Below are 110,701 nucleotides of genomic sequence, written 5' to 3'. Positions count from 1 at the left end.
GCCGAGGTGGACCGGGTGGCCGGGATCGCGGCGGCGGTGTTCGCCGGGGCGGCCTTCCAGCCGATGCGGCGCGGCATGCAGCGCGGCGTGGACCGACTGCTGTACGGCAGCACCGGCGTGCCCGGCACGCTGGCCAGGCGGCTGCGGCACCGGTTGCAGCACGCCGACCCGGTGCACGGGCTGCTGGCCACCCTCGACATGCTGCGCGAGGGCCTGTCGGTGACGGGCGTGGCGGTCGAGCTGGACGGCACGACCACCGTCTCGGGCTCCCCAGGCCCGCCGGAGCGGGTGATCTCCCTGGTGTGGCACGGGGAGCCGGTGGGGCTGCTGCTCGTCGGGCCGACCGACCGGCGCAGGTTCCCGGCGGCGCACGACGAGCGGGTGATCGCCACGCTCACCCCGTACATCGCGGACGCGGCGCACGCGGTGCGGCTTACGGCGGCGTTGCAGCGCTCGCGCGAGCGCATCCTGACGGCACGTGAGGAGGAGCGGCGGCGGCTGCGCCGCGACCTGCACGACGGGCTCGGCCAGTCGCTGACCGGCATGGCGATGTCCATCAACGCCGCCCGGCAGTCCGTGCGCAGCTCGCCGGAGAGCGCCGACCTGCTGCTGGCCGAGCTGCGCGCCGGCATGGACGCGGTGAGCGGCGACATCAGGCAGCTCGTGTACGGCCTGCGCCCGCCCGCGCTCGACGAGCTGGGCCTGGCGGGGGCCGTGGCGGAGCTGGCGGGCACGCCGGTGGAGGTCTCCGGGGGGCTCGACGGGCTGCCCGCCGCCGTGGAGGTGGCCGCGTACCGGATCGTGCAGGAGGCGCTCACCAACGCCCGCAAGCACTCGGGCGCGGCCACGATCACCGTCGCGCTGCGGCGCGCGGAGACGCTGCGGATCACCGTCACCGACGACGGCAGCGGGATCCCGGCGGACGCGCGGGCGGGCGTCGGGCTGGGCTCGATGCGCGAGCGGGCCGCCGAGCTGGGCGGCACCTGTGTCGTACGCGAGGCGGACGGAGGAGGCACCGTTGTCGACGCCGAGTTACCTCTGTGACATTTCCCCATATACCCAGACCCATTCTGCCTCTAAAGTTACGCCTGAAATGCTGACCTTCACCGCTCTCGGACCGTTCCAGGCCTGGGCCGACGGCGCCCCCCTCGACCTCGGCGGCCAGCGGCAGCGAGCGGTGCTCGCCCGCCTGCTCGTCGCCGGTGGCCGCGCCGTGCCCGTGCACACCCTCATCGACGAGCTGTGGCCGGGCGACCCGCCGGCGCAGGCCCTGTCCACCATCCAGGGTTACGTCTCCCGGCTGCGCCGCGCCCTGGAGCCCGGCCGCGCGCCCCGTGAGGAGGCCGGGGTGCTGGTGTCCGCGCCGCCCGGGTACGCGTTGCGCGCGCGTACCGAGCAGGTGGACGCCTGGCACTTCGAGAGCCTGGTCAAGTCCGACGGCACGCCCGCGCAGGTGTGGGCGGCCATGGACACCGCGCTGGAGCTGTGGCGCGGCCCGGCGCTGGCCGAGTTCGCCGAGCTGAGCTGGGCCGCGACCGAGGCGGGGCGGCTGGAGGAGTTGCGGCTGATCGCCGTCGAGCGGCGCGCGGACGCCGGGCTGGCGCTGGGCAGGGCCACGGCGCTGGTGGCGGACCTGGAGGCGCACGCGACCGCGTACCCGCTGCGGGAGGAGGCGTGGCGGCTGCTGGCCGTGGCGCTCTACCGGATGGGGCGCCAGGGCGACGCGCTGGCGGCGCTGCGCAGGGCGCGCGCCGTGTGGCGGGACGAGCTGGGGCTGGACCTGTCGGCCGGGCTGAAGCGGCTGGAGGCCGACATGCTGGCCCAGCGCCTGGAGGAGCCCGCCGAGCCGGTGGCCGACCTGGGGGCCGGTCCCGGGGCGGACGGCGGGGTGCTGCGCGTGCTGGTGGCCGACGACCAGGCGCTGGTGCGTACCGGGCTGAAGGCCATGCTGGACAGCGAGGCCGGCTTCGCGCTGGCGGGCGAGGCGGCCAACGGCGAGGAGGCGATCACGGGCGTCCGCGAGACGCGGCCCGACGTGGTGCTGCTCGACATCCAGATGCCGCGCCTCGACGGCCTGGCCGCCGCCCGCAGGATCCTGGCGGGCGAGCAGCCGCCGAAGGTGGTGATGATGACCACGTTCGGCAGCGACGAGAACCTGTACGCGGCGTTGCGGGCCGGGGTGAGCGGGTTCGTGCTGAAGACGTCGCCGCCCGAGCAGATCCTGGCCGCGCTCAGGGCCGCGGCGGCCGGGGACGCGCTCATCGACCCCGCCGTGACCACGCGGCTGATCTCGGCGTTCACCGGGCGCACCGACCCGGCCTCGCCGCCGGCGCTCGCCGGGCTCCCCGACGACCGGCTGGACGTGCTCAAACTCGTCGCCAGAGGTCTGACCAACCGGCAGATCGGGCAGACCCTGGCGTTGCCGGAGGAGGAGGTGGGGCTGGTCGTGAAGTCGCTGCTGGAGCACCTCGGGCTGTTCGACCGGGCGCAGCTCGTGATGGCGGCCTACGAGTCCGGCCTGGTCACCCCGGGAGGGAAATGAGCTACTTTTCGTCGCTTTGACGATAAAAATCGAGGCGTACTAGGCTGTTTGACGTGGCTCAACTCCGCATTGCCCTGGCACAGACGAACCCGACCGTCGGCGACCTGAGCGCCAACGCCGACAAACTGATCGCGTGGACCCGCGACGCGGCGGAGCGCGAGGCCCATCTCGTGGTCTTCACCGAGATGTTCCTCACCGGCTACCCGGTGGAGGACCTCGTGCTGCGCACCTCCTTCGTGGACGCCAGCATCCGGACGCTGGAGGAGGTGGCGCGCAGGCTCCTCGACGAGGGCCTGGGCGACCTGCCCGTGGTCGTCGGCTACGTGGACCGCGCCGGCCTGGCGCCCCGGGTGGGCCAGCCCAAGGGCGCCCCGCTCGACGCCGCCGCGCTGCTGCACAAGGGCGAGGTGGTCACCCGCACAGCCAAGCACCACCTGCCGAACTACGGGGTGTTCGACGAGTACCGCTACTTCGTGCGCGGCGACCGGCTGCCGATCTTCCGGCTGCACGGCGTGGACGTCGCGATCGCGGTGTGCGAGGACCTCTGGCAGGAGGGCGGCCCCGTGTCCGTCGTCGGGCAGGCGGGGGCCGGGCTGCTGGTGGCGCCGAACGCCTCGCCGTACGAGAAGGACAAGGACGACGTACGGCTGGAGCTGTGCGCCCGCCGGGCCCGCGAGGCCGGATGCGGCCTCGTCTACGTCAACCAGATCGGCGGGCAGGACGAGCTGGTCTTCGACGGCGACTCCATCGTGGTCAACGCGGCGGGCGAGCTGGTCGCGCGCGGACGGCAGTTCAAGGAGGAACTGATCGTCGTGGACCTCGACGGCCTGCCGGTCTCCGAGGCCGAGCCGGGCACGTACCCGTACGACGCGGGCGACGGCTCCACGATCACGGTCGAGCGCCTCGTGCTGTCCTCCGAGCCCGTCGCCGCCTACCCCGCCGTGCCCGCCGTCATCCCGCAACCGCTGGACGTGCACGCCGAGGTCTACTCGGCGCTGGTCCTCGCGGTGCGCGACTACGTGGCCAAGAACGGCTTCCAGTCCGTCATCCTCGGCCTGTCCGGCGGCATCGACTCCGCGCTGACCGCCACCATCGCCTCCGACGCCATCGGCCCCTCCCGCGTCAACGTGGTGCTCATGCCCTCCCGATACTCCTCCGACCACTCCCTGGCCGACGCCCAGGAGCTGGTGCGCAGGCAGGGCGTCAACGCCCAGGTGGTGCCGATCGCCGACATCGTCAACGCCTTCGAGAAGGAGATCGACCTGTCCGGCCTGGCCGCCGAGAACCTCCAGGCCAGGGTGCGCGGCATGATCCTGATGGGCCTGTCGAACGAGAACGGGCACCTGGTGCTGACCACCGGCAACAAGAGCGAGCTGGCCACCGGCTACTCCACCCTCTACGGCGACTCGGCCGGCGGGTTCGCGCCGATCAAGGACGTGCCCAAGACGATGGTGTGGGAGCTGGCGCGGTGGCGCAACGCCAACTCCGACCCCGGCTTCCTGCTCGACGCTGAGCGGCCGATCCCGGAGAACTCGATCACCAAGGAGCCGAGCGCCGAGCTGCGTCCCGACCAGCGGGACACCGACTCGCTGCCGCCGTACGAGGTGCTGGACCGGCTGCTGGACGACTACGTCGAGAAGGACATGGGGTCGCAGGAGCTGATCGCGGCCGGGCACGATCCGGCGCTGGTGACGCGGGTGATCCGGCTGGTGGACCTGGCGGAGTACAAGCGGCGGCAGTATCCGCCCGGCCCGAAGATCACGCCCAAGAACTTCGGGCGTGACCGCCGCCTGCCGATCACCAACCGGTGGCGGGAGAGCACCGGCTGACCCTGCGCCGTCGCCGCCGTCGCCGCCGGCGGCCCGAGCTGACGCGCGCCCAGCAGCCCCGCCGCCCTCGCCGCCCTCGCCGCCCTCGCCGCCGTCGCGGAGGAGGGCGGCCGGGCAGTGTCCTGACGGGAGCTGCGTGCTGCGCCGCCTTGAGTACGCGTAACCAGTAGGTTACGCTTCCTGGTGTGGACGAGGCGGAGTCACTGTCGGGCTTGGACCAGGTGGCGGGGGCGGTCGCCGATCCCGTGCGGCGGCAGATCCTCATGCTGCTGCTGCACGACGGCCCCCTACCGGCCGGGGAGATCGCCGAACGCTTCGCGATCACCCGCCCGGCCGTCAGCCGCCACCTGCGCGTGCTCAGGCAGAGCGGGCTGCTCGACGCCGAACTCGTCGGCCGCCGGCGCCTCTACGCCCTCGACCCGGGCCCGCTCGCGGAGCTGATCGCCTGGCTCGGCCAGTTCGCCCGCCCCACCGGCTGGGAGCACCGCTTCGACGCGCTCGAGACCGAGGTGTACCGCACGCGGCGCGACCGCCGTACCGCAGCAGGAGACGCCTCGCACGGCGTCGCCGGACAGGAGAGCACCGCATGAGCCCCATCCCCACAGGCCGGCTGTTCAGGACCGGCGACGGCACCGACCTCGTCCTCACCCGCACCTTCCGCGCCCCGGCAGGCGACGTGTGGGCCAGCGTCACCGAGCCCGAGCGCACCGCCCGCTGGTTCGGGCCGTGGGAGGGCGACGCGGCGCCCGGCCACACGGTCAAGGTGCGGCTGGTCTTCGAGGACCAGCAGCCCTGGTACGACCTGCGCATCGACGCCTGCGAACCACCCCGCCGCCTGGCCGTCTCGTCGCTGGACGAGCACGGGGCCTGGCGGCTGGAGCTGCTGCTGGAGGAGGTGGACGGGGTGACGGAGCTGCGGTTCGTCCAGCATCTGGACACGGAGGAGGGCGTCGGGGAGATCGGGCCAGGGTGGGAGTACTACCTGGATCTGCTCGTCGCGTCCCATGACGGCTCCGGCGGGGTGAGCTTCGACGACTACTACCCGTCGATGCGGGAGCACTACCAGAACCTCTGACCCCGATTCTGTCGGTGGCTCCTGGCACAGTGGCCGCGTGGCTCAACCGCTCAAAGACATGATCAACGTCCACTCGGTCTCGGTGCTCGCCGACGGGCTGGCCGCCGCCTGGCCCGCGTTCCCCCGCGCCCGCTTCACCTCGCAGGCCCTGACCGGCCTCGACGGCCTGGAGCTGAAGGCCCGCGTCACGCACGTCTCCACGGCCCTCCACGACGCGCTTCCCCTGCCCTACCCGCAGGCCGCGGCGTACGTCCGGGAGTCCGCGGCCAGGCTGAACATGTGGAGCGGCTGGCCCGCCACCGAGCACACCGCCGCCAGGGGCCTCGACCACCTGCACGCCGCGATGGAGACGCTGGCGGCGCTCACCCCGTACGCGACGGGCGAGTTCGCCGTCCGCCCCTACCTGGAGCACCACCGCGACGACGCCATCAAGATCATGTACGGCTGGGCGGAGTCGCCCGACGAGCACCTGCGCCGGCTCGCCTCGGAGGGCTCGCGCCCCCGCCTCCCCTGGGCGGGCCGCGTCGGCTGGCTGATGACGCCGGGCCCGACGCTGCCCCTCCTCGACCGGCTGCGCGACGACCCCAGCGAGTACGTCCGCCGCTCGGTCGCCAACCACGTCAACGACCTGGCCAAGGACCACCCCCAGGTGGCGCTGGAGCTGCTGGCGGGATGGCGCGCCGCGGGCGGCTCCCACGTCGAACGGGTGCTCCGGCACGCGGTTCGCGGCCTGCTGCGCGCCGGCCACCCGGAGGCCCTCACCCTGGTCGGCGCCACGCCGGGCAGCGGCGCGGTCGACAAGCTGTCCCTCGACTCGCCGACCGTGGCGGTGGGCGGCAAGCTGTCCTTCACGGTCACGGTGAGAGCGGGGGCCGCGGGGCCGGTGCTGCTGAAGTACGCCGTGCGGCGGGCGGGCTCGCGCCGCGTCTTCCACCTGGGGCAGCGCGACGCCAGCGGCGCCGGCGACACGTTCACCCTGCGCAAGAGCCACTCCTTCCGCCCGGTCACCACCCGCGACGAGCCGCCGGGCGAGCGGGAGCTCGACGTGATCGTCAACGGTAGGGTGGCCGCGACCGTCCCGTTCACGCTGACCGGGTCCGGGGAGCTGCGGCCGGAAGGAGCTCTGTGACGGGCGAGACGCGGGACATCGACCTGCTCCGGATCGAGCTGGGCGTCGTCTGGCGCCTGGACGAACGCGGCCGCCTGCCGGGTCCCGAGGACATGGTGATCGCCGTGGCGTCCGACGGCATCACGGCGGCCGTCGCGAGCGCCGTGCCGGACGACCTCGCCACCCGCCTCCTCGCCCTCGTCACCCCGCCACCGCCCCTGGCCCTCGTCGCCCCGCCACCGCCCCTGGCCCTCAGCACACCGCCGGACGTGCTCGGGGCCTGCCGCGACCTCCTCGGCGGCGAGCGGGTGTCGGTGACGGGCGGCCCCACCTACCTCGCGACCCCGCCCCTCCACACCACCGTCGCCGCGGACGTCCTCAGATCGGACTCACCCGAGCACGTCCAGCTCGCCCGCTCCTTACCGCGCCCCTCCTCCTGGGAACCCGACGAGTGGGACAAACTCACCACCTGCAGCGCCGGAACACCCTGGGCCATGGTCGCCGAGGACGGGCAGGTGGTCTCGATCTGCCACAGCGCCCGCCGCACCCCGCTGGGAGCCGAGGCAGGCACCTGGACCTCCCCGCCGTACCGCGGCCGAGGCTACGCCGCCGCCACCACGGCCGCCTGGGCCGGCATGCTGCCCGGAATGCACGTGTTCTACAGCACGAGCGCGGACAACCACTCGTCCCAGCGGGTCGCCCAGCGCCTGGGCCTGCGCCCCCTCGGCTGGTTCTGGCACCTCACCACCTGACGCCCGCCGGTGTTTCTGGCACCTCACCACCTGACGCCCGCCGGCTCACTGCCCGGTGCCCGCGTGCACGACCTCCCGCTCCCACGCCTGCCTCGGCTGGACGTGCAACCGCCAGTAGTGCTCGGCGATGTCGTCCGGATCGAACGCCGTCCCCGGCGCGACGGCCCCGGCCACGGTGACGCTCGCCGCGTGAACCCCCGACGGCCCGAACTCCTCATCCACCATCGCCACCACCGCCCGCACCCCGGCCTTGCCCAGCGAAAGGCTGACATATGCCGCCTTCGGCTCAGGCATCCCCCCGGTGACGAGGAACGTGCCGCTCCCCCGCCGCGCCATCGCGGGCACCACCTGCGAGGCCGTCACCAGCGCCCCCACCACGTTCACCGACCAGGCGCCGAGCTGCGCCCGCGCGTCCACCTCCCTCAGCGTGTCCGGGCGGATGATCGCGGCGTTGTAGACCACCACGTCCGGCGTCCCCATCTCGCCCGCCGCCGCGTCCAGCGCCGCACGCAGCTCACTCTCGTCGCCGCAGTCGGCCCGGTACGTACGCACCCCGCCCAGCCCCAGATCGCCGCCGCTGCGCGAGACCAGCCCCACCTCCAGCCCTTCCTTCGCGAACCGGCGTGCCACAGACCGCCCGATTCCCGGCCCCGACCCGACGATCACCGCTCCAGGCATGGATCCGCTCCTTCACGTTGTTGCGTTGCATGACGCTCGCGACGGTAAGGCGTCACATCGATGTGAAGGTCAAGGGAGCTCATGAGGATCGGTGACCTGGCCCGCGAGACCGGGGTGAACAGGCGGCTGCTGCGCTACTACGAGGAGCAGGGCCTGCTGCGGCCGGCGCGGCTGCCCAACGGCTACCGCGAGTACGGCGACGCGGACGTGACCGCCGTCCGCCACATCCGCACGCTGCTCGCCGCCGGGCTGCCCACTGTGGTCATCGCGCGGCTGCTCGACTGTGTGCATGACGACGGGGAGCGGATGGTGCCGACCGCCTGTCCGGGGATGGTCGCCAGCCTGCGGCGGGAGCGCCGCCGGATCGCCGCGTCGATCGAACGGCTGCAGACGTCTCAGGAGGCGCTCGACAGCATGCTCGCGACGGTCCTGAAGCAACCCGGCTGACCACCCCGCCGACCAGTCGGCCGCCCACCACCAGCAACGCGGCCCGCCGCCGAGAGCGCAGCCCGCCACCAGCAGCAGCGTGGCCCAACTCCGGCACCACAGCTCGCGGCCAGGAGCGCGACGCAGACTCAGCACCCCCGCCCGCCCTGCGCACCCCAGCCCGCCACCAGCAGCGGCGCGGCTTGCTCCAGCGCCGCAGCCGCCACCAGCAGCAGCGTGGCCCAGCTCCCGCACCGCAGCTCGCGGCCGAGAGCAGCGTGGCCCAACTGCGGCACCGCAGCTCGCGGCCAGGAGCGCGACGCAGACTCAGCACCCCCGCCCACCTTGCGCACCCCAGCCCGCTTTGCGCGCCCCCGCCCGCCACCCGCGCGTCGCTTCGTCGTCCCTCCGCCTGCGGCGTCGGCCGCCGGCGTCTGGGACGATCGTGGGGCCATGACGGAATCGACCCCCTGTGTCTCGTGCGGCGGCACCGTGGCCCCCGACGGCCACTGCTGGGACTGCGGCACCTCGCAACCGGCCTTCCGCTCCCACGTAGAGCTCACGGCGGACGGCGGCGCGGCCGGTGTCAGCGACCGGGGCCTGCGGCGGGCCGTGAACGCGGACGCGATGTCCCTGTCCCGGGTGGGCGAGTGGACGGTCGGCGTGGTGTGCGACGGCGTCTCGATGTCGGCCCGCCCCGAACGCGCCGCCCAGGTGGCCGCCGAGGCGGGCGCGGCGGCGACGATCGCGCTGCTGCGCGCGGGCGCCCTGCCGGAGACGGCGCTGGCGGAGGGCGCGATCCGGGCGGGCCACGCAGTCTCAGCCCTCGCCCGCCCGCTCAGAGCCACGGAAACACCAGCCACCGCCCCGCCCTCCACACCTCCGAGCGACCCGTTCGCAGTCTCTCCCGCCTGCACCTACGTCGCCGGCATCACCACCCCGACCGGCATCTGGACGTGCTGGATAGGCGACAGCCGCGCCTACTGGCTCCCCCACGAGGGCATCCCCATGACCCTCACAGAAGACGACACAGGCGACCACGAAGCCCTGTCCGCCTGGTTGGGCGCCGACGCCGCCGCCCCCGACCCGCACCTGCGCAGCTACCACCCCCACACCCCTGGCCTCCTGCTCCTGTGCACGGACGGCCTGTGGCGCCACCTACCCACCCCCGGCTCCCTACAGGCCCACACCGCAAGCCTCCGCGAAGAGCCCATCACCGCGGCCCGCGCCCTGGTGACGCACGCCCTGACCGCAGGTGGCCAGGACAACATCACCGCCCTGCTCCTCCCAGCCGGCCCTCGATCCCATCGAGAGGGGCGTCTGGGGCAATGCGGCGTTCCTGGCGGATGAGGGACGGAAGGAAGCGGAGATCGCCAAGTATCTGGGGCGGTGGTCGCTCTACGGGGATGACGAGGTGGCGGCGGCGGTGGGCGAGCGGCCCCGGGCGGGTGCGGCGGCTGCTCACCGAGCAGCTACTGCCCGCCGACGTGGCCGCCTGAAGCGCGCCGCGCGATGAGCTGCTCCACCCCGTCGAGCAGCAGGTCGAGGCCGAAGCGGAAGTCCTCGTCGTGGATCCAGCCCTCGGCGCCGCGGAAGGCGCCGCCGCGCACGGCGGCCGACAGCGCCGGGTAGGTGGCGGGGTCGAGCACCTCCACCAGCACCTCGCCGTAGTCGAAGGCGCCCTCGATGCCGGCCTCCGCCATCTCCGGGAAGCCGCTGCCTGCCGCCTGGGCGATGGCCGCGTCGGTGAGCGCGTAGCCGGTGAGGGTGCTGGCGACGTTGATCATCTCGCCCTCGTCGAGGCCCGTGCCGTCGAGGGCGGCCAGCGCCCGGTCCAGCCAGAGCAGCCGCCGCGGCCCGAGTGGCGGAGCGAACTGGGTGATCGGCAGCACCCAGGCGTGCCGCAGCACGAGGTCGCGCTGGAGCCGCGTCCAGAGGGCGAGGTAGTCGCGCCAGGGCCGGCCGGACGGGTCGGGCGGCTCGGGGGCGATGGCGTCGGCCATCAGGACGAGCAGGTCGTCCTTGCTGCCGATGTACCGGTACAGCGCGGTCGCCGCCACCCCCACCTTGGTGGCCACGCTGTTCATCGACACCCCGGCGAGCCCTTCCGCGTCGGCCAGCTCGATGGCGGCGGCGGTGATCGTGGCCAGGTCGAGCCGGGGCCTGGGCCCCCTGCGCGGCACCGGCTCGCGTCCCCACATCCGCCGCAGTATGGGGGGCAACCGGTCCTCGGCCATCGAATTCCTCCTTGACTCGCTCCTAGGATTCTGCATTATGTTGAAACTATGAACGTCATACACAGTAAGTCATTCACAGATGCTATCCTCGCCAGAGGGCTCACCAAGTCCTTCCGCGGCAACAGCGTGCTGGCCGGGATCGATTTGACCGTCCCCACCGGCTCGCTGCTCGCGCTGCTCGGCCCCAACGGCTCAGGCAAGACGACGACCGTGCGCATCCTGACCACCCTGCTCGCCCCGGACGGCGGCACCGCCACGGTGGCGGGGCACGACGTGGCTCGCGAGGGCGCGCAGGTGCGCCGCGCCATCGGCCTGACCTCGCAGCAGGCCACCGTGGACGCGTTGCTGACCGGCAGGGAGAATCTGGAGCTGTTCGCCGGGCTCTACCACCTGGGCCGCGACCGGGCCAGGCGGCGGGCGGGCGAGCTGCTGGAGCGCTTCGACCTGACCGCCGCCGCCGACCGCCGGGCGGACACGTACTCCGGCGGCATGCGGCGGCGGCTGGACCTGGCCGCCAGCATGGTGTCGGCGCCGCCGATCCTGTTCCTGGACGAGCCCACCACCGGCCTCGACCCGCGCAGCAGGGCCGAGCTGTGGTCGGTGATCCGCGAGCTGCTCGCCTCCGGCACCACCATCCTGCTGACCACCCAGTACCTGGAGGAGGCCGACCACCTCGCCGACCGCGTCGTGGTCATCAACGGCGGGCGGGTCGTCGCCGACGACTCCCCCGCCGCGCTCAAGCGCCAGGTCGGCAGGGAACGGCTGGCCCTGCGCCCGGCGCGGCCCGCGGACCTGTCCCGCGCGGGCGCCGCCCTGCCGGGGGCGTACGTCGACACCGAGGCCGGCGAGCTGACCCTGGCCCTGCACGGCCCCGACCACCTGCGGCACGCGCTGGAGCTGCTGCACGGGGCGGGCATCCCGGTCGAACGCGTCGAGCTGCGCACCCCCACCATGGACGACGTCTTCTTCGAGCTCACGGCGGCCGCGGCATGAGCGTCCCCGTCACCGCCGCCGGCGACCTGCGCCGCCTCGTCGTCCGCGACCTGCGCCGCGACATGCGCGTCCTGGACGGCCTGATCGTCAACACGGCGCTGCCCGTGATCATCATGGTGCTGTTCGTGTACGTGTTCGGCGGCGCGATCACGACCGGCTCCAGCGGCCTGGCCTACATCGACTTCGTCGTCCCCGCCGTCCTGCTCATGTCCGGCGGGTACGGCGCCGCGCTCACCGCCGTGACCATCGCCGAGGACCTGAGCGGCGGCATGATCGACCGCTTCCGCACCCTGCCGATCAGCGGCTGGGTCGTCCCGGCCGGGCACGTGGTGGCCTCGGTGATCCGCAACGTGGCGTCCTCGGCCATCGCGCTGGCCGCCGCGCTCCTGCTCGGCTTCCGCCCCGACGCCTCGCTCGCCGACTGGGCGCTGGTGCTGGCCCTGGTGACCGGGTACGTGCTGGCCATGTCGGCGCTGGCGGCGGTCTGGGGGCTGCTGGTCAGCTCGCCCCAGGCGGCCGGGGCGTTCAGCTTCTTCGTGCTGTTCCTGCCGTACGTGTCGGACGGCATCGTCCCGGCCCAGACCATGCCCGGAGTGCTGCGGGAGTTCGCCTACAACCAGCCGCTGACGCCGATCATCGAGACCATGCGGTCGCTGCTGCTGGGGCTGCCGATGGGGTCGTCGGGGGCGGTGGCCACGGCGTGGCTGGCGGGGACGGTCGCGCTCTGCGTCCCGGTCGCGGCGATGCTGTTCCGCCGCAGAACCGCCTCACGCTGACCCCGCACCCTCTTACGCCAGGAGCAGGGTCAGGCCGCCCGTCGTGTAGCAGATCATCAGCACGAACAGCGGGATCTGGCCCGCCACCGCCCGCGCGGGCGGCAGCAGCCTGACCGACCGGTCGTGCGCGGCCACCACGCCAGCGACGTGGCCGAGCACGATGGCCAGCACCTGCACGGTGGCGATCGTCCCGGGGGCGACGGCGTTCTGGTCCACCTCCGCGTCCAGGCCCAGCGCCAGGATGATGGCGTGCCTGCCCTCGATGACCAGCAGCGAGAAGTAGTGCGCGATCAGGTAGCCGACGGCGATGGGCAGCAACGAGTGCGCGAAGCGGCCCGCCAGCCCCTTCGTGCCGCCGATCAGTCCGGCCGCGAAGAGGCAGGCGGCGTACAGCACGGCCACGCCCGCGATGGCCGCCAGCAGCCCGATCGTGCCGAGGCCCGCGCGCCCGCCGAACGGGCCGGACTGCAGGGCGTTCACCCAGGCGGGGCTGGTGGAGAAGCCGTCGTAGGCGGTGCTGCCGAGCAGCACGCAGACCGTGGCGACCAGGCCGGGGGCCGGGGCGACGGCGTCCAGGCCGTCGAACGGGTTGCGCAGCACGCGACCGCCGTCCGCTCGCCGACCGAGGGGGGACATCTGGCCGATCAGGGTCGAATACGCCTCGAACGGGTCGCCGTGTTCCAGCCAGGCGTGGCCGTACACAAGGGTGCCGGTGAGCTGCGCGGCGGCGTACAGACTGAGGAAGATCAGCAGGGTCAGAGGTGCGGCGGGCTCGGGCGCGACCAGCTCCATCCAGGTGAACGCGAGCAGGCCCGCCGCCGCGGGCCACAACCCCAGCCTGGCGGGGTACGGGCGGCGCGGGCGGTCGGGCAGCAGCCGGAACGGGTTCAGCGCCCGCCACACGGGGCCGAGCAGCAGCGACGCGGGCACCAGGCCGACCCAGAACAGCACGTACACCAGGTACGGGGCCGCGTTCTCGGTGGCGGGGCCGAGGATGAGCCAGGCCAGGGTGTAGACGGCGGCCATCAGGGTCAGGACGCGGGCCGTCCTGGTGGCCTTGCCGCCGGTGACGGGCAGGGTGACGGGGCGGCCGGCGAGATCGCCGCGGAAGCGGGAGTCGGCCCAGAGCAGGGCCAGTGCCAGGAACGAGACGACCAGCGCGGCGAACGCGCCCGCGTAGGCGTAGAAGATCGGGATCGGCAGGTCGGACCGCTCCCCAACACCATGCGCCAGAACGCCCGCCGTCACCGGACCGCCGACGAGCCCATCCGCCGTCGGCAAGCCCGTCACCGGGCCGCCGGCCAGCCCGCCCGCCGTGAGCAAGCCCGTCACCGGACCGCCAGTTGGGTGAGGACCAGTTTGGCGCGGTGGGTCTCCACCTGGAACACGCCGGTCAGGTCCGCCGTGAACCGGACCGTCGCGGGCACCCCCGGGCGCAGCTCGGCGGCGAGGTCGTAGCCGTGCACGTGCAGCTCGTCGGGCACGTCGCTGGTGACGGTGATGGTGAACTGCCTGCCCTGGCGCACCTCCAGCCAGCCGGGCGGCGGATCGACCCGGCCGTTCGCGATGGTGATCTCGGCGTCCGCCCGTTCGCCGGGCACGCCGGTCGCCACCGCGTGGCTGTTGCCGGGGTCGCGATGCGTCCGCGACAGCGGCCCGCAGCCGGTGACGGACAGTACCGCCAGAACGAGGCAGCACGCCAGCACACCCCCGCCCCACGCGCAGCCCCGGCCCGTAAGCCGCGCCCGACCCAGTGGCGCGAGCCTCACCTGGGCACCTCGGCCTCGGCGGGCTGCTCAGCCGCCGCACGCGCCCGCCTCGGCGCCAGCACGACCACCGCCCACAACACCCAGACCCCGGTGACCAGCCCCCGGATCCACCCCGGCCCCAACGGAATGACCGGAATCAGGTACACCAGCCGATCAAACGCGTCCAGACAGGCCAGCACCCCCACCACGATCGTGAACCAGCCGAACACCGGCCGCCCCGCCCGCAGCGCCGACCCCAAGCACAGCCACCACGCCCCCATCAGCAACAACGCCGCCCCGGTCTGCGCCGGGCTGCCGACGGCCGCGGCCACGACGTCGAGCACCAGCCCGAGCCCGCCCGCCACGGTCCCCGCCACGATCAGCCGATGCCGCCGCCGCGCCTTGCTCTCCTCGACGGCTCGCTCACCGCCGCGTTCCCCGTCCCCCTCGGCGCCTCGCTCGCCACCGCGCGAAACGTCCCGCGGCCGGTCCACCTGCCGGACCGCCTGTCGCGACCGCCACCAGAACAACCCCGCCAGCAGCCCCAGCACCAGCGATCCCCCCAGCGCGAGCTGCGTCTCCACCTTGCCCAGCCCCGAAGCCCCGAACCAGTCACATCCAGCGGGCAGCCGCGCCTGCGCCGCACTGAAGTCGGCGCACAGATACAGCTTGACGAGCTTGACCGGCTCGGCCAGCAGCCGCCGCGTCCCACCCGACAGCTCGGGCGCCGTGGCGGCACAGACGGGCAGCACCACGGGTGAGGACGGCCCAGCGTCCGCCTGCCAGCAGTTGCCGCTGCCCTGCCCGTCCCACCACACGTCCAGCCCGTTCGGCCGCAGCTCCCCCGCCGGGCTGACGCCGAAGACGTTGCGCTCGTAGCGGTTGAAGTCGGACGTGTCGGCCTGCTTGGCGAGGTCCTCCTCACCCCTGATGAACGCCGGAACCCCGAAGAGCTGGAACCCCGCCCGCCGGTGCCCCCAGACCTGGTTGTTCGAGAACACGTTGTAGTTGCCGCCCGCCACGATGACGCCCGTGCCCGGCGGCACCCCCACCTGCGAGCACACGACGCCCCGCTCGTAGCCGCGCTCGGCGGCCGGCTTGGCGCAGGTGCCGTCGCGGGTGTGGCGGTAGTAGTCGCGGTTGTTGTCGTAGATCTTGTTGTTCTCGAACTTGGCGTGGTTCTGCGGCAGGCCGGGGTGGGAGGGCCAGAGGCTGTCCATCGTGGCGCCGACCATGTTGTCGTAGAACTCGTTGTCGTGCACCCAGAGCGAGTCGCCCGCGGTGCCGGAGTAGCCGAGCGCGTTGTCGTGGCTCTTGCAGCGGCGGATCTCGATGGCGTAGCGGGGGACGTCGTGGCCGCGGCCCTCGTTCAGGTTGGAGGCGCTGCCCGGGTAGAGGCCGCCGTCGCCGTTGCCGTACGCCTCGCAGTCGGTGTAGAGGCCGTGGTCGCTGGCGAAGGTGAGGAAGCCGTACTCGTCGTTCCAGCGGGTCAGGACGCGGTCGATGACGAAGCCGTCGGTCTCCAGCACGTACAGGGAGTTGAAGGTGGTGCGCTGGGCGGTGAGGTTCCTGAAGTAGACGCCGTCTGCGCGGTCGGCGCGGACGGCGTTCAGCTTGGTGTACTCGGCGTCGATGACGACGTCCAGCGGGCCTGCGCCGGTGCCCTCGATCTGGAGGTCCTGCTTGCCGAGGATGGCGACCAGGTTCTGGTTGTGCGGGCACTGGAGCTGCTGCTCGTAGCTGAGGATCTGGTATCCCCAGTCGGACCAGCGGGCGGCCAGGCGGGCGCAGGCGCCGGTGGGGGCGGGGCGGCTGGGCTCCTCGCGGTAGAGGCCGGGCAGGATGGCGATGGTCATCCCGGGCCGGTTCACCCGGTCCACGGCCTCCTGCACATGCCGAAGCCCCGTTTCCTGACATTTCGCGAACAAGTCGAGATTGCGTGCTTTGAGGTCGGCCGGAAATTGGGCGATTCGACGTTCAAAATCATCTTTATCGGTCTTACAGACCAGCAGGTCCGGCTCGCCCTGGCGCAGGACCGGCACCGAGCCCGTGCCGTCGGGGAACGTGACCGGGCGCTCCTCGTGGGCCAGGGCCGCGCCGGCGCCTGCCACCAGCAGGCCCGACGCGAGCGCGACGATGGACGCGAGCTTCCGCAAGTGGCCCATGGCCGGAGATTAGAACAAGGCTCACGTTCTGCCTAGGCCGAAAGATCCGGAAACAATGGCGCCCCGCGAAGCCGGCCATCCGAGCGACTTCGTGGGGCGAACCAGGATGCTATCCCGGCCGCCTACATTTCTTCTGCAGACGTCACGGGGCCATTCCGGCCAGGGCCGCGTCGACGACCCGTTCGGCCAGGTCGAGCGAGAGGTCGCCCGCCGGGCCCCACTTGGTGTGCCACAGCATCGTGCCGGAGATCATGGCCTGCGCCATGTCCACGTCGAGGTCGGCGCGGAGCTCGCCGGAGGCGACGCCCCGCTCGATCACCTCGCGCATCGCCTTGCGGCGGGGCTCGACGGCCCGCTGGAGAAAGCGTTCGAAGAGCTGGGGATAACGGTCGGCCTCGCTCATCGCGATGTTCATCACGCAGCGGCTGCGGGCCTGGCCGTGCTCCCTGCGCATCGCGTCGACCAGGGCGACCAGGTCGTCGCGCACGGACGTGCCCGCCAGCGGCGGCAGCGGCGCCTTGAGCGTGGACAGCGCGTCGACCACCAGGTCTTCCTTGTTGCCCCAGCGGCGGTAGATCGTGGTCTTGCCGACGCCAGCCCGCGCCGCGATCGCCTCGATGGTCAGCTCGGACACTCCCATGCCCTCGCCGATCAGGTCGAGCACCGCCTCGACGATCGCCTTCTCGGCCTTCTCGCTGCGCGGACGGCCCGCGGGGCGGGCAGTCCCGGATTCCTGGATGGTCATCGCGGCCTCACCATACCTCGCCGGCGCGCTCGCGCCGGACTTCAGGGCGGCAGGTCGCGTACGCGCCGCCCGCTGATCGCTCCATCGGCCCGGCCGCCCCTCATCCTCGGGACGACGTCAGCACCGGCTCCTTCTGCTCCGCGTGCTTGGCGGAGCTGGGCTTGCCGGGCATCCACCGAGCCACCACCCCGATGCCGACCAGCCCGATCACGGCCGACACCAGCGCGGTGACGTGCATGCCGTCCACGAAGGCGGTGAACGCCGGCTGCACCAGCGACTGCCCCTTCGCGCCCAGCTCCTGCACGACCGCCATGGTCGCCATGATCGACTCACCGGCCGCGTGCCGCACGCCCTCGGGCAGGACGGCCAGCGCGGGCTCCATCCCGCCCCGGTACTGCGACGACAGCACCGAGCCGAGCACCGCCACGCCGAGCGCGCCGGACACCTGCCGGACGGTGTTGCTCATCGCCGAGCCGACCCCGGCCTTCTCCCTGGGCAGCGACTCCATGATGGCCGTCGTCGCCGGCGGCATGATGTTGGCCATCGCGGCGCCCTGCACGAAGAAGATGACCTCGATGAGCAGGATCGGGGTGTTCATGTCCATCAGCGCGTAGCTGCCGAGGGCCAGCGTCACCACCACCATGCTGACGGTCGCCGAAAGCTTGGCGCCGAACCGCTCGTTGATGCGCTGGCTGAGCGGCGCGAAGATGAGCTGCGCGGCGGCGAACGGGATCATCAGCGCGCCCGCCTGGATCGGCGTGTACCCCCGCACGATCTGCAGGAAGAACGTGAGGAAGAACATCCCGCCCATCATCGCGAAGAAGACGATGCCCATCATGCCGATGGCCGAGCTGAAGCGCACGTTGCTGAAGCTGCGCACGTCGAACACCGGGTGGTCGATGCGCCGCTCCCACCACACGAACACGCCCAGCACCGCCACCCCGACCAGCGTCGGGACCAGCACCTCCGCGCTCGCCAGCGTGGCCAGCTCGCCGCCGCGGATGATGCCGTACACCAGGGCCACCAGGCCGATGATCGACAGCACCACGCCGACCGGGTCGAGCCTGGACGGCTTGGGGTCACGCGACTCGGGCACCACGATCGAGATCAAGATCATGCTGATCACCACGATCGGCACGTTGATCAGGAAGACCGAGCCCCACCAGAAGTGCTCGATCAGCAGGCCGCCCGTGATCGGGCCGATCGCCACCGCGAGCCCCACGCCACCGGCCCACACGCCGATCGCCTTGCCCCGCTCGGCCGGTGGGAACACGTTGGAGATGATCGCCAGCGTGGCCGGCATGATGGCCGCGCCGCCGATGCCCATCGCCGCCCTGGCCAGGATGAGCTGCATCGGGTCCTGCGCGTAGGCGCTGGCCAGCGAGGCCAGGCCGAACAGCAACATGCCGATGAACAACATGCGCTTGCGACCTGTTCGGTCGCCGATCACGCCGAAGGTGAACAACAAGCCGGCGAAGACGAGCGTGTAGGAGTTGATCGCCCATTCCAGCTCGCTCTGGGTGGCGCCGAGCCCGACCGTCTCGTCGGCGATGGTCTTCATCGCGACGTTGAGGATCGTGTTGTCGAGCACTACCGCCAGCAGGCTGAACACGAGCACGCCGAGGATGCCCCAGCGGCGTGGGTGTCCTGCGTTCGGGTCCATGGGGGTGTCCTTAATTTCGATACGGGTAAGTTTCGCAACGCCACCGTATCGGAAGGTATTCCGATACGCAACGGTCCCGTTTCGTAAACCTCCGGTAAACTCTCGGCGCCGCGGGAGCGGCCCCCGCTCACTCCCGCGGCGACTCCCCCGTCCCGACCGGCTCGTCCGTCCCCCTGACGGCCGCAACCGGCTCGACCGGCTCGCGCTCGGCCAGCTCAGCCACCTCCTGCTCCAGCGACCTCCCCGGCCCGGCGCCAGGACGCCGACGCCAGAACGGCAGGGCGACCAGGACCATGGCCACCCCCACCACCCCGGCCAGCACGAACGCCCACTCCGGCCCCGCCCCGTCGATCACGGCGCCCGCGATGGGAGCCGACGCGGCCCCGCCGATCAGCAGGGCGGTGCCGTGGAAGCCCATGGCCTCGCCCCGGGCCGCGCTGGGCACCCACCGGCTGAGCGCGTCCACCGTGGACGACAGCGACGGCGCGCACAGCAGCCCGGCGGGCAGGAGCGCCAGCACCAGCCAGTGCCACCCGCCCCCGACCAGCCCGACCGGGATGGTGAGCACGCCCATGGCGGCGATCAGGGCCAGCGGCGAGAAGCCGCGCGACAGCCCGCCGTACACGAAGCCGCCGACGAGCGAGAACACGCACCAGATGGCCACCGCCAGCCCGACCCACACCGTCTGACCGGCCTCGTTCATGGTCGCGACCAGGGAGAGCTCGGTCGCGGTGAGCACGAACGTGGCGGCAGCGGCCGTGCCGAGCAGCGCGACGAACGCGGGCGTGAGCCACTGCCGCCTCGGCACCTGCACCGTCTCCGCCTTGAGCTCCTCCGCCGAGCGGACCGGCGGGTTGAGCAGGATCAGCCCCACGCCCGCCAGCGTCAGGCCCACGCCGATGGCGGTCAGCGTCACGCCGCTGCCGAACGCCGTGATGCCCGCCACCGCGAGCGCCGGCCCCACCATGTACGACATCTCGACCAGCATCGAGTCGAGCGCGAACCCGCTGCGCCGCTGCTCGACCGGCACCATCGCCGCCAGGCACTGCCTGGTCACGCTGAACACCGGCAACGCCAGCAACCCGGCCGGCACCGCCGCCGCCAGCAGGACGGGGAACGGCATCGCCCACGCGCTCGCCCAGAACGCCGCCTGCGCCACGGTGGTGACCGTGAGCACCGGACGCAACCCGTGCTTGTCGACGAACCTGCCCGACAGCGGCGAGCCGATGGCCGACCCGATCGTGCTGGCCATGGCGATCAGCCCTGCCGGGCCGTACCCGAGCCCCATCACCTCCGCCACGTGCAGGGTCAGCGCCATGCCCACGGCCGTGGCGGGCATGCGGGCCAGCAGCCCCACCAGGAGCAGCGTGGGGACGCCGGGGATTTTGAGCAGACGTCGGTAAGGGTCGAGAGCCATGGTGTGTCGTTACCTCCGACGTTGATTCTGGCAAGAGGCACTGACAGTTTCGCCACAGGTTTTCCTGCTATGGCACGCGTGACATCATCGGAAGGAGTCCGGGGACGCCACTGGGGCGCCTCGAGACGTTTCTGGAGGGTTTACGCATGTCCTCTTCCACCACGCTGTACGGCGGCGTGTCCGGGCGCCGCGTCACCGTCCGCGACCTCACCGGCGCCAAGCAGCGCGGAGAGCGGTGGCCGATGGTCACCGCCTACGACGCGATGACGGCGCGGGTGTTCGACGCGGCGGGCATCCCTGTCCTGCTCGTGGGCGACTCGGCCGCCATGGTCGTCTACGGCTACGACTCCACGCTCCCCGTCACGGTCGACGACCTCCTGCCGCTCACGGCCGCCGTCGTGCGCGGCTCCTCCCGCGCCCTGGTCGTCGCCGACCTGCCGTTCGGCTCCTACCAGGCCTCGCCGCAGCAGGCGCTGGAGTCGGCGGCGAGGTTCATGAAGGAGGCGGGGGCCCACGCGGTCAAGCTGGAGGGCGGGCGGCGGGTGCTGCCGCAGGTCGAGGCGCTGGTCTCGGCGGGCGTGCCCGTGATGGCGCATCTCGGGCTGACGCCGCAGTCGGTCAACGTCATGGGCGGTTACCGCGTACAGGGGCGGGGGCAGTCCGGTGACGAGCTCATGTCGGACGCCAAGGACCTGGAGCGGGCCGGGGCGTTCTCGGTGGTGCTGGAGTGCGTGCCGGCCGATCTGGCGCAGCGGGTGACGACGTCGCTGGCGATCCCGACCATCGGGATCGGGGCGGGGGCGCAGACCGACGCCCAGGTTCTGGTGTGGCAGGACCTGATGGGGCTGACGCCGCACCCTGCCCGGTTCGTGAAGCAGTACTCCGATCTGGCCGGAGAGATGGATCGGGCGGTGCGGGCGTTCGCCGACGATGTGGTGTCGGGGGCGTTCCCAGCGGCGGAGCACACGTACAGCTGAGCACGTACAGCTGAGCGGGCGGGCGCGCGTCCGGCGACCGTCTCGTGCGGGCACGGGCGCGGGCGCGCGTCCGGTGGCCGTCCCGTGAACGGGGGACGGCCACCCGGCGCGGTCAGCCGGTGGTCAGTGTGGCCGGGTCGGTGTTCGAGCCGCACACCACCACAGCCACCCGCTCACCGGGCTCCGGCCGATAAGCACCCGACATCACCGCCGCGTAGGCCGCGGCGCCGGCGTGCTCGGTCACCAGCCGATGCCGCTCCCACAGCTCCCGCCGCGCCGCCACGATGGCCTCGTCCGGCACGAGCACGCTCTCGACCCGAGGCGAGGCCAGCACCTCGAACGCCAGCCCCCCGATCTTGCTGGCCCCCAGCGCGTCGGCCCCCACGCCGCTGACCCCCACCTGCACCGGCGAGCCCGCTTCGAGCGCCGCGTGCAGGGTCGGGATCAGCTCGGGCTCGACGGCCACGATCTTCGGCCCGCCGGACGAGCCCGCCGTCCCGAGGGTGATCCCGGCCGCGAACCCGCCTCCGCCGACCGCCACCACCACGGTGTCCACCCCGCCGGTCTGCTCGATCAGCTCCAGCCCCGTGGTGCCCTGCCCGGCCACCACCTCGGCCTGGTCGTAGGCGTGCACCGGCAGCGCCCCGGTCTCGGCGGCCCGCTTCGCGGCGGCTTCTGCGGCCTCGGAGTAGATGGCCCCGGTCTGCGTGATGTCCGCGCCCAGCGCCTTCAGCCCCGCCACCTTGACCGCGCTGGTCACCTCGGGCACGAAGATCTCCGCCCGCACCCCGAGGGCCCGCGCCGCGAAGGCCACCGCCAGCCCGTGGTTGCCACCGCTGGCGGCGATCACCCCGCTCTCCGGCACCTCGCCGGCGGACAGCATCCGGTTGAACGCCCCCCGCACCTTGAAGGACCCCGAGTGCTGCAGCAGCTCCAGCTTCAGCAACATCCCGGGCGAGGTCTCGATCACGGGCGTGCGCAGGACGTGCCCGGCGATCCGCTCAGCGGCCGCCCGCACGTGGGCGTGGGTAACAGTGGTCACGGCGTCCAAGGCTATGCCAGGGCCTGGGACACGTCGGCCCACAGGTCGTCGGGATGCTCGATGCCGACGGCGATGCGCACGGTGCCCTCGCCGATGCCGCTGCGCCGCAGCTCCTCCGCGTTGAGGGAGCGGTGGGAGGTGGTGGCGGGATGCAGGACGAGCGTCTCGACGCCGCCGAGGGACGGGGCGAGCAGCGCCAGGCGTACGGAGCTCATGAACCGCTCCCCCGCCTCCCGCCCGCCTGCCAGGTCGAACGAGAACACCCCGCCGAACCCCGACAGCAGCTTGCCCGCCAGCTCGTACGACGGGTGCGTGGCCAGCCCCGGCCAGTGCACGGCCGTGACGGCGGGGTGCTCGGCCAGCCGGGTGGCCAGGTGGCGGGCGTTGGAGCAGTGGCGTTCCATGCGCAGCCCGAGCGTCTGCAGCCCGCGCAGCGTCAGCCAGCTCGCGAACGGGTCGGCCGAGGCCCCCAGCTCGATCGCGAAGTGCCACAGCTCGTCGTACAGGCCCCGGTCGGCGAGAACGACGAGGCCGCCGACCACGTCGGTGTGCCCGGACAGGTACTTGGTGGTGGAGTGGACGACGATGTCCGCCCCGTGCTCGAACGGGCGGCACAGCAGGGGCGTGGCGAACGTGTTGTCGACCACGGACAGGATGCCGAGGTCGCGGGCGGCCTCGCACATGCCGGGCAGGTCGGCCACCAGCGTCATCGGGTTGCTGATGGTCTCCAGGTAGACGAGCCGGGTCTCCGGGCGGACGGCGGCGCGCAGGGCGGCGGGGTCGTTCTCCGGCACGTAGCTGACGGTGATGCCGAACCGGGCGACCAGCTCGTTGATCATGGCGGCGGTGCCGCCGTACAGGGAGCTCTGGGCCACGAGGTGGTCGCCGGGCTTGAGCAGGCCGAGCAGGACGACGTTGATGGCGCCCATGCCCGAGCCGGTGGCGATGGCGTGCGCGCCGCCCTCCAGGCCTGCCACGGCGAGCTCCAGCGAGCGCACCGTCGGGTTGCTGTAGCGCCCGTACACGTACGCCCCGTCGGGGCGCCCCATCGACTCGGCCATCACGGCCGGGTCGTCAAAGACGAAGCCGGAGGTCTGGTAGATCGGCACCGTGATCGGGCGGCTGCCCTCGATGGGCGGCTGCGGAAGGTGCACGGCCCTGGTCTCGGGGCGGAAATCGTTCATGTTCTCAGGATGTATCGCCAAGAGACCCGACATGAGAGCCAATACGGCAGAATTGGTCCATGGCTGGGGCCAATCTCGATGATCTGGTCGATCTGCTGGGCCGCTGGGCGTCCGGGCGCGGGCCGCTGTACCTGCTGCTCGCCGCACGCCTGCGGGCGCTGATCGACGACGGCGTGCTGGCTCCGGACGAGGCGCTGCCCCCTGACCGGGTGCTGGCCAAGCGGCTGGCGGTGGGCCGGGGCACGGTGGTGGCCGCGTACGACCTGCTCCAGCAGGAGGGCCGGCTGGTGCGCCGCCAGGGCAGCGGCACCAGGGTCGCCCCGCTCGACCTGCCCGCCACGCGCGCGGCCGACGGCGTGGCGGCCAACCCGCTGCTGCTGCACATCCTGCATCCGCCGGACAACGTGCAGCTCCTGACGTGCGCCGCCCCGCACGACCCGCCGCCCGCGCTGCAGGAGGCGTACGCCGAGGCCGCCCACCGGCTGACCTCGCTGCACGAGATGGGGTACCAGCCGGCGGGCAACCCGGAGCTGCGGGCGGCGCTGGCCGCGTACTACACCGGCCGCGGCCTGCCCACGACGCCCGACGAGATCATCGTGACGACGGGCGCCCAGCAGGCGCTCACCCTGCTCACGGGGCTGCTGGTGGCGCCGGGTGACACGGTGCTGGCCGAGACGCCGACCTATCCCGGCGCGCTGGAGGCGTTCAGGCACGCGGCGGCGGTCGTCAGACCGGCCGCGAGCGTCGAGGACGTGCGCGGGCAACCGGCCCTGGCCTACTTCGTCCCCTCGGTGCGCAACCCGGACGGCGCGATCATGGACAATCCGTCCCGCAGGCGGCTGGCCACGCTGGCGGCCGAGCACGACGTGCCGCTGATCGACGACGAGGTCCGCGCCGAGCTGTGCTTCTCGGGCGAGACGCCCGCGCCGCTGGCGACGTTCCACCGGGGCGAGCACGTCATCACGGTCGGCTCGCTGAGCAAGCTGGTGTGGGGCGGGCTGCGGGTCGGCTGGGTCCGCGCGGCGGCCCCGCTGGTCTCGCGGCTGGCCAGGCTGCGGGCCGTGCACGACCTCGGCGGCGAGGTGATCAGCCAGCTCGCCGCCGCCGCGCTGCTGCGCCGCCTGGACGAGGTCCGCGCCGGGCAGCTCGCCACGCTGCGCCGCCGCCACGACCACCTGTGCGCCGAGCTGACCGCCCGCCTGCCGTCCTGGACGTTCCAGCCCGCGCTCGGCGGCCAGACCATCTGGGTACGCGTCCCGCACGGCGACGTCGACTCCTTCTCCCAGGTGGCGCTCAGGCACGGCGTCGCGGTGCCGCCCGGCCGCTCGTTCGACCCGCTGGGCGCCTACGCCGATCACCTGCGGCTGCACTTCCTCTTCCCCGAGGACGAGCTTTCGCGGGCGGTGAACAACCTGGCCGCGGCCTGGGCGTCCTATGACGGAGCGGGCAGAACGGTCTCCCGCCACCCCCTCGTCGTCTGAAAGGCTGGATGCATGCAGACGACGTTCGTACTCGTGCACAGCCCCTCCGTCGGGCCCGCGACGTGGGCTGCGGTGGCCGAGTCGCTGGAGCGCCGCGGGCATGCCGCCGTGGTGCCCGACCTGACCGGCGTGTCGGCGGGCGGGGCGCCCTACTGGCCGAGGGTGGTGGCGGCGGTGCGCGCCGCCGTCCCCGCCGACGGCCCCCTCGTGCTGGTCGTGCACAGCAACGCCGGCTTCTTCCTGCCGGTGATCAAGGAAGGGCTGGGTGAGCGGGTGGTGGCGTGCGTGTTCGCCGACGCGCACATCCCGCCCGGCGAAGGGCTGGTCAAGACCGCGGAGGAGTCGTTCCTGCCGTTCCTGCACGACCTGGCGGGCCCCGAGGGCGTGCTGCCGCGCTGGACCGACTGGTGGGACGAGGAGGACGTGGTGGCCATGCTGCCCGACCCGGTCGTCCGGATCAGGGTGGCGGCCGAACAGCCGCGGCTGCCGCTCGACTACTACACGCAGCCGATCCCCGTACCCGCCGGGTGGGACGCCGTCAGATGCTCCTGCCTCTGGTACGGCCCGCCGTACGACGGGGTGGCCGAGGAGGCGGCCCGCCGGGGCTGGCCGGTCACCCGGGTGCCCGGCATGCACCTGCACCAGCTCGTCGATCCCGAGGGCGTCACCGACGCGCTGCTCAAACTCTCCAGGAAGTCGTGAATTCTTCACTGTCGCCCGCTTCCGCTCCTGGCGACAGTGGGAGGCATGACAACGATCGACGTGAGCGGGCTCCGCAAGAGCCATCAGGGATTCGAGGCGGTGCGGGGCATCTCGTTCGAGGTGACCGAGGGAGAGATCTTCGCGCTGCTCGGCAAAAACGGCGCGGGCAAGACCACCACGATCGAGGTGCTGGCCGGGTTCCAGCGGCCCGATGCCGGCACCGTGCGGGTGCTCGGCCTCGACCCGCACGCCGACCGCGCCGCCGTCCGCCGGCGCACCGGCGTCATGCTGCAGGAGGCCGGGTTCTTCCCTGACCTGACGGTCGCCCGGACCGTCGACACCTGGCGCGACTTCACCTCCGCGCCCAGGCCCCGCGACGAGGCGCTGGAGCTGGCCGGGCTGCGCGCCAGGTCGGGCACCAAGGTGCGGCAGCTCTCCGGCGGCGAGAAGCGCAGGCTGGACCTGGCACTGGCCCTGCTGGGCCGCCCCGACCTGCTCTTCCTCGACGAGCCGACCACCGGCATGGACCCCGAGGCGCGCGCCGCCACCTGGGCCGTCATCCGTGACCTGGCCCGCCAGGGCACCACGGTCCTGCTGACCACGCACTACCTGGAGGAGGCGCAACGGCTGGCCTCCTCGATGGCCATCATGGACGAGGGCCGCGTCGTGGCCTCCGGCGGGATGGCCGAGACGCTGGCGGCCCGCAGCGGGCGGGTGGCGTTCCGGCTGCCCGCGAACGTGGACCCCGCCGACCTGCCGCTGCCCGTCACCGTCGAGCAGGGGCTGGCCGTCTGCCGCGCCGAGGACCCCGACCTGGCCGCCCAGACGCTGCTGACCTGGGCGGCCGAGCGCGGGCTGCGCCTGGCGGGCCTGGAGGTCCGCCCCGCCACCCTGGAGGACCTGTTCCTGGAGACGAGCACCCGATGAGCCGTCCTGGAGACGAGCACCCGATGAGCCGTCCTGGAGACGAGCGCCCGATGAGCCCGACCGCCTTCCTGGAGATGAGCACCCGATGAGCCTGACCGCCACCTACCGGCTCGGCACCCGCCTGTTCTGGCGGGACAAGTCCATGCTGTTCGCCTCGGTCATCACCCCGGTCGGCCTGGCCGTGGGCCTGCCCACGCTGATGCGCCACGTCACCGCCCAGGGCGTCGCCAACGCCACGGCGCTCGCCCAGAGCTCGATCGCGATCCTCCTGGCGATCACCGCGTTCATGAACATCACCGTCGCCCTGACCGCCCGCCGCGACCAGCTCGTACTCAAGCGGCTGCGCTCCACCCGGCTGACCGACGGGCAGCTCCTGGTCGGCCAGATCGCCAGCACCGCCACCCAGACCGTCGTGCTGATCGTGGTGTGCGCGGTGGCCGTGCGGCTGTCCGCCGGCGTCCCGCTCCCCTCCGACCCGTCGGCGTTCGCCGCCGTCACGATCGCGGGCTCCGCCGTGATGGCCCTGCTCGGGGCCGCCTACACGGCGGCGATCCCGCGCGCCGAGCTGGCCGCCGCCTACACCATGCCGGTCTTCCTCGTCGCTGCCGTGTCGGCGGGCGCGATGGGGCCCGTCCCGGTGCCGTCGTGGCTGCGTCCCGTCCTCGACCTGCTGCCCACCACCCTCGTCGTGGACGCGGTCAGAACCGGCGACCTCCTCCTGCCGTTCGCCGCGCTGGCCGGCTGGGCCGTCGCGGGCGTCCTGGCGCTACGGCTGTGGTTCCGCTGGGAACCCCGCAGGTCATAATCGACGTCGTGCTCCCCTCCTCCGCCGCCCGCCGGCTGGCGAGCGTGCTCATCACGGCGGTCTCGTGCGCGTACACGGCGATCACCCTCGTCTACTTCCTGCAGGGCGCCTACTACGGCGTGCTGGCCGTGCTGTCCATGACGGCGGTCGTCGTCACCCATTACGTGAACATGCGAGCCGGCCTGCGCGGAGTGCGCCCGCCGTACTTCCCCGCCACACTGGTGCTCCAGGCGGTGGCCACCTACCTGCCCGACCTGCTGCTGCCCGGCGGCATGTCGGCGCTCACCGCGCCGCTGCTCGCCGGATCGGTGCTGGTGCTGCTGCCGCTGGGCTGGGGCGGCGCGCTGGTCGGGCTGATGATGCTGAGCGAGGGCACCCGCATGTGGTGGGGCCTGATGGCCGCGCACGTCACGTTCTTCTACGTGGCCACCATCGCGACGACGGGCGCCATGATCTACGCGCTCGTCCGGTTCGTCCGGGTGACGGTCGAGCTGGAACAGGCCAGGGCCGAGCTGGCGGAGGCCGCGGTCCTCAAGGAACGGCTGCGCATCTCCCGCGACCTGCACGACGGCCTGGGCCGCAGCCTCACCGCGATCGCCCTCAAGGGTGACCTGGCCGGACGCCTCATCGACCGCGACCCCGGCGCGGCGCGCACGGAGGTGGGCGAGCTGGTGCAGGTGGCCAGGGACGCGGCCCAGGACGTCCGGCAGGTCGCCAGGGGCTACCGGGAGCTGTCGCTGGCGGGCGAGGTGGACCGGGCGGTGGCGCTGCTGGAGTCGTCGGGGGTGGGCGCGCAGGCTCACCTGGCGGACGTGCGGCTGCCCAGGCGGTCGGAGGAGGCGCTGGCCTGGGCCGTACGCGAGGGCGTCACCAACGTCCTGCGCCACAGCCGCGCCACCACCTGCACCATCACCACGTCGTCGCACGGCGGGACGGTACGCCTGGAGATCGCCAACGACGGCGCCCCCGACCGCGTGGGTGGCGACGCCGGCACAGCCCGCGACCCCGGCCCTGAGTATGGCGGGGCCGACGCAGCTCGCACGCCCGGCGGGACCGACACCATTCGCGAGCCTGCACCTGCGGGCGGCAGGGCCGACGCAGCACGCGAGTCTGCGCCTGCGGGCAGCGGGACCGGCCCGATCCCCAAGGCCGGTCTCGCGGGGAGCGGCCTGACAGGGCTGGCCGAGCGGGCGGCGCAGGCGGGCGGTTCCTGCACGGCCGCCCCGACCGGCGAGGGCGGCTTCCTCCTGGCCGTCGAGGTCACGACATGATCAGGGTGCTGCTCGCCGAGGACATGCACATGATCCGCGCCGCCCTCACCGCCCTGCTCCGCCTGGAGCCCGACATCGAGGTGGTCGCGGAGGTCACCCGCGGCGACGAGATCGTCCCCAAAGCGCTGCGAGTCCGGCCCGACGTCGCCGTCGTGGACATCGACCTGCCGGTCATGGACGGCATCACCGCCGCCGCCACCCTCCGCGAGCGCCTGCCGTCCTGCCGGATCCTGGTCCTCACGGCCATGGGCCAGCCGGGGCAGGTGCGCAGGGCGCTGGCCGCCGGCATCGAGGCGTTCCTGGTCAAGGACGCGCCGGGCGACCGGCTGGCGGACTCGATCAGGCGCACCGCCGCCGGGCTGCGCGTGCTGGACGCGGAGCTGGTCTCCTCGGCGATGGAGTACGGCGAGAGCCCGCTGACGCCCAGAGAGTCGACGGTCCTCAAGGAGGCGGCCAGGGGCGCGTCCGCCGAGGAGATCGCCGCCCGCCTGCACCTGTCCCCCGGCACCGTCCGCAACTACCTCACCGGGGCGATCACGAAGACGGGCGCCCGCAACAAGATCGACGCCATCCGGATCGCCGAGGACGCGGGCTGGCTGTAACGCCTTCGATGCCACCCCCACCGCCCACCACCCCACACACCCGCACCCCTACGGCCTGGCATCCAGCACCGCGCCCGACACCACGCATGCGACGTGCGTGCGCGCCATGCGTGTGGCGCCACGCGTGCAGCCTGCGTGCACCGAGCGTGCGGCGTGCGCGTCTCGTGCGGCGTGCGCGGGCGCCACACGTGCGGCCTGCGGGTGCGCCAGGCGCGTGCGGCCCGGGCGGCCGGGCGGACGTCAGATGTCGGTGATGCGCAGCCCCGCGTGCGCCTTGTACCGGCGGTTGACCGAGATGATGTTGGCGGTCAGCGCCTCGATCTGGTGAGCGTTACGCAGCCGCCCCCCAAACACCCCCCGCACCCCCGGAATCACCTCGGCCAGTGCCTGCACGGTGTCGGTGGCTTCCCGATCGTCCCCCAGCACCAGCACGTCGAGGTCCACCTTGTCCACCGCCGGGTCCATCAGCACCACGGCCGACACGTGGTGAAAAGCGGCCACCACGCGGCTGTCCGGCAGGACGGCGGCGGCCTGCTGGGCGGCGCTGCCCTCCTCGACGGCCAGCGCGTAGGCGCCCTGCTTGTCGAAGCCGAGCGGGTTGACGCAGTCGACCACGATCTTCCCGGCCAGCTCGGTTCGCAGGGACTCCAGCAGCGCCTTGTGCCCTTCGTACGGCACCGCCACGATGACGAGGTCGGCCCGCGCGGCGACGGCGGCGTTCTCGTCGCCCGTGGCGCCGGACCCGATGGAGCCGGCCGCCTCCTGGGCCCGCTGGGCGCTGCGCGAGCCGATCAGCACCGGATGCCCGGCCAGCGCGAACCGCCGCGCCAGCCCCTTGCCCTGGTCGCCGGTGCCGCCGAGGATCGCGATGGAAAGTCCGTTCACGTCTGTCATAACCAGATCATGCCAGGCCCACCCGGCACGAGGGCCGGGTGGGTCGGGCGCGAGCCTCAACGGTCGGTCGGTCGCGAGGCCCAACGGTCGGTCGCGAGGCTCAGCGGTCGGTCGCGGGGCTCAGCAGTTGCTGGAGGCGGGCAGGCCGAGGATCCGCAGGGCCAGCCATTCGATGGCGACCGGCCCGCCCTCGATGGCTCCTGTGACGTGGTCGGGCGCCGGCAGGGAGAGCCAGCGCACCCGCGCCCCCGCCGCGCAGTACTCGGTGCGCAGCGTGGATCCGACCGCGAACGGGATGATCTGGTCGCCGCGCGCGTGGTAGAGGAACAGGGGCACGCGCGGGGTGGTGGCGCCGAGCCGGTTCTCCGCCAGGCGGGTCAGCCACTTGGGCTGGTTGAGCAGGTCGATGGGGCTGAGGTCGGAGAAGCGGAGCCCGGCCAGCTTGCTCAGGTCGTCCACGCAGTCGTCGGCGGCGTCGGCGAGCAGCGCGCGGCCCTGGTCGTTGAGGTCGGCTTCGAGGTCCAGCTCGGGGTAGGCGGCGTCGAGCCCGATCCCGGCGGCGGCGGCGAGGCCGAAGTCGGGGGTGCCGTCCAGGTGCTGGGCGACGGCGTGCAGGTCGGCGGGCACCCCGCCGGCGGCGACGCCGCGCAGCCGCAGTTCGGGCGCGTACGTGGGCTGGAGCTGGGCGGCCCAGGCGGCGGACGCGCCGCCCTGGGAGTAGCCCATGACGCCGACGGGCGCGCGGGCCGACAGCCCGGCTCCGGGCACGCGGGTGGCGGCTCTGATCGCGTCGAGCACGGCGTGCCCCTGGGAGATCCCCGCCATGTACGTGTGCGTCCCCGGCGTGCCGAGCCCTTCGTAGTCGGTCATCGCGACCGCGTACCCCTTGAGCAGGAACAGGCTGACCAGCGCCAGCTCGGCCTCCCCGCCCCGGCTCATGCTGACGGACGGCGCGCACTGGTCGCCGAGCCCGTGGGTGCCGAAGGCATAGCCGATGACGGGGCGGGCGCCGAGCGGGTAGCCGGCCTTGGGCACGAGGAGGGTGCCGGAGACGGTGTTGAGCGCGCCGGTGGCGGACGTGGAGTTGTAGCGCAGGTGCCAGGCGTTGACGGGGACCTCCAGCAGCTGGCCCGGGAGGAGGTAGACCGTGGTGGGCTGGGCGGAGACGACGTCTCCTGGTGCGGCGGCGCGAGCGGGTGCCGCGACGAGAAGCGACATGATCGGTAACAGGATCATGGACATGCTGACGCGCACACGTAAGTTCATGTGCCGCCCCTCTCCGTGAGGATCAACCACTTGGGACGGCGGCGCCGCGAGCCGATCGTTACCCGAGGGTAACTCAATGTCAAGGCCTGAAATGACGGGGAAACACACCTCGTGTCAACACATCACTCCCGAATCAATCACCCCGCTCACCTCGGGTGAGGCACCATGGAGACATGGACTCAGGATCGGTCGCCTTCCTGCGCGAGCTCCTCGCCGAGACGGGCTGGCTCGACCGCGCCCGCGAGCTGGGCCTGGCCCTGCGCACCACGCGCTCGCCGGGCGGCCTGCTGCTGGTGGGCACGCCCGACGACGAGCCCTGGCACCTGACCGCGCACCTCGCCGACGAGGCCAGGATCTCCGGCCTGTCGCAGCTCACGCCGACCCTGGTGCGCTGGGACCCGCCTGCGGGGGCGCCCGCCCACCTGAGCGTCGGCCTCGACCGGCTGGAGCGGGCGGCCCGTGGGGAGACGCTGTTCGTGCTGTCGGAGCAGCAGGCTCCCGTCCCGCTGCTGGAACGCGTGGACGACGCGCGCCGCACGGGGGCGACCATCCTGGCGATCGAGGGCGGCGAGGGCGGCGACCCTGAGCTGGCCGGGCTGGCGCACGACGCGATCGCGGTGCCGCGCGACGGGCTGGTGACGTTCGACGGGGCGCAGCACCTGGTCAGCGCGGCGGCGGGCGAGCTGGAGCAGCGCCCGCGCCTGCGCGAGCGCCTGGCCCGCCTCCTCGACAAGGTCAGCGGCCCCCAGGTCACCGACTGACGCACCGGCCTACGGGCCGCTCACCCGCTCCTCCTCGCCGAGCCGCCCCCGCAGGGACGCCTCCAGCGCCGCCGTGGCCTCCTCGATCGCCTCGATCACCACGGCCTGCACCGGGTCCGGCTCCCCCGACCGCGTGCCGCCGACCCGCGTGACGACGTCCACCCGGCGCGCCCCCACCTCCCGGATGTCGCTCACCTGCACCTCGCCCTCGGGCACGTTCAGCAGCGCCATCGTCGACACGATCGCCACCCCGTGCCCGTCGGCCACCAGCGCCAGCGCCGAGTCGAACTCCGTGACGAAGTGCACCTTGCGCGGCTCGGCCCCGTGCAGCCCGGCCAGCCGGTCGAGCGCCTGCCCTGCCGCGTGCGAAGAAACGCTGGCCACCCACGGGCAGCGCATGAGGTCGTCCACCGTGGCCGGCGGCTCGGCCCAGCCGGGCGGCAGCACGATGCGGTACTCGTCCACGAAGAGCAGCCGCGTGCTCAGCGACGGCTGCGACAGCGCGGGCAGCCCCATGTCCTGCTCGGTGATGAGCACGTCCACCGACCCGAGGCGTAACTCCTGCAACGCAGGCTGACCGTAGATCTCGTGCACGATCGGCGTGATCCTGGGATGCCGTACGGCCAGCTCCCGCAGGGCGGGCACCAGGATGTGCTTGATGACGGTGGCGAACGCCGCGATGCGCACCGGCCCGGCCAGCCGCTCGGTGAACCGGGTCAGCTCCCGCCGCGCCTCGCTCAGCTCCTCCTCCACCCGCTCGGCGTAGCCCGCCAGCACCCGCCCCGCCGGGGTGAGCGACACGCTGCGCTGCGAACGGTCGATGAGGGGCAGCCCGACCTCGCGTTCGAGCTGGGCGAGCTGCTGGGAGACGGCCGAGGAGGTCAGGTGCAGCGCCTGCGCGGCCCGCATGACGCCGCCACGGCGGGCGACCTCGTACAGGATGCGCAGCCGCCGGGGGTCGATCTCCACGCGGCTCAGCCTACTTCGGCGGCCCCGTCACTCATCGTCCTGGTCTGCTTCGTCCCACGCCTTGTTGCGGTCGGCGGCGCGCTGCAGCGCCCCGGCCGCCTCCTGTTCGGAGGCGTAGGGACCCATCCGGTCCTTGTTGGGGCAGCCCTTGTCGGGCTCGACCCGCATGTGCTTGAGACAGAACCACCACTGGCCTTCGGTCACGAGGTCAATTCTGCCCCGTAGACTCGTGTTTCATGACGACACTGCTCCAGCCCGGGCGAGTTTCGCCCATGCGAAAGGTCCCCGCCCACATCGAGCGGCCGGAGTACGTCGGCAAGAAGCGCCCCAGGACCGGCGAGTCCGACGTGAAGACCCCCGAGATCATCGAGCGGATGCGGGTGGCGGGCAAGATCGCCGGCCAGGCTCTCGAGGAGGTCGGCAAACACGTCCGGCCGGGCGTCACCACCGACGAGCTCGACAGGATCGGCCACGAGTTCCTCCTCGACCACAACGCCTATCCCAGCACGCTCGGCTACAAGGGCTACCCGAAGTCGCTGTGCACCTCGCTCAACGAGGTCATCTGCCACGGCATCCCCGACGACACCGTGCTGCGCGACGGCGACATCGTCAACGTCGACATCACCGCCTACATCGGCGGCGTCCACGGCGACACCGACGCGACGTTCCTGGTGGGCGAGGTCGACGAGGAGTCGCGGCTGCTGGTGGAGCGCACCCACGAGGCGACGATGCGGGCCATCAGGGCGGTCGCGCCCGGCCGCCAGCTCAACGTGGTGGGCCGCGTCATCGAGGCGTACGCCAAGCGCTTCGGCTACGGCGTGGTGCGCGACTTCACCGGCCACGGCATCGGCACGACCTTCCACTCCGGGCTCATGGTGCCGCACTACGACGACCCGTCGCTGCGGGTCGAGCTGGTGCCGGGCATGACGTTCACGATCGAGCCGATGCTGACGCTTGGCACGATCGAGTACGAGATCTGGGCCGACGGCTGGACGGCCGTGACCAAGGACCGCAAGCGCACGGCCCAGTTCGAGCACACGATCCTGGTCACCGACTCGGGCAGCGAGATCCTCACCCTCCCGTGACCCTGCCGTGACCCTGATGGCCGTCGCACCAGCATGCGACGGCCATCCGGCCTCAAGACGGCCATCCGGCCTCAAGCATCCGGTCTCAACGCCGCCGAGGTACCACCCCCGACACCGTGGTCCCCTCACCGTGCACGCTGTTCACCGACAGGGTGCCCCCCATCTCGGCGAAGGCCGCCCGCATCCTGGCGATGCCCCGCCCCGCCCCCGCCGGAACAAACCCCTGCCCGTTGTCGCTGACGGTCATCCGCAGCCCGCTCTTGCCGACCGTCACGGCGATCGACACGGTCCGGGCCCTGCTGTGCAACTCGACGTTGGACAAGGCTTCGCGCATGGTGCTCATGACGCCGCTCGACACGCGGGCCGGCACGTCGGTCGTGGGCAGCGCCCACGTCTCGACCGTGATTCCCGTGCGCTCCGACCACTCGGCCAGACAGCTTTCGAGCGCCTCGGCCAGGCTCTGCCCCCCGCGCATCCGCGTCTCTTCCGACAATTGATTCGCCTTCCTTGGCACCCGGGCGCGGCGCCGGTCCCCACTCCGGCGCCCCCAAGCCTGCGACGCGCATCCCCCCTCAAGGCCTGCGCACGCTAGCGGACAAGGTTATGCCCGTCTCCCCTGAAAGAAAGGCTACCTGCCGGTCCAGAGACGTGTAGTCGGAAGGTAGAAGGGCATGTCCGATCGGCTACTCGCCCTTGTCGGCACGGTTGAGACGGGCGAGATAGTCGTTGTAGGAGTCAAGTTCGGGGTCTTTTCCGCCCGTGCGATCGGCCCTGCGGTCGGCGCGTCTGGCCTGCCTGTCGTCGTCCTTGTACCACTGCACGGCGATGGCCAGCAGCACGATCAGCGTGGGGATCTCGCCGAAACCCCAGGCGATGGCGCCGCCGTCGCGCTGCGTCAGCAGCAGCGTGTCGCCCCAGGTGCGGCCGAGCTGCTCGTACCAGCCGGACGCGATCACGCCGCCCATCATCATCAGCGCGATGCCGAAGAAGGCGTGGAACGGCATGGTGACGAAGAGCATCAGCAGCCGCCCGACGTACGGCAGCCGGTTGGGCCCCGGGTCGACGCCGATGATCACCCAGAAGAACAGGCAGCCGCTGAGCAGGAAGTGCAGGGTCATCCAGATGTGGCCGAGGTGCTCGTTCATCGCCGACTCGAACAGCGGCGTGAAGTACAACGCGTACGTCGAGGCCACGAAGATGGCGGTGGCGACCACGGGATGCGTGACGACCTTGGTGAACCGGCTGTGCAGGATCGTGGTGATCCACTCCCGCGGCCCTCTGTCGCCCCTCCTGGCGGCGGGCTTGAGCGCGCGCAGCGCCAGCGTGACGGGCCCACCGAGGACGAGGAAGATCGGCACCACCATGGACAGCGTCATGTGCTCGATCATGTGCACGTCGAACAGGACCTTGGCGTACCTGGCCAGCCCGCTCTGCGTGCAGAACACCAGCAGCGCGACGCCGGCGAACCAGGCGGCGGTGCGGCTCCACGGCCACTTGTCGCCGCGCCGGCGCAGCCGCAGCACGCCCGCGCCGTAGAGCCCGGCCAGCACGGCCGCCACGACGGCGAAGAACAGGTCGAGCCACCACAGCGAGAAGATGTTGCCGATGGTGAGCGGCGGCGGCATGGGGAAGCCGAGCAGCTCGAACGCCCGGTCGGCGGGGACGCTGTACTCGGGCGGCGGGGTGCGCGACAGCGCCACGGCGATGCCGATGGTGGCGAACATGAGCACCATCTCGCCGCCGGCCAGCCGGGTGAACGCGCGCGGCTTGCGCGCCTCCAGGTCGGCGAGGGTGCGCTGGCGGTGCCAGTAGCCGATGTAGCCGAGCAGCACGAACGCCACGATCTTGGCCACGGCGAGCAGGCCGTACTCGGAGGTCCACAGGTCGGAGATCGCGCCCAGCCGCGCGACCAGCGCGAACACCCCGGACAGCCCCACCCCGGCGTAGCACCACAGCGCCATCCGGGAGAACCGCGCCGCCGCCACGTCGAGCTGCGGCTGCTTGCGCAGCGCGTGCAGGGCCAGCACGCCGAGCCCGCCCGTCCACAGCGCCAGCGAGAGCAGGTGCAGCGACACCGACGAGGTGGCCAGGTCGTGGTTGGGTGAGGAGGAGGTGTGCCCGGTCAGCGGCGCGGGCAGCAGCGTCACCATCGCGAACACCAGCAGCCCCGCCGCGGCCCCCGCGGTGATGGCGCCGCGCGAGAACAGCGCGATGGCCACGCCGAACAGCACCACCAGCGTCAGCGCGACGCCCTGCGTGGTCTGGGTGGCGTAGCTGGTCAGGAAGGCGCGGTCGAGGATCTGCGGCACCGTGCGGCCCATGGAGTCGGCGACGCCGAACACGATGGACAGGAACGCGGCCCCCGCCCACACCAGGGCGGCCCAGGAGCTGGCCTTGACGTACTCGACGGCGCTCTTGCCGAGCACGCCCTTGTCGTTGGGCAGCAGCGCGGCGGCCATCAGCAGCAGGCCCACGGTGATGACGCCGGAGGCGTCCATGAGCAGCTTGGACAGCGGCAGCCCCCACCGCACGACCGCGCCGGCGTCGGGCAGCCCGGGGATGATCCTGGGGAACGCCCTGCCTCCGGCGATCATGCCGATGGCCAGGGCGGCGATCGAGGCCACCGCGGCCACGATCGCCAGGCGCGCCGCCCGGGTCATGGCTGCTTCTTCCGTCCGCTCAGCAGGAACCCGATCCCGATGCCGACCAGCGCGCCGATGACGATGATCAGCCAGACGGGGAAGCTCGCGCCCTGCTCGGCCGCCGCCTGTTCGGTCGCCGCGCCGGCGGTGGCGGCGTCGGTGGCGGCGGGCGCAGGCGCGCTCGTGGCGGGAGCAGCCGCCGACGCGGAGGGCGAGGCGCTCTCTTCAGAGGGGGACGGGCTCGGCGTCTCAGCACCCTTCACCCGGAACGGGATCTCCCCCTCGATGGGATGCCCGTCGGAGGACACGACCCGGTAGGCGATCGTGTACTTCCCATCGGGCAGCGGCCCCTTGACGGCCTGCGTCACCACGGCGCCGTCGACCTCGGGCTTGCCGCTCTGGTGCTGGGCGTCCGCCTCCCCCCGCACGATGACGAACGGCATGCGCACCTTGGCGCTGAACTCCAGCTTGACCTCGTCGAGGGACTTGACCTCGGCGTTCTTGGCCGGGGAGCTGCTCTTGAGCGTGTCGTGCGCCAGCGCGGGCGTGGCCGGGCCGAACACGAGCCCGAACCCGAACAGGGCGGCGGCGAGAATCGCGGTGAGGGCCGCGAGCGGGGATCTCTTCATGGCACCCCCAAGGCTACCGACGCCACTGCCCGGTCCGGACGTCGCTCTACAAACCGGGCTCTACAATCCCGCGCAGGCCAGCGCCCGCTGGTAGGCGTCGACGGCTCCGTCGGCGTCGCCGAGCTGCTCCATGGTCTCGGCGGTGGCGTACCAGTGGGAGGCCGAGCGGCGGGTGTCGGGCAGCGGCGAGAGCCAGCTCTCCACGTCGGAGGCGAACCCACGGCCTTCGTCCGTGCGGCCGACGCTGCCGTAGATGCGGGCGAGCAGCAGGTTGGCCTCTGCCCCCAGCACGTGGCCGAACGTGGGCAGCATGCTCCTGCTGGCGCCGGCGTGCTCGGCGGCGCTGTCGAAGTCGTGGCTCATGTACTCGGCGCAGGCCAGTTCGAGGTAGAGGGTGGCCGCGTCGATCGTGCTGGTCGAGGTCTGCTCGAACTCGGTGATCGCGGCGCGCAGCGTCTCGCGCGCGCTCACCGGATCCTGGAGGCCGGTCCTGAGCCGCGTGCGGGTGGCCTGGAGCCGCATCCGCGCGGTGTTGCGCGGCTTGCCGTGCTCCATCTGCACGGCCAGGGCCCGCTCGATGAAGGTCACCGCCTCGTCGGTGTGGCCGGTGACGCGCGCGATGATGGAGGCGTTCCAGTTGGCCGCCACGACGGAGCGGGGGGTGCCGAGCGCGTCGGCGGCGTTGAGCAGCTCGGCCGCGAACTGCCTGGCGCGCAGCATGTCGCCGCGCTCGTAGTAGGCCATGAGGAGCGTGGCGGCCAGCTCGACCAGCAGATCGTTCCAGGGCTGGCGGGCGTTGCCGCTCAGGAGCTGCTCGCCCACCTCGACGGCCTCGCTGAGCTGCTCGCTCTCGCGGTAGGCGCGGCACAGCGCGACCGCGACCTCGATGTTGCGCTCGGCGGGCAGCTCCTCCTCGCGGAGCCTGAGCATGATGGAGATCGCCTGGCCGAGATCGCCGGCGGCCTCCGTGGCGAGCGCCAGGCCGAACTCGGCTTCTTGACGAAGCGATGTCAAACCTGCCAAGTTACTGTTTTCCAGCAGCTCCGCGAAGCGGGTGCGGGCCTCGGCGACCTCGCCGTTCTCGAGTGCCAGCCGCGCGTAGCCGAGGGCCAGCTCGATGTCCTCCATCTGCTCGGCGGTGACACCGTTGATCAGATAGGACAGCGAGCAGTCGAGTTTGTTGGCCAGCAGCTCCAAGACCGCAGGGGTGGGGGTACGCTTACCGCTCTCGATCAACGAGACGTAGCTGTCCGAAAGCTCGGGGTGTGCCAGCTGCGCCTGCGACAGGCCGCGTTGCCGCCGAACCGTCTTGATACGGAGTCCGACTAGGTCAGATGTGGTCACAGCTGCCGCTCCCTGAGAAGATGAAATCGAGCAAGTCACATAGGCGAGGGAGAGCCCCCATGCGCATGCGCATTGCCCTGTCAATCCTGGCTGTCGCGATCGGCACCGCGGTAGCCCTTGGAGGTAATGGTACGGCGGCGAGTGCCACGACGTCTTCCCTCTCGAGCTCCATCTCGAGCGCGACAGCGGAGATCGGCTGCTGCTGAACCGAGCAAGGTGAAGTGGCTCGACGGGTACGAACCGCACTCCGTGCTCGTCACATCCATGGTCTGGCAGGTAAGGGGTCTGTCGGGCCCCTACCTGCCGTCCATGAGAATCGGCCTGAGTCGTTGATCAGCCTGAGCCCGCGCCTCGGCCCCCGCACTTCGGCTCACGTCGCTCCCAGCCTAGACGCCGCGTCTACATTCCCTCTACATGAGGCGCCGGCTCTCTCTGGGCCGCGGCCATCGGGACTAAGCTCCCTACGTGGATCCGACTCGCGATCATGACCGTTCTCTGGCCGCCGGTCTGACTGTCGGCCTCCTGGGCCCCGTCCTGGGTGTCTTCCATGACGAGGAGACCGATCTGGGGCCGCCGCTCCAGCAGGCGATCGTAGCGATGCTCGCGATGCGTTCCAGCCGGGTCGTCACGTTGAGCCAGTTGATCGAGGGTCTGTGGGGTGACGCTCCCCCTCCCAGCGCCACGCAGAGCGTCTACACCTACATCGCCGGGTTGCGCCGCGCGTTCGAGCCGGACCGGCGCAGGCGCCAGCCGCCGAGCATGGTCTCCCGGTCCTCGGGAGGTTACCTGCTGCGGCTCGACCCTCTCCAGGTCGACGCGCACGTCTTCACCGCCCGGCTGGACGCGGCGGCCCGGGACAGGAAGGCCGGTGACCTCGACGGCGCGTTACGCGAGACCGACGAGGCGCTGGCGCTGTGGCGCGGCCCCGCGCTGAGCGGGGTGCCCGGGCCCTTCGCGGAAGGTGAGCGCGCCCGGCTCGAACAGGCCCGCCTGATGGCCGTGGAGGCGCGGGCCGATGCCCTGCTGCGGCTCGACCGTTCCGAGGACGCGCTCGCGGAGCTCTACGACCTGATCCACCACCATCCGCTCAGGGAGCGCCCGTACGAGCTGCTCATGCTGGCCCTGCACGGCTGCGGGCGCCAGGCCGAGGCGCTGACGGTCTTCGAGCGGGCCAGGCGCACGCTGTCGGAGGAGCTGGGCGTGGATCCCGGCGAGGGCCTGCGGCGCGCGCACGGCGTCGTCCTGACCGCCACCGAGCGGCCCCCGGCCCCCGGCAGGGTGATCCCGCGCGAGCTTCCCGGCGATCTGATCGTCTTCGTGGGGCGCACGCGGGAGACGGTCCGCCTGAAGTCCCTGCTGGATCCCTGGGCCGGCGAGCCTCCGCACCCGCTCGTCGTGATCTGCGGGCCGCCGGGGGTCGGCAAGTCGGCGCTGGCCGTCCGGGTCGCCCACATGGTGCGCGAGCGGTTCCCCGACGGGCAGCTCTACGTCAACCTCCGCGGTGGCACGCCGAACGTGCCCCGGCCGTCCAGCTATGAGATCTTCAGCCGGCTGCTGCGCGGCATCGGCACGCCGGACAGCGCCGTGCCGGAGGACGAGGAGGAGGCGGCGGCCCTGTGGCGGAGCAGGCTGCAGGACGGGCGGCTGCTCCTGGTCCTGGACAACGCCGCCGATCTGGCGCAGGTCAAGCCGTTCATCTCGACGCCCAGGGGCACCGCGGTGCTGGTGACGAGCCGGGAGTCCCTGGCGGCCGGCGACGACTGCGTCCAGCTCCGGCTCGACCTCCTCTCCGACGCGGAGGCCACGGCCATGCTGTCCAAGCTGGTCGGCGCCGATCGCGTCGCCGCGGACCTCGGCCAGACCACCCGCCTCATCAGGCTCTGCAACGGTTTCCCGCTGGCGCTCAGGGTCGCAGGAGCTCGGCTGGCCGACCGTCCCGACTGGACGGTCGGCGCGCTGACGACGCGGCTCACCGACGAGCGGCGCAGGCTGCGGGAGCTGGAGGCGGGCGATCTGGCCGTACGGTCGAGCCTGGCGGCGAGCTGGAACGCGCTCAACGGCAGCAACCGCGAGATCGACGGGGCTGCGGCTCGCCTCCTGGCCCTGCTCGGCCTGCTGCACGTGCCCGACGTGACCGTGGAGGCGGCTACGGCGCTGTCCGGCACCTCGCCGCTGGACGTCGAACGAGCGCTTGAACGGCTCTGCGACGCCCACCTGCTGGAGGCCGGAGAGCCGGGCCGCTACCACCCGCACGATCTCGTCCGCCTCTTCTCCGCCGACCTGCTGCCCGCGCACGAGCGGAACGCGCCGCTCAAGCGGACGATCGGCTACTACGCCCAGTCCACCAGGGCCGCCGCCCGGACCAGCGATCCGCACCGGGTCCACTGCCTGTATCCGGAGCTCGACGCGCGGGGCCGCGGTTTCGACAGCGCGCCGGAGGCGGGCGCCTGGCTCAGGAGGGAGGAGGCCACGCTGCTCGCCGCCGCCTTCCAGGCGATGGCCGATCCGGACGACGACATCGCGAGGGCCGGCGCGGGCATCGGTCTGGCCCTGTGGTGGTACCAGCAGGGCGCGTACCGGGTGACGGGCATGATCTCGCTGGGCGAGCGGCTGCTCGCGACGGGCGTGCGGCTCGGCGACCAGGTCATCACGATGGAGGCGCACGCCCACTTCGCCACGGGGCTGTACCTGAAGGGCGACTGGGCCGGGTCCATCGAGCACCACGAGGGCCACCTGCGCCTGGCGCGCCTGCTCGGTGACCGCTTCAACGAGCAGCGGGCGCACGGCAACCTGGCCGGCACCCTGCTCAAGTGGGACCAGTGCGCGCAGGCGCTGGAGCATGCGCTGGCCCAGCGCGTGATCGCCCGCGAGATAGCGTCGGGGCCGGGGGAACGCTTCGCCCTGCTCGTGGTAGGCCGGGCCTGCATCGGCCTGGGCCGGCTGGAGGAGGCCGTGCTCGCGCTGGAGGAGGGCTCGGCGCTGGCCGACGAGGCGGGCGACACCCTGCGGCAGGCGGAGTTCGCGGTGGCACGGGGGCGGGTCCTGCTGGAGCTGGGCCGGCTCGACGCCGCTCTGGCCGTGCTCACCGGCGCCCTTGAGCGGTCCCGCACCACCACCATGAAGATGACCGAGGTGAGCTGCCTGGTCCATCTGGCGCGCGCCTACCGGCTGCTCGGCAGGACCGGCGAGGCCACGCGGTACAGCGTCGAGGCGCTGGTGCTCGCCGAGCGGATGGGCAGCGCGTACTGGCTGGAACGGGCGACCGGGGAACGTGAGGCGGCGATGGGCCGGCGATCGATCCACGCGTGAGCGTCACCGGGGCGGCGCCGTGTCCCTGAGCGCCAGGAAGAAGTCCACCCGATCGGCCATCGTCGACAGATCCCGCCCGGTCAGCTCCTCGATCCTGCGCACCCGATACCGCACGGTGTTCACGTGCACGTGGAGCTGCTCGGCACACGCGTTCCACGACCCCGCGCAGTCGAGGAAGATCCCGAGCGTGCGCACCAGCTCCGACTGGTGCCGCCGGTCGTAGTCGAGCAGCGGCGACAGCAGCCGGGCGGAGAACGACCGCCGGACGTCGCCCGGCACCGTGGCCAGCAGCAGCGCGTGCGTGTAGATCTCGTCGCTGGTCACCACCCCGCCCCCACGGGCCTCCGCCAGCCGCCTGGCGTGCCCGGCCTCCTCCACGCCGCCCTTGACGGCGGCGGCGCCCGTCAGCGCGCCGCTGAGCCCCGCGCACAGGCGGGTGTCGGGCAGCGCGGCGAGGACGGCGGCGCCGCCGCGCAGCCGGTCGGCCAGCTCGGCGGTGGTGCCCTGGCGCAGGGGGACGACGGCGACGGCGCCGTCCGCGCCGGCCGCGGCGACGACCTCGCGGCCGAGCAGCTCCTCGATGATCTGGCCGCCGAGTGTGGCGGGGTCGGGGCCGCGGGTGGCGCCCGGCCGGGGCGCGGTGACGTTGACGATCGCGTACGGCTCCGCCGCGTCCACCCCGCACGTCCGCAGCCGGGCGTTGAGCTCGGCCACGTCGGCCCCGCCGAGGGCGGCGACGATGAGCTGCTCGGTCAGGCGGCGCTCGACGCGGCGGCCCTCCTCCATGCGGCTGCGTTCGAGGCCGACGCAGGCGGCCAGCTCGTAGCCGAGGTCGGCGCGGTCCATGAGGTCGCCGTCGCAGGCCAGCGCCCAGCCGGCGGCGCGGTGGCCGCGTCCGACCGCGAAGATCGTGTGCTCGCCGACCTTGACCGGCAGGCGCGGCGCGGTGAGGTAGGCCTTGGCCAGGCGCACGGGGTCGCCGGCGGTGCCGACGATCATCTCGCCCGAGGCGGTCACCACCGCGCCGGTGACGCCCAGCTCGGCGGCGGTCAGCTCGAACAGCTCGCCCAGGTCGGCGCCCTCGGCGATGGCGGCGACGAGCCTGCGGTGGCGGCCGAGCGCGTCGCGCACGTCGCCTGCCAGGCGGGGCACGACGGTCTCGGCCAGCGTGCGGAAGGAGACCTCGACCGGCACCTCCACCAGCGGCAGCCCGGCGTCGGCGCAGGCGGTCACCAGGTCGCCGGGGACGTGCCCGAGCCACGCCTGCCCTGCGCCGAGCGCGGCGACCCCTGCCTCGGCCAGCGCGGCCACGAACCGGGCCGAGTCGCCGGGCGCATGCCACCACATCAGCCCGGTCAGCACCAGCTCGCCGCCGCTGAGGTAGCGGCCCGGCTCGGGCAGGTCGGTGATGTGCACGGTGCTGAACTCGCGGGCCGGGTCGCCGGTGAGCAGCCGCAGGCGCAGATCGTCGATGGTCAGCAGGTCGGAGATGCGCACCTGTAGGAATGTACAAGCCGTATGTTGCAAGCGATGACCTCGATTTGACGTCGCGCGGATAGGACGGCCCACCGGCGCGGTGCTTCACTCGGAGAATGACGCAGACCTCTGATGCGCTCCTGCACGGTGTCGGGGAGAGCGCGCGCCGGCCGGACGCGACGCTCAAGGTGACCGGCGAGTTCGCCTACGCCTCCGACCTGTGGCTGGACGGCATGGTGTGGGGCGCGACGCTGCGCAGCCCGCACCCGTCGGCGTGGATCCGCTCGATCGACGTGGCGCCCGCGCTGCGCATCCCCGGCGTGCGGGCCGTGCTGACGCACGAGGACGTGCCCGGCGAGAAGTACTACGGCCTGGAGCACAAGGACCAGCCGGTGCTGGCCATCGACCAGGTGCGCTACCAGGGCGAGCCGGTGGCGCTGGTGGCGGCCGACCATCCGGAGACGGCGCGCAGGGCGGCGGCGGCCGTCGTCGTCGAGTACGAGCCCCGCCCCGCCATCACCGACCCGCGCGAGTCCCAGCACTTCGTGCGCCACCAGCCGGTACGCCGCGGCGACACGTTCGAGGCCGAGGTCGTCGTGACGGGCGAGTACGAGGTCGGCATGCAGGACCAGGCCTTCCTCGGCCCCGAGTCCGGCCTGGCGGTGCCCGCCGAGGACGGCGGCGTGGACCTCTACATCGCCACCCAGTGGCTGCACGTGGACCGCGACCAGCTCGCGCCCTGCCTGGGCCTGCCGCCCGGCAAGGTGCGCCTGACGCTGTCGGGCGTGGGCGGCGCGTTCGGCGCCCGCGAGGACCTGTCGATGCAGGTCCACGCCTGCATGCTGGCCCTGCGGCTGAACCGCCCCGTCAAGATCGTGTACGGCCGGGAGGAGTCGTTCTTCGGCCACGTGCACCGCCACCCGGCCCGGATGCGCTACGAGCACGGCGCGACCCGCGACGGCAGGCTGGTCTACGTCAAGGCCGACATCCTGCTCGACGGCGGCGCGTACTGCTCGTCCTCCCCCGCCGTGGTCGGCAACGCGGCGTCGCTGGGGGCGGGCCCGTACGAGGTGCCGAACGTGCGGGTGGACGCCACCGGCGTCTACACCAACAACCCGCCGTGCGGCGCGATGCGCGGCTTCGGCGCGGTGCAGGCGTGCTACGCCTACGAGTCGCAGATGGACCGGCTGGCGGAGGCGTGCGGCCTGTCGCCGATCGAGGTCCGGATGCGCAACGCCGTATCCCAGGGCTCCCACCTGATCACCGGGCAGGTGATCGACTCGCCCGCGCCGCTGGCGGAGATGCTGCGCGACCTGGAGGCGATGCCGCTGCCAGGGCCGAGGGACGAGGACCTGCGGGGGCTGCCCGGCGGCGTCTCGCAGACCACGCACGGCGAGTCGGTGCTGCGCGGCGTCGGCTACGGCGTGGGCATCAAGAACATCTGCTTCTCCGAGGGCTTCGACGACTACTCCACGGCCCGGGTGCGGGCGGAGCTGATCGGCGGCGAGCCGCACGTCACCGTGCACACGGCCGCCGCCGAGGTGGGGCAGGGCCTGGTGACCGTGCAGGCCCAGATCGCGCGCACCGAGCTGGGCATCGCGAACGTCACGGTGGCCACCGCCGACACCTCGGTCGGGTCGGCGGGCTCGTCGTCGGCCTCGCGGCAGTCGTACGTCACGGGCGGCGCGGTCAAGGCCGCCTGCGAGGCGGTGCGCGAGCGGTTCGAGGGGCTGCCGCCCGGGGAGGCGCTGGAGCGGTTCGGGCCGATCGAGGAGACGCGCGAGTACCGGCACCGGCCGACGTACCCGATGGACCCGCTCACCGGGCAGGGCGACTCGCACACGCAGCTCGCGCTGTGCGTGCACCGGGCGGTCGTGGACGTGGACGTGGAGCTGGGCCTGGTGAAGGTGGTGGAGCTGGCGGCGGTGCAGGACGTCGGGCGGATACTGAACCCGCAGGCGCTGGAGGGCCAGATCCACGGCGGCTCGGCGCAGGGGCTGGGGCTGGCGCTGATGGAGGAGATCCAGGTCCGCGACGGCCAGGTGCTGAACCCGTCGTTCACCGACTACCTCATCCCCACGATCCTGGACATGCCGCCCATGACGCTGAAGATCCTGGAGAACGCGGACCCGGCGGCCCCGTACGGGCTGCGCGGGGCGGGCGAGCCGCCGACGCTGTCCTCCACCCCGGCCATCGCCGCCGCCGTCAGAGCGGCTACGGGACTTCGGTTGACTCGCGTTCCGATTAGGCCGGAAGATATCGCCTTGTTCGACAAGGGCTAGACAAGGGGGCACCGCGATGGCAACCGCACGCGAGGCGGCAGAGGCGGAGTTCAAGCGCTTCGACACCGACGGCGACGGCCGGCTGACCGCCGACGAGATCCGGCAGGCCAACGACGCGCTCGGTGGTCAGGGCGCGTCCGAGAGCGAGATCGAGGCGTTCATCACCTCGGCCGACAGCGACGGCGACGGCACGATCAAGCTGGAGGAGTTCGTCGCCCTGGTGGGCCACGGCCGCCACGAGAAGGCGTGATCTCGCCCACGGCGGGGTAGGCAACCCGGCATTCCCCCTGATCACGAGGGGGGAATGGCGGTGCTCGACAGATTCTTCGAGCTGACGGGGCGAGGCACCACCGCAGGCCGTGAGGTGCGTGGCGGTCTGACGACCTTCATGGCCATGGCCTACATCATCCTGCTCAACCCGATCATCCTGGCGGGGGCCGAGGACGTCACCGGCGCCCGGCTCTCGATCGCGGAGCTGACCACCTCCACGGCGCTGGCCGCGGCGATCTCCACGCTGCTCATGGCCTTCGTCGGCAACGCGCCGTTCGGCCTGGCCGCCGGGCTCGGCCTGAACGCGGTGGTCGCCTACCAGGCGGCCCCGCACATGACCTGGGCCCAGGCGATGGGCCTGGTCGTGCTGGAAGGCGCGGTGATCATCGTGCTGGCCGTGACCGGCCTGCGCACCCTGATCATGAACGCGATCCCGCTGGCGCTCAAGCACGCGATCAGCGTCGGGATCGGCCTGTTCATCGCGCTGATCGGCCTGGTGGACGCGGGCTTCGTCGCGCCCGGCTCGGGCACCCCCGTGCAACTCGGCGCGACCGGGCACCTCACGGGCTGGCCGGTCGCGGTCTTCTGCTTCGGCCTGCTCCTGATGATCCTCCTGTACGTGCGCCGCGTCCCCGCCGCCATCCTGATCAGCATCGCCGTGACGGCTGCGCTGGCCATCCTGGTCAACTCGGTCAACGCCATCGACCCGGCGTCGTGGGGCGTCGTCGCGCCGCGCATGCCGGACTCGCTGGTCGCGGCGCCGGACTTCGGGCTGGTCGGCCAGTTCGACCTGTTCGGCGGGTTCGTCACGGCGGGGGCGCTGACAGCCACCGTGGTGCTGTTCACGCTGGTGCTGTCGGGCTTCTTCGACGCGATGGGGACGATCATCGGCGTCAGCGACGAGGCGGGGCTGGTGGACGAGCAGGGCCGGGTGCCCAGGCTGGGCCGCATCCTGACCGTGGACGGCGTGGCCGGCATGGTGGGCGGCGGGGCCAGCGCCTCGGCGAACACCGTCTTCGTGGAGTCGGCGGCCGGTGTCGGGGAGGGCGCGCGCACCGGGCTCGCCAGCGTGGTGACCGGCGCGCTGCTGGGGCTGACGCTGCTGTTCACGCCGCTGGCGGCGGTGGTGCCCGCCGCCGCGGCGGCGCCCGCGCTGGTGCTGGTGGGGGCGCTGATGATGATGCAGAGCAGGAACGTGCCGTGGAACGACCTGGACCTGGCCGTGCCGGCGTTCCTGACGATCGCGCTGATGCCGTTCACGTACTCGATCACGAACGGCGTGGGCGCGGGCGTGATCGTCTACACGCTGATCAAGGCGGTCAAGGGGCGGTTCTCGGAGATCCCGTGGCTGCTGTGGGTGGTCTCGCTGGTCTTCCTGGCCTACTTCGGCATCGACTGGCTGGAGGAGCTGTTCGCCTAGCGGATGTCGCCGCTGTTGCAGGCGACGCCGTTGTTGTCGACGTCGGTGTACCAGTCGTACTCCTCGTGGGTGCCCTTGTAGTAGGGGCCGTCGCCGGCCGCCACGGCCTCCTTGCAGCTCGTGTAGCGCTTGTCGAGGCCGCCCCGGCCGTTGGTGGCGGGCGCGGTGCCGCCGGGCCGCGAGGTGCCCGCGGAGCCGGTCGTCCCGGTGGAGCCGGTCGTGCCCGTGGAACCCGTCGTGCCCGTGGAACCCGTCGTGCCCGTGGAACCCGTCGTGCCCGTGGAACCGGTCGGGCCGGTGCCGCCGGTCGGCTGGCCCGTCGTGGCGGGGCCTGTAGGCTGCCCGGTCGGCGGGGTGGCGGGCTGGCCGGTCGGCGGGGTCGTGGTGCCGGCGCCGGGGCCGGGCGAGCCGCCCAGCAGGCGGGCCACCAGCGCGTCGGCGTCCTCCTTGGTGAAGCCGGCGATGCTCACGCTGTCGCCGTCCATCGGCTGGGTCACGATGGGCGCGGCGACCACCGTCTTGGGCTGGTCGGCCTGCGCGGGCGCCAGCACGATCGCGATCTGCTGCTGCTCGGGCACCAGCTCGTCGACCAGCTCTACCAGCTTGTCCTTGAACGCGGGCGCGACCGCGATGCGCACGGAGTAGAGGCCGTCGTCCTCGCGCAGCGGCTCGATGCGCTGCACGGCCGCGACGGTGACGCCGTCCTCCAGCAGGTAGCAGGTGGTCTGCGCCGCGTCGAGCACGGCCGGGTCGCCGGGGCACGGCGCGACCTTGGTCTCCCTGACGGGCGCGAAGTGGATGGGCACCGACAGGTAGCGCGGCGGCGCGCCCCCTAACAGGGGCATGTCAGGGCTTCTGGTCATGAGGACGGCGACCGTGCCGAGCACGCCTGCGACGAGCACGACGACCACCAGCGAGACGATCAGCACGATGGTGGTGAGTCTGCTGGCGGTCGGCTCCCCCGGGTCCGCGGGTGGCGGCTCTTCCGGCTTGTCCATCGATGACGATCCCATCCTGACGTTCGGGCTGCCGGTGAGCCTATCGAGGAGAAGGCACACCGGGGTAATCCGCCGGATAATCCTCACTCAACTGATAGACCGGAGGAAGAATGGAGGAGGAAACCCTGGATCCCCGGGAAGAGTGACGGCATGAAGATCGGTGTGCCGCGTGAGGTCAAGAACAGCGAGTACCGGGTGGCGCTGACCCCGGCGGGGGTGCACGAGCTGGCCCGCCACGGCCACCATGTCCTAGTCGAGCGCGACGCCGGAGCCGGCTCCGCGATCCCCGACGCCGACTTCGCCGCCGCGGGCGCCGTGCTGGTGCCCGAGGCCGACGAGCTGTGGGGCGAGGCCGACCTGGTGATGAAGGTCAAGGAGCCGGAGGCGGAGGAGTACCACCGGCTGCGCAAGGGGCTGGTGCTGTTCACGTACCTGCATCTGGCCGCCTCGCGGCCCTGCACGCGGGCGCTGCTGGAGTCTGGCTGCACCGCGGTCGCCTACGAGACGGTGCAGACGGCGAACGGCGCGCTGCCGCTGCTGGCGCCCATGTCGGAGGTGGCGGGCCGGCTGGCTCCGCAGGTGGGCGCCTACCACCTGATGCGCTCGGCGGGCGGCAGGGGCGTGCTCATGGGCGGGGTGTCCGGGGTGCGCGCGGCGCACGTGGTGGTGATCGGGGCCGGGGTCTCCGGCATGAACGCCGCCGCCATCGCCCTCGGCATGCAGGCCGAGGTGGTGCTGCTCGACATGAACATCGACAAGCTGCGCCGGGCCGACCTGATCTACCAGGGCCACTGCCAGACCGTCGCGTCCAACATGCTGGAGATCGAGCGCGCGGTGCTGGAGGCCGACCTGGTCATCGGCGCGGTGCTGGTGCCCGGCGCCAAGGCTCCTGAGCTGGTCAGCAACGACCTGGTCAGCCGCATGAAGCCGGGCTCGGTGCTGGTGGACATCTCGATCGACCAGGGCGGCTGCTTCGAGGACTCGCGGCCGACCACGCACGAGGAGCCGACGTACCGGGTGCACGACTCGATCTTCTACTGCGTGGCCAACATGCCGGGCGCGGTGCCGCACACCTCGACGTTCGCGCTGACGAACGTGACGCTCCCGTACGCGCTGGCCATCGCCGACCTGGGCTGGCAGCGCGCGATGCGCGCGGACCCGGCGCTGGCGCTCGGCCTGAACACGCACGAGGGCCGCCTGACCAGCCGGCCCGTGGCCCAGGCGCACGGGCTGGAGTGGACGGCGCCCGAGGAAGTGCTCGGCTGAACCGATTCCCCTGAGCCTCTGGGCATCCCGCATCCGAAGAGTTACGCTACGTAGCGATCAGCTACTTACCGTAATGATCGGAGTGGTGATGTCCCTGCCGAGCTTCCGTGAGAGCGCGGAGCGTAACTTCGACGACCTGGACGCCGACAGCGACGGCTTCCTGACCCGCTACGACTACCTGGCGCTCGCCCAGCAGCGCCTCCAGCGGGCCGGCGTCCGTCCCGACACGCCCGCCGGCGAGGCCCTGGTCGACGCGTTCATCAACGCCTGGGACACCCACGCCCGCGCCCTGGACACCGACCACGACGGCGAGATCAGCAAGGAGGAGTACGTGCGCTCCTTCGAGATGCTGGTACGCACCGGCGCGCTCGAAGCGGTGCTGGCGCCGATCTGCAAGGCCGCCTTCACCGTGGCCGACCACGACGGCGACGGCCACATCAGCGCCGAGGAGTTCCGCTCGCTCTGGAGCCACCGCGACACCGACCTCGGCACCGCCTTCGCCGCGGCTGACAGCGACGGCGACGGGCGCATCTCGTTCGAGGAGTTCGCCAGGGCCCGCCACGGCCTGCTCATCAGCGGGGACTGAGGAGCCAGGACACACGTCAGGGCCCGGCGGGGGCCGGGCCCTGACGTCCTCGTACCGCTGTTACTGCGACGGGCTGGCCGAGGGGGCCGGCGTCTCCATCGGGGCCTGCTGCTGGTTCGTGGGCTCCGGCGGCAGGGGAGCCTGGTCGGCCGTGGTGGTGATCGCGTCGTTGCCGCCACAGGTGGCGCCCGGCTCGGGCGTGTCAGCGCCGTTCTGGTAGCGCTTGATGAACGCCCCGAGCTTCGGGTCGGCCGGATCGGTCAGCTTGAGCTGGTGGCCCCAGGAGGACACCACGACCGGCGACGGCAGGTTGGGGAACGGGCTCATGAGCATGTAGTCCTGCTGCCCCGTGGAGGACGCGACCTCCTTCAGCTTGTCGATCTGCGCCTTGGGCAGGTCGGGCCGGTAGGTGATCCAGATCGCGCCGTGCTCCATCGAGTGCACCGCGTGCTCCGGATGGATCGGCTTGTCGTAGATCGCGCACTGCTGCCAGTAGTTGTTGTGCTGGCCGCCCACCGGCGGCGTCTCCTTGTACGTCACGGCGTTCCAGACATGCTGGCTGCCTTCGTACTTCACGCTGGTCACAGCGTCCAGCGAGGTCTGCCTGGCCTGGTTGACCAGGTAGAAGCCCACCACGCCGACGAGCACCACGATGATGAGCCCGCCCGTGCCCCACATCAGCAGTGCGGCGCGGCGTTGTTTGCGCTTCTGCTCGGCCCGCAGCTTCTGCAGGTTCTCGCGCCTCGCCTGCGCCTTCTCCTTCGTCATCGTTCCTCCATCGGCGTACCAACTCCGGGTCACCCTATGCCCTGCGGGCGTATGCGGAGAATAAGCGGGACATAAGCGTCCGATCACAGCCCTGCGAACCGGCGTGCCCGCAGGTGGGCCACAGGTCGGCCACAGGTCGGTACGCTGGAGCAGCCATGGAAAAACCGGTGAGAAAACCCATTCTGATCATCTGCGGCGTGCTGGTGCTCGCCGTGGCCGCGTTCCTGCTGTTCGGCCGCGACGGCACGCCGGGCGACACCTCACCGGAGGCCGGGTTCGCCCGCGACATGGCCACCCACCACGCCCAGGCCGTCGACATGGCGTTCATCGTCAGGGACAAGGGCCCCGCCAGGGAGATCAGGAGCCTGGCCTTCGACATCATCAACACCCAGTCGAACCAGCGCGGCATGTTCCAGGGCTGGCTGCAGCAGTGGAAGCTCAGCCAGGCGACCGACCAGCGGCCGATGGCCTGGATGAGCGGCCACGGGCACGGCGCCACGCCGGCGGCCACCCCGGCTGCCACCCCGGGCGTGATGCCCGGCATGGCCTCGGCCGACGAGCTGACCAAGCTCAAGCAGGCGCGGGGCACGCAGGCCGAGGTGCTGTTCCTGCAGCTCATGATCCGCCACCATGAGGGCGGCGTGCAGATGGCCGAGGGGCTGCTCAAGCTGTCCACGCGCAGCGAGGTGGTCAGCATGGCGCAGAAGATCGTCGACGGGCAGAGCGGGGAGATCAAGCTCATGACGGAGCTGCTCAAGCAGCGCGGCGCGCAGCCCTACCCGTCGATTCTGAAGAGCCAGTAAGCGATGGGCGCCGACGCGGTCGTCGTGGGATCCGGGCCCAACGGCCTGATGGCGGCCGTCATGCTGGCCCGCGCCGGGCGCGAGGTGCTGCTGCTGGAGGCGGCCGAGCGGTTCGGCGGCGGCCTGCGCTCCGCCGAGCTGACGCTGCCGGGGCACGTGCACGACCTGGGCGCGACCGTGATGGCGATGGCGCTGGCCTCCCCCGCGTTCAGGGAGCTGGACCTCAAGGGGGTCGAGTTCGCCCATCCGCCGGTGGTCGCCGCCCACCCGCTCGACGGGCAGCCCGCCGTGCTCGTGCACCGCGACGTCCGGCGCACCGCGGAAGGGCTGGGTCGCGACGGGGCCGCGTGGACGGCCACCGTGGGCGCGGCGGTGCGGGCCGGGCTGCCGCTGGTGGAGCTGCTGCTCAAGCCGCTGGGGCCGTGGCCGGCGCGGCCGATGACGTTCGCCAGGGCCGCCAGGTTCGGGCTCGGCGCGGCGCTGCCCGCCACCACGTTCGCCAGAGGCGCGTTCAGGACCGAGCGGGCGCGGGCGCTGATCGCGGGCATGTCCGCGCACTCCATGCTCGACCTGCGCGCCCCCATCTCCGCCGGATACGGGCTGACCCTCGCCGTGCTGGCCCACCTGGTGGGCTGGCCGGTGGTGCGCGGCGGGTCGCAGGTGCTCGCCGACGCGCTCGTGGCCGAGCTCAGATCGCTGGGCGGCGAGGCGGTCACCGGGCACCGGGTGCGGCGCCTGTCGGAGCTGGACGCGCCGATCGTCGTGCTCGACGTGACGCCCCGCCAACTGCTCGCGATGGCCGACCTGCCCGGCGGGTACCGGCGGCGGCTGGAGCGCTACCGGTACGGGCCCGGCGTGTTCAAGCTGGACTGGGCGCTGGACGGGCCGGTGCCGTGGCGCGACCCGGCGGTGGCCTCGGCGGGCACGGTGCACCTGGGCGGCACGCTGGAGGAGATCGCGCTCAGCGAGGCCGAGGCGAGTGCCGGGCGGGTCTCGCCCCGGCCGTACGTGCTGCTCGTCCAGCCTTACGCGGCCGATCCGACGCGCGGCGGGCACACCCTGTGGGCCTACTGCCACGTCCCGCACGGCTCGCGGGCCGACGTCACCGACCTGGTCGAGGCCCAGATCGAGCGGTACGCGCCGGGCTTCCGCGATCGGGTGCTGGCCAGGCACGCGATGGGCCCGGCCGAGCTGGAGGCCGCCGACCCCAACCTGGTGGGCGGCGACATCGGGGGCGGGCTGGCGAGCCTGGCGCAGTTCGCCCGCCGTCCGGTCTGGTCACCCGCCCCGTGGCGCACGCCGCTGCCGGGGGTGTTCCTCTGCTCGTCCTCGACGCCGCCGGGGCCCGGGGTGCACGGGATGGGCGGCTGGCAGGCCGCCCGCCTCGCCCTGCGCCACCGCTGAGCCCGCCGCACAGGACACGCGCGGGCGCCCAGGCCGCGACGGACGCAGGGCCGGGTCTCAGCCGCGGAGTCTCAGCGGCCGGGTCTCAGCGGCCGAGTCTCGGCGGCGGGGTCTCAGCGGCGGGTGTCGCTCATCTCCTCGGCGAGCGCGGCGGCGAAGGCGTCCACGTCCTCCTCCGTCGTGTCGAACGCGCACATCCACCGCACCTCCCCGTCCGTCCAGTCGTAGAACCTGAACCGCTTGCGCAGCCGCTCGGCCACGTCCGGGGGCAGCGCCGCGAACACGGCGTTGGCCTCGACCGCCCTGGCCACCCGCACCCCGGGCACGCGCCCGACCGCCTCGGCCAGCCGCCGCGCCATCTCGTTGGCCCGCCGGGCGTTGCGCAGCCACAGGTCGCCCGAGAGCAGCGCCTCGAACTGCACCGAGACGAACCGCATCTTCGACGAGAGCTGCATGAACGTCTTGCGCAGGTAGTCGATGCCGGTGGCGGCGTCCGGGTTGAGCACGACGACGGCCTCGCCGTACATCAGGCCGATCTTCGTGCCGCCGAAGGAGATCACGTCCACGCCCGCGTCGGTGGTCAGCGCCCGCATGGGGACGTCGAGCGCGGCGGCGGCGTTGGTCAGCCGTGAGCCGTCGAGGTGCACGAGCAGGCCCAGGTCGTGGGCGTGGGCGCAGATCGCGGCGATCTCGGCGGCGGTGTAGACGGTGCCCAGCTCGGTGGTGTTGGAGATGGAGACCACCTTCGGCTGGGCGCGGTGCACGTCGCCGAAGCCCCAGGCCTGCCGGTCGATCAGCTCGGGGGTGAGCTTGCCGTCGGGCGTGGGGACGGTGAGCAGCTTGATGCCGCCCGCCACCTCGGGCGCGCCGCCCTCGTCGGTGTTGATGTGGGCGCTCTCGGCGCAGATGACCGCCTCCCACTGCGCGGTCATGGAGCGCAGGGAGACGACGTTGGCGGCGGTGCCGTTGAACACCGGCCATGCCTGCGCCCGCTCGCCGAAGTGCTTCTGGAAGACCTCCTGCATGGCCTCGGTGTAGACGTCGTCGCCGTAGGAGGTCTGGTGGCCGCCGTTGGCGGCGACGACGGCCTGGAGGATCTCGGGGTGCACCCCGGCGTAGTTGTCGCTGGCGAAGGCCTTGAGCCGGGGGTCGTGCCGGGGGTTCAAGAAGTCAGGTCCAATCGTGTGCCGTTGATCTCTGCGGCGGGGCGTTCGTAGAGCCCGCCGATGGCCGCGGCCAGGTCGCCGACGTCGGTGAAGCCGGGGAACTTCGCCTCGGGGTTCGCCGCGCGCATGGAGTCGTTCACCAGCGCCTTGACGACGAGGACGGTGGCCGCGCTGGAGGTGCCCCTCAGCGCGTCGGCCAGGGAGAGCGTCCAGGCCTCCGCCGCCGCCTTGGCCGCCGCGTAGACGGCGCCTCCGGCGGACGGGGCCTGCGCCGCCTTGGCCGAGACGATCACGAAGCGGCCGTCGTCGCTGCGGCGCAGCAGCGGCTCGAAGGCCAGCGAGACGTGCTGGAGGGTGCGGATCAACAGGTCGTGCAGGAGGTCCCAGTCGCGGAGGTCGGTCTCGGCGAACGAGCCTGCGCCGCGCCAGCCGCCCACCAGGTGCACCACGCCGTCCACGCGGCCGTGCTCGCGCTCGATGCGGTCGGCCAGGCCCTGTACGGCGGCGCGGTCGAGCAGGTCCACGTCCTGCTTGTCCACGCCGATCACGGTGTGACCCTGTTTCCGGAAATATACGGACACGGCCTCACCTGTGGGCCCTCCGGCCCCGGTAACCAGAATGATCATGCTCGGAGTCCCTTAGTCGATTCGACTACGTCTGTCAGCTTACGGCGCAGTGCCTCGTAGAACATGCTGAGCGGGAACTCGTCGGGCAGCACCGCGTCCACCTTCGCCTTCTGCTCCTCCGGCAGCGCGTCCACCCCCTTCGCCCAGGTCGAGCCGGGATGCGGCGCCACGTACGCGCTCACCAGCTCGTACGCCGCCAGCCAGTGCGCCAGCTTGGACCGGTCGATGCTGTCGCGATACAGCTTCTCGACCTCCCCGCGCAGATCGGCCACCCCGTCAGCGACCCGGTCCCAGTCGATCGTGAGCCGGTTGTCCGTCCACCGCACGACGTCGTTGCGGTGCAGGTAGGCGAACAGGAGCTGCCCGCCGAGCCCGTCGTAGTTGCGCACCCGCTCCCCCGTGACGGGGAAGCGGAACAGCCGGTCGAACAGGATCGCCGTCTGCACGTACCGCGCGTACGGCACACCCCGCCGCTCCAGCTCCACGGCCTCCCCGAACGCGGTCAGGTCGCAGCGCAGCTCCTCCAGCGCGTACAGCCAGTACGGCATCCGCTGCTTGATCATGAACGGGTCGAACGGCAGGTCGCCGTGGCTGTGGGTGCGGTCGTGCACCAGGTCCCAGAGCACGAACGTGTCCTGCGCCAGCCGCTGCGAGGCCAGCAGCCGCTCGGCGTCGGGCGGCAGGTCCAGCTTGAGCGTCTCCACGGCGGCCGAGGAGACCCGCCTGAACCTGGCGGCCTCGCGGTCGGCGAAGATCCCGCCCCAGGTGAACCTGGCGGGCGCCTGCCGCACCGCCACCGTCTCGGGGAACAGCACCGCCGAGTGGGTGTCGTAGCCGGAGGTGAAGTCCACGAACGCGATCGGCACGAACATCGGGTTGTCGTAGCCGCCCGCCTCCAGCTCGGCCAGCCAGCCGGGCCAGATCGTGCGGATCCAGACGGCTTCCAGGTTGCGGACCGGGTTGCCGTTCTGGGTGTACATGGGGAACACCACGACGTGCTCCAGGCCGTCGAGGCGCTGGGTGTCGGGGTGGAAGAGGTCGAGGGAGTCGAGGAAGTCGGGCACGCCCAGGTCCTGTGCGGCCCACTTGGTCAGGTCGTTCCTGACGGCCTGAAGGTAGGGGGCGTCGTGCGGGAAGTGCTCTGAGAGCTCGCTCACGTGCGCGGTGATCCGGCTCACCAGGGTCTTGGCCCGCTCCTTGGCCTCCTCCGGCACCGAGCCGTCCTTGACCTGGAGCGGCCGCAGCTCCTCCACGGCCTCCTTGAGCCGCCCGAACAGGGCCGCCTTGACCTGCACAGGTCCCCCACCAAGCGCCCCGCCGCACCCCTCGTCGCGCGCCGCGCCAAGCGCCACATCGTGCGCCCCGCCATGCGCCCCGCCATGCGCCCCGCCATGCGCCCCGCCGCGCGCCTCATCGCGGGCCGCGCCGAACACCGCGTCGTGCGCCTCGCTGAGCGCCGCGTCGTGCGCCTTGCCGACGGCCCCGTACCCAGCCACGCCGACGCTGTCGGTGGGGAGTCTGGCGGACCAGGTGACCACGTTCTGCCAGAGCACGCGGTGGTCGTGATCGTCGATCGAGTCGTCACCGAACAGGTCGGAGTCGGCGAACACGACGACCCGCCCCAGGCCGTGCCGCAGCGTCAAGGCCAGCGGCTCGCCCGCCGGGTCCGCCGTCGTGGAGGTGGCGAAGAGCACCTGCGCCCCCTCGGCCGCCAGCGTGCCCGCACGGTAGAAGCAGGCCGTCCGCACCCCGGCGAGCACCCCGGCGTCGCTGGAACGTTCCCCCAGCACCCAGGTGGCCACGTCGCGGTGGGCGTGGCGGGGGTCGCGGACGGTGGTGTGCCGCACGTCCACGCCGAACCGGGCGAGCAGCTCGCGCAGGTTGTTGCCGTACTTGTCCTGCTCCTCCTCGGCCAGCACGACGAGCCCGCCGCCCCCGGCGACGAACGCCTCGACGGCGTCCAGTTCGGCGGCGGTGAAGACGGGGCTGCCCTGCCCGGTGGTGCGCTCCCAGCGGTCACCGGACGGGTGGGCGATCACCAGGACGTCCTGCCCGGCCAGCACGTCGGGGCCGAGCGGGCCGGACGTGTGAGCGGTGACCGTGTGTCCCAGGTGCCGCAGCAGCCCGGCCGCGCGGGCGTAGCTGTTGTCGTCGGGATGGGCGGGGTTGATGGACTCGGCCAGCTCGCGCCGGATGGTCCACGACTCGCTGTGAGCCTCGTCGAACAACACCTGGGGGAACGATCGCATGAAATATCTCCTGCATCTGCCGCCTTATGCAGGAAAATATACACACATATACGGAAATCCTCGCTAGTCCCTCCCGGCTAAGCAGCCCCAGGCCGTACGACGCCGGTCTCGTACGCGAACACCACGGCCTGCGCCCGGTCACGCAGCGACAGCTTCATCAGGACCCGCGCCACGTGCGTCTTGACCGTGGCCTCACCGACGAACAGGTCCCTGGCGATCTCCGCGTTGGTGAGGCCGCGCGCCAGCAGCCGCAGCACCTCCAGCTCGCGCGGCGTCAGCTCGGCCAGCGCGGGCGACGGCACGGGCTCCGCGCGGCCGGCGAACGTGGCGATCACCCGGCTCGTCACGGCCGGGTCGAGCAGCGCGTCGCCGGCGTGCACCACCCTGATCGCCTCCAGCAGTTGCTCGGGCGGCGACACCTTCAGCAGGAAGCCGCTGGTGCCGGCGCGCAGCGCGGCGTAGAGGTTCTCGTCGGTGTCGAACGTGGTCAGCGTGATCACCTTGGGTGGCGCGGGCGCGTCCAGCAGCTCCTTGGCCGCCGCCAGCCCGTCGAGCCGGGGCATCGAGATGTCCATGAGGACGATGTCCGGCCGGGTACGCCTGGCCACGGCGACGGCCTCACGCCCGTCGGCCGCCTCTCCGACGACTTCCATGCCGGGATCGCTCTCGACGACCATGCGCAGCCCGGCCCTGACCATCGCCTGATCGTCCGCGATGACTATGCGAATGCCCACACGCGGAGGTTAGACGGCGGGGTGCCGCCTTGAACACCGCGAGAACTCCCCTGCCAAGCCGTACGCAAGTGAGTTCCAAGTCAGGACAGCCGCACGCTCTGCCTGAACCTCGTCTGGGTGGCGTCGTCGCAGCTCGTCTTGCCGCAGAAGTACATGATCAGCATGGTCTTGGGCTCGCGGTTGATCACGTAGCTCACGAAGGCGAGCCTGGCGCCGCTGGCCGGGTCGTGCAGGGAGCCGTCGAAGCGGGTGGCGGGGCTGCTGCCCGCCTGGTCCTGCACGGGTTTGTCGAGGTCGACCTGGCCGGGGAGCAGGGCCTCCATCTTGGGCTTCATCAGCTCGGCGGTGCCGCTGGCGTCGAGGGTGTCGGAGACCTGGACGTACACGCCGGCGACGCCCTCGGGGTCGCTGTTGACGATCTCCTTCACCTTGGACCAGTCGGCGCCCGGGCCGGCCACGAACAGCTCCTCGAACTCCGTGGCGTGCGAGGACGCCACGGCGAACAGGTCCTGGTGGGTGCGCACCGTCCAGTCGCCCGGGTAGTCGAACGTGAGCGGCGCGGCGGCGCTGGTCTTGTACGTCGTCCAGGTGTCGCCGCGGTTGTTCATGATCACGAACGCCACCAGGGCGAGCGCGGCCACGGCGGCCACCAGCGTGGCGGCCACGATCGGCACCCTGCCCGGCCGCTTGCCCGCCGCACGGGCCGGCCGGGCGCCCGACCGGGTGCCCGGCTGGCCGGCCGGCTGGGTGGCCGGGCCGCCCGCCGGAGCCCGCGTGAACGGCGCCGCGAACGGCGGCACGGAGCCCGGCCCGGAGTCGCGCCCCTGCCCCGCCCCGCCCGGCACGGAATGCGGCCCCGAACCAGGCCCTGAACCAGGCCCCGCGCCATGCCCCGCGCCATGCCCCGCGCCATGCCCCGCGCCATGCCCCGCGCCATGCCCTGAGCCGGGAATGGAGTGCGGCCCCGAGCCAGGCCCCGGCTGGGGCGCCGCGTGGGCCCCCGGACGCTGCACGGGATAGGGCCCGGAGTGCGGGCTCTGCCCGGGAGGCGGCACGAGGTGCGACCCGGATCCCAGGTTCGACCGCGGGCCGAAGCCGCCGAACGGGTCGCCGAAGGGGTCCTGCTGGTGCCCGCTGATCGCGTCGCGCAGCGCGGTCACGAACTCGGTGCAGGTCGCGTACCGCTGCTCGGGCGACTTGGCCAGCGCGCGCATGATCACGCCGTCCACCTGCGCGGGCAGCTCGGGCCGCAGTTGCGACAGCGGCGGCGGCTGCTCGGCCAGGTGCGCCCAGAGCAGCGCGATGTCGTTCTCGCGCTGGAACGGCAGCCGCGCCGACAGCGCCTCGTAGACCACGCAGGCCAGCGCGTACTGGTCGCAGCGGCCGTCGATGTGCTCCTTGTTGATCTGCTCGGGCGACATGTACCGGGGCGTGCCGATGAACTGGTCGGTCTGGGTCAGCCCGGAGATGGACGAGCGGTGCTTGGTGATGCCGAAGTCGGTCAGGTAGACGTGGTCACCGGCGAGCAGGATGTTGGCCGGTTTGACGTCGCGGTGGATCAGGTCGTGCGCGTGGGCGGCGTCGAGCGCGGCGGCCGTCTGCGCGAAGATCTGGTTCGCCTGCCCGATCGGCAGCGGCCCTCGGTCGTAGATGAGGCGGCGCAGGTCGAGGCCGTCCACGTACCGCATGGCGATGTACAGGACGCCGTCCACGTCGGCGTTCGCCTCGTAGATCGGGATGATGTTGGGGTGCTCGATGCTGGCGACCGTCCTGGACTCCAGGATGAACCGTTGCCTGAACCTGTCGTCGACGCTGAGCACCGGGTTGAGGATCTTCAGCGCCACCCGGCGGCTCAACCTCGGGTCGAGTGCCAGGTAGACGACGGCCATGCCGCCCTTGCCGACGATGTCCTCGATGTAGTACCCGGCCACCTCCTGGCCGATGAGCGATCTTTCGTTCAATGGCATCACGTCTCGATGGGGTGGCCGCAGTAGCCGCAGAATCGATGCGCCGGTCCGAGTCTCATGCCGCACGAGGTGCAGTACTTGATCGCCGGGTCCGGCGCGGTCATCACCTGCTGTTGCTGCGGGGCCACTTGGAACGACTGGGACCGCCGCACGACCACGGTCTGGTTCGCACCGTCGTCGAGCGGTGGACTGGCCGCCAGCGGCTGTGGCAGTTCTGTCTGTCTTTCAGGAGTGCGGCGGCGCCACAGCAGATACGCCCCGCCCCCCGCCGCGATGAAAAGAATTCCGGCCGCCGCGATGAACGGCCACAGCGGCGTGGACCCCTCGGGCTCGCTCGACGCCCTCTTGGTGCCCTGGTCCTCGGGGCCGCCCCGCTTGGCCAGCGAGGTCTTCAGCAGGGCTGCGGCCACCACGTTGCCGGGGTAGAGCTCCAGCACGCGCTGGAAGCCGGGCGCGGCCTCGGTGTAGTACTTCGTGTGATACCGGGTCAGGGCCGCCTCGAAGGCGGTGTCGATGGCGCCTCTGCGCGGCACCACCTTGGCCGCGGCCAGGATGGCGGTGACCTCCTTGACGCCGATCATCTTGCCGTCCTTGCCGCCGCCGACCAGCAGGCCGATGACGTGGCCGTCCTTGTCGCCGATGATGGGCGCGCCGACCAGGCCCTTGTCGGCGAGGCCGCCCAGCTTGACCGGCTCGTCGACCTTCTTCTCCGGGTCGGCGAACGGCCTGCCCGCGCCGCCGGCGACGCCGCCCTTGCCCAGGTGGGCGATCTCCACGGTGTGCGCCACGTTCGGGCCAGGCCTGCCGAGGAAGCCGGCTACGTTGGTGGGCGAGCCCTCCTGGTCGGGCACCTTGTCGGCGAGCGGCGCGGTCGGCATGCCGACGCCGCCCGCGACGGGCGTCAGCGGCACCAGCACGGCCGGGTCGTCGGGGTTGGGACCGGCCTTGATGCACTTGACCTTGTAGCCGTCGGCGCTGGCCGGTGAGACGTTGGGATAGGCCGTGATGTCGGTGGTGACGCTGACGATGCAGGTGGCGGTGTCGCTCTCGGGCTTGTAGCACTGCTGGAGATGCTCGTCGAGCAGGTCGTCGGAGAGCGTGTGCTTGTCGTAGTCGGCCGGGATCTTCACCTTGTGGTGCTCGGCGAAGATCTTGTTGGCGGCGTAGATGGCGACGTCGTTCGCGTTCACCGCCAGGCGCCTGAGCGCCACGACGGTGCCGTCGGGGTTGACGACCGTGCCCGTGCCCGCGGCGAACGGCAGGCTGTAGGAACGGTCCACGTGTTTCAGCTCGCCGATGTGGTCGAGCAGGGTGATCTTCACGTGGGACACGGCTTCCAGCCGCACCACGGCCGGGCTCACCAGGTCGGTGATCCCGCTCGGGTGCTCGTGGGCCGCGACCGGTGTCGCGATGAGCACCAGTGCCACCGCGGCGCCACCGGCAAGAGCTGTGAGGCGCGCCATCTCCGCTCCAAACACTGGAATAGGACCAGGTTCCCAATCACATGGCGTAAGTCAATAGACCACCACATAGACAAGCGCTTGCTCGGGGACATAACGTACCTGGATGGGTTACGCGATCGGCGTCGATGTCGGCGGCACCTTCACCGACGTGGTCCTGAGAGGCACGTCCGGCGCGATATCCGTGGCCAAATGTTTGAGCACCCACTACGACCCCATCGCGGGCATCGTCTCCGGCGTTACGCGCGTGCTCGGCGGACGCGACCCGGCGCAGGTCACGCGGGTGGTCCACGCGACCACTCTGGCCACCAACGCGGTGCTCGAACGCAAGGGCGTACGTGTCGCCTATGTCACGACACAGGGCTTTCGGGCCGCCATCCCACTCGGCCGGTACGCGCGCGTCGAGGAGGACCGCTACGACCTGCGCTTCACCCCGCCCCCTCCCCCGGTCGCGCCCGGCGACTGCTTCGAGGTGGTCGAACGCGTCTCGGCCCGCGGCGCCGTACTGACACCTCTCGACACCGGCTCCGTGCACCGGGTCGCCGACGCGATCGCGGCCCGCGGCATCGAGTCGGCGGCGGTGTGCCTGCTGCACTCCTACGCCAACCCCGACCACGAACGGCGGGTGGCGCGGATCCTGCGCGCCACGATCCCCGCCGTCGTCATCTCGTCCGAGGTGTGGCCCGAGATCCGCGAGTACGAGCGCGCCACCACCGCCATCATGTCCGCCTACATCGGCCCGCTGATGGCCTCCTACCTCTCCCGCCTGCGCGAACGGCTCGCGGAGCTGGGCATCCACGCGCCCGTCCACGTCATGGAGTCCAGCGGCGGCGTGATCTCCGCCGAGCTGGCCGCCAGGCGGGCCGTCGCCACGATCGAGTCCGGCCCGGCCGCCGGGGTGCTGGCGGCGACCGGGGCCGGGTTCGCGGAGGCGATCTCGTTCGACATGGGCGGGACCACCGCCAAGACGTGCGTGGTGCGCGGCGGGCGGCCGGAGATCACCCACGAGTTCCACGTGGGCGGCAAGGGCAGCTTCGGCGGGCGGCGGGCGGGCACCGGCGTGCCCATCAAGACCCCGGCCATCGACCTGGCCGAGGTGGGGGCGGGCGGCGGCAGCGTGGCCTGGCTCGACCCCGCGGGCGCGCTGCGCGTCGGCCCGCGCTCGGCCGGCTCCTCCCCCGGCCCCGCCTGCTACGGCCTCGGCGGCTCGGAGCCGACCGTCACGGACGCCAACCTCGTGCTCGGCTACCTGTCCTCGGCCTCCATCCCGCTGTCGCCGCCGCTCGCGGACAAGGCGCTGGACCGGCTCGCCTCGCCGCTGGGGGTGACGCGCGAGGAGGCCGCGTACGCCGTGCACGAGATCGTCAGCGCGTCCATGGCGTCGGCCGTGCACGTGGTCACGGTGCAGCGCGGCATCGACCCGCGCGGCTTCGCGCTGGTCGCCTTCGGCGGCGCGGGGCCGATGCACGCGGCCAGGGTGGCCGAGCGGTTCGGCATCGGGACGGTGGCGGTGCCGGCGCACTGCGGGGTGGCGTCGGCGGCCGGGCTGCTGTCGGGCGCCCTGTCCACCGACCGGGTCCTGTCCCGCCTCGACGCCCCCGACCCCGAGGCGATCTTCACCTCCCTGGCCGGGGACGCCGCCGCCGACCTCGGCCTCTCGCTGTCCGCGCCCGGGGTGCGGGTGCTGCGCTCGGTGGACGTCCGCTTCAAGGGCCAGTCGCACGACCTCACGGTGGAGTGGTCCGGCGATCGGGACGTGCTGGAGTCGCGGTTCTTCCGCCGGTACGCGGAGGTGTACGGGATCACGCAGCGGGGGGAGGTCGAGCTGGTCAGCTACCGCGTCCGCGTCACCACCCCGCCGGATGACGCCCCTCCGGACGGCGGGGCCCCTCTCGGCGCCGGTGCGGCGGAAGGCCGTACGGCGGAATCCGGCGCGGCGCGGACGGCAGAGCCCGGCGCGACGCCAACGGCGGGCACCCGCAAGGCGTACTTCCCGGAATGCGGCGGCTACACCGACGTCCCCGTCCACACCAGGGACACCCTCGCCGGAGCGGGCGGCCGGGCCGACGGCCCCGCCATCGTCGAGGACCCCGGCTCCACGATCGTCATCCCACCGGGCTGGACCGCCCGCCTCACCCCCGCCCAGGCCGTCCACCTCACCCGGAGCATCCCATGACCGACCCGCTGACCGCCGAGGTGCTCAGGAACGCCCTCGTCGTGGCCGCCGAGGAGGCCAGCATCGTGGTGGTCCGCTCGGCGTACTCGACCTTCATCGTCGAAGGCTCGGACGCCTCCGCGGCGGTCCTCGACGCCAGGGGCCGCCTGATCGCCCACTCCATGGCCACTACGCTGATGAACAGCATGGCGCTCAAGCTCGCCCTCCCCGAGCTGCTCAAGGACCTCCCGCCGCACACGATGCGCCCCGGCGACGTGTACGCGCTCAACGACGCCTACCGGGGCGGCGTGCACACCAACGACCTGCTCGTCTACCGGCCGGTCTTCGTCCACGGCGCCCCCGCCTACTTCACCGCCACCATGATCCACGTCTCCGACCTGGGCGGCCTCTCGGCGGGCGGCATGGCCCCGCTGGCCACGGACATCTTCCTGGAGGGCCTGCAGCTCCCCCCGGTCCGCCTGGCCACCGCCGCCGGCCTGGAGCCCTCGGTCGAGGCGATCCTGCAGGCCAACAGCCGCACCCCGGACAAGGTCATGGGTGACGTACGGGCCCTGGTGGCAGGCACGGCGGTGGCCGCCACCCGGCTGGAGTCCCTGATCGCGGAGTACGGCGCGGACGGCCTCGCCGCGGGCGTCGACGACTACCTGACCTATACCGAGGACAGGACCAGGGCGGCGCTGGCGGAGCTGCCGGAAGGCCGCTTCGAGGCGTCGTACCCGATCGACGACGACGGCCTCGACCCCGACCGGTGCCATCACGTCCGCGTCGCCGTCACCCTCGGCCCGCGCACGGCGGCGCTCGACTTCTCCGGCACCGACCCGCAGGTGCCCGCCGCCATCAACGCGTCGGCGTCGCAGTCGCTGGCCGCCGCCGTGTTCGCGATCCGCTGCTTCCTCGACCCGACGATCCCGATGAACGACGGCTGCCTGCGCGCCATCGACGTGCACCTGCCCGAGGGCTCCCTGCTCAACGCCCGCTCCCCGCACCCCTGCGGCGGCCGTTACGTGCCCATCTACGCCGCCATGGAGGCCGTCTTCCAGGCGCTGTCGGACGCGGTGCCCGAGCGTGCCATCGCGGCCAGCGGGATCCTGCAGCCGTTCTCGATCGCGGCGGTGGGGGCGCCGTACTGGATCCACCTGTCGTACGACTTCGGTGGCGTCGGCGCGCGCCGCGGCCTCGACGGGCCGGACGCGACGGGCGTGCACTTCGGCGTCGGCCGGAACTCGGTGCCGCAGGTGGAGCCGGTGGAGAGCCGCTGCCCGCTCATCGTGGAGTCGATCGAGACGATCCCCGACTCGGGCGGGCCTGGGCGGCACCGGGGCGGGCTGGGGTCGCGCACCGTCTACCGGTTCCTGGCGGACTGCCACGTCACCACGCGCGGCGACCGGCTGCGGCTCGCGCCTCCTGGGCGGGAGGGTGGGCTGCCTGGGCGGGTCGGCGGGTTCTATCGGCGGCGGGTGGATGGGGCGGTGGAGCGGCTGGCGTCCAAGGTGAACAATGTGCGGTTCGCGGCCGGGGAGGCGTTCATCGTGGAGACGACGGGCGGGGGTGGGCTGGGGCCCGTGTCGGAGCGGGAGCGGGGGGCGGTGGTGGCCGACCTCGACGCCGGGCGCGTGTCGGCGCGAGGGGCGGCACAGGACTACGGGGTCGGCTAGTCGGCGTCGATCAGGTCGGCGGGGTCGAAGCTGACGGTGTAGGGCGCGGACAGGGTGACGGTGGTCCCGGCCTTGTGGACGGAGGGTTCGCTGTAGGCGCCGCCGTCCAGTTCGTACACGTGGAGTTCCGGGCCGGGGCTCGACTCGAAGCGCCAGTAGCTGGGGATGCCCGCAGCCGCGTATGCCTCGGGCTTCAACCTCCTGTCCGTTGATTTGGTGCTCGGGCTGACGACCTCTACAGCCAGCAGCACGTCGCTGGGGCGGAACATCAGCTTCGTGTTCCTCGCCGCGATTTTCGGCACGACCACGAGGTCGGGGATGTAGAAGTCGATGTCGCTCGCGCGCACATTGACTGTCGAGAACACCTTCAGATGCGGAGGCTTGGCCTGGTGCAGAATCATCTGCAGAACGAAGATCGCGTCCTGGTGCGGAGGGGTCGGGGCAGGGCTCACCAGCAGGCTTCCGTTGAAGAGCTCGTAGCGGTGCCCATCGTCGGGGAACTCGAGCAGGTCGTCGACAGTGAAAGGCGCGTCGGGGTCGGCGCGCGTCGGTTCGATCGCCAATGCGGTCACCTGCTCAGTATCGGGAGTCTCACCCTCGCCCACATGCTACTTCCCTCGCTTTAAGTGACGAGGCCGCCACCCTTCGGCCCCGCGACGCACCGCCGCGTGCACGGCTCGGGCCACCCGGGCCCCCCACTCCGACCGTGGCCCCCCGAACACCTCCTCCTCCCCCGCCACGGGCACCACCACGCACACAGCGTCGGAAGCGGTCCCCGTCCCGGCGAAGCCCGTCTCCACGAGCGCCTGCGTCTTCGCCTCGGTGACGGTCATCACGGTGTTGACCAGCGCCGCGTCCGTCATGGCCACGGGCAGCACCACCACGATGTTGATGGTCCCCACCCGGATGGGCGCCAGCTCGGGATCCACGTGCCCCTCGGGCGCGGCAGCCCAGGTGGGCACCCGGAGCCCCACGGTCGCGTAAGCCTCCACACCCCCGTCGGCCGCCCGCACGTACCGATCCACGGAGGCCGCGGTCATCATCCCGACCCCCGCCCCCTCGGAGGGCCCGAGCGACGCCAGGTGATCGACCGGGTCCATCCGCGCGTACCCGGCGACGACCTGCGCGTTCAGCACCCACTCGCGCACCCCGATGCCGCCCCCGAGCATGGCGGAGGAGATCATCCGCCACCCGGGCCCGAACTCCCAGAGCAGGGACCCGAGCCGGGTCCCCTCCTCGACGCGATAGCTGAGCTTCACGACCCTCCTCGCACGAGGTGCACGACGGGCCGCCCGTCGGGCCCTGGCTCGATCTTGACATGGGCGTCGAAGTGGCGGCCGACGAGTTCCTCGGTGAGCACCTGGGCGGGCTCGCCGGAGGCGACGGCCCGGCCGCCGGTCAGGAGCAGGAGGGAGTCGGCGTAGAGGCCGGCGACGGTCAGGTCGTGCAGGGTGGTGACGACGGTGAGGCCGTCGGTGCGGCGCAGCCGGTCCACCAGCTCCAGGACCTGCTGCTGGTGGCCCAGGTCGAGCGCGGTGGTGGGCTCGTCGAGCAGCAGGGCGGGGGCCTCCTGGGCGAGCGCCCTGGCGAGGACGACGCGTTGCCGCTCGCCGCCGGACAATTCGCCGACGCGGCGGCCGGCCAGCGCGGTCAGGTCCAGGCGTTCCAGGACGGAGCGGGTGACCTCGCGGTCGTGGCGGCTCTCGCGTCCGAGGTAGGGGATGTAGGGGGTGCGGCCGAGCAGCGCGTAGTCGAAGACCGACATGTCGGGTGGGAGGGCGGGGGTCTGCGGCGCGTAGGCGAGCAGTCTGGCGCGCTCGCGCGGCTTGAGGCCGCCGGACGGCCGCGAGTCGAGCAGCACGCCGCCCCGGTGCGCGACCAGCCCCATGAGGGCTTTGAGCAGGGTGGACTTGCCGGCTCCGTTGGGCCCGATGACGCCCACCCACTCGCCGCGCCGCACCTCCAGGTTCACGCCGTCGAGGACGTCGCGCTCCCCGAGCCGCACGGACAGGCCGCTGGCGCTGATCATGTGCTGGTCCGCCTGGTCATGCGGAGCACGGCCACGAAGAACGGCGCGCCGACGAACATGGTCACGACCCCGATCGGCAGCTCGGCGGGCGCGAGCACGGTGCGGGCCACGAGGTCGGCCAGCACGAGGAACGCGGCCCCGCCGATCATCGACAGCGGCAGCACGATCCGGTACGAGCCGCCCGCGATCCGCCGTACGACGTGCGGCACCACGATCCCGACGAACCCGATCAGCCCGCTCACCGCCACGGCCGCCGCGGTGGCCAGGGACGCGGCCAGCAGCACGACGAGGCGCACCCTGGCGGCCCGCAGCCCGAGGCTGGCGGCCTCCTCGTCGCCGACGGACAGCACGTCCAGCATGCGCCCGTGCAGCAGGAGCAGCACGGCGGAGACGGCGGCGTAGGGCAGGACGAGCCAGAGCTGGTCCCACCCGCCGCCGACGTCGCCGAGGATCCACGAGTAGATGCGCTGCAGCTCCTCGACCTTGAACTGCTGGACGAACGTCTGGATCGCGGTGAGGAACGACGTGACCGCCACCCCGGCGAGCACGAGCGTGGCGGTGCCGCCGGCCCGCCCGGCGGTGTTGCCCAGCGTGTACGCCAGGAACACGCCCCCGACGGCCCCCAGGAAGGCGGCCACGGGGATGCTCCCGGCCACGGCGGGCAGCAGCACGATGGCCGCGGTCGCCGCCAGCCCGGCACCGGCGGCGGCGCCGAGCAGGTAGGGATCGGCGAGCGGGTTGCGGAACACGCCCTGGTAGCCGGCGCCGGCCATCGCCAGCAGCCCGCCGACGACGGCGGCGACCAGCACGCGGGGCAGCCGCAGCTCGAACAGCAGCCCCTGCTCGACGGGCGCCAGCCCGGAGTCCACGTGGGTGAACGGCAGCCAGTCCACGACCTGCAGCACGACCTGCCACGGCGAGATGTCGGCCGCCCCGTCGAGCAGGGCGGCGATCATGGAGACGGCCAGCACGCCCAGCGCGCCCACCACCCACAGGGGTCTGGCCCTGGACGGGCCGGCCTGCGTCACCATGTCAGCCGGTGCCCGCCTTGGACACGGCGGCGCCGATGGCCTCGGCGAGGTCCACGACGCGCGGCCCCCAGCGGGAGGCGATGTCGTCGTCGAGCTGGATCACCTGGTCGTTCTTGATCGCGGACAGGTTCTTCCAGCCGGGCCGCTCGGCGAGGGTGTCCTTGCTCTGCTGGCAGCACTTGACGTCGGCCAGGAAGATCAGGTCCGGGTCGGCCTGGGCGACGAACTCGGCGGACAACTTGGGGTAGCCGCCTGCGGCGTCGGGCGCCTTGTCCGCGATGTTGGTCAGGCCGAACAGGCCGTAGATCTGGCCGATGAAGGTCTGGGACGTGGCGGCGTAGGGCGTGGTGTCGAGCTCGTGGTAGTAGGTCAGCTCGCCGCTCTTGGGGGCCTGCGCGGCCAGCTTGCCGATGGTGTCCTTCATGCCGGAGACGAGCTCGTCCGCCTTGGCCTGGTTGCCGGTGGCGGCGCCCAGCTCGGCGATCTCCTCGTACGCCTCGTCGAGCTTGGTGGCGGCGGGCTGGAGCAGGACGGGCACGTTCACCTTGCCCAGCTCGGCGACGACCTGGTCGAGGTCGTCGGAGACGATGACGAGGTCGGGCTTCTGGGCGACGATGGCCTCGACGTTCGGCTTGAAGCCGGACAGGTCGGTCTTGGGCGCCTCGGGCGGGAAGTTCGACTGGTTGTCGACCGCGATGACCTGGGGTCCCGCCCCGATGGCGAAGAGCGTCTCGGTGTGGGTGGCCGACAGCGAGACGATCCGCTCCGGCTTCTTGGAGATGGTGATCTTGCCGTTGGCCGCCTCGACGGTGACGGGGAAGCCGGCGGAGGAGGAGGCGGGGGCGGGGGCGGGGGCCGTGGTGGGGGCGGTCGCCGTGGTGGTGTCGCCGCTCTGGCCGCATCCGGCCAGGAGGAGCGTTCCCAGCAGCGCGCCCGCGAAGGCCGTGCGTACGGGCCTCACGAGAAGTCCTTTCACACTGTTCGGAACCGAGAGACCCGCGTTGAGCGACGGATCACCCTTTTCCACGAGGGTTGATGACGTCAGCGCGGAGGCAGGCGACCTGGCTATGACAGTTGCGGGACAGCGCCGGACTCACACCGGACTTCGCTGCGCTCTGCGCATCGGACAAACGTTATCAATGCCCCAGATGCCGCCTGCGTCAAGGGGCGAGTTGGGCCTGCGCCTCGGCGATGATCCGCTGCAGCCGCAGCCCGTGGGCGGCGTCGAGGGGGTGCCCGCCGCCCGCGCGCACGGTCGCGGCGAACTCCTCGGCGATCGTCTCCAGGGGGTCCTCCTCGAAGTGCGGCAGGACGGCGCCGCCCGCGCGGCCGTACACGGCGATCGTCTGCGGAGGCTGGTCGCCGCCGGCGGTCATGCACAGGGACACCTCGCTGACGGCGCCCCCCTCGTGGTCGAGCAGCAGGCCGATCCAGCCGAGCGCCCGGCCGTGCGCGCGCACGCCGGTGACGCGGCCCAGGGCGGCGTCCAGGACGTCGATCAGGTGCGGGCCGACGTCGAGCAGGGGGCCGTGCGCGCGCCGCCACGGGGTGGCGAAGGGGTGGTCGCCGAGGAGCATGCCGGAGATGCTCGCGGCGTGGCCGCCGAACGGGCCGATCTCGGCGCAGCGGGCCAGGAACGCGCGGGTCTGCGGGGCGTACCTGAGGGTCAGCACCATCTGGGACGCCACGCCCGCCTCGGCGACGGCCGCGGCCACCCGCTCGGCGTTGTCCAGGGTGTCGGCGAGCGGCTTCTCCAGCAGCAGCGCCTTGCCCGCGCGGGCGGCGCGGACGGCGTACTCGGCCTGCACGGCGGGCGGCACGCAGAACGCCACCGCCTCGCAGTTCTCGAACAGTTCCTCGGCCGTCGCGAACACCGGCGCCCCCAGCTCGGCCGCCGCCTCCGGCCTGCGCGCCCACACGCCGGCCAGCCGCGTGTGCGGCCCCTTGGCCAGCATCGGCACGTGCGCCATCCGCGCCCACGGCCCCGCCCCGATCAGCCCTACCGCCACCGGCCCCGCAAGATCGTCCATAGCCGCCAACCTACGGCCGCGAGCGCCACCGCTCAACCGCGTGCTGCGGCCGGTGCGCGAGGGTCCCCGAGTCGATCACCAGGGTCTGGCCCGTCAGGCAGCGCGACTCCTCGCAGCTCAGGAAGGCCACCAGGTTGGCGACGTCCTCCACCGAGCACGCCCACGGCAGCAGCCGCTCGGCCTCCTTGTCGGCGAGCTGCGCGGGCGTCATGGCGCGCCGCGCGTTCGGGGTCAGGACGAGGGCGGGCGCGACCGCGTTGCAGCGGATGCCGCGCGAGCCGTACATCGTCGCCACGTACCGGGTGAAACCGATCAGGGCCGCCTTGGACGCCCCGTAGGCGGCGTGCACCGAGTCACCCACCAGCGCGGACACCGACGAGGTGAGGACGACGGCGCCCCCGTCGGGCATGACAGGCATCGAGTGCTTGACCATGAGCATGGCGCCGCGCAGGTTGACCTCCATGGTCCGGTCCCAGACGGCCACGTCGAGCGTCTCCAGCTCGCGGTCCCGCCCGTACACGCCGGGCTCGAACACGGCGGCGTTGGAGTGCAGGACGTCCACCCGGCCGAAGGAGGCCACCAGCGTCGCGATCGCCTCCTGCACCTGCTTCTCGTCGGAGACGTCGCAGGTCAGCGCCATCGCGGTGCCGCCGTGGGCGCGGATGGCGGCGGCGGTGGCCCGCGCGCCGGCCGCGCGCACGTCGAGGGCCCCGACGAAGGCGCCCTCGGCGGCGAAGCGGGCCGCGCAGGCCTCGCCGATGCCGGACCCTGCGCCCGTCACCAGTACGACCTTGCCGTCGAACCGCCCGCTCACCATTCCACCAGCAGGGACGTCAGGCCGCGGCCCACGATGGACTTGCGGTAGGCGACGTCCTGGCCGGGCGCGAGCCGCAGCCCCGGCAGCCGCCGGCCGAGCACCTCCAGCGCCGTGCGCAGTTGCAGCCGTCCCAGCGCGGCCCCCACGCAGAAGTGGATGCCGTAGCCGAACACCAGGTGCTCGGCGGCGTTCGGCCGGTCGATGACGAACCGGTCGGGGTCGGGGAAGACCGTCCCGTCGTGGGCGGCCGAGTCGGTGGACAGCAGCACGAGCGCGCCGCGCGGGATCGTCACGCCGTGCAGGGAGACGTCCTCGGCGGCGTACCGGAAGGAGCCCAGTGACGCGCCGTCGATGCGCATGCACTCCTCGGACGCGTTCGCGACCAGCTCGGGCGGCACCGGCCAGGCGCCCTCGCGCAGCAGCCGCAGGACGGTGTTGCCGAGCTGGTTGGGCACGGTGTCGTTGCCGCCGAGCAGGATCGTGGAGATCAGCTCCACCACCTCGCGGTGCGACAGCTCGACGCCGATCAGCGCGGTCATCAGGGACGTGAAGTCGTCCCGCGGGTCCTTGGCCCGCGCGGCGACCAGCCGGTCCACGTAGTCGAGGTAGGTCAGGAAGCCGTCGGCCAGCTCCAGTTGCCGCTGCGGCGGCTGCGGCGAGAGGAAGAGCTGGAACCAGTCCTTGACGCGGGCCTGCACGAACGCCTCGTCCGCCTCGGGCACGCCGATGAAGCGGGCGGTGAGCTTGATCGACGGCTCGTGGCCGATCTCTGTGACGAAGTCGGCCCGCCCGCGCGGCGCCACCCGGTCGAGCAGGTCCTCGTTCAGCCGCCTGAACCGCTGCTCCATGGCCGCCACCGCGCGCGGCGTGAACGCCTTCGACACCGACCGGCGCAGCCGCGTGTGGTCGGGCGGGTCCACGTTGGCCACGAAGCTGGACAGGAACGAGCCGTGCTCGCCCAGCTTCTCGCGCGTCTCCCGGGTGAGGCTGCGCGAGATCGTCAGCGAGCCCTGGGAGGAGAAGCGCCGGGGGTCGCCGTACGCGGCCCGCACGTCGGCGTACCTGGTCAGCACGTACGCGCCCAGGTGCTCGCTGCGGAACACCGGCGCCCGCTCGCGCAGCCCGGCCAGGAACGGGTACGGGGCGGCGACGTGCCAATCGGCGCCGACGTCGAAGTCCTCGGTCATGGTGCGAAGATCCTCCCCGGGTTGACGACGAGCATCTGGTGGATCTGGTCGTCCGTGACGCCCCGCCCGCGCAGCGCGGGCAGCACGTCGCGGGAGATGTGCAGCAGGTGGTAGCGGGGGTGCCGCTCCCGTACGACGTCGGCGTCGAAGCGGTCGTTGAAGCAGTAGGAGTCGTGGCTCAGCACCATCCGGCCGGCGTGCCCGCGCGCGCACATCTCCGCCACGATCGCCACCCGGTCCTCGAACGGGCTGATCGTCTCGATGCCGAACCGGTCCATGCCCAGGTACGACCCGTTGGCGACCAGCTCCTCCAGGTAGGCCACGTCCGTCGAGTCGCCGGCGTGCCCGATGACGACCCGCCCGAGGTCCACGCCCAGTGAGGCGAGCAGCTTCTGCTGGTCGAGCCCGCCCCTGGAGGCGCTGTGGGAGTGCGTGGTGATCGGCGCCCCGGTCGCCAGGTGCGCCTCGGCGACGGCTCTGAACACCCGCTCGCAGCCCTTGGTCAGGCCGAGGTGGTCGGAGGCGCACTTCAGGACGGCGGCCTTGACGCCGGTGCGGCCGATGCCCTCGGTGAGGTCCCTGACGAAGAACTCGGCCAGCCGGTCCGGCCCGCCGAACAACGATCCTGGGCCGCGGTTGCCGAAGTACGGCGGCAGCGCGTCGTAGGTGTAGAGGCCGGTGGCGGCCACGATGTTGACGGAGGTCAGCTCGGCCACCCGCTGGACGGCGGGCACGTACCTGCCCAGGCCCACGACGGTGAGGTCCACGATGGTGTCGACGCCGGCCGCCTTGAGCGCGTCGAGCTTGCCCGCCGCCTCGCGCGCCCGCTCCTCCAGGTCCCAGCCTTCCGGGATGTCGGGCCAGTTCCACAGGATCTCCGGGCTCAGCCCGAAGACGTGCTCGTGCATGAGCGTCGCCCCGAGGTCGGCGACCGGGCCCCTCACGGTCTCAGGCACGGGAACCTCTCGTGCTCGAACGGCTGGTTCACGCGCAGCCCGAGCCCGTCGGTCTGCTGGTACGGCAGGCCGGTGTAGAGGGCGTCGGCGTCGAAGTAGGTGACGGTGAAGGACAGGCGCGGGGTGTCGCGGCGGTTGGCGGGGGCGCCGTGCACGGTCAGGGCGTGGTGGACGGTCGCGTCCCCGGCCTTGAGGTCGAGCGGCGGCGACAGCTCCAGCTCCTTGAGCCAGGGGTGCTGGGTGAGCTGGTCGTCGCCGGGGCGGGTGAAGCTGCGGCCGAGCAGGCCGTGGCGGTGGGAGCCGTCGTAGAAGCGCAGCGAGCCCATGTCGGCGGGCACGTCGGACAGGGCCAGCCAGACGGTGAGCATGGCCGAGCGGTCCATCGGCATCCACGGGAAGTCCTGGTGGAACTCGGTGGCGCCGTGCTCGCCGGGCTCCTTGACGAGCAGGTTGGTGACCTGGACGCGTACCGCGCGGACGCCGCGCAGCAGCCGGGCGGCGGTGCGGCCCATCGCGGGGCTCATGGTCAGCGCGCCGAACGCCTCGTCACTGGCCGCGATGTCCCTGGCCTGCCCGAACGCCTGGTCGACGAGCGTCTGGTGCTGCTTGGAGCGTGCCTCCAGGTAGCCCGTGGCCCGCTCGCGCAGGTCGGCGGCGACGGCGGGCGGGACGAGGCGGCCGAGCCGCACCCAGCCGTGCTCGGCGAAGAAGGCCGCCTCGTCGTCGGTGGCCTGACGCACCGGGATCTCCATGACCCCCAGTCTGGCACCTAAAGCAAGCGCTTGGTAAGACCCCGGCTCGTGGGCCACAATGATCCCGGGCGAGCACTTGGCGGGAGGCGGCGTGCGGCGGATCAGGTTCGGAGCGGTGGTCCGGGAGGCCGGGTCGGGCAAGGCGTGGGCGGAGAAGGCGAGAAGGCTGGAGGGGGCCGGGTTCGACGTGCTGCTCGTCCCCGACCACCTCGTCGGCCCCAGGTTCGCCCCGATCGCCGCGCTCACGGCGGCGGCCTGCGCCACCAGCAGGCTGCGGGTGGGCACGCTGGTGTTCGCCAACGACTTCCGCCATCCGGCCGTGCTGGCCAAGGAGACGGCCACGCTGGACGTACTGTCCGGCGGGCGGCTGGAGGTCGGCATCGGGACCGGCTGGATGGCGGGCGACTACACGGGCGCGGGCCTGGCGCTGGAGCCGCCCGGCGTGCGGATCGAGCGGCTGCGGGAGGCCCTGGCCGTGCTCAAGGGGCTCTGGGGCGAGGAGCCGTTCCGCTTCGAGGGGCGGCACTACCGGATCTCCGGGCTCGACCAGCGGCCGAAGCCCCTCCAGCGACCCGGGCCGCCGCTGGTGATCGGCGCGGGCGGCGCCCGGATGTTGCGGCTGGCGGCCGAGGAGGCCGACGTCGTGAACATCGGGATGCGGGTCAAGCCCGACGGCAGCGGGCCAGACCCCCGCGACGGCGGGCTGCCGGCGCTGCTCGCCAAGCTCGCCGCCGTGCGCGAGGCCGCCGGCGAGCGGTACGCGCGGCTCGAACTGGGCACCAGCGTGATCCAGGCGGGCGAGCGGAAGGCCGAGGAGGCGTGGAGCGCCGCCGACAGCGCCGCGCTGGACGAGACGCCGCAGGTGCTGCTGGGCACCCGGCACGACATCGCCGACAAGATCCGCCACTGGCGCGACGAGCACGACGTCTCCTACTTCGTGCTGCACCACGAGCGCGACCTGGACACCTTCGAACCCGTCGTGGAAGACCTGGCCACCGGCTGAGCCGGGCCGTGCCGGATGATGGGACACATGAATGAGATGTTGCTGCTCAGGCACGGCGAGACCGAGTGGAGCAAGGCGGGCAGGCACACCGGCCGTACCGACCTGCCGTTGACGGAGCACGGCGAGGAGCAGGCCAGAGCCCTGGCGCCGCTGGTCAAGGAGCCGTTCGAGCTGGTGCTCGTCTCCCCCGCCCAGCGCGCCCGCCGCACGGCGGAGCTGGCCGGGCTGTCGGAGTACCAGGTGGACGCCGATCTGTGGGAATGGGACTACGGCGGCTACGAGGGGATCACCACGCCGGAGATCCGGGAGACCCGGCCCGGCTGGTACCTGTGGCGTGACGGGGTGATCCCTGGTGACGCCGAGCATCCCGGCGAGAGCGTGGCACAGGTGGGCGCGCGCGCCGACCGGGTGATCGAGCGGGCCAGGGCGGTGGAGGGGCGGGTGGCGCTGGTGGCGCACGGGCACTTCCTGCGCGTGCTGGCCGCCCGCTGGCTGCGCCTGGCGCCCGAGGACGGCAGGCTGCTGAAGCTGGACACGGGCACCTACTCGCGGCTCGGCTTCGAGCACGCGGAGCCGGTGCTCACCACCTGGAACGCCCCCGTCTGCTGAATCGTCAGACCTTCGTGCGCAGGGCCGACTCGTGCAGGGCCCTGCTCACCAGCCAGCCCCGCAACGACCCGAGGCTGGGGTCGTAGGACAGGGGCCGCTCCCAGAGCGCGGTGAACACGTGCTGGGTGACCTCCTCCGCGTACGTTTGGCTGCCGGTGACCTTGACGGCGACGCCGTACACGTACGGGCCGTGCTGGTCGTAGGCGTCGGCCAGCGCGTCGAGGTCGCCGGCCGTCAGCCGCGCGCACAGGTCCATGTCGCTCATCAGTCGCATCCCAGCGTCGCGGCGGCGCGGATCAGGTCGCGGGCGAGCGCGGGGTCGCCCTCGGCGGCGTACGGGAAGCAGTCGGGCGGCAACCGGTTGGCCATCAGCCGGCAGAACTCGACGGCGTCGGCGGAGACGAGCACGCCGACGTGGTCGGAGGTCTTGGAGAGCGGGATCGTCCAGGTGCCGCCGCCCGGGCCGGTCAGCACGACGGTGGCGGAGACGTCGCGGCGCGGCCCCTTCATCGCGGCCGGCAGCATGGCCAGGCCGAACTCGGCGATCATGTGCACGTGCTCGGGCCGGGGCTCGGCCCTGGACCGGTCGGTGGCGGCCCTGATGTCGTCGGCGTGCGTCCACGTCTCGAACGTGCGCTGGATCATGACCTGGCGCAGCGGCGCGCGCGCCGGGGTGGGGCTGGTGCCCGCCAGCGCGACCTCCACGCCCAGCAGCACCTCGTTGCCTGCCGAGACCCGTTGCAGCAGGGACCCGGCCTGGTCGCGCCAGCGCCGGTGGATCGGCACGGGCAGCGTGACCACGCCGGCGCCCGCCACGCCCATGAACGCGGCCACGGTCGCGTCGTTGGCGGCCAGGTGCTCGACCACGCCCCTGATCGTGCCGTGCTTGGCGATCGGCCTCTCCCAGTCGGGCGCGCTCAGGTCGGCCAGCAGGTCGTCCATGAGCGCGACCTGCTCGGCGTACGGGACCGCCACCGTCGCCACGGGCACCACGGCCGGGCTGCGGCGCCGGCGTGCCATGGACAGCACGGCCTCGCGCAGCGACGCGGGCGGCTCGACGGGCGTCTCGGGCGGCCTGTCGAGCAGCGCGATGGCGGCGCTGCAGTCAGGGCACGAGGCGACATGGTCGTCTGGGCTCTGCCCGTTGTAGAGGTAGGAGTCCGTCATGGCCACCTCCGCAGCCGACGCTAACCCGGCGGGGTCCTCGGCGCCAGGCGGCAGCCGGGGAACGGTGCCAGCAGCGTCTCACGCCAGCGGCCTTCTAGGTAGTCGCGCGCGCGTTTTCCCCAGTCCAACAGCCGAGAATCGGGCTCGATCTCGTCGTCGAGGCCCAGGGCCGCGTCGCGGGCGCGCTGGGTGGCCAGGTGGTCGTCGAGGGAGACGGCCCAGACGGTGACCGCTTCCGTGTCGCAGAAGAGCACCTCGTACAGGCCGACGAGGGTGTGGCCGTGCTCGGCGAGCAGCGGGGCCCGCTCGGTGCGTACGGCGTGCAGGTAGTCGAGGGCGGCGCCGGGGCGGACGCGGGCGTTCTCGAAGAGGTAGAGCTCGGCGGCGGGCGCCTCGGCGAGCGGCGGGCAGCCGGGCACGGCGCCGAGTGGCCGCGAGTAGGCGGAGAAGCGCAGGTCGTCGATGTCGGACAGGAACAGGCGCTCGTCCACGCCCTGGTAGATCTCCATCATCTGCCGCCAGCCGCCGTCCCAGCCGCCGTGGCAGTCCCACAGTGTGACGGCCTTGAACTGGGGGTGGCCGGTGATGCCGACGGCGTAGAAGGCGCCCACGAGGTCGATCTCGCGTGACCTGATGGACATGCCGGAGGTCAGCTCGGGGGCGGTGCGCTCCGCGTCCTCGCGCTTGTAGCGGGTCAGCCAGGTGAGGTACTCCAGCGGACGCCTGGAGTTCATGGGCCGGAAGTCGACCTCCTCGATCAGGTGGATCGCGCGCCGCACCACGCCTCCTCTGGTCTACCAAGCGATTGCTCGGCTCAGAGGATAGCGATCAGGACAGCGCTTGGGAAGGCTGGGGCCCGCGCCCGGTCAGCCACTCGAGGACCTTGCGGTGCCCGGAGGCGGCGTCCTCGAAGTGGCCCCAGTGCCAGTAACGCGGCTGGTCCCTGATGCCGGTTACCCAGGTGCGGTAGGAGACGGAGGCGCCCGTGGTGGCGGGCGCCACGCCATAGGTGCGAATCACGACCTTGCCGCCCGGCGCGAACAGCACGTCGTCGGCGATCGGATACAGAGTCATCTGGTCGAGCATGACCCGAATATTGGCCGAAGGACGAGGCCGGGCGGTTACGCCTCCGGCGCGCCCCCGTTACGCGGGCGCGCCGTGTGTGAACATGCTGTTACACGAGCAGGCCGTCGAACTCTCCGTCCTTCACCCCGAGCACCAGGGCCCGGATCTCGTCGCGGGTATAGATGAGGGCAGGGCCGTCGGGGAAACGGGAGTTGCGCACCGCGATGCCCCCGTCGGGGAGCTCGGCGAGCTCGACGCAGTTGCCCTGCGAGTTGCTGTAGCGGCTCTTGCGCCAGGCGACCTGGGTGAGGTCGGCCGCGGGCATGCCGTTGTAGGTCTGGTTCATCTACATCTTTCTGAGAAGACCGCCGATGAGCTCGACGGTGCCCCCTGGCGTGGTGCTCTCCACGCACAACTGCTCCATGGCCGTGAGGTACGGATCGATGTCCTCACGCTTGTCCAGGTACAGGGCACCCCAGAGCTGCTCGACGTAGACAACGTCCGACAAGTCGGACTCGGGAAACCGCAAGATGCTGAACGCGCCCCCCTCGGCGGCGTGCTTGCCGAATCTGAAGGGCATCACCTGGAGGGTGATGTTGGGAAGGGCGGCGACTTCCAGCAGATGCCGGAGCTGCTCGGACATGACCTCCCGCCCGCCGATGGTCCGCTTGAGCGCCGCCTCGTCGATGACGGCCCACAACCGGGGTCCGTCCTTCTGGGTGAAGCGCTCCTGGCGCTGCATGCGCATGTGCACGCGCCGTTCGATTCTCTCGGGGCTCGCATCGGGGTTGCCGAGCTGGAAGACCGAGCGCGCGTACGAGGCCGTCTGCAGCAGGCCGGGCACGAACTGCACCTCATAGGTACGGATCACGCTCGCGGCCTCCTCCAGGCCGATGTACGTGGTGAACCACGACGGCAGCTCGGCCGAGTACTTGTGCCACCACCCGGGGGTGTTGGCCTCGCGCACCATCTCCAGCAGGGCACGGCGTTCGGCATCGTCGACGACGCCGTACAAGGTGAGCAGGTCTTCCACGTCACGTGTCTTGAAGCCGACGCGGCCGAGCTCCATGCGACTGATCTTGGACTCGGACGCCCGGATGTGGAATCCGGCCTGTGCCCGGTCGAGCCCGCTGGCCTCGCGGAGGCGCCTGAGACTCGCCCCCAGCATGATGCGCCGAACGGTTGAACCGGTCCCGGGCGGATCAATCGACACGTGCTGCTCCTCGGTCCTATCCCTGAAGGCCATATCCCCGAAGGGTCGTTTCCTTGCAACACGATGGGACCGCACCGTTCTCGGCGGCGCCCACCGCACGTAGTGAAGTTGCACCCGCGATACGCCCCATTTGTACGGGCGACCGCAGGGTAGCGGAGTATGCACCTACAGTCTGTCACTTCACGGCCGAAAGATCATGGGCCGCGGACAAGATCCCCTTTCCCCCATATTGACCAATTGAGGGCAACCGTAGCGCGTGCACGAGTTGTCTGCACGTGCATTCGCTCTTGCACCTGCACGAGAGTTTGCAGCAGAATGATCACGTGCAATCCACCACGGCGCACGGCCAGTGGACCACGTTCGATTGGTGGCCCCCTGTCGGCTGGTGGCCGGAGGCCGCCCGCGATCTGCTGGTCCCCGGCCCCTCTACGAGCGCCACGTTCGTCCTCCCGCCCGCCGCCACCTCGGTCCATTCCGCCCGCAGCTTCACCGTGGGCGCGCTGACCGGCTGGGGTCTCGGCGAGCTGGCCGACAACATGGAGCTGGTGGTCTCCGAGCTGGCCACCAACGCGCTGCGGCACGGCCTGTGCCTGGACGACCCGTCCCGCGAGCGCTCGGTCCACATGTCCCTCGTCCGCAGGGGGCCGCTGGTCACCAGCGCCTTCACCGATCCAGGCTCCTCGGTGCCCGTGCTGCGATACCCTGGCCCCCTTGACACCGGCGGCCTCGGACTCCACATCGTCGAATCGCTCAGCCTCCGCTGGGGCTGGTCCGCACTCGCGCCTCACGGAAAGATCGTCTGGGCAGTCCTCTCCTGACCGGGGGTGATCTGCATTACCGTGGATGGTCATGGCTCACGGTGAGTCCCGCGCGCGACCCCATGAGAGTGCTGACAGATGGAAGATCACCTGCTCGGCTGGCTGCGAACACTGGACGAGGACAGGCTTGGCCGCATCCTGGCCAACCGGCCCGACGCCATCGCCGCGCCCTGGCCCAGGCGGCTCGACACCCTGGCCCAGCGGCTCGGCAACGCCGTCGCCGTGATCGAGACCCTGCGCGGCCTGCCATTGCCCTGCCTTCAGGTCGCCGAGACCACCCTGGCCATGACCCGCCCCACCGCCGAGTCGCTGGCGCGCTTCCTCAGCAGCCCGCCCGACGAGGTGACGCCCTGGCTGGAGCACCTCTACGACCACGCGCTGGCCTGGCCGGGCGACGACGGCGTCATCCACCTCGCCGAGGGCGTCTCGCGCTGGTGGGCCGCGCCGCTCAGCCTCGGCGAGCCGCTCGACCACTACCTGAACGCCTGGTCCATCAGCAACGACGCGCTGCACGCGCTCGCCCGCAACCTCGGCCTGCCCGTGCAGGGCAACAAGCGCCGCATGATCACCCGCGTCATCGAGGCGCTCAGCGACACCGACCGCATCAGGGCGCTGATGCGCCACGCCCCCGACGGCACCGTGCCGCTGCTCGACCGCTTCGCCTGGGACGGCCCCGCACTCACCGTCGACGGCGCCAAGTTCGTCAGCCCCGGCACGCCCGAGCGGTGGTGCGCCGACCACGGCCTGCTCTTCCGGCCGAGCTGGCACAAGGCCGAGATCCCCCGCGAGGTGGCGATCTGCCTGCGCGGCTCCGGCTACCACCCGGCCTTCCTGCCCGACGCGCCCGAGATGGCCACCATCCCCGTCGACCCCGAGGAGGTCGACCACCTGATGACACTGGCCGCCCCGCACGTGGTCGAGCGGTGCGCGGCCCTGCTCGACAACACCTCCAAGACGCCGCTGCCGCTGCTCAAGACCGGCGGCGTGGGCGTGCGCGAGGTGCGCAGGATGGCCAAGGAGACCGGCTGCGACGAGGACGAGACGCGGCTGCTGCTGGAGGTGTGCGCGGTCGCCAGGCTGCTGGCCTGGGACGAGCCGTCCGGCGGCATGATCCCCACCGAGCGCTTCGACCGGTGGCGGCTCGACGAGGGCTCGGCCCGGCTGCGGGTGCTGCTGGCGGCGTGGTGGCGGATGGAGCGCTCCTCGCTGCGCAAGATCGACGGCAAGTACGGCACCGTGCTCGGCGACGACCCGGCCGGCGCCGCGCTCGCCCAGGTGCGCAGGGCCGTGCTGGCCGTGCTCGCCCACCTGCCCGCCGGCACGGCCTTCGCCGACCGCGACAGCCTCATCGCCGCCATCCACTGGCACGCCCCGCTGCTCGACAGGGCGCTGCTGCGCGAGTGCGCGCCCGCCGTACTCGACGAGGCCAGGCTGCTCGGGCTGCTGGCCAACAACACGCTGACCGACCTCGGCCGCGCGCTGGCCGGCCTGACGGCCAAGCCCGGCGACGAGAACGACGACGCCGTCCCCATGGTCGAGCACGACCCGGTGCTGGCCGAGGCCGCCACCAGGGCGCTGGCCAGCGTGCGCAGGAGCGCGCTGTTCGGGCCCGACCTGACCGCCGTCGTCACCGGGCCGCCGTCGGCGGAGCTGGCGGCGCTGCTCGACCGCTGCGCCGACCGCGAGTCCCGCGGCGCCGCCTCCGTGTGGCGCTTCACCACGCCGAGCGTGCGGCGCGCCCTCGACCAGGGCTACGAGGCCGACGACCTGCTCGACGAGCTGGCCGCGGTCGGCACCATCCCGCAGCCGCTCGAATACCTGGTCCGCGACACCGCCCGCAGGCACGGCGAGGTGACCGTGAGCACGGTCGGCTGCGTGGTGCAGGCCACCGACCCCACGCTGCTCGCCGAGATCGCCGCGCACCGGCGGCTGGGCCGGCTCGGGCTGCGGCTGCTGGCCCCCACGGTGCTGGTCAGCGCCGCGCCGGCCGACCGCACGCTGGCCGCGCTGCGCGAGGTCGGCTACTCCCCCGTGCCCGTCTCCGACACCGGGGAGATCACCATTCACCGGGTCAGGGCCGAGGAGAGCGCGCCGGGCAAGCTCATCCTGCTGCCCGGCGGGCAGGTGGCGGAGCTGTCCGACTTCCCCGGCCTGGCGGAGTTCGAGGCGCCGCCCCACATGCTGGCCGAGCCGCCGCCCGACCCGTACGAGCACGCCCGCCGCCTCGTCGCCGCCGGCCGGGCGGACGACGACAGGAACGGCCGCACCTGGGCCATCATCGGCAGGATGGCGACCAGGCTGCCGACGGCGCAGCAGTCGCTGCTCGGGTTCGTGGTCGACCGGGGCGTGCGCGCCGGGATCACCCTGACCGGCGGGCTGACCGCCACGATCAGTCACGGCGAGCTGAAGGGCGGCGCGCTGGACGCCTGGTGCGAGGAGGCGGGCGACTACCTGGAGTTCCCCCTCGCGGAGATCGTCGAGGTCCGGGGCGCCTACTGAAGCGGCTTGGCCTTCTTCAGGTTCGCCACCAGCTCCTCCAGGAAGGTGGCGTAACCCTGGTAGCTGAAGGGCGCCTCGGCGGACCACGGGTAGAGCTGGCCTGCCTTGACCGCGGGGAGCTTGGCGAAGGTGGGCTTCTTCAGCATCTCCTCGGGCTTGAGCGCCTGCGTGCGCGTGTCGTAGAGGATCACGTCGGCGTCGTACTCGTCGGCGTTCTCCCAGCTCAGCGTCTGGAAGAAGCCGCCCTCGTCGACCTTGGAGGGCGTGACGACGTTCAGGCCCGCGTTGACCATGTGCACGATGTCCGGGTACTCCGGCGGGTTGACCACCCAGAAGGCGTCCGCGCCGCCCGACACCAGGAGGATCTTGAGGTTCTTGAACTGGGACAGCTCCTTGGTGGCCGCCTCCATGCGGGCCTTGGCCTCGGGCACGCCCTCCATGGTGGCGCCGAGCGACTTGGCCAGCTCCTCGTACTTGCCGATCACCTCGGTGGCGCTCTTGCCGGTGAGCATGACGCCGGCGGTCGGGGCGACCTGCTCGATGGTGTCCTTGGACTTCTCGGGCACGTACCAGAGGGTGCCGTTGATGTACATGCTGCTGACGAGCAGGTCGGGCTGCAGCGCGATGTACTGCTCGACGTTGAACTCGTCCCAGACGTTGCCCAGGCCCGTGACCTTGGTGATGTCCACGTTGCCGGCCTGCGGGTCCTTGGTGCCGTCCTTGAGCTTGTGCGGGCCGAAGACCCCGATCGGGCGCACGCCGAAGTCCCACAGGGCGGCCGCGGCGCCTACCTGGGCGACGATCCTGGTGGGGACCTTGGGCTGCGCCAGCTTCTTGCCGCGGTCGTCGGTGAACGTCCAGGCCTGCGCCGGGGCGGCGGAGGAGGCCGAGGCCGCCGGGGACGCCTGCGTGGCCGTCCCGCCGTCACCGCACGCCGCCAGTGTCAGGGCCGCCGCGAGTCCCACCGCGCCCGACAGGAAGCCCCTGCGAGCCAGTACCGGTCCCGACATGTACATCTCCTAAGGTTAGGCTTGCCTTCTTGTACGACCATTAGATTAGCCTTGCCTAAGTTTGACTTGCTACGAGAGGGGGTCGGGTGCGCCCGGCTGAGGATACGGTCGCGGCCGGAGCGGGGCAGGCGGACGACGCGCGCAAGCCCGGAGGACGTCGCTCGGTGCTCGTCACCGGGCTGATCGTCACGGTGGGGCTGCTGGCGCTGGTCGCCATGGCGAGTGTGGCGCTCGGCGCCCGCTCGGTGTCCTTCAGCACGGTGATCGACGCGTTCACGGCGCCCGACGGCTCCAACGACCACACGGTCATCCGCGAGCTGCGCGTCCCGCGCACGCTGCTCGGCCTCGGCGTGGGCGCCACGCTCGGGCTGGCCGGCGCGCTCATGCAGAGCCTGACCCGCAACCCGCTGGCCGACCCCGGCCTGCTGGGCATCAACCAGGGCGCCATGCTCGGCGTGACACTGGCCCTGGGCGTGTTCGGGCTCAGCGACCCCGCCGTCTACGTGTGGTTCGCCTTCGGCGGCGCCGCGCTCGCCTCCGTCCTGGTGTACGCGCTCGCCTCCGCCGGCCGCTCCGGCTCCAGCCCGGTCCGCCTGGCCCTGGCCGGAGTCGCGTTCGGCATGGTGTGCACCGCCGTCGCCTCGGCCATCCTGCGCATGGACACCCAGACCTTCGACCGGATGCGGTTCTGGCTGACCGGCTCGCTCGCCGGGCAGACTGCCGACACGCTGGTCCGGCTGGCGCCCTTCATGATCGCCGGGCTGGTGATCGGGCTGCTGCTGGCCAGGCCGCTCAACATGCTGGCCCTCGGCGAGGACGCCGGCAAGGCGCTGGGCCTCGCGGTCAACAGGACCAGGATCCTCACCGGCCTCGCCGTCACCCTGCTGTGCGGCGCCGCCACCGCCGCCGCCGGGCCGCTGATGTTCGTCGGGCTGATCGTGCCGCACGCCGTGCGCGCCCTGGTCGGCCCCGACCAGCGGTGGGTGCTGCCGTACTCGGCGCTGGCCGCGCCGATCCTGCTGCTGGGCGCCGACGTGATCGGACGGCTCATCGCCCGGCCGGGAGAGGTGCAGGTCGGCATCGTGTGGGCGGTCATCGGCGCGCCGATCTTCATCATGCTGGCCAGGCGGAAGCGGGTGGCCGCGCTGTGAACGTCCGCGTCGGCTCCTGGTCCGTACGGCTCGCGCCCCGCGCCCTGCTCGTCAGCGGCGTCCTCGTCGTGATCGGCTTCCTCGTCACCGTGGCGGCGCTGTCCACGGGCGAGTTCACCGTGCCCGTCCCCGACATCGTCTCCGCGATCTTCGGGCAGGGCACGCCGGTCGCCGAGCTGATCGTCGGCAAGCTGCGCGCCCCGCGCGTGGTGACCGGGCTGCTCGTCGGCGCCGCGTTCGGCGTCAGCGGGGCCATCTTCCAGAGCCTCACCAGGAACCCCCTGGGCAGCCCCGACTTCATCGGCTTCACCGCCGGCGCCTCCACGGGCGGCATCCTCGCCGTCGTCGCGGGCGGGTCGGCCATGACGATCGCCGGCGGCGCGCTCGCCGGGTGCGTGGTGACGGCCGTGCTGGTGTACCTGCTGGCCTACCGGGGCGGCGTCCAGGGCTACCGGCTCGTCCTGGTCGGCATCGGCGCGAACGCGCTGCTGCTGGCCGTCAACTCCTACCTGCTGACCCGGGCCAACATCAACGACGCCGCCAACGCGGGCGCCTGGCTCACCGGCAGCCTCAGCGGGCGCGGCTGGGACCACGCCTGGCCCGTCGCGCTGGCGCTGCTCGTGCTGCTGCCGCTGTGCCTGTACATCGCGCGGCCGATGCGGATGATCGAGATGGGCGACGACGCGGCCAAGGCCATGGGCATCAAGGTCGAGATCGTGCGCGCGGCCGCCGTCACCGCCGGCGTGCTGCTGGCGGGCGTGGCCACCGCCGCCGCCGGGCCCGTCGTCTTCGTCGCGCTGGCCGCGCCCCAGCTCGCCCGGCGGCTGACCCGCTCCCCCGGCGTGACGCTGGCCTCCTCAGCCCTCATGGGCGCCGTCCTGCTGACCGCCGCCGACCTGGCCGCGCAGCGGGTGCTCGCCCCCACCCAGCTCCCCGTCGGTGTGCTGACCGCCGCCATCGGCGGCACCTATCTCGTCCTGCTCCTCCGAAAGGACCGCCACTGATGGATTCCGCCAGCCGCCTGTCCGGTACCGGCCTGACCCTCGCCTACGACCAGCGGGTCGTGGCCACGGACCTCAGCGTGGCGATCCCCGACGAATCCTTCACCGTGATCATCGGCCCGAACGCCTGCGGCAAGTCCACCCTGCTGCGGGCCCTGGCCAGGATGCTCAAGCCGAAGACCGGCGCCGTGCACCTCGACGGCAGCGTGATCACCTCGTTGCCGTCCAAGGAGGTGGCGCGGCGGCTCGGCCTGCTCCCGCAGAGCTCCATCGTGCCCGACGGCATCACCGTGGCCGACCTGGTGGCGCGCGGCCGGTACCCGCACCAGAAGCTCATGCGGCAGTGGTCGAAGGCCGACGAGGCCGCCGTTTCCGAGGCCATGCGCGCCACCGACGTGGCCGAGCTGGCCGACCGGATCGTGGACGAGCTGTCGGGCGGGCAGCGGCAGCGGGTGTGGCTGGCCATGGCGCTGGCCCAGGAGACGCCGATCCTGCTGCTCGACGAGCCCACCACGTTCCTGGACATCTCCCACCAGATCGAGGTGCTGGACCTCTGCGCCGAGCTGCACGAGCAGGGGCGGACCATGGTGGCCGTCCTGCACGACCTCAACCAGGCGTGCCGGTACGCGACGCATCTGATCGTGATGCGGGGCGGGCAGATCGTGGCCGAGGGCGACCCCACCGCGATCGTCACGCCTGAGCTGGTGCACGAGGTGTTCGACCTGCGGTGCGAGATCATCCAGGATCCGCAGTCGGGCACTCCGCTGATCGTCCCGGAGGCGCGCCGCCGGGTGACCGCCTCCTCCTGAGCCCGCCGCGCACTGCCGCCGTCCGCCCCCTCCCCGCCGTGATCAGCGGGGTCCTTTCGGGAGAGAGGCGCGCACACGGCGGCGGCCGGTCCGGTGACGGAGCGCTCAGGTCGTCAGTGCCGTGGCCAGGGTGGTGACGGCGGCGATCGCGCGGTCGCGGCCGTACTCGCCCTGGAGCACCTCCGCCAGCTCCGCCTGCATCGAGGCCAGCAACGCGTGCGCCAGGACGTCGGCGTCGCCGCCCTTGGCCTGCGCCAGCAGGATCGTCACGTGCCGGTGCCAGAACCAGTACGCCCCGATCCGGTACCGCGCCCCCGGGCTGGCCGTCTCCGACATGCGTACCAGGTCGAGGTGGGCGAAGAGGAAGTCGAGGTAGGCCCGTACGAACGCGACCAGCCGCTCGCGGGCCGGCGCGTCAGGCCCGAGCGGCGGCGGCCCCGACAGGATGCGCTGCTGGAGGTCGCGCTCGCGGGCGTCGAGCAGCGCCACCGCCAGCCCCGACTTGTCGCCGAAGCGCCGGAACAGCGTGCCCTTGCCGACGCCCGCCTCGGCGGCCACGGCGTCCATCGAGACCGCGTCCACCCCCTTCTCGGCGAACAGCCGCGCCGCCGCGGCCAGCACCTTCTCCCGGTTGCGTGCCGCGTCCGCCCGCTCCTGGACGGGCCGGCTCATCAGCAGCTCCAGCGACGTTTCCCGCACCATCCGGACTTTAGTCCAATTCCCCGCCGCTGGAACGCGCCAAAAGACGTGGAAGAAAATCCATCCGCGGGCGACCCTCTGGCGAATGCTCAGAACAGCTTCACAGGGGGAGACACCATATGGACCACGCCGTCGTCATCGGGGCGAGCATCGCCGGCCTGCTGTCCGCGGCGGCCCTGCACCGACGCTTCGCCCAGGTCACGGTGCTCGACCGCGACAGGCTCCCGGCCGTCGACGCGCACCGCAGGGGCGCCGGTCAGAGCCGGCACGCGCACGGCCTGCTCGCCAGGGGCAGCGAGATCATGGACGAGCTGCTGCCCGGCATCACGGCCGAGCTGGTCGCGCAGGGCGCCATGAGGGGCGACCTGCAGGACAGGGCCCGTCACGTGCACGCGGGGCACCGCCTGGCCCGCGGCCCCAGCGGGCTCACCGCGCTGATGGTCAGCCGGCCGCTGCTGGAGGGGCAGGTGCGGCGCAGGGTTAGCGGCCTGCCCGGCGTCCGGGTGCTGGCCGAGCGGACCGTCACCGGCCTGCTGGCCCGCGAGGGCCGCGTCAGCGGGGTGCGGCTGGCCAGCGGCGAGCGCATCCCCGCCGACCTCGTCATAGACGCCACGGGCCGCGGCTCCCGCACCCCGTTCTGGCTGGGCGACCTGGGCTGCCGGCCGCCCAGGGAGGAGCGGGTGGCGATCGACATGCGGTACGGCACGCGCGAGTTCCGCCGCCGAGACGACCACCTCGCCGGCGACCTGCTCGCCGTCGTCGGCCCCACGCCCGAGGTGCCGCGCGCGGGGGTGGCGCTGGCGCTGGAGGACGAGCGCTGGGTCGTCACCCTGGCCGGGTACGGCGAGGGCCCGCCGCCCGACGCCGCCGGTTTCGCCGCCTACGCCGCCACCCTCACGGCCCCCGACCTGCACCACCTGATCATGACGGCGGAGCCGCTCGGGGAGCCGCGCGCGTACCACACGCCGACCGCCATCAGGCGCCGCTACGAGCAGCTCGGCTCCTTCCCCGAGGGCCTGCTGGTCACCGGCGACGCGGTCTGCTCGTTCAACCCCCTGTACGGCCAGGGCATGACGGTCGCCGCCCTGGAGGCCAGGGAGCTGCTCGACACCGACCTGAGCGCGAAGGCGTTCTTCCGGCGGATCGCCGCCGTCGTGGACATCCCGTGGGAGATCACCGTCGGCGCCGACCTGCGGCTGCCCGCCACGCACGGCAGCCCGACACAGAAGATGCGGCTGATCGGCGCGTACCTGGACCGCTTCCACGCCGCCGCCGCGCACGACCCCGAGCTGACGCGGCGCTTCCTGCGCGTCACGAACCTCTACGACCCGCCGCCCGCGCTGATGAGCCCCGCCGCGCTGGTCAGAGTGCTGCGCAGCGGCGCACAACGAGCAGTGCCAGTGCCCGCGTGACGTCGAGCAGCTCCCTCAGCTCGACCTGCTCCCTGGGGGCGTGCGCGAACCGCACGTCCCCCGGGCCGTAGTGCAGCGCGGGGATGCCGCCCGCCGCGTAGAGGCGCAGGTCGCTCCCGTACGGCGCCGCCGTCTGCGCGGGCCGCGCGCCCGTCGTGTCCTCGACGGCCCTGCCCACCTGGTCGAGCAGCTCGTGCCCGGCCGGCAGCCGGCCGCTGGCGAACTGCCCGCCCGGCCACGTCACCGCCGGCGGGTTGGCGCGCAGCCACGGGTCGTCCACCCGCGCCACCGCCTCCTCGAACGCCGCCCGCGCCGCCGCCGGGTCCTCGTCCAGCCGCACCCCGAGCCGCCCCTCCGCGACCAGCAGGTCGGGCACGGTGCTGGCCCAGTCGCCGGCGCGCACGGTGCCGACCTCGATCGGGTACGGCATCGCGTTGCCCGCGAACAGCTCCGGCACGTCCCTGTTGCGCTCGGCCTCCAGCCGCCTGATCGCCTGGAACACCGGCCAGAACGCCTCGATCGCGTTGACGCCCTCGTACCGCGTCGCGCCGTGCGCGGCCCGTCCCGCGATCTCCAGCCGGAACGTCAGCGCGCCCGCGTTGGCCGTGATGACGGCGCCGCTGGTCGGCTCGGTGATCACCGCGGCGTCGGCCGTGTGGCCCCTGGCCAGGGTGGCGAACGCGCCGAGCCCGCCGTCCTCCTCGCTGATCACGCAGTGCACGGCCAGCGGTCGGGCCAGCCTGATCCCCGAGCGCTTGATCGCGCGGGCCACGGCCAGGTTCGCCGCCAGGCCGGCCTTCATGTCGCAGGCGCCCCGCCCGTGCAGCACGTCGCCGGTGATCCGGGCGGCGAACGGGTCGCTGCCCGCCCACTTGGCCAGGTCGCCCGTCGGCACCACGTCCACGTGGCCCTGCAGCGCCAGCGCGGGCGGGCCCTCGCCGCCCGGGGTGACGGCGACGACGCCGTACCCCTCGGCTCTCGGGGCCTCGGTGCCGGGGAAGCCGGGGCGGGAGGTCAGGTCGGCGAGGTCGAGCTTCCAGACGTCCACGTCCATGCCCGCTTCGGTGAGCAGACGGGCCATGCGGTGCTGGAGGTCCGACTCGGCGTCGGTGCCGGTGACGCTGGGGACCCTGACGGTCTCGGCCAGCAGGTTCACGGTTTCGGCCTCGTCGATGGCGTCGAGGACCCTGATCTCTGCCTCTTGCATGGTGCACACCTTCTCATGAACCCTTATCCGGGTTTGTGGCGATACAGGGCGTGCGTACTTGGACGAGTTGGATCGTGGTGGCGCCCTTCGCCCTGTGGGCGGTGGTGCGGCTGAGCAGGTTCGAGCCGGACTGGCCGTGGGTGCCGGCGGTGGCGTACACGCCGTACGCGGTGTGCGCGGCCGTGATCGGGCTGGCGCTGGCCTGCCTGCTGCGGCGCTGGGCGGCGGGCACCGTCGCGCTCGTGTCCGTGCTGGCACTCGTGCCGGCCGTGCTGCCGCGCGCGCTCACCGACGGCAACCCCGACGCCGGGGGGCCGCGGCTGCGGGTGCTCGCGGCCAACCTGCTGGTCGGACGGGCGGACACCGCCGAGCTGATCGCCCTGGTCGAGCGGCTCAAGCCGGACGTGCTGGCGTTGCAGGAGTTCACCCCCGACGCGATGGAACGGCTGGAGGAGGCCGGGCTGCGCCGGGCCCTGCCGCACGCCGTCACCAAGCCGCTGACGGGGGTGGGCGGGTCCGCCGTCTACGCGCGGCATCCGCTCAAGGACGGCGGCTTCATCAAGATCGGCGCCTTCGGGCAGGCCAGGGCTTGGCTGTCCCATCCGGACGGGCAGCGGATCGAGGTCGTCTCCGTGCATCCGTGCGCGCCCAAGCGGGCGGGGCGGCAGCCGTGCTGGCGGGCCGGGCTGGAGGCGCTGCCCCGGGGCGGCGGGAAGGAGCTGCGGGTGCTGGCGGGCGACTTCAACGCCACGCTCGACCATCTCGCGGTGCGTGACCTGCTGGACTCCGGGTATCGGGACGCCGCGGACGTGATGGGGAAGGGGTTCGTGGCGACGTGGCCGCAGTACGGGTCGTTGGTGCAGTCGCCGGGGGTGACCATCGATCATGTGCTGGCGGACTCGCGGATGGCGGTGCGGAGCTTCGAGGTGCTGGATCTCGACGACACCGACCACCGGCCGGTGTTCGCCGAGCTCAGGCTGCCGTGACGGGTAAGTGTCTTTTCAGGGGGCTGTGAGGCGGATGTCCGTGAAGCGGACGGCGAAGCCCTTGCCCACCGGGGCGGCGGCCATGGCGCCCGCCAGCGCGGGCTCGCCGGGAGGGAAGTAGGCCAGGCGCAGCATGGTCTCGGGCGCGGCGCCGTCCAGCCCGTACCGCACGGTGACCGCGTCGCCCGCCCGCTCCAGGTCGAACGTCACCGCGCTCGCGGACCGGCCCAGCGGCAGCACCGACCAGTCGGAGAACTGCCTGGTCACGACCGTGCTCAGGTGGAAGCCGCCGTCGACGTACTCCACCCCGGCCTTGATCCAGTTGTGCTCGTCGATCCGCAGCACGGCGCCCGCCTGGTCGTACTGCTCGGCGTACTCACCGGAGAAGGTGACGGTGAGGCGCGCGTCGCCGGGGACGGTGCGGCCGAACAGGTGGGCGTTGTCGGTGACGTAGCCGTAGTGGGTGGTGCGCCACATGTCGGTGCTCTGGTCGCAGAAGAGGCTCAGGCCGTCGTCCACGGTCCACTGCCGCGGGGCGTTCAGCCAATGCCAGCCGCTCTCGCCGAAGGCCATGATCATGGCGTCATCCTCCCATGATCGTTCCGGTCACGGTAGGTGGCCGGGTGTGAGCGTCATGGGGACCCGCGCGTCCGCCTGCTCGTAAACTTGAGCCTGTGGTAGAGCCCAAGTTCGAGATTCAGATGCTGCACGACCGAGTCATGATCAGGTTGGAGCAGGAGGCCGAGGAGCGGCGCAGCGGCTCCGGGATCGTCATCCCCGCGACGGTCAAGATGGCCAACCGCCTGGCATGGGGCGAGGTCTGCGGCGTCGGCACGAACGTGCGCTCGGTCAAGGTGGGCGACAAGGTGCTGTTCAACCCGGAGGACCAGTTCGAGGTGGAGGTGCACGCCCGGGTGTACCTGGTGATGCGCGAGCGCGACCTGCACGCCGTGGCCACCCAGGAGACCGACCACGGCACGGGCCTGTACCTGTGACCTCCCGCCCAGGCGAGGACCCGCAACCATGACCTTCCCGTCGGGACGAAGGCCGCACACTTGCGCCTCGCATCCCGGCGAAGGCCCGTAGCCAGGCTTTTCCCCGTCCGGGGTGAGGGCCCGTCGCCAGACGCCTTCCCATCCGAGGTGAAGGCCCATCGCCAGGCGCCTTCCCGTCCAAGGTGAAGGCCCGCAGCCAGGCCCTTCCCATCCGAGGTGAAGGCCCATCGCCAGGCGCCTTCCCGTCCAAGGTGAAGGCCCGCAGCCAGGCCCTTCCCATCCGAGGCGAAGGCCCATCGCCAGGCGCCTTCCCGTCCAAGGTGAAGGCCCGCAGCCAGGCCCTTCCCATCCGAGGCGAAGGCCCATCGCCAGGCGCCTTCCCGTCCAAGGGGGAGGCCGGTAGCCAGGCCTTCGCGTCCGGGGTGAAGGCCCGTGGCTAGGCCTTTGCCGTCCGGGTGAAGGAGAGCCACAGGTCGGCGGCCCACGTGCGGGCGGGCAGGCCGGCCAGCACGCGCGTGACCCTGCCGTTGAGGTCGAGCACCGACAGGCGGTAGGCGCCGGCGTGCGCCGTGACGGCGACGAGATGGCTGTCGTCCCACCAGCCGAACACCGCCTCCGGCCGCGCCGCCACCCGCTGCGCGATCCGTCCGGTGGCCGGGTCGATCAGGCAGACGTGCTCCTTGAACCGGGACGGGCACCAGGTGACCAGCCGCTTGCCCGAGGGCGAGAACGCGTCCTCGGGCCCCGTGGGCAGCCCGGCGCTCGCGTACGTGCGCAGGACGGCGCCGTCGGAGACCCGGTGGACGCGCAGCCCGGCCCCGTGCCGGGTGACGAGGTTGCCGTCGGGGCTCCACCAGAAGCCCGCCTCCGCGCTCAGTCCGGAGATGCGCACCGTGCGGGCGGTCTTGGAGACCACGTCCACGACCGTGTAGCCGAGCACCCGCCACTTGCCGCTCACCTTGCGCTCGACCGTGAGAGCGACGCGCCTGGCGTCACGCGACCAGGACACGTAGGAGGCGGTCATCGGCTTCTTGACGGTGCGGATGCTGGCGGCCCGGCCGGTGGTGCGGTCGGTGACGACGAGGGTGTCGTAGCCGGAGCGGTAGGCGGTGGGCACTCCGGCCGTCCAGCGGTTGCCCGGCGAGACGGACACTTCGGACAGCGTCTTCTCCCAGGTGAAGGCGTTGCCGGTGGCGGATCTCAGGTACGTGCGTTTGGTGCCGAGCCCGTAGGCGGCCAGGCGTACGGGATCGCCCGCCTTTTCGCGATATTTCACGCCACCTGTGCCGGGGAGCGTCAGGTCCACCCGCGCGGGAGCGGCGGCGGGGGTGAGCGTCATGGACAGGGCGATGACGAGGTGAGCGATCACGCCCGCAGAATAGACAGCGGATCGGCGGATTCCGGTCGCCGATAACGACCGGGTCTGGATGCGGGCGGATCTGGATGCGGGCGGGCCTGCGCTCCGGCTCAGGCGCCTGACTGCGGCCGGGACGCGGGCGCGGGCGGGCTAGATGAAGCGCTGAGCGATTTCGATGACGTCGATGCCCAGCGTGAGCAGGCCGAAGTAGACGATCACCGCCGCCGCGGCCACCGTGACGATGAGCACGATGATGCGCACCGTCCAGCCCTGCCGCTTGTACCACTCCGTCCAGGCGTGCAGCGTCTGCTTGCCGAACTCCAGCACCTTGTGCGCCCAGTGGAATTCGGTGGCCAGCACCGCCAGACCCGCGAACACCACGAGCCACCCCGGCCCGGGGAACGGCACCATGATCAACCCGCCGATGACCATGATGGCGCCGATCACGCCGACCACGATCTTCAGGGTGAGCGCCCCCGTACGAGTGGAGCGGACACCGTCCAGCCAGCCTTTGAAACCCGAGCGGCGCCCAGGCATGCTGGAGTTGTCGGCGGCCCCGTTCTTGATCATGTCGGCTTCGCCGGTGTCGGAGTTCTGAATCGGCACATTTCCCCCCGGCAGTCGGTGTGCCACCCAGGATACGGCCCGTCCCCCCATGGCCACTTGCAGACGACTAGCAAAGCACCAAACTCCATATTCGGTAAAATTTCCCGCCAGAGCGGGCTTTGTCCGGCAAACATCGGTTAATGTCTGCTATGCCCGAGGTTCTGCTCCGTACCGTCACCGGCCCTGTACGCGTGGCCGCCATCGACGGCACCGTTCTCCCCCATGAGCACCTGCGTACCGACATGCGCTGGGCGGTCGGCATCGACTCCGACCCGCACCGCTGGCTCGACGAGGAGACGACGGTCAGCGCGGAGCTGCGCGAGCTGCGCCAGTCCGAGCAGCTCGGCCTGGTCGTCGACCTGACCTGCATGGGCATGGGCCGCGACGCCGCCGCCCTGGCCCGCATCGCCGCGGGCAGCCGGGTGCCGGTGATCGCCTCGACCGGCCTGTTCGCCGAGCCGTTCACGAACGTCGGCGACGAGGACGTGGACGCGCTCACCGCCCGCCTGATGGAGGAGATCGTCAGCGGCGTGGACGGGACGGGCGTGTTCCCCGGCGTCATCGGCGAGGTCGGCTCCTGGGGCGCGGAACCCACGGCGCGCGAGGAGCGCTGCCTGATCGCCGCCGCCCACGCCTCCCTGCGCTCGCGCCTGCCCGTGGCCACCCACGGCAAGAACGGGCCCGCGCTGCTGGAGATCCTGCTCGGACAGAACCTGCCGGGCTCGCGGATCGCCGTCGGGTACGCGGGCACCGACCTGGGCGCGGCCAGGAAGATCGCCGAGTCGGGCGCGTACGTCAGCCTGGGCGCGCTGGGCCTGGGCGCCGAGCAGGCCGCCAGGATCGCCCTCGGCCTCATCGAGGACGGCCACGCCGAGCGCCTGCTGCTCAGCACGGGGCTGAGCCGGGTGGCGCAGGTGCGCCGCTACGACGGCCCCGGTTACGGGCATTTGTTCCGTACGCTGCTGCCGCGCCTGCGCGAGGCGGGCACCTCCGAGGACGTCATCCGCCTCATCACCCACGACAACCCGCTGCGCTGGCTGACCCAGGGACTGGCCGCCTGATCCCGCCTTGACCTCAACCAATGTCAAGGTTGCAGACTGGCCGCCATGACCTTCACAACAGCGGAACTCGACTACCTCTCCGGCCAGCAGCTCGGCCGCCTCGCCACCGTCGGCCCTGACGGCCAGGTGCAGAACAACCCCGTCGGCTTCTTCGTGCAGAACGGCACCATCGTCATCGGCGGGCACGCGCTGGGCGTCTCGAAGAAGTTCAAGAACATCCAGCGGGGCAGCACGGTGTCGTTCGTCGTCGACGACCTGGCCTCGGTCGATCCCTGGGTGGCGCGGGGCATCGAGATCCGCGGCACGGCGGTGGCACTGACGGACACCGAACCGCCCGTGCCGTTCTTCTCCCGCGAGGTCATCCACCTCGTGCCCGGCAAGATCATTTCCTGGGGGCTGGACGGGACTCGGGAGAGCCGCACAGTGTGAAAGCTCGCTAGGATCGGGGCTACACGAGCCTGAGCGGGTGGGGGGATGGCGACCGACGACACGCGGAGACCCGGGCGTCCGCACAGGCCGCTCGCCGCGCTGTCGCGCCTGAGCCGGCTGGGTGACGTGCCGGTCGTCATCATGCTGGCCTGGGCCGGGTGGCTGGCCGTTCCCTGGTCGTTCAGCGGGCTCGCACAGGCCCGCGCTGCTGCGGCTGCCGCGGCCGGTGAGGCGGAGACGCCGCCGATCGCGTCGGCTGTTGGTGAGCAGGCGCAGGGGAATCTCGTTGGTTCCGGGCACGCGCCGGGGTATTCGGCCGGTTCCGGGCAAGGGTATCCGGCTGGGTCCGGGCAGGCGCAGGCGTGTTCGGCCGGTTCCGGGCAGGCGCAGGGGCTGTTGCTTGGCTCTGGGCAGTCGCAGTGCCCGCCGACCGTGGCGGGGCCCGACCAGGGGCGGTCGGTGGCGTGGGGGATCCCCGCGGCTCGCACCGCTCCCCCTGCGACCGTGCGGCCCTGGCCCATGGGCACCACCGCCTCGCCCGACGAGACCGCCGCACTCTGTCCGGACGCCGCGCCCGCCGCGCCCGGAGTGGACGGCACGACCGCCGCGCCCGCCCTGGACCGCGTAACCGCCATATCCGGCACGGACCGCGCGACCACCGCATCCGGCACGGACCACGCGACCACCGCATCCGCCCTGGACGGCGCGATCCTGCTGGGCCTGGGCGGGGAGGCCAGCGCATCCGGCCTGGACAACGCGGGGGCTGAGGCGGTGTTGGTGGCGGAGCGGGCCAGGATCGCCGGGGAGGTGCACGACGCGGCCGGGCACGGGCTGGCCGCCATCGCCATGCAGGCCGGGCTGGCGCTCGTCAGCCTGGACGACGACCCCGAGCAGGCGCGGGCCTCCCTGCGCGCGATCCGGGACACCAGCACCACGGCGCTTGCCCACCTGCGGGCCGCGCTCGACGGCATCGACCCGCCGACCGGCGACCTGGCCGCGCTCATCGACGGCGTGCGTGCGGCGGGGCTGCCCGTGGACCTCGATCCTCCGGTCCTCGCCGTGCCCGCCCACCTGCAGAGCCCCGTCTACCGGGTGGTGCGCGAGTCGCTCACCAACGTGCTGCGGCACGCGGGGCCGACCCGGGCGCTGGTGCGGGCGGCCGGTGGGCCGCACGGGTTCGTGGTGGAGGTCGCCGACCGTGGCATCGGGGCGGTGGGGTCGGGTGAGGGGCGCGGGCTGGCCGGGATGCGCGCCAAGGTGAGCGAGGCGGGCGGCCACTTCGTGGCGGGGCCGCGCGAAGGCGGCGGGTTCCGCGTGGTGGCCCGGTTCCCGCAGGTCTCGGCGTGATCAGCGCAGAGAACTCGACCACCGCAGCGGGCCGGGCAGGCGCCGAAGGTGTGGCGAGCGCTGAGGGCGTGGCAAGCGCTGACGCCCGAGGAAGCACAGAGGACCGAGCGAGCGCAAAGGGCGTGGCGAACGCAGAGGGCGTGCCGAGTGCTGAGGGCGTGAGTGGGGCCGAGGGTGTGGGTGGGGCTGAGGGTGTGATCAGGGTTGCGGTTGCGGACGATCAGGCCGTCGTGCGGATGGGGTTGCGGGCGTTGCTGGAGCGGGAGCCCGGCATGGAGTGCGTCGGCGAGGCGGGCGACGGCCGGGCGGCGCTGGCGCTGATCCGCCGTACCCGCCCCGACGTCCTGCTGCTCGACATCCGCATGCCCGGCATGGACGGCCTGGCCGCCCTGCGTGCCATCGCCGACGATCCCGGGCTGCGCGGCACCCGTATCGTCGTGGTGACGACGTTCGCCGTGGACGAGTACGTCTTCACCGCCCTACAGGCCGGCGCCAGCGGCTTCCTGCTCAAGGACAGCGCCCCCGACGAGCTGGTCAACGCCGTGCGGGTGGTGGCCGCCGGGGAGGCGTTGCTGTCGCCGGCCATCACCAGGAAGGTCATCGGCCTGTTCGGCAGGGGCGGCGACGCCAGGCCGGTCGAGGGGATCGAGACGCTCACGCCCCGGGAGCGGGAGCTGGTGGCGTGGGTGGCGACCGGGCGGTCGAACGAGGAGATCGCCAGGGAGCTGACGATCAGCCCCGACACCGTGCGCACGCACGTCAGCCGCGCCATGGTGAAGCTGCACGCCAGGGATCGGGCGCAGCTCGTGGTGTTCGCGATGCGAGCCGGCCTCGCCCTGCCCGCCTGATGTCCACTTCTACTTCAGGAAGCCTTCGTAGTTGCGTTGCTGGAGCTGGGCCTCGATCTGCTTCACGGTGTCCAGCCCCACCCCCACCATGATCAGGATGCTGGTCCCCCCGAACGGAAAGTTCTGCTGCGTCCCCGGATCCCGCAGGATCGCGAACGCCACCAGCGGCAGCAACGCCAGCACCGCCAGGTACAACGCCCCCGGCGCCGTCAACCGGCTGAGCACGTAACCCAGGTAGGCCGCGGTGGGCCGCCCCGGCCGGATGCCCGGCACGAACCCGCCGTACCTGCGGATCCCGTCGGCCACCTCCTCGGGATTGAAGGTGATCGACACGTAGAAGTACGCGAAGCCGGCGATGAGCAGCACGTACGTCCCCATGTAGAGCGGATGCGTCCCGGACGTGAGGTTGAGCTCCACCCAGGCCCGCGCCTCGGCGCCCAGCAGGGGCGCCACCAGCGTCGGCAGGTATAGCAGCGACGAGGTGAAGATGACGGGCACGATGCCCGCCTGGTTGACCTTCATGGGAATGTAGGTGTTCCGCCCCCCGTACGTGCGCTTGCCGATGAGCTGCTTGGCGTACGAGACCGGTATGCGCCGCTGCGCCTGCTCCACGAACACCACGGCGGCGACCAGGAACAGCCCGGACACGATCATCACCACGAAGCTCATCGGGCTGAGCACGAAGATCTTCGACAGGTACGCTGGGAACACGGCCACCACCTGCGTGAAGATCAGCAGCGACATGCCGTTGCCTACCCCCCGCTCGGTGATCAGCTCGCCCAGCCACATGACCGCGCAGGCCCCCGCGACCATGGTCAGCACGATCACGGTCACGGCGAGCAGCCCGTCGTCGCGCAGCAGCGGCTGGGGGCAGCCGGGCAGGAGCCGGCCGGTGCGGGCGAGGGTGACGATGGTGCCGGCGTTGAGGACGGCGAGGCCGACCGTGGCGTACCGGGTGTACTGGGTGATCTTGGCCTGGCCGTTCTGGCCCTCCTTCCTGAGCGCCTCCAGCCTGGGGATCACCACGGCGAGCAGTTGCATGACGATGCTCGCCGTGATGTACGGCATGACGCCGAGCGCGAACACGGAGAGCTGCAGCATGGCGCCTCCGCTGAGCAGCTGCACCATGTCGAACACGCCGCCGCTGGCGGACCCGAGGCACTGGCGAACCACCACGATGTCCACGCCGGGGGCGGGCATGAGCTGCCCGAGCCGGAACAGCACGATGACGCCCAGCGTGAACAGCACCTTCCCCCGCAGGTCCGGCACTCGGAAGACTCTGGTCAAGACGGTCAGCATGGGCAACGAGTCTGCTGTCCGGCGGGGCCGCGGTCGTCCGCCGAGGCGAGGCGTCCGCGTACGCAGATCCGCGTATACGGTGATCACGTGAGCACGCTCTGGGTGATCAGCGGGCCGCCCGGGGCGGGCAAGTCGACGGTGGCGGCCGAGCTGCTCGCGCGCCTGTCCCCGGTGCCCGCGCTACTCGACAAGGACACCGTGTACGGCGGCTTCGCGGCGGAGGTGCTGCGGGCCCACGGACGTCCCGACGGCGAGCGCGAGGGCCCCTGGTACGACCGGCACATCAAGCGGCACGAGTACGAGGGGCTGACGAGGATCGCCAGGCAGGTGCGCGGGCACGGCTGCCCGGTGCTGCTCGACGGCCCGTTCACGACGCAGGTGCACGACGCGGCGCGGTGGGCGGAGTGGGTGGCGGAGCTGGGCGGGCCGCCGGTGCGGCTGCTGTGGGTGCGCTCCGACGGGCCGACCCTGCGCGAACGGCTGACGGCCAGAGGGCTGGGCAGGGACGCGGGGAAGCTGGCGGCGTTCGACGACTATCTGCGGAACATCAGGGTGGACGAGCCGCCGGTCGTACCGCATCTGGAGATCGACAACCGGCGGGGCGCGCCGCCGGTCGGGCGGCAGCTCACGGCGGCGGGGATCGGCGCTCAGGTCACCAGGTAGTCGTCGTCCCGCACGTCCATGATCGCCATGTGCCCCGGCAGGTGGCCTATCGCGAAGTCCACCCCGCTGGCCAGCACCGCCGCCTGCGGCGTCACCCCGCAGGCCCAGAACAGCGGCACCTCGCCCTCCCGCACCTCCACCGGATCCCCGTAGTCGGGGCTGGCGAGGTCGTCGATGCCGATCGCCGCCGGGTCGCCGACGTGCACGGGCGCGCCGTGCACCATCGGGTAGCGGCCGCTCACCTCGACGGCGGTGGCGACGAGCTTCTCCGGGACCGGCCGCATCGACACGACCAGCGGCCCCGACAGGCTGCCGGTGGAACGGCAGGGCACGCTGGTGACGTACATCGGCACGTTCGTCCTGGACTCCAGGTGCCGCACCGGCACGCCGGCGGCCAGCAGCGCCCGCTCGAAGGTGAAGCTGCAGCCGATCAGGAACGGCACGAGGTCCTCGCGCCACTCGGCCACCACCTGGTCGAGGTCGGCGACCGCCTCGCCGTCGAGGTAGAGCCGGTAGCCGGGCAGGTCCGTGCGCAGATCGCCGGAGAACAGCTCGGTGGACCAGGCTCCGGGCTCGCCGACGTCGAGCACCGGGCACGCCTGGGGGTTTCGGTGGGCGAACAGCAGCAACTCGTACCGCAGCCGTGCGGGCACGGCGATGAGGTTGGCCTGCGTCCAGCCCTGGCACCAGCCGGCGGTGGGCACCCGCTCGCCGGTGCGGAAGCGCTCCCGCGCCTGCGCGGGGCTCAGGTCGGCGACATCCACGCCTCTGAGCGTATGAGGGCGGCATACGAAGGTCCACCATGGGTAGCCGCTTGGCCGTGCGTCTCGACGTGAACCTCCTCGACTATGTGCTCATCGCGATCTACTTCGTGACCGTGCTCGCCATCGGGTTCGCCGCACGCAAGCGGATCAGCTCCAGCCTCGACTTCTTCCTGGCCGGGCGCGGGCTGCCGGCCTGGATCACGGGGCTGGCGTTCGTCTCGGCGAACCTCGGCGCGATCGAGATCCTCGGCATGGCGGCCCAGGGCGTGCAGTACGGCGCGATGACGTTGCACTACTACTGGATCGGCGCCGTGCCGGCGATGGTGTTCCTCGGCCTGGTGATGATGCCGTTCTACTACCGCTCGAAGGTGCGCAGCGTGCCGGAGTTCCTGCGCAGGCGCTTCAACCCGGCCACCCAGTTGCTGAACGCGATCACGTTCGCCGTCGCGCAGGTGCTCATCGCCGGGGTGAACCTGTACGCGCTGGCCCTGGTCGTCGAGGCGCTGCTGGGCTGGCCGCTGGTGGTGTCGGTGGTGGTGTCCGCGGTGATCGTGCTGGCCTACATCACGCTCGGCGGGCTCTCCTCGGCGATCTACAACGAGGTGCTGCAGTTCTTCGTGATCCTGGCCGGGCTGATCCCGCTGACGGTGCTGGGGCTGATCGAGGTGGGCGGCTTCTCGGGGCTGGCCGAGCGGGTACGGCAGAGCACGCTCGGCGAGGCGGGCCTGCACACCTGGGCGGACACGTTCAACGGCGACAACCCGATGCAGGCGCACTGGATCGGGATCGTGTTCGGGCTCGGGTTCGTGCTCTCCTTCGGCTACTGGACCACGAACTTCGCCGAGGTGCAGCGGGCCCTGTCGGCCAGGAACACGAACGCGGCCCGGCTGACGCCGATCATCGCCGCGTACCCGAAGATCTTCATCCCGCTGATCACCGTGCTGCCAGGACTGATCGCGCTCGTCCTGTACAGCGGGTGGGGGCAGGGGCAGGACTACAACAACGCGATCCCGCTGCTGATGCGCGACCTGCTGCCGAACGGCGTGCTCGGCGTCGCGGTGACCGGGCTGCTGGCCTCGTTCATGGCGGGGATGGCGGCCAACATCAGCGGGTTCAACACGGTCTTCACCAACGACATCTGGCAGGCGCACCTGCGGCCAGGACGCGAGGACCGGCACTACCTGCTGGTGGGCCGGGTCGCGACCGTGGTCGGCGTGGGGCTGGGGGTCGGCACGGCGTTCATCGCGGCCGGTTACTCCAACATCATGAATTACCTGCAGACGCTCTTCTCGTTCTTCAACGCTCCGCTGTTCGCGACGTTCATCCTCGGACTGTTCTGGCGGCGGATGACGCCGTGGGCCGGGTTCTGGGGGCTGCTCGCCGGAACGGTGGCGGCCTTCGCGTCGTACATCTCGTACAAGGCGGGGCTGGTGGACTTCGGCACCGAGCTGAACGCCAGCTTCTGGGGCGCGGGGATCGCGTTCGGCGTGGACATCGCGGTGTCCGTGGTGATCACGCTGGTCACCACGGAGAAACCGGAGGAGGAGCTGCGCGGGCTCGTGTACGGGCTCGCCGACGTGAATCTGGAGGACGACGCGCTGGCCGGGGACGCGCGGTGGTACCGCTCGCCGCTGCTGCTCGGCGTGGGCGCGCTCGTCCTGGCGGTGCTGGCTTACGGGGTGATCGTGTGAGTGACATCCGGATGGTGATCGGCGGGCTGTTCCTGCTGTACGGCGTGATCCTGATCGTCGCGGGGCTGGTGGGCGACGTGATCAATCTGTGGACGGGGCTGGCGATGGCGGTGTTCGGGGGCGCGTTCGTGGTGTGGGCGCGGATCAAACGGGTCTGAGCGGCTTGAGCGGCTGTTCGGCTCGTTCGTCGTAGGCCTGACGGGCGGCGATGACGTCGTCGGCGTGCTCGCCCGCCCACTCGCCGATGGCCTGCAGCACGCCGATGGCGCTGCGCCCCAGGTCGGTCAGCTCGTACTCGACGCGCGGCGGGATCGTCGGGTAGACGGTCCTGGTCACCACGCCGTCGCGTTCCAGGCCGCGCAGGGTCTGCGCCAGCATCTTCTGGGTGAGCCCGTCGAGCATCCTGCGCAGCTCGTTGAACCGCCGGGGGCCGTCGAGCAGGGCGCCCATGACGAGCCCCGTCCACTTGCTGGTGAACAGGTCGAGCACGGTGCGGGGCTTGCAGGCCCGCAGGAACGCGTCCGCGCCGCCGTAGCTCCTGAGATCGGGAAAGGTGGTATCCATCAGGTACCTGAATACCAATCAGGTGCCTTCTTCACAAGCGGAACCAGCATGACCAGCATGTCTTTCGTGACAGAAAACATGCGTGCGATCGTTTACCGCTCTTTCGGCGAGCCAGAGGTGCTGGAGCTCGCCGACGTCCCCCGTCCCGAGCCGCAGCCGCACGAGGTGCTCGTCCGCGTCAAGGCCGCCGGCGTCAACCCGCCGGACTGGAAGCTGCGGCGGGCGCCGTACCCGCCGGACTACCTCGAACCGCCGCTGATCCCCGGCTGGGACGTGTCCGGCGTCGTCGAGGAGGCCGGCGCGTACGTCGGCCGGTTCAAGCCCGGCGACGAGGTGTTCGGCATGCTGAACTTCCCGCTCTACGCCGGAGCCTACGCGGAGTACGTGGTGGCCAGGCCGCGGCAGTTCGCGCTCAAGCCCGCCGGGATCACGCACACGCAGGCGGCGGCGCTGCCCATGGGCGCGCTGACGGCGTGGCAAGGGTTCGCCGACATCGCCGGCGTCTCGCCTGGTCAGCGGGTGCTCGTGCACGCCGCCGCCGGTGGGGTCGGGCATCTGACGGTGCAGCTCGCCAAGCTGCGCGGGGCGTACGTGATCGGCACGGCACGGGCCGCCAAGCACGACTTCGTCCGGGGGCTCGGGGCCGACGAGGTGATCGACTACACCGCCACGGACTTCGCCTCGGCCGTGTCCGGCGTGGACGTCGTGGTGGACATCGTCGGCAAGGACTATCCGGCCAGGTCGCTCCCCCTCATCCGGCCTGGAGGCGCGCTCGTCGCGGTGTCCGGGATGACGCCGGAGGACGTCGCGGCGTACACGGAGGCCGGGGTGCGGCACGGGCTGTTCGTCGTGGAGCCCGACCACGCGGCGCTGGCCGCGGTGGCCGGGCTGGCGGCGGAGGGGTCGCTGAACGTGCACGTGGACCGGGTCTTCCCGCTGGCCGAGGCCGCCAAGGCGCACGCGCTGATGGAGAGCGGGGACTTCGTCGGCAAGCTCGTCCTGGAGATTTGACATCCGCCTTTGCGTCAACCTACGTTGACCCTTGGAGGGTCAATCAAAGTTGACGCGAGGTGGTTCGTTCATGGATGCGTTGTCCGTCGCCATTTCGGCGAACCTGCCGGTCCTGCTGTGGGGCGCGCCGGGGACCGGGAAGACCTCGGCCGTGCTGGCGCTGGGGGAACGGCTCGGGCTGCCGGTGGAGGTCGTGGTCGGCTCCATCCGGGAGCCGAGCGACTTCGCCGGGCTGCCCATGCTGCGCGACGGGGAGACCTGGTTCGCGCCGCCCCGGTGGGCCGAGCGGCTGGCCGCCGCGGGGCGGGGGATCCTCTTCCTCGACGAGCTGACCACGGCGCCGCCCGCCGTACAGGCTGCGATGTTGCGGGTGGTGCTGGAGCGGGCCGTGGGAGACCTGGCGCTGCCGCCGTCGGTGCGGATCGTCGCCGCCGCCAACCCGCCCGTGCAGGCGGCCGATGGGTGGGATCTGTCGGCGCCGCTCGCCAACCGGCTCGTTCACCTCGACTGGACGGTGAGTGCCGAGGTGGTGGCGGAGGGGTTCATCGGTGGGTTCGCCGCGCCGGGGGGCTTCGGGCGGGTGGAGGTCGGGTCGGTGGGGCGGGCGCGGGCGATGGTGGGGGCTTTTTTGCGGGTACGGCCTGAGTTGGTGCTGGTGGTGCCTGACGGGGCTTCTCGGGCTTGGCCTAGTCCGCGTACTTGGGAGATGGCGGCCATGGCGTTGGCCTGCACCTCCGGGGCGGCCCTTGGCGGCGGCACCGGCGACTCCCTAACCGGCACCAGCGGCTCTTTTGTCGACACCAGCGGCTCTTTGATGGGCACCGGCGGCTCCCCCACCGGCACCAGCGCCTTCTCCACTGGCGCTAGCTGCTTCTCCACCGGCACCGGCGACGGCGTCGCTGCCTCCGGTGCGGCGGGGAACGGGGCGAGGCCGGTGGCGGCCCCGGTGGAGCGGGCGGCGCCCGGGATGGAGCGGGTGCGGGCCGAGCTGGTGGTCGGGGCCGTCGGGGAGGCCGCCGGGTTCGAGCTGCTGTCCTGGCTGCGCGACCTGGACCTGCCCGACCCCGCCACCCTGCTCGCCGACCCGGACGCCCCGCTGCCCGACCGGGTGGACCGGGTGCACGCCGTGCTCGGCTCCGTGGTGGCGCACGTCGCCGCCGACGGCAGCGCGGACGCGTGGCAGCGGGCGTGGACGGTGATCGGCCGGGTCGCCCGCCGCACCCCGGACGTGGCCGCCACCGCAGCCCGCTCCCTCGCCGCCCGCCGCCCCCACGGCGCGGTGCTGCCGTCCACGGTGCTGGAGCTGGCGCCGATCCTGCGATCCGCGGGGCTGATGCCATGAACGCCATTCCCGAGCCCGCGGCCCACGGGGCTGATGCCGTGAACGCCGCGCTGGAGCGCTTCGCCGGTGCCCGGTTGTGGGCCGCCACGCAGGCGCCGTACCTGGCCTCGGCCCTGTTCGCCCTCACGCCCCTCCCCCACGACACGGCCCCGCCCCGCCCCACCGCCGACGAGCACTGGAACGTGCACCTCCACCCGTCCACCACCCCCACCACTCCCGTCCCCGACCTCGGCTGGTGGCTCCTCCACCACGTCGGGCACCTCCTCAGGGACCACCACACCCGAGCCCGCCCGTTCGAGGCCGAACGCTGGGCCCGCGCCGCCGACGCCGAGGTCAACGACGACCTTCCGGACGCCGCCCCCGCCGACGCCATCTCCCCCGAGTCACTCGGCCTCCCGGACGGCCTGCTCGCCGAACGGTACGCCGAACTGCTCGACCTCATCGACACGCCACCCCACCTCACCCCCTGCGCCGACCCCCCGTTCACCGGCCCCGAGGCGATGACGGCGCTGGAGCGGGAGCTGCTGTCCAGGGCGGTGGCCGCCGAGATCGAAGCCAGGGGAACGGCCCCCGGCGGCTGGCGGCGCTGGGCCGAGGCCACGCTGCGCCCCGAGGTGGACTGGCGGGCCACGCTGGCCAGGCTCGTCCGCAGGGGCCTGGCGCAGGCCGCGGGCCGGGTGGACTACAGCTACCGCCGCCCGTCGAGGCGCGCCGCCGCCGTGCCGTCGATCGTCCTGCCCGCCCTGGTCCGCCCGCTCCCCCGCGTGACCGTCCTGGTCGACACGTCGGGCAGCGTCACCCGCCCCGCGCTCGAACAGGCCCTCGCCGAGCTGGACGGCGTCCTGCGCGCCACCGGGCACCAGCGGCTGGACGTGATCTGCTGCGACACTCAGGCGTACCCGGCCCAGCGGGTACGGGCGGCGGCCCAGGTGGAGCTGGTGGGCGGCGGCGGCACGGACCTGCGTCCCGGCTTCGAGGCGGCCGAACGGGGGGCCGATGTGCTGGTCGTGCTGACCGACGGCGACACCCCGTGGCCGCCGCACCGCCCCCGCCCGTACGTCGTGACCTGCCTGTTCGGCGACCGCCACACGGCCCCGCACTGGGCGGGCGCGGTCCGCGTACCGCATGGAAAGGGCCCGGGATGACGTCCCGCACACCGCACGAAAGGAATCCCAGATGACGGGGTGGGACGGCTTCACGCAAGGTGAGGTGCGGCGCTGGCGAGGGGCGGGTTTCCGCCCCGAGGAGGCGGCGGCCTGGCGCGCGGCGGGCGTGACCACCCCCGCGGACGCCCGCCTCTGGACGACCGCCGCCGCCACCCCGGAAACGGTCGTCACCTGGCACCGAGCAGGCATGACCCCGCAGGACGCGGTGCGCTGGCACGAGCTGGGCGCCGCCCCGCACGACGCCGCCCGCAGGCACCTGGCGGGCGAGCGCCCGCGCCGGATCCCCTGGCGGGCGCGGCTGGCCGTGCCGGAACCGGCCGCGCCCGCCCCCGAGGTGGTGGAGGTGCTGCGACGGCTGCTGCGGGCAGGCGTGCCCGCCGACGTGGCCCGCGCCTACGCCGACGCCGGATGGGACGGGGCCGAGGCCGAGGAGTGGGCGCGCCGCCGGGTCGATCAGGGGGACGCGCGGGTGTTCCGGGCGCTCGGCTTCACGGCGGCCGAGGCTCGCGCGACCGGGCGGCCCGCGGTGGGGGTCATGGCCGCCTGGTGGGGCGCCGTCCCGCTGGAGGAGGTGGCGGCGTGGTGCGCGGCCGGGCTGACGCCCGGGGAGGCGGCCCGGCAGCGCGCGTCGGGCGTCACGGCGGAACAGGCGGCCGTCCTGCGCGCCCTGTCGGCCTCCGGTCCGTGAAAATCCCTCAGTATTCGACCTCGAACGTGTGCGGCCCCAGCCCGTACCCGTCGCCGTACGGCACCACGTACCCCTGCTCCATCAGCCGCGCCAGGCTCGCCCGCACCTCCTCCTCCGTCAGGCCGGCCGCCCGCACGATCCCGCCGAGGTTCGCGCCGCCGCCGCCCGACTCCACGGCCTGGGAGGCGACGGCCTCGTACACGTGAATGTCCAGGTCCGAGAGGGCCTGTACGTCGTGACCTTCTGTCATGAGCGCTGCCTCGCTCCCTCCCTCAGCCGCAACGGGTCGACCTCGCGGTCGGGGTAGCGGCGGAGGTATTCGACCTCCAGCTCGTTCGTGCGGGAGGTGTGGCGGTCGAGCGCGTCGTCTGACCCGTGGAAAAAAGTATCGCTCCGGGTCGTGTGCAACTGGCGCAGCTCGCGAACCAGATCATCGTCGCTGAGCTGGGCCGGATCGATTCCCATCGTCGTCATGCGCTCCCCCTACCCCAGGAACCCCCGACCAATATCTGTCACAATTCCTGACATATAGGCATTGTTTGTAAGAGATCGTCGCCTTACCTTCCCGTTATGGACCTCGAGCTCAGGCACCTCAGGATCGTCCGCGCGGTCGCGGACGCGGGAAGTGTGAGCAAGGCCGCGTCCCTGCTCGGGCTGGCACAACCGGCCCTGACCGCACAGCTCAAGCGCATCGAGAGGGTGCTCGGCGGCGCCCTCTTCGAGCGTGACCGCCACGGCGCCAGGCCCACCCGCCTCGGCGAACTCGTGCTCGCCAGAGCACGCGTCCTTCTTCCCGCTGCCAAAGAACTGCAGGACGAAGCCGTACGTTTCGCTCACACCCCCTCCCCCGGCTTCCGCATCGGCGCCACGAACGGGCCGATACTCGGCGGGCTGGTCGACCGGCTCGCCGCGGAGCGGAAGGTCAGCACGTACACGTCATGGTCGACGCACGAGCTGAACAGCATGGTCGAGCTCGGCCGCCTCGACTACGTACTGACCGGGGCCTGCGGCGACTCCGGCACCCCCACCGGCACGCTGTTATGGGAGACGATCAGCCTCGATCCCGTCTTCTGCCTGGTCGGAGAGGAACATCCCGTCGCCAAGGAGAAGGAGGTGGAGCTGGCCGACCTCGCCGGGGAGCAGTGGGCGGTGACGCCCGGCGACGGCTGTTTCGCGGACTGCTTCGCGATGGCCTGCGCGCGGGCCGGGTTCACGCCTGGCACGATCTACGAGACCGACGTACCCACCTGCGCCCACCTCGCGCAGGTCGGACGGGCCGTCGTGCTCTGCCAGGCCACCCACCAGGCCGCCCAGGGGCTGATCATGGTGCCGCTCGCGGGCGCGCCACTGCGCTGGCGGCAGCTCCTCGGCCGCCACCCCACCGCACCCGAGGCCGCCTGGGTCGTCGGTCAGGCGAAACAGGCCCACATGGACGCCGTACGCCGGAGCCCGGTCTACTACGACTGGCTGGTACGAAATCCGGGTTACGGCACCGCTCCATAACACGGCGATAGGGGCAAAGTAATACTCCTCCGCGTCTGGGACCGCCGTTACCGTGACGGCACCCCCAGCAGCGAGGAGACACCCATGCTCCGTACCCCGGCGCTGATCGCGGTCGCGATCGGCGCGTTACTCGTGACGACGGCGCCGGCCGTCGCCACCGCGAAACCACCGTCAGGCGTGGTCGACGCCCTGCAGCGCGACCTCGGCATCAGCAAGGACCAGGCGATCAACCGCCTGTCCAACGAGGCCCGCGGGAACGCCGCCGCACCGGGCCTGAGCAAGAAGCTCGGCGACCGCTATGCCGGAACCTGGTACGAAGGCGCGGAAAGCGCGCTCGTCGTGGCCAGCACGTCCGCCGCCGACACGGCCGCCATCACCCGCGCCGGAGCCACCGCCCGCGTCGTGCCGCGCTCGTACGCGCAGCTCACCGCGGCCAAGGAGAGCCTCGACCGCACCGCCCCGCCGGCCTCCGTACACAGCTGGGCCGTCTCCCCGCAGAGCAACTCCGTCGTCGTCCTGACCAGCGACGAGCAGGCCGCCCGCACCTGGGTCGCGGCCAGCGGCCTGTCCGACCCCGCTGCCGTGACGTACGAGGCCTCGTCCGAACGCCCGCGCCTGTTCTACGACATCCGCGGCGGGGACGCCTACTACACCTCGGACGGCTACCGCTGCTCCATCGGCTTCGCCGCCAGGCGCGGCACCCAGCTCGGCTTCACCACCGCAGGCCACTGCGGCACCAACGGGATCACCACGACCGGCTTCAACCGGGTGGCGCAGGGCACGTTCCAGATCTCGTCGTTCCCTGGCAACGACTACGCCTGGGTCGCCACCAACACCAACTGGACCGCCCCCGGCGTCGTCAACGGCTACAGCGCCGGCATCCTCCCCGTCCGCGGCTCGGCCGTCACCCAGCCCCAGGGCTCCATCTGCCGCTCCGGCTCCACCACCCAGTGGCACTGCGGCACCGTCCAGGCACTCAACTCCACCGTCAACTACCCGGAAGGCACCGTCTCCGGCCTGACCCGCACCAACGTGTGCGCGGAAGGCGGCGACTCCGGTGGATCGTTCATCTCCGGCGACCAGGCCCAGGGCATGACGTCCGGCGGCTCCGGCAACTGCTCCGTCGGCGGAACCACCTACTTCCAGCCCATCGGCGAGATCCTCTCCGTGGGCGGCCTCACCCTCGTCACCTCCGGCGGCACCGACCCGCCGCCCACCGGCTGCCAGGGCTACGAGGAGACGTACAGCGGATCCCTGACCTCCAACCAGAGCGCCTACCAGCCGAACGGCTCCTACTACCAGGCAACCGTGTCCGGCACCCACGCGGCCTGCCTCGACGGGCCCGCCGGGGTTGACTTCGACATCTACCTGCAGAGGTGGAACGGGGCTTCGTGGGCCGTCGTGGCCAGCGGCACCAGCCCCAACCCTGACGAGACCCTCAGCTACAACGGGGCTGCCGGGTACTACCGGTACCGCGTGCACGCCTACAGCGGGTCCGGCTCCTACACGCTGGGCCTGAACCGTCCGTAGAGATCGGTCTTTTTGTGGCGGACGAGTAGCGAGCTGCGGTCCTTCATCGCTCGCTGCTCGTCCGCCTCCTTTTGGCTGTGGTCGTGTTGTGGGTGGTGGCTGGGGCTGCTTCTGTGGGGGTGGGCGTGGGATGATGTTGGTGGAGGGGCTCTTTGTCCGGTCGGGTGGGCGCCACGGACGGGGTTGATGCTCTAGCCTTAGCTTGCGGTGGGCTTGGCGTGATCCTTCTGGGGCCTGCTGTGTGGTGCATAACTTCATCTAGGGGCGGTAGCTCAGCCGGTCAGAGCATCGGACTCATAATCCGTGGGTCGTGGGTTCAAGTCCCACCCGCCCTACTCACCAATACCGCATTCGACCTGGGGTTTCTCGGTTTTCGCCGACCTCTGATCTCGTTGTTGATCATGGTTGGTTGCTCGGTGGTTGCTCTTGTGTACGGACCGCGTACGGCGGTAGATCGTTTAGACCGCCATCGTCAACTCCGATCCCGGAGATGACCATCAGAGGGTCAGGTCAGAAGGCCTGCACGGCCTCGCCAGGCCAACGATGGACTCATGTGAGATCAAGCCTTGGCCAAGCCTGCTCGCCTTGCTCACGACGCATTTCTGACCAACAGATAAAAGATCCGCTGCTTCTCATAGCGATCCTCTCGGCCCGGCATCCAGTCCAGCCTGTAGGTCGATCGGCTGCGCTACGTGTGTGGCAGCCCCTTGAGGACAAAGAGACAGGCCCGCCGGAGGATCGGCGAGGGCGTCCAGTTGGTCGGCGAGAGATCTCGGCCGATGTCGCGACGCGACGGTATCGCGCGGTCGAGGCGGGAGAGGCCGTCCCGGTCCGGATCTCCCACGCCGTGATGAACTCCAGCGATCCGAATCGCACGCGGGACTTCTATGAGAAGGTGCTCGGTTTCAAGCTCAGCGACACGCTCTGGAGCAGTCACATGGGCGAGATGATGCACTTCATGCGGTGCAACGACTGGCACCACAGTCTCGCGATCGCCCGCGGACCGCACACCTCGGTCCACCACGTGTCGTTCGAG

Annotated in this window: 109 protein-coding genes and 1 tRNA gene (1 of these 110 cut by a window edge); 55 read left to right on the top strand and 55 right to left on the bottom strand. The window is 72.1% G+C overall.

Features of this window, described 5'->3' with window-relative positions:
- The 7 genes from ABD331_RS32470 to ABD331_RS32440 form a co-directional block, all read left to right on the top strand.
- Positions 1–1,044, top strand: partial view of a sensor histidine kinase gene (locus ABD331_RS32470; protein ID WP_344483071.1) — the 3' portion only. The gene continues 792 nt to the left of window position 1, outside the view; 1,044 of the gene's 1,836 nt are visible here — the last part of the coding sequence; the start codon falls outside the window, past its left edge; the stop codon is at positions 1,042–1,044.
- 49 nt (positions 1,045–1,093) lie between these two features.
- On the top strand, positions 1,094–2,542 hold the full coding sequence (locus ABD331_RS32465) for a BTAD domain-containing putative transcriptional regulator (protein WP_344483068.1): 1,449 nt from the start codon (positions 1,094–1,096) through the stop codon (positions 2,540–2,542).
- Between the two features lie 53 nt (positions 2,543–2,595).
- Positions 2,596–4,371, top strand: a complete 1,776-nt coding sequence (locus ABD331_RS32460; protein WP_344483065.1) for an NAD+ synthase — start codon at positions 2,596–2,598, stop codon at positions 4,369–4,371.
- 185 nt (positions 4,372–4,556) lie between these two features.
- Positions 4,557–4,961 carry an ArsR/SmtB family transcription factor gene (locus ABD331_RS32455; protein WP_344483062.1) on the top strand — a complete coding sequence of 135 codons (405 nt, stop codon included), beginning with the start codon at positions 4,557–4,559 and terminating at the stop codon, positions 4,959–4,961.
- On the top strand, positions 4,958–5,446 hold the full coding sequence (locus ABD331_RS32450; protein WP_344483060.1) for an SRPBCC family protein: 489 nt from the start codon (positions 4,958–4,960) through the stop codon (positions 5,444–5,446). Before ABD331_RS32455 ends, ABD331_RS32450 begins: the two co-directional genes overlap by 4 nt.
- Positions 5,447–5,483: 37 nt before the next feature.
- Positions 5,484–6,575: a hypothetical protein gene (locus tag ABD331_RS32445; protein ID WP_344483057.1), complete on the top strand. Its 1,092-nt coding sequence runs from the start codon at positions 5,484–5,486 to the stop codon at positions 6,573–6,575.
- Positions 6,572–7,306, top strand: a complete 735-nt coding sequence (locus ABD331_RS32440; protein ID WP_344483055.1) for a GNAT family N-acetyltransferase — start codon at positions 6,572–6,574, stop codon at positions 7,304–7,306. The genes ABD331_RS32445 and ABD331_RS32440 overlap by 4 nt, the downstream gene beginning before the upstream one ends.
- A gap of 45 nt (positions 7,307–7,351) precedes the next feature.
- Here the strand turns inward: ABD331_RS32440 and ABD331_RS32435 are convergent, their stop codons facing one another.
- A complete protein-coding gene (locus tag ABD331_RS32435; protein ID WP_344483053.1) occupies positions 7,352–7,984 on the bottom strand; it encodes an SDR family NAD(P)-dependent oxidoreductase in 633 nt (210 codons plus the stop codon).
- A gap of 81 nt (positions 7,985–8,065) precedes the next feature.
- Here ABD331_RS32435 and ABD331_RS32430 point away from each other — a divergent pair, with 81 nt between their 5' ends.
- Positions 8,066–8,431, top strand: coding sequence for a MerR family transcriptional regulator (locus ABD331_RS32430; RefSeq protein ID WP_344483051.1), 366 nt, complete (start codon positions 8,066–8,068; stop codon positions 8,429–8,431).
- A gap of 128 nt (positions 8,432–8,559) precedes the next feature.
- Here the strand turns inward: ABD331_RS32430 and ABD331_RS32425 are convergent, their stop codons facing one another.
- Complete coding sequence (locus tag ABD331_RS32425; protein WP_344483048.1) at positions 8,560–8,697, bottom strand: hypothetical protein; 138 nt, start codon at positions 8,695–8,697, stop codon at positions 8,560–8,562.
- 166 nt (positions 8,698–8,863) lie between these two features.
- On the opposite strand from ABD331_RS32425, the gene ABD331_RS32420 reads away from it, so the two are divergent.
- Positions 8,864–9,760, top strand: a complete 897-nt coding sequence (locus ABD331_RS32420) for a PP2C family protein-serine/threonine phosphatase (RefSeq protein ID WP_344483045.1) — start codon at positions 8,864–8,866, stop codon at positions 9,758–9,760.
- Between the two features lie 122 nt (positions 9,761–9,882).
- Here the strand turns inward: ABD331_RS32420 and ABD331_RS32415 are convergent, their stop codons facing one another.
- On the bottom strand, positions 9,883–10,611 hold the full coding sequence (locus ABD331_RS32415; RefSeq protein WP_344483042.1) for a TetR/AcrR family transcriptional regulator: 729 nt from the start codon (positions 10,609–10,611) through the stop codon (positions 9,883–9,885).
- Positions 10,612–10,695: 84 nt separating this feature from the next.
- On the opposite strand from ABD331_RS32415, the gene ABD331_RS32410 reads away from it, so the two are divergent.
- Both ABD331_RS32410 and ABD331_RS32405 read left to right on the top strand, forming a co-directional pair.
- The gene (locus tag ABD331_RS32410) at positions 10,696–11,640 is read left to right on the top strand and encodes an ATP-binding cassette domain-containing protein (RefSeq protein ID WP_344483039.1); all 945 of its coding nucleotides are present in this window, start codon (positions 10,696–10,698) and stop codon (positions 11,638–11,640) included.
- Positions 11,637–12,416 carry an ABC transporter permease gene (locus ABD331_RS32405; protein ID WP_344483036.1) on the top strand — a complete coding sequence of 260 codons (780 nt, stop codon included), beginning with the start codon at positions 11,637–11,639 and terminating at the stop codon, positions 12,414–12,416. The genes ABD331_RS32410 and ABD331_RS32405 overlap by 4 nt, the downstream gene beginning before the upstream one ends.
- A gap of 12 nt (positions 12,417–12,428) precedes the next feature.
- On the opposite strand, the gene ABD331_RS32400 is transcribed toward ABD331_RS32405, so the two are convergent.
- From ABD331_RS32400 to ABD331_RS32375, 6 genes are all read right to left on the bottom strand, one after another.
- Entirely contained in the window at positions 12,429–13,748 is a 1,320-nt protein-coding gene (locus tag ABD331_RS32400) for a hypothetical protein (protein WP_344483033.1), read from the bottom strand.
- The gene (locus ABD331_RS32395; protein WP_344483030.1) at positions 13,745–14,185 is read right to left on the bottom strand and encodes a cupredoxin domain-containing protein; all 441 of its coding nucleotides are present in this window, start codon (positions 14,183–14,185) and stop codon (positions 13,745–13,747) included. Before ABD331_RS32395 ends, ABD331_RS32400 begins: the two co-directional genes overlap by 4 nt.
- Positions 14,182–16,329, bottom strand: coding sequence for a right-handed parallel beta-helix repeat-containing protein (locus ABD331_RS32390; protein ID WP_344483027.1), 2,148 nt, complete (start codon positions 16,327–16,329; stop codon positions 14,182–14,184). Before ABD331_RS32390 ends, ABD331_RS32395 begins: the two co-directional genes overlap by 4 nt.
- A 142-nt stretch (positions 16,330–16,471) precedes the next feature.
- Positions 16,472–17,074, bottom strand: coding sequence for a TetR/AcrR family transcriptional regulator (locus ABD331_RS32385; RefSeq protein ID WP_344483024.1), 603 nt, complete (start codon positions 17,072–17,074; stop codon positions 16,472–16,474).
- Between the two features lie 100 nt (positions 17,075–17,174).
- Positions 17,175–18,737 (bottom strand): MFS transporter, encoded by a 1,563-nt coding sequence (locus tag ABD331_RS32380; RefSeq protein WP_344483021.1) that lies wholly within the window; start codon positions 18,735–18,737, stop codon positions 17,175–17,177.
- Positions 18,738–18,864: 127 nt separating this feature from the next.
- Positions 18,865–20,154 (bottom strand): MFS transporter, encoded by a 1,290-nt coding sequence (locus tag ABD331_RS32375; RefSeq protein ID WP_344483018.1) that lies wholly within the window; start codon positions 20,152–20,154, stop codon positions 18,865–18,867.
- Between the two features lie 146 nt (positions 20,155–20,300).
- Between ABD331_RS32375 and panB the strand changes: the two genes are divergently transcribed.
- Positions 20,301–21,131 (top strand): 3-methyl-2-oxobutanoate hydroxymethyltransferase, encoded by an 831-nt coding sequence (panB, locus tag ABD331_RS32370; RefSeq protein WP_344483015.1) that lies wholly within the window; start codon positions 20,301–20,303, stop codon positions 21,129–21,131.
- A gap of 112 nt (positions 21,132–21,243) precedes the next feature.
- On the opposite strand, the gene ABD331_RS32365 is transcribed toward panB, so the two are convergent.
- Both ABD331_RS32365 and ABD331_RS32360 read right to left on the bottom strand, forming a co-directional pair.
- A complete protein-coding gene (locus ABD331_RS32365) occupies positions 21,244–22,173 on the bottom strand; it encodes a threonine/serine dehydratase (RefSeq protein ID WP_344483013.1) in 930 nt (309 codons plus the stop codon).
- Between the two features lie 11 nt (positions 22,174–22,184).
- Positions 22,185–23,357, bottom strand: a complete 1,173-nt coding sequence (locus ABD331_RS32360) for a trans-sulfuration enzyme family protein (RefSeq protein WP_344483010.1) — start codon at positions 23,355–23,357, stop codon at positions 22,185–22,187.
- Between the two features lie 59 nt (positions 23,358–23,416).
- On the opposite strand from ABD331_RS32360, the gene ABD331_RS32355 reads away from it, so the two are divergent.
- From ABD331_RS32355 to ABD331_RS32330, 6 genes are all read left to right on the top strand, one after another.
- Positions 23,417–24,838 carry an aminotransferase-like domain-containing protein gene (locus tag ABD331_RS32355; protein ID WP_344483007.1) on the top strand — a complete coding sequence of 474 codons (1,422 nt, stop codon included), beginning with the start codon at positions 23,417–23,419 and terminating at the stop codon, positions 24,836–24,838.
- A 12-nt stretch (positions 24,839–24,850) separates the two neighbouring features.
- The gene (locus ABD331_RS32350) at positions 24,851–25,540 is read left to right on the top strand and encodes an alpha/beta hydrolase (RefSeq protein ID WP_344483004.1); all 690 of its coding nucleotides are present in this window, start codon (positions 24,851–24,853) and stop codon (positions 25,538–25,540) included.
- A 45-nt stretch (positions 25,541–25,585) separates the two neighbouring features.
- Entirely contained in the window at positions 25,586–26,467 is an 882-nt protein-coding gene (locus ABD331_RS32345; RefSeq protein WP_344483001.1) for an ABC transporter ATP-binding protein, read from the top strand.
- Between the two features lie 85 nt (positions 26,468–26,552).
- A complete protein-coding gene (locus tag ABD331_RS32340; protein WP_344482998.1) occupies positions 26,553–27,272 on the top strand; it encodes an ABC transporter permease in 720 nt (239 codons plus the stop codon).
- Positions 27,273–27,280: 8 nt separating this feature from the next.
- On the top strand, positions 27,281–28,543 hold the full coding sequence (locus ABD331_RS32335) for a sensor histidine kinase (RefSeq protein ID WP_344482995.1): 1,263 nt from the start codon (positions 27,281–27,283) through the stop codon (positions 28,541–28,543).
- Entirely contained in the window at positions 28,540–29,145 is a 606-nt protein-coding gene (locus tag ABD331_RS32330; RefSeq protein ID WP_344482992.1) for a response regulator transcription factor, read from the top strand. The genes ABD331_RS32335 and ABD331_RS32330 overlap by 4 nt, the downstream gene beginning before the upstream one ends.
- 240 nt (positions 29,146–29,385) lie before the next feature.
- Here the strand turns inward: ABD331_RS32330 and npdG are convergent, their stop codons facing one another.
- Positions 29,386–30,039, bottom strand: coding sequence for an NADPH-dependent F420 reductase (npdG, locus tag ABD331_RS32325; RefSeq protein WP_344482989.1), 654 nt, complete (start codon positions 30,037–30,039; stop codon positions 29,386–29,388).
- Positions 30,040–30,159: 120 nt separating this feature from the next.
- A complete protein-coding gene (locus ABD331_RS32320) occupies positions 30,160–31,305 on the bottom strand; it encodes a lipase family protein (protein WP_344482986.1) in 1,146 nt (381 codons plus the stop codon).
- Positions 31,306–31,478: 173 nt separating this feature from the next.
- Between ABD331_RS32320 and ABD331_RS32315 the strand changes: the two genes are divergently transcribed.
- Positions 31,479–32,066, top strand: a complete 588-nt coding sequence (locus ABD331_RS32315; protein WP_344482983.1) for a phosphoheptose isomerase family protein — start codon at positions 31,479–31,481, stop codon at positions 32,064–32,066.
- Between the two features lie 9 nt (positions 32,067–32,075).
- Here the strand turns inward: ABD331_RS32315 and ABD331_RS32310 are convergent, their stop codons facing one another.
- Together ABD331_RS32310 and ABD331_RS32305 are read right to left on the bottom strand one after the other, a co-directional pair.
- On the bottom strand, positions 32,076–33,035 hold the full coding sequence (locus ABD331_RS32310; protein ID WP_344482980.1) for a LysR family transcriptional regulator: 960 nt from the start codon (positions 33,033–33,035) through the stop codon (positions 32,076–32,078).
- A 27-nt stretch (positions 33,036–33,062) separates the two neighbouring features.
- Positions 33,063–33,239, bottom strand: coding sequence for a hypothetical protein (locus tag ABD331_RS32305; RefSeq protein ID WP_344482977.1), 177 nt, complete (start codon positions 33,237–33,239; stop codon positions 33,063–33,065).
- A 32-nt stretch (positions 33,240–33,271) separates the two neighbouring features.
- On the opposite strand from ABD331_RS32305, the gene map reads away from it, so the two are divergent.
- Positions 33,272–34,120, top strand: a complete 849-nt coding sequence (map, locus tag ABD331_RS32300; RefSeq protein ID WP_344482974.1) for a type I methionyl aminopeptidase — start codon at positions 33,272–33,274, stop codon at positions 34,118–34,120.
- An 85-nt stretch (positions 34,121–34,205) separates the two neighbouring features.
- Here the strand turns inward: map and ABD331_RS32295 are convergent, their stop codons facing one another.
- The 4 genes from ABD331_RS32295 to ABD331_RS32280 form a co-directional block, all read right to left on the bottom strand.
- Positions 34,206–34,595, bottom strand: a complete 390-nt coding sequence (locus ABD331_RS32295) for a sensor histidine kinase (protein WP_344482971.1) — start codon at positions 34,593–34,595, stop codon at positions 34,206–34,208.
- A 208-nt stretch (positions 34,596–34,803) separates the two neighbouring features.
- Complete coding sequence (locus ABD331_RS32290) at positions 34,804–36,780, bottom strand: bifunctional copper resistance protein CopD/cytochrome c oxidase assembly protein (protein WP_344482968.1); 1,977 nt, start codon at positions 36,778–36,780, stop codon at positions 34,804–34,806.
- Complete coding sequence (locus ABD331_RS32285) at positions 36,777–37,391, bottom strand: copper resistance CopC family protein (RefSeq protein ID WP_344482965.1); 615 nt, start codon at positions 37,389–37,391, stop codon at positions 36,777–36,779. Before ABD331_RS32285 ends, ABD331_RS32290 begins: the two co-directional genes overlap by 4 nt.
- 60 nt (positions 37,392–37,451) lie before the next feature.
- Positions 37,452–38,735, bottom strand: a complete 1,284-nt coding sequence (locus tag ABD331_RS32280) for a helix-turn-helix domain-containing protein (protein ID WP_344482962.1) — start codon at positions 38,733–38,735, stop codon at positions 37,452–37,454.
- A 465-nt stretch (positions 38,736–39,200) separates the two neighbouring features.
- Here ABD331_RS32280 and ABD331_RS32275 point away from each other — a divergent pair, with 465 nt between their 5' ends.
- The gene (locus tag ABD331_RS32275; protein ID WP_344482959.1) at positions 39,201–42,044 is read left to right on the top strand and encodes an AfsR/SARP family transcriptional regulator; all 2,844 of its coding nucleotides are present in this window, start codon (positions 39,201–39,203) and stop codon (positions 42,042–42,044) included.
- Between the two features lie 3 nt (positions 42,045–42,047).
- Here ABD331_RS32275 and ABD331_RS32270 read toward each other — a convergent pair whose 3' ends face one another.
- A complete protein-coding gene (locus ABD331_RS32270; protein ID WP_344482956.1) occupies positions 42,048–43,541 on the bottom strand; it encodes a helix-turn-helix domain-containing protein in 1,494 nt (497 codons plus the stop codon).
- 95 nt (positions 43,542–43,636) lie between these two features.
- On the opposite strand from ABD331_RS32270, the gene ABD331_RS32265 reads away from it, so the two are divergent.
- The 3 genes from ABD331_RS32265 to ABD331_RS32255 are packed head-to-tail and all read left to right on the top strand — an operon-like array spanning position 43,637 to position 47,492.
- On the top strand, positions 43,637–45,802 hold the full coding sequence (locus ABD331_RS32265) for a xanthine dehydrogenase family protein molybdopterin-binding subunit (protein ID WP_344482953.1): 2,166 nt from the start codon (positions 43,637–43,639) through the stop codon (positions 45,800–45,802).
- Complete coding sequence (locus ABD331_RS32260; protein ID WP_344483429.1) at positions 45,777–46,052, top strand: EF-hand domain-containing protein; 276 nt, start codon at positions 45,777–45,779, stop codon at positions 46,050–46,052. The genes ABD331_RS32265 and ABD331_RS32260 overlap by 26 nt, the downstream gene beginning before the upstream one ends.
- Before the next feature lie 54 nt (positions 46,053–46,106).
- On the top strand, positions 46,107–47,492 hold the full coding sequence (locus ABD331_RS32255; protein ID WP_344482950.1) for an NCS2 family permease: 1,386 nt from the start codon (positions 46,107–46,109) through the stop codon (positions 47,490–47,492).
- Here ABD331_RS32255 and ABD331_RS32250 read toward each other — a convergent pair.
- Positions 47,489–48,490, bottom strand: a complete 1,002-nt coding sequence (locus ABD331_RS32250) for an excalibur calcium-binding domain-containing protein (RefSeq protein WP_344482947.1) — start codon at positions 48,488–48,490, stop codon at positions 47,489–47,491. The genes ABD331_RS32255 and ABD331_RS32250 overlap by 4 nt on opposite strands.
- 150 nt (positions 48,491–48,640) lie before the next feature.
- Between ABD331_RS32250 and ald the strand changes: the two genes are divergently transcribed.
- Positions 48,641–49,756: an alanine dehydrogenase gene (gene ald / locus ABD331_RS32245; protein WP_344482944.1), complete on the top strand. Its 1,116-nt coding sequence runs from the start codon at positions 48,641–48,643 to the stop codon at positions 49,754–49,756.
- Between the two features lie 73 nt (positions 49,757–49,829).
- Entirely contained in the window at positions 49,830–50,342 is a 513-nt protein-coding gene (locus ABD331_RS32240; protein ID WP_344482941.1) for an EF-hand domain-containing protein, read from the top strand.
- 60 nt (positions 50,343–50,402) lie between these two features.
- Here ABD331_RS32240 and ABD331_RS32235 read toward each other — a convergent pair whose 3' ends face one another.
- A complete protein-coding gene (locus ABD331_RS32235; RefSeq protein ID WP_344482938.1) occupies positions 50,403–51,110 on the bottom strand; it encodes a thioredoxin-like domain-containing protein in 708 nt (235 codons plus the stop codon).
- A 167-nt stretch (positions 51,111–51,277) separates the two neighbouring features.
- Between ABD331_RS32235 and ABD331_RS32230 the strand changes: the two genes are divergently transcribed.
- Positions 51,278–51,913: a DUF305 domain-containing protein gene (locus tag ABD331_RS32230; RefSeq protein WP_344482935.1), complete on the top strand. Its 636-nt coding sequence runs from the start codon at positions 51,278–51,280 to the stop codon at positions 51,911–51,913.
- Positions 51,914–51,916: 3 nt separating this feature from the next.
- Positions 51,917–53,317, top strand: a complete 1,401-nt coding sequence (locus ABD331_RS32225) for a phytoene desaturase family protein (protein WP_344482932.1) — start codon at positions 51,917–51,919, stop codon at positions 53,315–53,317.
- A 113-nt stretch (positions 53,318–53,430) separates the two neighbouring features.
- Here the strand turns inward: ABD331_RS32225 and ABD331_RS32220 are convergent, their stop codons facing one another.
- The 6 genes from ABD331_RS32220 to ABD331_RS32195 all read right to left on the bottom strand — a co-directional run bounded on the left by ABD331_RS32220 (position 53,431) and on the right by ABD331_RS32195 (position 61,522).
- Positions 53,431–54,483 (bottom strand): threonine aldolase family protein, encoded by a 1,053-nt coding sequence (locus tag ABD331_RS32220; protein WP_344482930.1) that lies wholly within the window; start codon positions 54,481–54,483, stop codon positions 53,431–53,433.
- Positions 54,480–55,109 carry an SDR family NAD(P)-dependent oxidoreductase gene (locus ABD331_RS32215; protein ID WP_344482927.1) on the bottom strand — a complete coding sequence of 210 codons (630 nt, stop codon included), beginning with the start codon at positions 55,107–55,109 and terminating at the stop codon, positions 54,480–54,482. Before ABD331_RS32215 ends, ABD331_RS32220 begins: the two co-directional genes overlap by 4 nt.
- Positions 55,106–57,358 carry a DUF6421 family protein gene (locus tag ABD331_RS32210; protein WP_344482924.1) on the bottom strand — a complete coding sequence of 751 codons (2,253 nt, stop codon included), beginning with the start codon at positions 57,356–57,358 and terminating at the stop codon, positions 55,106–55,108. Before ABD331_RS32210 ends, ABD331_RS32215 begins: the two co-directional genes overlap by 4 nt.
- Positions 57,359–57,435: 77 nt before the next feature.
- Positions 57,436–58,092: a response regulator gene (locus ABD331_RS32205; RefSeq protein ID WP_344482921.1), complete on the bottom strand. Its 657-nt coding sequence runs from the start codon at positions 58,090–58,092 to the stop codon at positions 57,436–57,438.
- 80 nt (positions 58,093–58,172) lie between these two features.
- Positions 58,173–60,059, bottom strand: coding sequence for a serine/threonine protein kinase (locus tag ABD331_RS32200; RefSeq protein ID WP_344482918.1), 1,887 nt, complete (start codon positions 60,057–60,059; stop codon positions 58,173–58,175).
- Positions 60,059–61,522, bottom strand: coding sequence for a zinc ribbon domain-containing protein (locus ABD331_RS32195; protein ID WP_344482915.1), 1,464 nt, complete (start codon positions 61,520–61,522; stop codon positions 60,059–60,061). Before ABD331_RS32195 ends, ABD331_RS32200 begins: the two co-directional genes overlap by 1 nt.
- 103 nt (positions 61,523–61,625) lie before the next feature.
- On the opposite strand from ABD331_RS32195, the gene ABD331_RS32190 reads away from it, so the two are divergent.
- Both ABD331_RS32190 and ABD331_RS32185 read left to right on the top strand, forming a co-directional pair.
- Positions 61,626–63,695 (top strand): hydantoinase/oxoprolinase family protein, encoded by a 2,070-nt coding sequence (locus tag ABD331_RS32190; protein ID WP_344482912.1) that lies wholly within the window; start codon positions 61,626–61,628, stop codon positions 63,693–63,695.
- The gene (locus tag ABD331_RS32185; protein ID WP_344482908.1) at positions 63,692–65,350 is read left to right on the top strand and encodes a hydantoinase B/oxoprolinase family protein; all 1,659 of its coding nucleotides are present in this window, start codon (positions 63,692–63,694) and stop codon (positions 65,348–65,350) included. Before ABD331_RS32190 ends, ABD331_RS32185 begins: the two co-directional genes overlap by 4 nt.
- Here ABD331_RS32185 and ABD331_RS32180 read toward each other — a convergent pair.
- The 10 genes from ABD331_RS32180 to ABD331_RS32135 form a co-directional block, all read right to left on the bottom strand.
- Entirely contained in the window at positions 65,347–65,922 is a 576-nt protein-coding gene (locus ABD331_RS32180; protein ID WP_344482906.1) for a Uma2 family endonuclease, read from the bottom strand. The two genes, ABD331_RS32185 and ABD331_RS32180, sit on opposite strands and share 4 nt — an antisense overlap.
- 36 nt (positions 65,923–65,958) lie before the next feature.
- Complete coding sequence (locus ABD331_RS32175; RefSeq protein WP_344482904.1) at positions 65,959–66,609, bottom strand: adenosylcobinamide amidohydrolase; 651 nt, start codon at positions 66,607–66,609, stop codon at positions 65,959–65,961.
- A complete protein-coding gene (locus ABD331_RS32170; RefSeq protein WP_344482902.1) occupies positions 66,606–67,379 on the bottom strand; it encodes an ABC transporter ATP-binding protein in 774 nt (257 codons plus the stop codon). Before ABD331_RS32170 ends, ABD331_RS32175 begins: the two co-directional genes overlap by 4 nt.
- Positions 67,376–68,410, bottom strand: a complete 1,035-nt coding sequence (locus tag ABD331_RS32165; RefSeq protein WP_344482899.1) for a FecCD family ABC transporter permease — start codon at positions 68,408–68,410, stop codon at positions 67,376–67,378. The genes ABD331_RS32170 and ABD331_RS32165 overlap by 4 nt, the downstream gene beginning before the upstream one ends.
- 1 nt (position 68,411) lies before the next feature.
- The gene (locus ABD331_RS32160; protein WP_344482896.1) at positions 68,412–69,371 is read right to left on the bottom strand and encodes an ABC transporter substrate-binding protein; all 960 of its coding nucleotides are present in this window, start codon (positions 69,369–69,371) and stop codon (positions 68,412–68,414) included.
- Between the two features lie 199 nt (positions 69,372–69,570).
- Entirely contained in the window at positions 69,571–70,440 is an 870-nt protein-coding gene (locus tag ABD331_RS32155; protein WP_344482893.1) for a Gfo/Idh/MocA family protein, read from the bottom strand.
- Positions 70,441–70,450: 10 nt separating this feature from the next.
- Positions 70,451–71,254 (bottom strand): SDR family NAD(P)-dependent oxidoreductase, encoded by an 804-nt coding sequence (locus ABD331_RS32150; RefSeq protein ID WP_344482891.1) that lies wholly within the window; start codon positions 71,252–71,254, stop codon positions 70,451–70,453.
- Entirely contained in the window at positions 71,251–72,444 is a 1,194-nt protein-coding gene (locus ABD331_RS32145; protein ID WP_344482888.1) for a cytochrome P450, read from the bottom strand. Before ABD331_RS32145 ends, ABD331_RS32150 begins: the two co-directional genes overlap by 4 nt.
- The gene (locus tag ABD331_RS32140) at positions 72,441–73,400 is read right to left on the bottom strand and encodes a phosphotriesterase family protein (protein ID WP_344482886.1); all 960 of its coding nucleotides are present in this window, start codon (positions 73,398–73,400) and stop codon (positions 72,441–72,443) included. Before ABD331_RS32140 ends, ABD331_RS32145 begins: the two co-directional genes overlap by 4 nt.
- Positions 73,385–74,152 carry a phytanoyl-CoA dioxygenase family protein gene (locus ABD331_RS32135; protein WP_344482884.1) on the bottom strand — a complete coding sequence of 256 codons (768 nt, stop codon included), beginning with the start codon at positions 74,150–74,152 and terminating at the stop codon, positions 73,385–73,387. The genes ABD331_RS32140 and ABD331_RS32135 overlap by 16 nt, the downstream gene beginning before the upstream one ends.
- Positions 74,153–74,243: 91 nt before the next feature.
- Here ABD331_RS32135 and ABD331_RS32130 point away from each other — a divergent pair, with 91 nt between their 5' ends.
- Positions 74,244–75,155, top strand: coding sequence for a TIGR03621 family F420-dependent LLM class oxidoreductase (locus ABD331_RS32130; RefSeq protein ID WP_344482881.1), 912 nt, complete (start codon positions 74,244–74,246; stop codon positions 75,153–75,155).
- A gap of 27 nt (positions 75,156–75,182) precedes the next feature.
- Entirely contained in the window at positions 75,183–75,764 is a 582-nt protein-coding gene (locus ABD331_RS32125) for a histidine phosphatase family protein (protein WP_344482879.1), read from the top strand.
- A gap of 4 nt (positions 75,765–75,768) precedes the next feature.
- Here ABD331_RS32125 and ABD331_RS32120 read toward each other — a convergent pair whose 3' ends face one another.
- The 6 genes from ABD331_RS32120 to ABD331_RS32095 form a co-directional block, all read right to left on the bottom strand.
- Positions 75,769–76,029, bottom strand: coding sequence for a sigma factor (locus tag ABD331_RS32120; protein ID WP_187414634.1), 261 nt, complete (start codon positions 76,027–76,029; stop codon positions 75,769–75,771).
- Positions 76,029–76,931 carry a maleylpyruvate isomerase family mycothiol-dependent enzyme gene (locus ABD331_RS32115; RefSeq protein WP_344482876.1) on the bottom strand — a complete coding sequence of 301 codons (903 nt, stop codon included), beginning with the start codon at positions 76,929–76,931 and terminating at the stop codon, positions 76,029–76,031. The genes ABD331_RS32120 and ABD331_RS32115 overlap by 1 nt, the downstream gene beginning before the upstream one ends.
- Positions 76,932–76,951: 20 nt before the next feature.
- Positions 76,952–77,710 carry a hypothetical protein gene (locus ABD331_RS32110; protein WP_344482874.1) on the bottom strand — a complete coding sequence of 253 codons (759 nt, stop codon included), beginning with the start codon at positions 77,708–77,710 and terminating at the stop codon, positions 76,952–76,954.
- A gap of 49 nt (positions 77,711–77,759) precedes the next feature.
- A complete protein-coding gene (locus ABD331_RS32105; RefSeq protein ID WP_225273446.1) occupies positions 77,760–78,005 on the bottom strand; it encodes a 3'-5' exonuclease family protein in 246 nt (81 codons plus the stop codon).
- 100 nt (positions 78,006–78,105) lie between these two features.
- Positions 78,106–78,342 (bottom strand): DUF397 domain-containing protein, encoded by a 237-nt coding sequence (locus tag ABD331_RS32100; protein ID WP_043632079.1) that lies wholly within the window; start codon positions 78,340–78,342, stop codon positions 78,106–78,108.
- A complete protein-coding gene (locus ABD331_RS32095; RefSeq protein WP_148437917.1) occupies positions 78,343–79,164 on the bottom strand; it encodes a helix-turn-helix domain-containing protein in 822 nt (273 codons plus the stop codon).
- A gap of 368 nt (positions 79,165–79,532) precedes the next feature.
- Between ABD331_RS32095 and ABD331_RS32090 the strand changes: the two genes are divergently transcribed.
- Complete coding sequence (locus ABD331_RS32090) at positions 79,533–80,027, top strand: ATP-binding protein (RefSeq protein WP_344482852.1); 495 nt, start codon at positions 79,533–79,535, stop codon at positions 80,025–80,027.
- A gap of 78 nt (positions 80,028–80,105) precedes the next feature.
- Positions 80,106–82,526 (top strand): helicase-associated domain-containing protein, encoded by a 2,421-nt coding sequence (locus ABD331_RS32085; protein WP_344482849.1) that lies wholly within the window; start codon positions 80,106–80,108, stop codon positions 82,524–82,526.
- Here ABD331_RS32085 and ABD331_RS32080 read toward each other — a convergent pair.
- Entirely contained in the window at positions 82,520–83,536 is a 1,017-nt protein-coding gene (locus ABD331_RS32080) for an ABC transporter substrate-binding protein (protein WP_344482846.1), read from the bottom strand. The genes ABD331_RS32085 and ABD331_RS32080 overlap by 7 nt on opposite strands.
- Positions 83,537–83,622: 86 nt before the next feature.
- On the opposite strand from ABD331_RS32080, the gene ABD331_RS32075 reads away from it, so the two are divergent.
- Genes ABD331_RS32075 through ABD331_RS32065 form a run of 3 tightly spaced genes read left to right on the top strand, consistent with a single transcriptional unit; the run spans position 83,623 to position 86,497 of the window.
- On the top strand, positions 83,623–84,687 hold the full coding sequence (locus tag ABD331_RS32075; RefSeq protein WP_344482843.1) for a FecCD family ABC transporter permease: 1,065 nt from the start codon (positions 83,623–83,625) through the stop codon (positions 84,685–84,687).
- Positions 84,684–85,691 carry a FecCD family ABC transporter permease gene (locus ABD331_RS32070; protein ID WP_344482840.1) on the top strand — a complete coding sequence of 336 codons (1,008 nt, stop codon included), beginning with the start codon at positions 84,684–84,686 and terminating at the stop codon, positions 85,689–85,691. The genes ABD331_RS32075 and ABD331_RS32070 overlap by 4 nt, the downstream gene beginning before the upstream one ends.
- Positions 85,691–86,497 (top strand): ABC transporter ATP-binding protein, encoded by an 807-nt coding sequence (locus tag ABD331_RS32065; RefSeq protein WP_344482837.1) that lies wholly within the window; start codon positions 85,691–85,693, stop codon positions 86,495–86,497. The genes ABD331_RS32070 and ABD331_RS32065 overlap by 1 nt, the downstream gene beginning before the upstream one ends.
- A 105-nt stretch (positions 86,498–86,602) precedes the next feature.
- Here ABD331_RS32065 and ABD331_RS32060 read toward each other — a convergent pair whose 3' ends face one another.
- Complete coding sequence (locus ABD331_RS32060; RefSeq protein WP_344482834.1) at positions 86,603–87,196, bottom strand: TetR/AcrR family transcriptional regulator; 594 nt, start codon at positions 87,194–87,196, stop codon at positions 86,603–86,605.
- 119 nt (positions 87,197–87,315) lie between these two features.
- On the opposite strand from ABD331_RS32060, the gene ABD331_RS32055 reads away from it, so the two are divergent.
- A complete protein-coding gene (locus tag ABD331_RS32055; protein ID WP_344482831.1) occupies positions 87,316–88,608 on the top strand; it encodes an FAD-dependent oxidoreductase in 1,293 nt (430 codons plus the stop codon).
- On the opposite strand, the gene ABD331_RS32050 is transcribed toward ABD331_RS32055, so the two are convergent.
- Positions 88,559–89,815: an ArgE/DapE family deacylase gene (locus ABD331_RS32050; RefSeq protein ID WP_344482828.1), complete on the bottom strand. Its 1,257-nt coding sequence runs from the start codon at positions 89,813–89,815 to the stop codon at positions 88,559–88,561. The genes ABD331_RS32055 and ABD331_RS32050 overlap by 50 nt on opposite strands.
- Positions 89,816–89,865: 50 nt before the next feature.
- On the opposite strand from ABD331_RS32050, the gene ABD331_RS32045 reads away from it, so the two are divergent.
- Complete coding sequence (locus ABD331_RS32045; protein WP_344482825.1) at positions 89,866–90,801, top strand: endonuclease/exonuclease/phosphatase family protein; 936 nt, start codon at positions 89,866–89,868, stop codon at positions 90,799–90,801.
- A 15-nt stretch (positions 90,802–90,816) separates the two neighbouring features.
- Here the strand turns inward: ABD331_RS32045 and ABD331_RS32040 are convergent, their stop codons facing one another.
- Positions 90,817–91,380 carry a DUF1349 domain-containing protein gene (locus tag ABD331_RS32040; RefSeq protein WP_344482822.1) on the bottom strand — a complete coding sequence of 188 codons (564 nt, stop codon included), beginning with the start codon at positions 91,378–91,380 and terminating at the stop codon, positions 90,817–90,819.
- A gap of 95 nt (positions 91,381–91,475) precedes the next feature.
- Between ABD331_RS32040 and ABD331_RS32035 the strand changes: the two genes are divergently transcribed.
- Positions 91,476–91,796, top strand: a complete 321-nt coding sequence (locus ABD331_RS32035; protein ID WP_148437906.1) for a GroES family chaperonin — start codon at positions 91,476–91,478, stop codon at positions 91,794–91,796.
- Between the two features lie 436 nt (positions 91,797–92,232).
- Here ABD331_RS32035 and ABD331_RS32030 read toward each other — a convergent pair whose 3' ends face one another.
- Positions 92,233–93,165 (bottom strand): TolB-like translocation protein, encoded by a 933-nt coding sequence (locus ABD331_RS32030; protein ID WP_344482817.1) that lies wholly within the window; start codon positions 93,163–93,165, stop codon positions 92,233–92,235.
- 138 nt (positions 93,166–93,303) lie between these two features.
- Positions 93,304–93,759, bottom strand: coding sequence for a TIGR02611 family protein (locus ABD331_RS32025; protein ID WP_344482814.1), 456 nt, complete (start codon positions 93,757–93,759; stop codon positions 93,304–93,306).
- A gap of 149 nt (positions 93,760–93,908) precedes the next feature.
- On the opposite strand from ABD331_RS32025, the gene ABD331_RS32020 reads away from it, so the two are divergent.
- The 4 genes from ABD331_RS32020 to ABD331_RS32005 all read left to right on the top strand — a co-directional run bounded on the left by ABD331_RS32020 (position 93,909) and on the right by ABD331_RS32005 (position 97,444).
- Positions 93,909–94,820 carry a phosphotriesterase family protein gene (locus ABD331_RS32020; RefSeq protein WP_344482811.1) on the top strand — a complete coding sequence of 304 codons (912 nt, stop codon included), beginning with the start codon at positions 93,909–93,911 and terminating at the stop codon, positions 94,818–94,820.
- A 45-nt stretch (positions 94,821–94,865) separates the two neighbouring features.
- Complete coding sequence (locus ABD331_RS32015) at positions 94,866–95,249, top strand: PPOX class F420-dependent oxidoreductase (RefSeq protein WP_344482808.1); 384 nt, start codon at positions 94,866–94,868, stop codon at positions 95,247–95,249.
- A gap of 45 nt (positions 95,250–95,294) precedes the next feature.
- Positions 95,295–96,596, top strand: a complete 1,302-nt coding sequence (locus ABD331_RS32010; protein ID WP_344482805.1) for a sensor histidine kinase — start codon at positions 95,295–95,297, stop codon at positions 96,594–96,596.
- Between the two features lie 194 nt (positions 96,597–96,790).
- The gene (locus tag ABD331_RS32005; protein WP_344482802.1) at positions 96,791–97,444 is read left to right on the top strand and encodes a response regulator; all 654 of its coding nucleotides are present in this window, start codon (positions 96,791–96,793) and stop codon (positions 97,442–97,444) included.
- Between the two features lie 9 nt (positions 97,445–97,453).
- Here ABD331_RS32005 and secY read toward each other — a convergent pair whose 3' ends face one another.
- Positions 97,454–98,743 carry a preprotein translocase subunit SecY gene (gene secY, locus ABD331_RS32000; RefSeq protein WP_344482799.1) on the bottom strand — a complete coding sequence of 430 codons (1,290 nt, stop codon included), beginning with the start codon at positions 98,741–98,743 and terminating at the stop codon, positions 97,454–97,456.
- Between the two features lie 87 nt (positions 98,744–98,830).
- On the opposite strand from secY, the gene ABD331_RS31995 reads away from it, so the two are divergent.
- A complete protein-coding gene (locus ABD331_RS31995) occupies positions 98,831–99,406 on the top strand; it encodes a P-loop nucleotide/nucleoside kinase family protein (protein ID WP_344482796.1) in 576 nt (191 codons plus the stop codon).
- Here the strand turns inward: ABD331_RS31995 and ABD331_RS31990 are convergent.
- Entirely contained in the window at positions 99,391–100,170 is a 780-nt protein-coding gene (locus ABD331_RS31990; protein WP_344482793.1) for a putative hydro-lyase, read from the bottom strand. The two genes, ABD331_RS31995 and ABD331_RS31990, sit on opposite strands and share 16 nt — an antisense overlap.
- A 38-nt stretch (positions 100,171–100,208) precedes the next feature.
- Between ABD331_RS31990 and ABD331_RS31985 the strand changes: the two genes are divergently transcribed.
- Entirely contained in the window at positions 100,209–101,861 is a 1,653-nt protein-coding gene (locus ABD331_RS31985; protein WP_344482790.1) for a sodium:solute symporter family protein, read from the top strand.
- Positions 101,858–102,019, top strand: coding sequence for a hypothetical protein (locus ABD331_RS31980; protein ID WP_344482788.1), 162 nt, complete (start codon positions 101,858–101,860; stop codon positions 102,017–102,019). The genes ABD331_RS31985 and ABD331_RS31980 overlap by 4 nt, the downstream gene beginning before the upstream one ends.
- On the opposite strand, the gene ABD331_RS31975 is transcribed toward ABD331_RS31980, so the two are convergent.
- The gene (locus ABD331_RS31975) at positions 102,006–102,425 is read right to left on the bottom strand and encodes a winged helix-turn-helix transcriptional regulator (RefSeq protein ID WP_344482785.1); all 420 of its coding nucleotides are present in this window, start codon (positions 102,423–102,425) and stop codon (positions 102,006–102,008) included. The genes ABD331_RS31980 and ABD331_RS31975 overlap by 14 nt on opposite strands.
- 78 nt (positions 102,426–102,503) lie before the next feature.
- Between ABD331_RS31975 and ABD331_RS31970 the strand changes: the two genes are divergently transcribed.
- The 4 genes from ABD331_RS31970 (at position 102,504) to ABD331_RS31955 (ending at position 106,632) form a co-directional block, all read left to right on the top strand.
- A complete protein-coding gene (locus ABD331_RS31970) occupies positions 102,504–103,436 on the top strand; it encodes an NADP-dependent oxidoreductase (RefSeq protein WP_344482782.1) in 933 nt (310 codons plus the stop codon).
- A 70-nt stretch (positions 103,437–103,506) separates the two neighbouring features.
- Positions 103,507–104,778 carry an AAA family ATPase gene (locus tag ABD331_RS31965; protein WP_344482779.1) on the top strand — a complete coding sequence of 424 codons (1,272 nt, stop codon included), beginning with the start codon at positions 103,507–103,509 and terminating at the stop codon, positions 104,776–104,778.
- Positions 104,775–105,923 (top strand): vWA domain-containing protein, encoded by a 1,149-nt coding sequence (locus ABD331_RS31960; protein ID WP_344482777.1) that lies wholly within the window; start codon positions 104,775–104,777, stop codon positions 105,921–105,923. The genes ABD331_RS31965 and ABD331_RS31960 overlap by 4 nt, the downstream gene beginning before the upstream one ends.
- Before the next feature lie 31 nt (positions 105,924–105,954).
- Positions 105,955–106,632: a hypothetical protein gene (locus ABD331_RS31955; RefSeq protein ID WP_344482774.1), complete on the top strand. Its 678-nt coding sequence runs from the start codon at positions 105,955–105,957 to the stop codon at positions 106,630–106,632.
- A gap of 7 nt (positions 106,633–106,639) precedes the next feature.
- Here ABD331_RS31955 and ABD331_RS31950 read toward each other — a convergent pair whose 3' ends face one another.
- Both ABD331_RS31950 and ABD331_RS31945 read right to left on the bottom strand, forming a co-directional pair.
- Positions 106,640–106,882, bottom strand: a complete 243-nt coding sequence (locus tag ABD331_RS31950; protein WP_344482771.1) for a hypothetical protein — start codon at positions 106,880–106,882, stop codon at positions 106,640–106,642.
- Positions 106,879–107,106, bottom strand: coding sequence for a DUF6158 family protein (locus ABD331_RS31945; protein ID WP_344482769.1), 228 nt, complete (start codon positions 107,104–107,106; stop codon positions 106,879–106,881). The genes ABD331_RS31950 and ABD331_RS31945 overlap by 4 nt, the downstream gene beginning before the upstream one ends.
- A gap of 96 nt (positions 107,107–107,202) precedes the next feature.
- Between ABD331_RS31945 and ABD331_RS31940 the strand changes: the two genes are divergently transcribed.
- From ABD331_RS31940 to ABD331_RS31925, 4 genes are all read left to right on the top strand, one after another.
- The gene (locus ABD331_RS31940; RefSeq protein WP_148440222.1) at positions 107,203–108,135 is read left to right on the top strand and encodes a LysR family transcriptional regulator; all 933 of its coding nucleotides are present in this window, start codon (positions 107,203–107,205) and stop codon (positions 108,133–108,135) included.
- An 84-nt stretch (positions 108,136–108,219) separates the two neighbouring features.
- Positions 108,220–109,665, top strand: coding sequence for a S1 family peptidase (locus tag ABD331_RS31935; protein WP_344482763.1), 1,446 nt, complete (start codon positions 108,220–108,222; stop codon positions 109,663–109,665).
- 261 nt (positions 109,666–109,926) lie between these two features.
- A tRNA-Ile gene (locus ABD331_RS31930) sits at positions 109,927–110,000 on the top strand.
- A gap of 155 nt (positions 110,001–110,155) precedes the next feature.
- A partial coding sequence (locus ABD331_RS31925; RefSeq protein WP_344482759.1) for a VOC family protein occupies positions 110,156–110,701 on the top strand: 546 nt, incomplete at its 3' end.

The sequence above is a fragment of the Nonomuraea monospora genome, assembly GCF_039531895.1.
GTDB classification, from domain to species: Bacteria; Actinomycetota; Actinomycetes; order Streptosporangiales; family Streptosporangiaceae; genus Nonomuraea; species Nonomuraea monospora.
The sequence above is the reverse complement of the archived record's forward strand: the minus strand, read 5'-3'. Positions and strand labels throughout refer to the sequence as shown.

What these genes read in the sequence shown, in the direction of transcription:
- ABD331_RS31955 (WP_344482774.1), top strand. Translation starts at nt 105,955, where the DNA reads ATGACGGGGTGGGACGGCTTCACGCAAGGTGAGGTGCGGCGCTGGCGA.
- ABD331_RS32185 (WP_344482908.1), top strand. Translation starts at nt 63,692, where the DNA reads ATGACCGACCCGCTGACCGCCGAGGTGCTCAGGAACGCCCTCGTCGTG.
- ABD331_RS31960 (WP_344482777.1), top strand. Translation starts at nt 104,775, where the DNA reads ATGAACGCCATTCCCGAGCCCGCGGCCCACGGGGCTGATGCCGTGAAC.
- ABD331_RS32240 (WP_344482941.1), top strand. Translation starts at nt 49,830, where the DNA reads ATGATCGGAGTGGTGATGTCCCTGCCGAGCTTCCGTGAGAGCGCGGAG.
- ABD331_RS32050 (WP_344482828.1), bottom strand. Translation starts at nt 89,815, where the DNA reads ATGCAAGAGGCAGAGATCAGGGTCCTCGACGCCATCGACGAGGCCGAA.
- ABD331_RS32040 (WP_344482822.1), bottom strand. Translation starts at nt 91,380, where the DNA reads ATGATCATGGCCTTCGGCGAGAGCGGCTGGCATTGGCTGAACGCCCCG.
- ABD331_RS32380 (WP_344483021.1), bottom strand. Translation starts at nt 18,737, where the DNA reads ATGGACCCGAACGCAGGACACCCACGCCGCTGGGGCATCCTCGGCGTG.
- ABD331_RS32165 (WP_344482899.1), bottom strand. Translation starts at nt 68,410, where the DNA reads ATGGTGACGCAGGCCGGCCCGTCCAGGGCCAGACCCCTGTGGGTGGTG.
- ABD331_RS32135 (WP_344482884.1), bottom strand. Translation starts at nt 74,152, where the DNA reads ATGGAGATCCCGGTGCGTCAGGCCACCGACGACGAGGCGGCCTTCTTC.
- ABD331_RS32225 (WP_344482932.1), top strand. Translation starts at nt 51,917, where the DNA reads ATGGGCGCCGACGCGGTCGTCGTGGGATCCGGGCCCAACGGCCTGATG.
- ABD331_RS32010 (WP_344482805.1), top strand. Translation starts at nt 95,295, where the DNA reads ATGGCGACCGACGACACGCGGAGACCCGGGCGTCCGCACAGGCCGCTC.
- panB (WP_344483015.1), top strand. Translation starts at nt 20,301, where the DNA reads ATGTCCTCTTCCACCACGCTGTACGGCGGCGTGTCCGGGCGCCGCGTC.
- ABD331_RS32065 (WP_344482837.1), top strand. Translation starts at nt 85,691, where the DNA reads ATGGATTCCGCCAGCCGCCTGTCCGGTACCGGCCTGACCCTCGCCTAC.
- ABD331_RS32340 (WP_344482998.1), top strand. Translation starts at nt 26,553, where the DNA reads ATGAGCCTGACCGCCACCTACCGGCTCGGCACCCGCCTGTTCTGGCGG.
- ABD331_RS32330 (WP_344482992.1), top strand. Translation starts at nt 28,540, where the DNA reads ATGATCAGGGTGCTGCTCGCCGAGGACATGCACATGATCCGCGCCGCC.
- ABD331_RS32430 (WP_344483051.1), top strand. Translation starts at nt 8,066, where the DNA reads ATGAGGATCGGTGACCTGGCCCGCGAGACCGGGGTGAACAGGCGGCTG.
- ABD331_RS32420 (WP_344483045.1), top strand. Translation starts at nt 8,864, where the DNA reads ATGACGGAATCGACCCCCTGTGTCTCGTGCGGCGGCACCGTGGCCCCC.
- ABD331_RS32200 (WP_344482918.1), bottom strand. Translation starts at nt 60,059, where the DNA reads ATGCCATTGAACGAAAGATCGCTCATCGGCCAGGAGGTGGCCGGGTAC.
- secY (WP_344482799.1), bottom strand. Translation starts at nt 98,743, where the DNA reads ATGCTGACCGTCTTGACCAGAGTCTTCCGAGTGCCGGACCTGCGGGGG.
- ABD331_RS32410 (WP_344483039.1), top strand. Translation starts at nt 10,696, where the DNA reads ATGAACGTCATACACAGTAAGTCATTCACAGATGCTATCCTCGCCAGA.
- ABD331_RS32415 (WP_344483042.1), bottom strand. Translation starts at nt 10,611, where the DNA reads ATGTGGGGACGCGAGCCGGTGCCGCGCAGGGGGCCCAGGCCCCGGCTC.
- ABD331_RS32015 (WP_344482808.1), top strand. Translation starts at nt 94,866, where the DNA reads ATGACCTTCACAACAGCGGAACTCGACTACCTCTCCGGCCAGCAGCTC.
- ABD331_RS32435 (WP_344483053.1), bottom strand. Translation starts at nt 7,984, where the DNA reads ATGCCTGGAGCGGTGATCGTCGGGTCGGGGCCGGGAATCGGGCGGTCT.
- ABD331_RS32405 (WP_344483036.1), top strand. Translation starts at nt 11,637, where the DNA reads ATGAGCGTCCCCGTCACCGCCGCCGGCGACCTGCGCCGCCTCGTCGTC.
- ABD331_RS32385 (WP_344483024.1), bottom strand. Translation starts at nt 17,074, where the DNA reads ATGACCATCCAGGAATCCGGGACTGCCCGCCCCGCGGGCCGTCCGCGC.
- ABD331_RS31965 (WP_344482779.1), top strand. Translation starts at nt 103,507, where the DNA reads ATGGATGCGTTGTCCGTCGCCATTTCGGCGAACCTGCCGGTCCTGCTG.
- ABD331_RS32295 (WP_344482971.1), bottom strand. Translation starts at nt 34,595, where the DNA reads ATGCGCGGGGGGCAGAGCCTGGCCGAGGCGCTCGAAAGCTGTCTGGCC.
- ABD331_RS32235 (WP_344482938.1), bottom strand. Translation starts at nt 51,110, where the DNA reads ATGACGAAGGAGAAGGCGCAGGCGAGGCGCGAGAACCTGCAGAAGCTG.
- ABD331_RS32450 (WP_344483060.1), top strand. Translation starts at nt 4,958, where the DNA reads ATGAGCCCCATCCCCACAGGCCGGCTGTTCAGGACCGGCGACGGCACC.
- ABD331_RS32345 (WP_344483001.1), top strand. Translation starts at nt 25,586, where the DNA reads ATGACAACGATCGACGTGAGCGGGCTCCGCAAGAGCCATCAGGGATTC.
- ABD331_RS32465 (WP_344483068.1), top strand. Translation starts at nt 1,094, where the DNA reads ATGCTGACCTTCACCGCTCTCGGACCGTTCCAGGCCTGGGCCGACGGC.
- ABD331_RS32120 (WP_187414634.1), bottom strand. Translation starts at nt 76,029, where the DNA reads ATGAGCGACATGGACCTGTGCGCGCGGCTGACGGCCGGCGACCTCGAC.
- ABD331_RS31945 (WP_344482769.1), bottom strand. Translation starts at nt 107,106, where the DNA reads ATGACGACGATGGGAATCGATCCGGCCCAGCTCAGCGACGATGATCTG.
- ABD331_RS32145 (WP_344482888.1), bottom strand. Translation starts at nt 72,444, where the DNA reads ATGACCGAGGACTTCGACGTCGGCGCCGATTGGCACGTCGCCGCCCCG.
- ABD331_RS31940 (WP_148440222.1), top strand. Translation starts at nt 107,203, where the DNA reads ATGGACCTCGAGCTCAGGCACCTCAGGATCGTCCGCGCGGTCGCGGAC.
- ABD331_RS31935 (WP_344482763.1), top strand. Translation starts at nt 108,220, where the DNA reads ATGCTCCGTACCCCGGCGCTGATCGCGGTCGCGATCGGCGCGTTACTC.
- ABD331_RS32105 (WP_225273446.1), bottom strand. Translation starts at nt 78,005, where the DNA reads ATGACTCTGTATCCGATCGCCGACGACGTGCTGTTCGCGCCGGGCGGC.
- ABD331_RS32115 (WP_344482876.1), bottom strand. Translation starts at nt 76,931, where the DNA reads ATGACGGACTCCTACCTCTACAACGGGCAGAGCCCAGACGACCATGTC.
- ald (WP_344482944.1), top strand. Translation starts at nt 48,641, where the DNA reads ATGAAGATCGGTGTGCCGCGTGAGGTCAAGAACAGCGAGTACCGGGTG.
- ABD331_RS32215 (WP_344482927.1), bottom strand. Translation starts at nt 55,109, where the DNA reads ATGATCATTCTGGTTACCGGGGCCGGAGGGCCCACAGGTGAGGCCGTG.
- ABD331_RS31970 (WP_344482782.1), top strand. Translation starts at nt 102,504, where the DNA reads ATGCGTGCGATCGTTTACCGCTCTTTCGGCGAGCCAGAGGTGCTGGAG.
- ABD331_RS32290 (WP_344482968.1), bottom strand. Translation starts at nt 36,780, where the DNA reads ATGACCCGGGCGGCGCGCCTGGCGATCGTGGCCGCGGTGGCCTCGATC.
- ABD331_RS31950 (WP_344482771.1), bottom strand. Translation starts at nt 106,882, where the DNA reads ATGACAGAAGGTCACGACGTACAGGCCCTCTCGGACCTGGACATTCAC.
- ABD331_RS31985 (WP_344482790.1), top strand. Translation starts at nt 100,209, where the DNA reads ATGGGTAGCCGCTTGGCCGTGCGTCTCGACGTGAACCTCCTCGACTAT.
- ABD331_RS32020 (WP_344482811.1), top strand. Translation starts at nt 93,909, where the DNA reads ATGCCCGAGGTTCTGCTCCGTACCGTCACCGGCCCTGTACGCGTGGCC.
- ABD331_RS32265 (WP_344482953.1), top strand. Translation starts at nt 43,637, where the DNA reads ATGACGCAGACCTCTGATGCGCTCCTGCACGGTGTCGGGGAGAGCGCG.
- ABD331_RS31975 (WP_344482785.1), bottom strand. Translation starts at nt 102,425, where the DNA reads ATGGATACCACCTTTCCCGATCTCAGGAGCTACGGCGGCGCGGACGCG.
- map (WP_344482974.1), top strand. Translation starts at nt 33,272, where the DNA reads ATGACGACACTGCTCCAGCCCGGGCGAGTTTCGCCCATGCGAAAGGTC.
- ABD331_RS32170 (WP_344482902.1), bottom strand. Translation starts at nt 67,379, where the DNA reads ATGATCAGCGCCAGCGGCCTGTCCGTGCGGCTCGGGGAGCGCGACGTC.
- ABD331_RS32095 (WP_148437917.1), bottom strand. Translation starts at nt 79,164, where the DNA reads ATGCTGGGGGCGAGTCTCAGGCGCCTCCGCGAGGCCAGCGGGCTCGAC.
- ABD331_RS32195 (WP_344482915.1), bottom strand. Translation starts at nt 61,522, where the DNA reads ATGGCGCGCCTCACAGCTCTTGCCGGTGGCGCCGCGGTGGCACTGGTG.
- ABD331_RS32315 (WP_344482983.1), top strand. Translation starts at nt 31,479, where the DNA reads ATGGACTCAGGATCGGTCGCCTTCCTGCGCGAGCTCCTCGCCGAGACG.
- ABD331_RS32085 (WP_344482849.1), top strand. Translation starts at nt 80,106, where the DNA reads ATGGAAGATCACCTGCTCGGCTGGCTGCGAACACTGGACGAGGACAGG.
- ABD331_RS32320 (WP_344482986.1), bottom strand. Translation starts at nt 31,305, where the DNA reads ATGAACTTACGTGTGCGCGTCAGCATGTCCATGATCCTGTTACCGATC.
- ABD331_RS32355 (WP_344483007.1), top strand. Translation starts at nt 23,417, where the DNA reads ATGGCTGGGGCCAATCTCGATGATCTGGTCGATCTGCTGGGCCGCTGG.
- ABD331_RS32250 (WP_344482947.1), bottom strand. Translation starts at nt 48,490, where the DNA reads ATGGACAAGCCGGAAGAGCCGCCACCCGCGGACCCGGGGGAGCCGACC.
- ABD331_RS32390 (WP_344483027.1), bottom strand. Translation starts at nt 16,329, where the DNA reads ATGGGCCACTTGCGGAAGCTCGCGTCCATCGTCGCGCTCGCGTCGGGC.
- ABD331_RS32100 (WP_043632079.1), bottom strand. Translation starts at nt 78,342, where the DNA reads ATGAACCAGACCTACAACGGCATGCCCGCGGCCGACCTCACCCAGGTC.
- ABD331_RS32285 (WP_344482965.1), bottom strand. Translation starts at nt 37,391, where the DNA reads ATGAAGAGATCCCCGCTCGCGGCCCTCACCGCGATTCTCGCCGCCGCC.
- npdG (WP_344482989.1), bottom strand. Translation starts at nt 30,039, where the DNA reads ATGACAGACGTGAACGGACTTTCCATCGCGATCCTCGGCGGCACCGGC.
- ABD331_RS32350 (WP_344483004.1), top strand. Translation starts at nt 24,851, where the DNA reads ATGCAGACGACGTTCGTACTCGTGCACAGCCCCTCCGTCGGGCCCGCG.
- ABD331_RS32375 (WP_344483018.1), bottom strand. Translation starts at nt 20,154, where the DNA reads ATGGCTCTCGACCCTTACCGACGTCTGCTCAAAATCCCCGGCGTCCCC.
- ABD331_RS32080 (WP_344482846.1), bottom strand. Translation starts at nt 83,536, where the DNA reads ATGTCGGGACCGGTACTGGCTCGCAGGGGCTTCCTGTCGGGCGCGGTG.
- ABD331_RS32055 (WP_344482831.1), top strand. Translation starts at nt 87,316, where the DNA reads ATGGACCACGCCGTCGTCATCGGGGCGAGCATCGCCGGCCTGCTGTCC.
- ABD331_RS32255 (WP_344482950.1), top strand. Translation starts at nt 46,107, where the DNA reads ATGGCGGTGCTCGACAGATTCTTCGAGCTGACGGGGCGAGGCACCACC.
- ABD331_RS32360 (WP_344483010.1), bottom strand. Translation starts at nt 23,357, where the DNA reads ATGAACGATTTCCGCCCCGAGACCAGGGCCGTGCACCTTCCGCAGCCG.
- ABD331_RS32190 (WP_344482912.1), top strand. Translation starts at nt 61,626, where the DNA reads ATGGGTTACGCGATCGGCGTCGATGTCGGCGGCACCTTCACCGACGTG.
- ABD331_RS32125 (WP_344482879.1), top strand. Translation starts at nt 75,183, where the DNA reads ATGAATGAGATGTTGCTGCTCAGGCACGGCGAGACCGAGTGGAGCAAG.
- ABD331_RS32210 (WP_344482924.1), bottom strand. Translation starts at nt 57,358, where the DNA reads ATGCGATCGTTCCCCCAGGTGTTGTTCGACGAGGCTCACAGCGAGTCG.
- ABD331_RS32155 (WP_344482893.1), bottom strand. Translation starts at nt 70,440, where the DNA reads ATGGACGATCTTGCGGGGCCGGTGGCGGTAGGGCTGATCGGGGCGGGG.